Here is a 94803-nt window from a genome sequence, read left to right as displayed (position 1 = left end):
ACAGCGCTATTCACGACACGTACAAGATGATTTTCAGGAATATCTGTTTCCAGATCCATTGGCAGACAAAGTTGATCCATGCTATATTGAATGTACAAAGAAACCGTTCCTTTCGTAAATGGTTGCTCGACACTTCCATTTTACCAAAGAACGGTTTCTTTTTGTTTTACAAAAACAGGACTGCCCCGCAGGTCATTTTCATGACCCTTTTGGGACAGCCCCATCGCACGATCGGAGGCGCGGTACCGGCGAAGTGCTGCTCTAGGAAAGCACATCGCACCATGCGGCAACCGGCTACAACCGAGTGCTTTCGTATGAAAGCACATCGCACGATCGGAGGCGCGGTAGCAGCGAAGTGCTGCTCTAGGAAAGCACCTCGCACCATGCGGCAACCGGCAACAACCGGGTGCTTTCGTATGAAAGCACATCGCACGATCGGAGGCGCGGTAGCGGCGAAGTGCTGCTCAAGGAAAGCACTTCGCACCATGTGGCGTCGGGCACCCACCAAGTGCTTTCGTATGAAAGCACATCGCACGATCGGAGGCGCGGTAGCAGCGATGTGCTGCTCTAGGAAAGCGCTTCGCACCATGCGGCGTCGGTCACCAGCCACCGCCCATCGCCGCCCATCCCCGCCGCCGTCCGCTACCCGCCGGACTCCGGCCGCGCCCCTGCGGCGTTCACAACGTCCGGAACTTAAACTCGCTCGGCGTGAAGCCGGTCGCCTTCTTGAACACCTTGGAGAAATATTTTTCGTTTTGAAAGCCGACGAGATTCGCAATCTCGTAGGTGCGGTACCGGCCCTCGCGGATGTAAAACTTCGCCTTCTCCATGCGTAGCCTCAGCAGGAAGTCGGTGAAGTTTTCGCCGAGCTCCTTTTTAAACTCCCTGCTGAGGTATTCCGGGCTGATCTGCAGGTGGTCCGCCACCAGCTCCAGGCTGATGGCCTCGTGAAAGTGATCGGCAATATAATCGCGCGCCTTCCCCATCAGCTTCTTGGTCGAGCGGGTCGACTTTTCCTGGATGTGGGTGAAGGCGTCCGAACACCGTTGCCGGAACCAGGCGATCATTTCCTCTATGCGCTGCAGCGAGTTGACCTGCGTATACAGATGATACTCGTCGCCGAGCGCTTCGTCGGCGTCGAAGCCAAGCTGCTTCAAAATGGTGGCGAGCAGCACGATCAGCTCATAATTCAGCTTGGCCACGTCCGCGATCTCGAACGAGCAAGGAACGCGGAACGGCGCGAATCGCTCCGCAAGAAACGCGGACGCCTCGTCCTGCCGGTGCGCTTCGAACAGAGCCAGCAGCTCCCGCTCCGCCGCAAGGTCGAGCGATACGCTCTCGGAAGCCGGTTCCCGCTCCGTGCCGCAGACATAGACGCGGCCTCCGCCATGCACCAGCTTCTGCGCGAAGGCGCGGCGCGCGGAGGCGAACGAAGCCGGCGTCTCGTCAAGACGTCCGGCAGCGTGTCCGACTCCCGCCGTAATAGACAGCTTCAACACGTCGAGGGCGAGTCCGGATGCCCGCTCCGACAACGCCGCGATCTTCCCTAGCCCGCTCTGCCCATCCGCATACTGCCCATCCGCGTTCTGCCCATTCTCCCCGTCCCCATTCAGCAGCAGGCCGATCCCATCGTCCCAGCGAAACGGCTCCGCGACAAGCCCGCCCTCCCGAAAGACCTCAAGACAGAGATTTTCAAGTCCGTACTTCAGCAACTCGACATCGGAACGCGGCATCGTTTGCGCGATGCGGACCGCCTCATCCATGCCGGCCAGCCATACATAATGGAAAGGAGACGTAAAACGGATGCCGTATTCTTCGCATTTGCGCGCCTGCCTGCCGGACGCTTCCTTGCCCTCGACGATCTCGGTCAAGTAACGGCGGCGCAGCTCCGAAGTACCTGCATTTAATTTGATCTGAAGCCGCAGCTCGTCTTCGCGCAGATCCCGCTTCTGCATCAATTCCTGCAGCGCGCCGCGGACGACATCCTCCAGTTCAGCCTCGGCGACAGGCTTCAGCAGATAGGCGTAAGCGCCGAATTTTAGCGCCTTCTGCGCGTATTCGAACAGATCGTAGCCGCTCAGCACGATGAACGGCACGTCGCCATGACGCTCTCGCACGCGCTCCAGAAGGGCGATGCCGTCCATTTCGGGCATTCGAATATCGGACAGGATGAGATCGGCACGCCGCTCCTCCAGCAGCGCCAGCGCGTCCAAGCCATTGCCGGCGATCCGGATATCGTCGATGCCGAACCGGCGGAGGGCGTCCTCGAGCGAGCCGCGAATTTGCGTCTCGTCTTCGACAATCAGAATATTCATGTCAGACCGCCTCCTCTCCAAGCCTGTCGTGCAGCGGGAGCTTGATCCTTACCGTCGTAAAGACGCCCGCCTTGCCGCTTATTTTGATGCCGAATTCCGGGCCGAACTGCAGCCGTATACGCGCATGCACGTTACGAATGCCGAGCCCGTTTCCTTTGCCGCCTACGGTAGTCGCTTCGTGCGTTACCGGCTGGGGCAAGCCCGCTGCCTCGGACGACGATTGCGCGAACCAGCCGTTCAGCCGCGATATTTCTTCTTCGGACATGCCCGAGCCGTTATCGTAGATATAGATGAGCCAATGATCGCCGGCCGGCTTGGCCGTAATGCGCAGCTCGCCGCCGATCGTCTTGTTCGCCAGTCCGTGCTGGATCGCGTTCTCGACCAACGGCTGCAGCGTCAATCTCAGCACGGGCTTTTCCCACAATGCGTCATCGATCTCGAAAACGGTCGAGAACCGTCCGGCAAAGCGGATATCATGCAGATAGATATACTTCCGGATGTGATCGATCTCCTCGCGCAGCGTGACGGCGCTGCCGCCCTGATGCAGGCTGTACCGGAAGATGCCCGACAGGTTCTGCACCATGGCGGAAGCGCGTTCGTAATCGTGGCGGTCAATGACCGATTTAGTCGCATACAGCGTGTTGTACAAAAAGTGAGGATTGATCTGCGACTGCAGCGCATTGAGCTCCGCCTGGTTGCGAAGCAGGTTCGCTTCATATTTCTGAACGATCAGCGATTCGATGTTCCCGACCATGCTGTTGAACGCCTGGCTGATGCGGGCCAGCTCGTCGTTGCCCTTGACGGGAACCCGCGTGGAGAAGTTCCCCATCTCGAGTTGCTTGAACGAGGGCATGAGCCGGCGAAGCGGCTTGACGATGAGGAACGAAACGACGATGGAGATCAGCAGCACGATCCCGGAGATGACAATCAGCATGGCGGCCGTAATGCTGCGCAGAAATCCGCTTTTCTTTTGCAGCTCGGACATCGGAATCAGGGACACGACCTGAAATCCGTACTGGGACGGGGCGCTTGCGATAACAAGCATACTCTGCCCGCCAATGTCGGTCTTGACCTGCCCGCGGCCAAGTCCTTTGGCGACGCCCAACAGCTTGGCGCTCTCCCGTTCTTCCCATTGGACATTGCTATAGATGAGCTTGCCCGTCCGGCTGATGATGGCGGTCTGCTCGCCCTCCTGCAGGTTCATATTGGCGATGTCGCCAAAGAACTGCTCGGTGTTCTGATCGACAAGCAAGACGCCGGCCGGTCCGTCCGCGTTGTAATCGGTGATCGACTGCGCGACCGAGATGACGACGGGCTTGGGGGCGCTGACGGGATTAAAAAGAAAATCGTTCGTATGCGGATCGAGAAAATGAGGCGCGCCGTTAAGCGCCATCGTCTTCTTGAACCAGGGCTCGTCCAGAACGGAGCCTGCGACGGAGTTGCGGCCCTGAACGTTGATAGCGTACTTGATTTCGCCGCGCGTATTGATCAGGGTGATTCCGTTCAGCTTGTCGTTCATCTGAATGAGGGCGAGAAAATAACGGTCGAGGCGCTCCTTATAGTCGAAATAGGCATCGCTCGTGTCGTTCGGTCTAGAGCCGAGCATATAGGTAATTTCCTTGCTGATTAAGAAGAGGGAAGCCGACTGCTTCTGCAAGATCAGCACGTTTTCGTCGATGTTGCGCATGATCTGGTCGGAAATGGCCGCTTTATTTCGAATATAGTTATTCTCTACGTTGCGCGCGGACAGGCTGTAGGAGACGGCGCCGTAAAGGAAGACGGGCACCGATATCGCGAGCAGGTAGATCACGAACAGCCGATACGCGATCGAGTTGTTTGCCGGAAAGCGCCATTTACGCATCGAGCTCCACTCCAGGTTGTTATTGTGCCTCAGGTTGTTCCTATCATAGCATGGCGCCAGAGCGCGTTCTATGGGATGATCAAGAAATTGCACCTGATGTCAAGATGTTGATTCTATTCGACGCCGCGGCGTCCGGCTTACAATGAGCATGCGGGACAGTGACGCATGGTCTGTTCATCATAGGAGGGGTTCTCAAATGAATATCGTACGGACACGCAAAAAAGTACAGACGTTGGTTCCGGCCAGTATCCTTGCGCTCGGCTTGCTCTCGGCATGCGGATCGAACTCGGATGCGGGCGGGAACGGGGCTTCCGCAAGCACGAATACGGGCAGCGGCGCGGTAAATACGGAGGCCGCAAGCACGGCAAGCGGCGGTGCGACTGCAAGCAGCGAGGCGACGCAGGATACGGAAGCGTTTACGATCAGCGTAGCGAGCTGGAACCTGGGCGATGAGCCGCTCGGCATCGTGAAGGCGTACCGCGAAGCGTTCGAGAAGGCGTACAAAGTCAAATATCCGAATGCCACGATCGAATACAAAAATACGCCGGGCGAGGCTTACTTCGATCTGCTCAAAGCGCAAATGGCTTCGGCGTCGGCCGCCGACGTCGTCCAGTTCCAGAGCGCGCAGCTCCCGCTGTTCGCGAAGGCGGGCTATATCGCCGACCTGTCGGACATGCCGTTCGTGGCGAATATCGACGGCGCGCCAAAAACGCAGAGCTCCTACGGCGGCAAAGTGTACGCGGCGCCGTTCGACCTGAACAGCAACGGCGTCTGGTATAACCGCAAGCTGTTCGAAGACAACGGCATCCAGGTGCCGAAAACGTGGGACGAGCTGGTGCAGACGGCGGAGACGCTGAAGAGCAAGGGCATCACGCCTTTTGCCGGCGGCTTCAAGGACGCCTGGGTGGCGAGCATGACCGTCGGCGTCTTCCTGCCTAACGAGTACGGCAGCGATACGTTCGAGAAGGACGTCTACAACGGCGCCAAGAAGCTGAACGGCCCGGAAATCCAAGCCGCATTCGGCAAGCTCCAGCAGTTCGTGGACAAAGGCTATTTCGGAAGCAATGCGCTCAGCAACGGCTGGGATCTGCAGCGCAAGGATTTCGAGGACGGCAAAGCGGCCATGATTATCCACGGCCCGTACATCGGCGGTCTCGTCAACAGCGAAATGAAAGACAGCGGCGGCATGGAAACCGGATTTTTCGCCCTTCCGAGCGATAAAGGCGACCCGCTGCTCAGCGTATCCGTCGGCGTATTGACGGGCGTCAACGCACATACGAAAAACCTGCAGCGCGCCAAAGACCTCGTGACGGCGATGCACGATCCGGATGCCATCGTCATTCGCGACAAGGATGCGGGCGTATTCCCGGCCATCAAAGGGATCGAGATCGATTATAAGGAAGTCGGCAACAAGGATTTCCTGAGCGTGCTCGGCGCTACCAAGAGCATGATTCAAGGGCAGTTCATGCCGGCCTCCGTCGGCGACATCTACGCCAAGCTGTTCACCAAGATGCTGGCAGGCAAAGCGTTCAGCCCGTCCTGGCTGGACGAAGCCGACAGCGCCTTCGTTCGCGACAAGGGGCTCGTGGCCGCTCCCGAGCAGTAAGTTTTATCATGGACAGCAACTGGCCGAGAGGCCGAGAAGGGATGCCGCGGATCGAGCTTAGCCGCCGTATCCCTTCTTCTTTCCAACGAACAACCGAAAGCAGGGAAGCGTATGAAATCGGGTTTTAGAAATGCATGGGTCGAACTCTCTTTTGCGGCGCCCGCATTGATTTTGTTCCTTATCATCGTCGTATGGCCGTTCGTCAGTTCGTTCTATTACGCCTTGACGCAGTGGGACGGATTTTCCAAGCCGGTCTTTATCGGCTTCGACAACTTCGTCAACTTGTTCAAGGAACCCGGCTTTCGGATTGCGCTTCGCAATACGCTGCTTTTCGCGCTGGCCGGCCTTTTCTTAAGCAATGCGCTGAGCCTTGCGCTCGCGCTCGCGCTGAACAGGGCGGGGCGCTCGCAGACGGTGCTGCGCACGATCTTTTATTTGCCGGGCGTCGTCAGCTTCGTCACGATGTCGATCGTCTGGACGATGATCTATCACAACGACGGCGCGCTGAACCAGCTGCTGAGATCGATCGGCCTGGGTTCGGCGGGACGGGAGTGGCTCGGCACGTACGATTCGGTCATGCCCGCCCTGATCGTCATCATGGTGTGGGGCGGCGTCGGCTTTGGCGTGATCGTCTTTCTTGCCGGCCTCAGCTCGATTCCGGCCGAGCTTTACGAGGCGGCCAATCTGGACGGCGCAGGCCCGTTATCCGTATTTCGCTATATCACCTTCCCGCTGCTCATGCCGTCGATCACGGTCGTGACTTTCCTCGGGCTGACGACGACGCTGCGGATGTTCGATTTGCCTTTCATCATGACGAACGGCGGTCCGGGAGATGCCTCGAACACGATCTCCCTGATCATTTACAAGCATGCGTTCAGCTACAGCAATTACGGGTATGCGACGGCCGGGGGCATCATTCTCTTTCTGTTCGTCGGCGTCGTATCGCTGCTTCAGCTCAGGCTGACGAGAAGCAAGGAGGTGCAGATCTAAGATGAGCGCGCTTCAGACTTCGGCCCGTGCCAAACGGCAGGTCGATCGCGTCAATCGCGTGCCGGCGGGAGCGGCCGCATCGCGGTCGCCTCTTCACGTCGCGTCCCAAACCGTCACATGGCTCATGGGTGCGCTGTTCCTTGCTCCGTTTCTGCTGTTCTTCCTGAATACGTTCAAGGATAAAGCGCATATTTTCGACGCCTTTTACATGCCGGATATTACGGACTTGAGCAATTACAGGACCATGCTGCGCAACACGGATTTCTTCGCGTCTCTGTCGCTCACGGTCGTCATCTGCGCCGTTACCCTCTTTTTTATCGTCCTGCTGTCCTCGATGGCCGGCTATATCATCAGCCGCTCCGAGCGCAGATGGATCAAATGGATGTATGCGCTGTTCGCGGCAGGCCAGATCATTCCCGCCCAGACGAGCATGCTGCCGCTCTATAAGCTCGGGGTGGCGACGCATCTGATCAACACGCCCGTTTTTCTGATCATCATCTATGTGGCGGGAGGCACGGCATTCGCTTCGCTGTTCTTCGCGGCCTTCACGAGAACGATCCCGCAGGCGCTGGAAGAATCGGCATTCATCGACGGCTGCGGGCGGTACCAGACGTTCTTCCGCATCATCCTGCCGCTGCTCAAGCCGGCGACCGCAACGATCGTCACGACGACCGTGTACTGGTACTGGAACGATTTTCAAGGCCCGCTGATTTATCTGAATGCCGGCAAGGTCGCGCCGCTCATGATGTCCGTTTACAAATTCATGGGCGCCAACGCCACGGTGGATTGGGGACCGGTGTACGCGCTTTGCTTCCTGTCCGCCATACCGATGATCTTGTTCTTCCTGTTTACGCAGAAGTATTTGCTGAAGGGCCTTGTCGTCGGCTCGGTAAAAGGCTAGGTTGCGCGGGCAGGCGAACGGGGAGGGTTTTGTGACGATGAACGACAAGAACGACGTGAACGACGTGAATGACGCGGACGATGCAAACGTCGCGAACGGCGGCGGAGAAAATGCGTTCGAAACGCCTCCGCTGCGATATCGGCCCTATCAGATCGTTCATGAATGGGGCGACGACCCGCAGGAGAAGCTGGAACGCCTGGCGTCGCTCGGGATCGGCGGCATCGTGACGAACGTGTCCTGGGACGATCGCTATTTGCGGGACGAGCGCGCCTTCCGCGAGCTTGATGCGCAATTGGACGCGGCGAGCGGTAGGGGACTCGGCATCTGGCTGTACGACGAAAAAGGCTATCCCAGCGGCTCTGCGGACGGCCTCACGCTGTCAGGCCATCCGGAGCTGCAGGCGCGGGGGTTGTACCGGATTTCGGTGACGGGCAGCGGCCTTGCGCCGGTGGTCGTGACGCTGCCGGAAGACGGCATTCGCTTCTATTCCGCATCGCTGCATTCGCTAGATGAAGCGGCGAGCGGCGCGACTGCGCGCTGCGCGGAAGCGGCCGATGACGGCGCGACGGTGCGGACGAACGGCATCGAAGGGGAATGGGTGCTGCACGCATACGTGGAGAAGTACCTGTACGAAGGCACCCATGCGGAGCGGAACGGCTGGTCGCCGCGGCGTTACCCCAATCTGTTGGACAGCCGGGCGGTTCGGCGGTTTATCGAGACGACGTACGAACCGTATGCGGCCCATATCGGCCAGGGACGAATCGGCGAAGCGGTGTCCGCCTTTTTTACCGACGAGCCAAGCCTGATGGCCGCCTATCAAAACACGGAAGAAACGTACGAGCGCGCCGCCGTTCCGTGGACGGAGGCGCTGCCCGGCCGGTTCGAGCGGGAGCATGGCTATGCGCTGGCGCCTTATCTTCATGCGCTGTTCGAAGGCGACGGCGAAGCGGAGCGAACCGTACGCGTGCAGTTTTACAGGACCGTCGCGAGCTTGCTTGCCGACAGTTATTTTCGTCAGCTTGCGGACTGGTGCGGGTCGCGGGGCATCCGATTTTCGGGTCATGCGCTGCTGGAAGAGAGCATGGTGTATCACGCCGCTTACTACGGCAGCCTCATGCGCGTGCTGCGGGAGATGCCGTTGCCCGGCGTCGACATGCTGACGACAAGGCCGCAGCGGTACCTCGACGATCCCTTCGGCTATTTGCTCGCGCCGAAGTTCGTCAGCTCCGCTGCGCGGGCCGCCGGCCGGCGAGACGTGATGGCCGAGATCTGCCCGGTTCACTTCGATCCGTCCGGCGCGTTTACATACGACGGCGATGCGTCGCTAGGCGACATGACGGGAACCGCCAATCTGCTGTATATGGGCGGGGTGACGCACATCAACTCCTATTACAACGCTCTGGAAATGGGAGAGGAGCAATACCGGCGCTACTGCGCGCATGTCGGCAGGCTCGGTGTCATGCTGGAGGGCGCGGCGCATCTGCCCGATGTCGGCGTCTACTACGGCATCGAGACCTATCAGGCGGATTATATACCGATTCGCCAAGCCGTACGCCGCCAGCCGGGGCCGATGTGGGACCGGCACGAATCGCTGTTGGCCACGGCTCGCGAGCTGCTGTCGGCAGGGCTGGATTTTAACTTCCTCGACGATCAGGCCATTGCGGATGCCAAGCTTAAGGATGGGGCGCTTGAAGTCGGCGGCAGTTGTTATCGCGTTTTGCTTATGCAGGGCGTAGAGGTCATTCCGCTCGCCGTGCTTGCGAAGCTGCAGCGCTTCGAAGCGTCGGGCGGACGGGTCGTATGGACCGGGACGCTGCCGGCGAGCGGCATTTACGCCGGTGAGCATGCCGAAGTCGTCCGGCGGATGCGCGCGTGCGAGCTTGTTCCAAGGGTAGAAGCGGCAGCAAGAATTCGGGCTGCCCGCGCCGAACCGATAGCGGAGTCCGCGCTTCGGATCGCGGAAGCCGAGGCCGGCGCACGGCTGCTCGTGAGCCGTTACCGCAAGGACGGCGAGGAATTGCTAATGCTGCTCCATGCCGGCGACGGCATCGCGGAAGCGACGCTGGAAGCATGGCCGGATGGCAGGCGCGACGCCATCGTTTCCGACCCGGCGACGGGAAGCCAATCCCGCGTGACTCTGCCTTTCCGGCTGCAGCTGCAGCCGTACGAATGCCTGTTTATACAGACGATGAGTGAAGGGGCTCGGCAAATGGAAGGCTGATCCCCTTTTTTTCTAGCCGAGTTGAAAGCGAATTCATATTAAGAAGGAGACGATCACCTATGAAATATGCGCGTTTGAGGCCGGCTTTTATGACGGCTGTTGCACTCCTGCTTGTTTTCCAGCTCGTCGGTTTTGTATTCTCGCCGGCAGTCGCGAATGCGGCGGCTTCGGCCGTTTATTACGTCAGCCAATCCGGGGGGGACGACGCCGCGGACGGCTTATCGGAGGCGACCGCCTGGAAGACGTTGACGCATGTGTCGGCGAAGACTTTTCAGCCCGGAGACCGCATTCTGCTCAAGTCGGGCGACCGATGGACCGGAGAGACGCTCACCTTGCACGGCAGCGGCACGCCGGAACTGCCGATCGAGCTGTCGTCCTACGGAACGGGAGACAAGCCGCTTATTTCCCCGCAGTTGACGGACGCATCGGCCATCACGCTCCACAACGAGGAAGGCTGGCGTATCGACGGCATCGCGATGGAAAAGGCGATGATGGGCATCAACGCGGAGTTCGACGGCGTCTACGACAAGCGGTCGCTCGCGTTCGAAAACCTCGACATCCGCGACATGGACGATACCTTCAACAGCAAGCCGAATTTGTATAACCACTTTTCGACGGGGATCGCCTTGAAGGGGAACGGCAATGCGTCGACGTACCATCTTCGCGGACTAACGATGAAGTCGATCGTCTTCGACAACGTGAATACGCCGCTTTTTCAAGGGGCCATTTCCCAATATACGAACACGGCCGGGTTCGGTACGAACGCCAGATTCAAGGATGTTACGGTCGACGGCCTGACAGCGACAAACGCCAAGCAATGGGGTTTCAACTTCCTGTTTATGGCGGATGCGGCCATCACGAATATCAGCGCGGAAAACGTAGGCATGCTGGGCGGCACGCATGACGGCGTCAATCCTTACGGCATCGGCGGCATCGTCGTCGCCAATTCGAAAAACGTCGTGTTTGACGGGGTCGAGCTTCGCAACATCGGCAAAGGCTCGCAGGGCTACGACGGCGTCGGCTTCGATTTTGAAGGCGGTACCGACGCTTCCAACGTAACGCTGCGCAACGCCGTTATAGACGGCATCGACGGCGCCGGCATCATGATCTTCGACAACGGCGGCGTGGGCGGCACCGACGGCGCCCATGTCGACGGCGCGACCGTTCGCAATTTCGGCAGAAGCCCCGGGAATTCCAGCGGCGGCATCAAGTTTTTCCCGAATAACAAGACGACGGGAACCATCCGGAACGTAACCATCGATCGAGGCGACGCGCAGGTTCCGTTCCTCGAAGGGACCGCCGACGGGTTCGCGCTGACGAACATGACATACCTGCCGGAGGCCCTGCAGGCTGAATTCGTCGAGCTCGATACGGCAACGTCGGGCGATTGGCGCAGCCGCTTCGGACGGGAAGGGTATAAGCTGGAAAAATTCGAGTCGAAGCTTCCCGACTATGCCGCGCTGAACGAGACAAGCGGCGCGAGCGCGGTAGCCTGGCAGGCGTCGACCTCCGATCGCAGAGCGCTGACCAATGCGCAAGGCACGGCGCGTTCGGCAGGCGCAATGGTCTCTGCGGATAAGGGAGGCGCGCTTGTCTACGATCTGGATATGAAGGACGGCTTGACGCACCGGATCGCCTTCTATATGGCGGATTGGAATCGCGAGGGACTGGAGCAGTCCGTTACGGTCGAAGACGAAGCCGGACATGTCATGATCGAGCCGCAGGAAATCAAGGACTTTGGAAACGGCGTTTATTACGTGTTCGAGGCGGCGGGCCATGTCGTCGTGAAGGTGATCGGGGCTGCGGACAGCAGGGCGGTCGTCGGCGGGGTGTTTTTCGGCAGCGCCAAGGCAACGCCGGTCCTGACCTTGAGCAAGGCGGGGGCCAAGCCCAGCATCGACGGCGATATTACGGATGCGGAGTGGCAGTCGGCCGAAAGCGTGGAGATGAGCGACGACGCGCAAGTGCTGCATGGGGAAGGCAGCCTGATCGGCGCAACCGAGACGGACCTGACCGGCAACGTTCGCTTGATGTGGGACGCCTACGGACTCTATCTGGCGGGAACCGTTCGGGATAACGAGTATTTTAATCCTTACGGCCAGGGCGATCCGCTCAATAACAATGATGTCATCCAGCTGACGGTCGACCCGATGAACCGCAAAACGTCGGGTACCGGCGATGCCTATATTTTCGATTTCGTGCCGACGTCCGGCAGCGACCATAGCGGACCTGCGGCTTGGTACGAGCATTGGAAATGGGGCGGCGCCGACTACCGGGCAGGCGTTAAGGTGGCCGGCAAATTAACGGCGGACGGTTATGCGCTCGAAGCGTTCCTGCCTTGGAGCGCGCTGCGCAAAAACGGGGAGTCGTTTACGCCGGGACCGAACATGAAGCTGGGCTTGGGCGTCATGATCGGCGATTTCCGCGCGAACGGCCAGCTGAAGGGGATCTTGACGAACTTCGGCCAAGGCGAAAATACGATCGGCGATGCCGCTTCGTACCGCACGGTTCTGCTCACCGAGCGCGCGACGTCCAGCGCGGTCGTATCGCAGGGCAAGCCGGTTACGGCTTCGAGCAACAATGCGCCAAGCTCCGATCCCGCCATGGCTGTGGACGGCGACGAAGCGACGGCCTGGGTGGCCGCGAACGGCGATCTGCCGCAATCGCTCCAGGTGGATCTGGGACGGCCTTATCGACTGAGCAAGATCGAGCTGCTGTACCTGACGAACGATCCGTGGAAGTATACGCTCGAAGGCTCCAACGACGGGTCCGACTGGACGGTGCTCGCCGACCGGTCGTCCAATACGGTGCAAGGCCCCGCTTTTGCGGACGACGTCGCGGGCAGCTATCGCTACGTGCGAGTCAACATGATCGCGGGCTGGGGCAACTGGGCGACGATGAAGGAGTTTAAGGTGTTGACGGACGAATCGCTCCTCTCCTCTGCCGCTTACGCGATCGACGACTCGGCGTATTCGATCGGAGGCGTTCGGAACGGAGAGTCGGTCGATACGTTCCTGAGCCAGCTTGCCGCGGTCAACGCTACGCTCGGCCTGTTCCGCGCGGACGGGACGACGCCTGTAACCGGGGGCGCGATCGAGGATGGCATGAAGGTGATTCTGCAATCGACCAAGGGACAGCAGCCTGTCGTCTACACGGTGAACGCAGAGCCGCCGTTTACGATATCGAGCTCTTTCAAGGTCGGCAGCAGCGAGCAGCCGGAGGGTCTGGCGCCGGGCGAATTGCTCACGGGCATTCTGGAAGTGACGAACAACGGCGCGACGGCTCAGACGGTCACGCTCGTGACGGCGTTGTTCGATGCCTCGGGCGAGGACGGAGCGATGGTTAACTTCTCGTACCAAACGCAAACGCTCGGCGCCGGCGCGACGTCGACGCTGACGGCTGGCTTCAAGCTGCCGAACGCGATTGCCGGTTATAAGGCCAAGCTGTTCGTCGTGAGCGGCAGCAACTTCTTGGCCCCTTCCGGAATTCTAAGCGAGCCGGCCGTCTTGGCCGGAAAGTAAGCCGTTAAGCGTATTACAAGTTCCGGACGGCACAGAGCTCGTCCGGAACGGAGGAGGATATGGCCTATGAGAAAGTGGATTATATTGCTGATCGCGGCGCTGTTCGTTCAGCTCCTGCCAGCCGTGGCGGCAGCAGCTTCCGGAGCTTTGACGGCCTCGATCGATCAAAGCGACCGCAAGGTCGTCATCGAAGGCAGGCTTGCGGAGCCCGGCGCCGAAGTGCTGGTCACGGTCACGGATCCGGACGGAAGAACAGACTATTTCAATCAGAAAAAGACGGACGAAACAGGCGCTTTTCGCTTCAGCTATGTAAGCCTTTCCGAGAAGCCGGGCATTTATCGCGTTCGCGCGATCGGACCGTCCGGAGCGGGAAGCAACGTTTTGCAAGCCGAATACACCTATACAGGCTCTCCGACAAACGGCACTGAGCCGGGTACGGGGACGGTTTCTCCGTCTGCAGATGTCGAGATCGTCGCGGGCGCTGACGGATCGGTCGTATTAAAGCCGCGCTTGAGCCGCGATCCGGCAAATGGCATCCTTTCCGCCATCATCGGCAGCGATGCGCTGAAGCGGGCGATGGAAATGGCGAAGCCGGATGCAGATGGCGTACGTCGTATCGTCATCCAGGCAAAGTCGGAAGAACCGGCAAAAGCTTATCGCATCGCACTCCCGGCGGCGGCCCTGAGCACGGACTCGAAATCGGCGTCCATTACGCTGGACACGCCGATTGCCGCCGCAACGCTCCATTCGGATATGCTGGCCGCAGACGGCGCTTCGGTTGCGGAATTTACGATTGCAGAAGCGAGTCGCGCAGGTTGGGACGAAGCCGCGAGCGCAGGCGTCGGCAATCGACCGGCAGTCGATATAGGCCTTAAGCTCGACGGAGCGCCAATGGATTGGCGCAACGCGTCCTCTGAAGTCAGCATCGCGATTCCTTATACGCCTTCTAAAGAGGAGCAAGACGCCGAGGAGCGACTCACGGTTCGCTTCATTGACGGCAGCGGCCAATCCACTTCAGTCATCAATGGCCGGTATAAGGACGGCAAGGTCGCTTTCCGAACGCCGCATTTCAGCACGTATGCCGTAGCGTTCGGCGAAGAAACGTTCATGGATCTGCCCGTTGCCCATTGGGCGCATCAGGCTGTAGGCGCAATGGCAGCCAGGGACATCGTCAAGGGAAGACCGGACGGATCCTTCGATCCGGCAGCCGCAGTAACCCGAGCCGAATTTTTGACGCTCCTGACGAGAACGTTGGAGCTGCGTACAGATGACGGCAGCATTTCCGGCGAGACGCTTTCTTTTAAGGACGTGTCCTCCAGCGCCTACTATGCGTCCGCGCTTCGCGCTGCGGCCAAGGCAGGTATTGTCAAAGGAGACGGCAGCGGCAGCTTTAGGCCAAGCGAGCGGATATCAAGGCAAGAGCTGAGCGCGATGGTCTATCGGGCGCTTGTCTCGACGGGACGGCTCGCAGCATCCGAGAGTCAGGCGGCAAGCATGGTGTTTAAAGACGAATCCGAGATCGCCGCTTATGCGCGAGACGGCATCAAGGCGTTGTCTGCGTCCGGCATCCTGCAAGGCAGCAACGATGCGTTCCGTCCGACCGCATTCGCTTCGAGGGCCGAAGCTGCGCAGGTGATGTATAAGATCTGGTCTCAAACGGACTGATTGTACGAGACGAAATAAAATAGCCCGAAGGCCGCGCGTGGCGCGCCTTCGGGCTACAGGTCTATGGTTCCTATTGCTCCGCTCGTTCGGCCTCGCCCTTGCTCCGTTTATTCGGTCGCCGGGCAATCAGCAGGATTAATTCGACTAGCAGCACGGGCAGCGAGACGCGCGCAGGATAAGCCAAATATCGAGGTTCCCAATTTGGACGGAATTTCTCTTTGTATTTGCGCAGTCCCTTGAAGCCGTACCAGTGCCCGCCGTATTCGTAGAGCCGGTTCGCCAGCTTTTCCTCGCGCATGGCGGCGCGGGCCTCGCCGACGCTCGCGAGAGGGGCCATGCCCAGGTTAAAGACGGAATAGCCCTGTTCCCGGGACCACTCGAGCAGACGGATAAACAAAAAGTCCATGGTCCCGTTCGGGGTATCCGCCAGATGGCGCATGAGGTCGATGGACATCGTCCGCCCGTCGTCGTAGCTTGGCGCCAGCGTTGCGAATGCGATCGCTTGCCCGTCGGGCGCGAGCAGCGCCGCGATCGGCGCTTTCTGCAGATAGGCGGTCTCGAACCAGCCCAACGAGAAGCTTTTTTCCCGCCGGCCCTTGAGCCATGCCGCCGAGATCCGGCCCAGACGCTCCAGCGCTGGCGGCTCATGCGGAGGCTGCAGCACCTCGAACCGGTAGCCGTCGCGTTCAAAGCGATTGATGACATTGCGAAGGTTGGTGTTGGCCTTTCCTACTAGAGAGAAGGTGGACAGATTAACCAGCGCTTCTTCGCCCAGCTTAAAGAAACGGTAGCCATTTTCATGATAAATCGGTAAATAGGCAGGGGCTACCTGGTAAAAAACGACCTCCAGATCGTACAAATCCGCGTGCCGCTGGCATTCCTGAATGCCGCTGCTAATCAGCGCCGGATCGCCCAGCGGGTCTCCAAGTACCACGAACTTGTTGCGAATGATCGAATAAGGAATGAGAACGCGGCCGTCGCAAGCCCAGAAAAAATGCTTGTCCCCCGCAAACAGCATGTGCGTGAGCAGGTTGCCCCGGGCGCCCTTCAAAAAATCGCGAACCTGGTCCAGCTCCTCGGCGGAGGCGCCGCGGGCCGTTATCTTGTTCGGCCGCAGCAGCAGCGCGAGCGACAGGAGCAGCCAGGTCACGCCGAGGCCCGTCACGACGGCGATCGTGTGCTCGGTCGGGTTCAGAATCAGATGAAGGTAGCGATTGTCCGGAATCCGGTGCACAAATTGAGGCACGGTACCGGCGGCTACGATATCGTAGACATAGGCGATGAGCAGCGTGGTTGCGGCCCAGACCGCCATGCGTTCCCGAGGGATCGGCGCGCCGATTCTGTAGAAGCGCGCCCGCGATAAATAAAGCAAAAGGGCGACAAACAGCAGAAAAATCGCTTCCTCGAAATCAAACGCTTTGGTGAAGGTAAATAAAGCGCCTGCGCACAGCAGGCCGAACGTCCACTGATAGGCGCGTTTGATTCTGCGGGAAATGCCCCAGGACAGAACGATCAGCATCAATCCGATAATAAGGCTTAATTGGTGAGATAAGCGCATGAGCGGCGCGGATAGAAGCTCCTCGGCGAATTCCAGCCGCCCGAGCAGGCCGGGGGTCGCGGCCGACAGGAGCAGGACGCCTCCGCTTAAGAACACCAGCTTGCCGAGCGCCCAAGCGCCGAATTCGGAGATCCAGGCGTGCTGGCCGGGGAATTCCCACAAGCGCTGCCAGCCGTTCAGCGAATCCTCTACCGCGTCTTCATCGGTCTCCGCTGTCTTCTGCCGGTTCTGGGCAAATTCGAAGACGCCCATGATGAGCCCGATAAGCCAAGGGAACAGATAATAGAGGATGCGAAATAGAACGAGCACCGCGGCGGCATTCTCCGGCGCGTAGCCGAGCGCTTGAAGACCGAACAGCGCGATCAGGTCAAAGCCCCCGATGCCGCCGGGGGCGAGGCTCACCAGTCCCGCCACGGCAGCGACGGTGAAGATGCCCATCGCCGTAAGGAAGGGGAGGTCCGGAAGCAGCGTCGATCCGATCATCCAGAACACGGCGCCGGCCAATGCCCACTCCGCCACGGAGACGAGCACGGATGCGACGATGGTGGACGGATTCATTCGCGGCAAGTCGCGGTTCAGCCATTTCGCATAAAAAGAAGTGCGTTGAAACAGCAAATAGCCGGGCAGGTAAAGCGCGATGGCCCAGACGGCATAAAGCGTCCAGCGATGGGTTCGAACCACCGCGTCGATCGGAAAAAGCCCGCCGATGCCTCCCCAGGCCAGCAGCGATATGCCTGTCATCGTGATGGTAGACAGGAAGGCGATGATGGCCGTTATCGTCGGAACGGATAGACCGCGGTTGCGGTAAAGATAGGTACGCAGCGCGGCTCCAGCGACGCCGGCGAAGCCGATGACGCTATTCGAGGTATTGGCGATCCAAGCAATGCGAAAAGTTGTCCAGCGTCCGATGGTAAGCCGGAAATGCCGGCGAAGGACGAATTCGTAGCCGCCGACCGCCGCGACGGCAACCAGAGACGATGCGATAAGCATGAGCAGCCTCGACGGCTCTATCTGACGCAACACATGCAGCGTGGCCGCCCAGTCGATCCGGCGGAATTCAGCCTGGCCTTCCCATATTATAAGTCCGATGACGGCAAGCGGGATCAGGATTTGTATCACTTTTAACCGGTACAGCGTGGACAGGAGCTTCAGCGCCTTCAGGCGAGGGAGCTCCCTTTTGTTTTTTGCCATCATTGTTCTCCTTATCCAATGTTCGTACACAAAGTATACCCTGATCGATCTTTCAGAAAAAATATTTTATTCGCGATGAACAACGGCATTTATTTCGACGTCCTTTGTTATGAACAGAAGCAAAGTGTTAAAAGCCGGTGTAAGTAGGAATGATACCATCAAGCTGGCCGCTTTTGCGCATCAGGGAGGCGATTGCCGTTGGACATGCTGACAAACTTGCTGGCGCACTACGGATATGGACTTATCTTCTTGTTCCTGTGTCTCGAGATGCTCGCACTGCCGCTTCCCGGCGAGATGATGATGAGCTACATCGGACTTTTTGTATATGAACAAAAATTGAGCTGGCTGTTCAGCATCGTATCGGCAGGCGCGGGCGTGTTGAGCGGCGTGACGCTCTCTTACTGGATCGGGTACCGGCTGGGCCGGCCGTTTATCGTTCGTTACGGGCATCGCGTCCATCTGACGGAAGCGCGCATAGACAAGCTGACCCTCTGGTTTGAAAAGTACGGGGACAAGCTGCTTTTCGTCGCTTATTTTATTCCCGGCGTCCGCCATATAACCGGATATTTTTGCGGCGTGACCCGCATGCCTTTCCGGCGTTATGCGCTTTATGCATATACCGGCGCGATATTCTGGGTGGGGCTGTTTATCTCCCTGGGCAAGGTGCTGGGTCCCAAGTGGGAGCTCTACCACTCGACGGTCAACCGTTATATGATCATCTTCGGCATCGCCTCGGCCGTTGTGGCCGGGTTGGTTTACGTTTACAGGAAATACAAGGGACGAGTCTTCGACACGCTTATGCAGCTTCTGACGCAAGGGGTGCGCCGCTTTCATTCGTTCGGCAAGGTGCGTTTTTTGCTGCTGGCTTCCTTCGCCGTCTTCGTAGCGTTTTTCTCGTTAATGCTCGGCGTGATTCAGGACTTTTTGGGGCAGGAGTTCGGGCAATTCGACGAGATTGCGTCCTTTCTGGTCATCGCCTCCTTCGGTCCCGGTTGGGACGGATGGATGCACGCCTTCGAGCAGCTCGGCACGCTTTATTTGTATGGTCCCGTGCTTGGCCTGACGGCGATTTGGATCATGCTGCACAGCAAGGAGCGTAGGCTCGACCTGCTCTTTCTCGTATGGGTTGTCGTAGGCGGGGAGTTTCTCGACGAAATATTGCGCACGGTCTTCCATCGTCCGGGGCCGGTCGCGGCGGACGTTCAGCTTTTTAATACGTTCCCCAGCGAGGAAACGCTGATTACCTTGACGGTCTGCGGATTTTCGGCATTCCTGCTGCTGCGCCACTACCACTTTCGTTATGTACGGGTTCCCCTCGTGCTGGGCGTCATCTTGGTCTGCCTGGCGGTGGGCGTCAGCCGGATTTATTTTGGGGTGCAGTACCCTAGCGACGTCTTCGCAGGCTATGTGTTCGGGGGCGCATGGATCAGTCTCCATGTGATGCTGCTGGAGATTCTGCGGAAGCTGCGAGCCGTGGGGGATTGATGGCAGTCTTAATCGGCAAAAAGGCAATCGGCAGTGGGCAATCGGCAATCTTAAAGGATAGGCAGGTCAACCATGCGGCAGGTGATGAACGGTTTGCCGCGGGGCGCATACGGGACGGAGTTCAGCGGCATCGTCTGGCTGTACGCGCTCTTTCCTACAATGACGGCTTATGCGGCGAGCCAGCTCATCACGAGGATCGTCGCTTTTTTCGGCATGTACTTGCTGCTTAAAAGACACTTGCTCGCGCAGCAAGACGCCGGCCTGATTCGCGTCGGCGTTGCGCTCGCTTTTGCCTTGACGCCGTTTTGGCCGCCGGGCATGCTCAGCACGTTGGGACAGCCATTGGCGCTGTGGGCTTTTTTGAATATTCGCAACAGGGCGAAGTCTTGGCGGTCGTGGGCCGTTATCGCGCTTCTGCCGCTGTACTCCAGCTTCGTTCTCGGATTTTTCTTTTTTCTGACGGCGATGGGCTTGCTGTGGCTGCGGGACGCGATCAAAAAGTGCAAATGGAACCCCGTTTTTCTGTGGAGTATCGGATTCATGACCGCGCTTTATTTGGCGATCGAATATCGCCTTGTTGTAGGGCTCGTCGCAACGGACATCCCCACCAGCCGTTCGGAGTTCGTCGAATCCACGAATGGTTTGTTGAAGACGATCGGACTCGCCCTCATCAATTTTGTTTGGGGTCACAGTCATGTATTAACGATGCAGGCCGTGGTGATTCTGCCCGTTTTCTTGACTGCTTTAAAAATCGTGTTCGAGCGTAGAAGCTGGCGCGCCGACAAAAGATTCGTTTATTTGCTGGGGCTTAATTTCATGTTGTCCTTGTGGTACGCCTTCTGGTTTTACAAAGCGTGGGAGCCGATCAAGGAACGCTTCTCTTTGTTGACGACGTTTAATTTTGGGCGGTTTCACTTTCTGCATCCGCTCGTCATTTACGTCAGTTTTGCGCTTGGCCTGTGCATCCTCTGGAGACTGGGCGGCAAGTGGCGCAAGAACGTGCGCTTTTTTCTGATCGCGCAGATCGTCTTTCTCTTCTTCTGCAATGACGAGATCGTGTACCGCGTCGACGGGCAGCCGTCGATCGGACAGTTTTACGCGGTGGACCAGTTCAGGCAGATCCGGGCTTATATCGGCAAGCCTCTCGATTCCTACCGGGTAGCCAGCATCGGACTGCATCCGTCCATTGCGCAATATAACGGCTTTTACACGCTGGATTCTTACAATAATTATTATCCGCTGACGTACAAGCATGATTTCCGGAAGATCATCGCCAAGGAGCTGGACAAAAGTCCGGATTTAAAAGCTTATTTCGACGAATGGGGCAGCCGCTGCTATCTGTTCGCCAGCGAGCTTGGAAAGAACGCCGAGTTTAAAAAGGACACTTCTGCGCAAATCAACGATTTGCAGCTGGACATAGATGCGTTTAAAGCGATGGGCGGCCGCTATATTTTCGCGGCCGTTCCCGTCGTGAACGCCGAAGAAGACGGACTTCGGTTGCTGAAGATGTTCGACGACGCGCAGTCCGCCTGGCGGATTTACTTATATGTGGCGAATGAAAAACAGGGCTGTCTCAAAAGGCTGCTTCGCCTGGGCTGGCGGGGAAGTCCCGCCATGTGGCGTTGTGCAGCGTCACTTTGCCATGGTTGGCGGCGGGGTCCCGCCATGTGGCGCTGTACAGCGGTTCTTTGCCATGGTTGGCGGCGGGGTCCCGCCATGTGGCGCTGTACAGCGTTTCTTTGCCACGGTGGCGTCGAAGTCCCGCCATGTGGCGCTGTACAGCGTCACTTTGCCACGGTTGGCGGCGAGGTCCCGCCATGTGGCGCTGTACAGCGTTTCTTTGCCATGGTTGGCGGCGAGGACCCGCTATGTGGCGCTGTACAGCGTTTCTTTGCCACGGTTGGCGGCGGGGACCCGCCATGTGGCGCTGTGCAGCGTTTTTTTGCAACGGTTGGCGGCGGGATCCTGCCGCCGGTCCAATATAGTCGGCCAAGCTTAGAAGCCGATGTTGTCCTTCAAGTGGATCGTGCCGTTTTTGAATGTCGTATTGGCGCCCTTGTCGTTAATCAGCGTATTGCCCGTGAAGTAGATATCCTTGATCTGACCGTCGCCCCATACTCCGATTCCGCGGTGCGCGGCGTTTTTGATCGTGTTACCCGTGAAGGTAACGTTGTCGATCACGCCGGTCGACGCGTACACGAGCACGTTCGGATGGTTCTGCGGCTCCTGGATGCCTGTGTGGTCGACCGTATTGCCTTTGACCGTAACGTTGTTGACGTTGGTCGTATTGTACGAGCCTTCGCAGGCGATATAAATGCCGGCCATTTGCGTATCTTTGACGGAGTTGCCTTCAATTAATACGTCTGTGCCGCCCACGACGGAGATGCCGCGCGCCAGGGAGCCGTATCCGACATCGTTGTTGCGGATCGTGATGTTCTTGACGGCCGGCTCGTCGTAGCTGACGACCGCGATCGTATCGTCGCCGACGCCTTTTACCAGGTTGCCTTCGACCGTTATATCGCTGCTGCCGTTCGTCATATGAATGCCGTCGGCGCCCGTCGAATCGACGACATTATTCGTGATCCGGCCGCCCTTGGCTTCATAGGTGACCATAATGCCGGCCGTGCTGGACTTGTACACATAAATGTTGTCGATGACGAAATTCGTAGCGCTGCGGACGGTGATGCTGTTTTTCTCGTTCGCGCCGTTGCCCCGCGCGACCGTCGTCGCATACGCATGCTTAATGCCGCTTAGCGTGACGCCGTCGCCCTTGATGTCGATGGAGCCGTTCTGCGGGTCGGTGGAGGTGAGCGTCGTCTTGTCCTTGCCTGCGCCGCGCAGGCTGATGCCGTCAAGCGTCAGGATTTTGGCGAGCGTGAAATTGCCGGCCGGCACGGTTACGAGCTTGCCTTGCGTCTTGGCCTTGGTCAGGCAGGAAACGAAGGCGGCATAGTCGTCCTTGCCGTCGTCAGCGATGGCGCCGCAGCTCGTCACGTCGATGCCTGCTGCCGGTGTAGGCGTTGCGGTTGCAGTCGGCTTGGCAGTAGGCGTCGGTGTAGGCGTCGGAGTAGGTGTCGGAGTAGGTGTTGATATAGGCGTAGGGGCCGTTGCCGTCGGAGCGACCGTTACTGTCGGCTTGGCTGCCGGCGACGGCGTAGCGGTAGGCGTCGGAGTCGGTGTAGGCGTGGCAGTCGGTTTTGCCGTTGGAGTCGGAGTAGGTGTCGGTGTTGGAGTCGGCGTTGCAGCCGGCGTATCGGACTTGAATTCGATAGTCGGACTCCAGAGCGTTTCGTCGCCGACAGCGGTATTTCTGCGGTTTACGATGAAGTAGATCGCCGTTCCTTTTTCGACCGGAACGCTTCCGACGCTCTTCGGCGCGTAGCCTTTGACAAGCGTCAGCGTATTTTTCCACAGCATCTTGCTGTCCTTGAGGACCGTAACGACGATGCCGTCCCCTTGCTCGGAGCTTCTGGATACTTCTCCGGTAATCGCGATCGTGCCCTTATCCGGCGCTACCCACTTGAGGACGGAGTCGGCGTTCTCGTCCGGATACTGCTTATCGCCAGAGACCCAGGGATAAGCGGCGTTCGCAGGTTGCCAGCGCTTGTTCGCGGCATTATATACGAGATCCGTGTACACGGAGCCTACGAGCTTCTGATAATACCATTGATGTTGGCCCTGCACAGTTCCGAAGTCGGCGGCGGCGGAGAACACTTGCGTAGTCGTGCTGCTTGCGGCGTATGCCGGCTTTTCGGTATAGGACGAGAAACCATAAACGACACCGAGAGCCAAAACAAGCGCCATAGCCACCGAACTGAACTTTTTCAAGAAAAAACCCCCATCGCATGTTTGAATGTTTGAGTGAGCGGGTAAAGACGGAGTGACAGGTCTGTAAACTGAATATCGGCGCTTAAAACGGCGGCATGAATATCTTGGCAGCATCTTGTTGCGTGCCAATTTATTCCTGCTGCTTTTCGAGCTGAATTACGCCAACTTACATACCATCGATTCCGTCTTCAGCCGTGCCCCCCAGACCTTCTCCTTGTTGCCTCTCCCGCATGTCCCCCTATATTTCTATTCAGCGGCATCGACATCCGGACGAGCGCTCCCATAATCGGGCTGCACTTCCTATCCGTACGGCAATCTAAAGCCCGTACATCGTCAAAACAAAGTTCGATCGTGGATTTAAACTACCGGACCGGCAAAAACCGATGCTAAGATGAGCCTATCTTCCAAGGAAAGGGGCTCGCGAGCAATGAAATCGGTGCGCATACAGGGCAGCCGCCGCACCAACCGATCAAGCTTCATCGTTACTTTTAAACGTAACAAATGGCTGTTGTTATTGGCCGCGCCGGCTACGATCGCCGTCATTCTATTCTCTTATCTGCCCATGTTCGGCGTCGTACTCGCATTCAAGCGATACAACTTTACGGACGGCATATTCGGGAGCCGATGGTCGGGCTTCGACAACTTCAAGTATTTGTTCGCGACGCGGGATGCGTTCAACAGCACGATCAACACGGTCTATTTAAATGCCCTGTTCATCGTATTCTCGCTCCTCGGTTCGATCGTCGTCGCCTTGCTCATGATGGAAGTGCGCAACAAGTGGCTCGTGAAGTCCTATCAATCAGTGCTGTTTTTTCCTTACTTCATCTCCTGGGTCATCGTCGGCTACTTCGCTTATGCGCTGCTCAACTACGATACCGGCACGGTGAACCGACTGCTGGAAGCTGCAGGGCTGGATGCCGTTCAGTGGTATACGAAGCCGCAATACTGGCCGGCGATAATGGTCCTCGTCTATGTATGGAAAAACGTCGGCTACTTCAGTCTCATTTACTTGGCTGGAATGCTGGGCATCGACAAGGAGTATTACGAGGCGGCGACGATGGACGGGGCGACCAGGCTCCAGCAGATTCGAAAAATCACGCTTCCGCTGCTCATCCCGCTCATTACCATTATGGTGCTCATGCAGGTCGGAAGAATTTTTTTCGCGGATTTCGGCCTGTTTTTCAACGTCACGCAGAACAGCGGCGCGTTGTACAGCACGACCGACGTCATTGATACTTACGTATTCCGTACCTTCCGCGTACTGGGCGACGCGGGCATGGCCACGGCGGCAGGCTTGTACCAGGCGGTATGCGGGCTTATCCTTGTGTGCATATCCAACTGGCTCGTTAAAAAAGTAAATCCGGAAAACGCTTTGTTCTAAGAAAGGATGTAATGGCATGAGCCGCAAAATCGAATGGGGCCGAGGGTTCGTTCACCTGACGCTGCTTCTTCTCGCCGTCGTCTGCATCGTTCCGCTGCTTCTCGTCGTATCGGCCTCGTTCTCGGACGAGACGGCGATCGCCGAATACGGCTATACGATCATACCGAAATCGATCAGCATGTACGCGTACCGCTACATTCTGTCGAATCCGTCGCAAATTTTTTCTGCTTATGAAGTGACCATTATCGTCACGATCGTCGGTACTGCGCTCAGCCTGTTGATCTCGTCCTGCCTTGCGTATGCGCTGTCCCGGCGGGACTTCGCGTACAGGCGCGGCTTCGCGTTCTTTATTTACTTCACGATGTTGTTTAACGGCGGACTGGTGCCTAGCTATATGCTGGTCACTCAGACGCTGCATCTGAAAAACAGTCTGGGCTCGCTCATTCTTCCGTATCTGATCGTACCGTGGTTCGTGCTGCTCCTTAGAACCTATTTTTCCGAAATACCGGAGCCGCTGCTCGAAAGCGCCAAGCTGGAGGGGGCCGGGGAGCTGAGAATTCTGTGGAACATCGTGCTTCCGCTGTCGCTCCCGGCAATCGCCACCGTCGGTTTGTTCATCATTTTAATGTATTGGAACGACTGGTATCTGGCACTTCTGTACCTGGACGACAGCCACAAGTTCCCGCTGCAATATTTGCTGTACACGATCATGCAGAACTTGTCGGCGATCAAAGCGAATCCGATGCCGGGAATGGCGATCCACCTGCCCGGCGAGAACACCAGGATGGCCATCGCCGTCCTCGCAACGGGACCGATCCTGTTCGTTTTCTTATTCGTGCAGCGGTACTTCGTGGCGGGACTGAAGGTCGGCGCGGTCAAAGGATAACGATAACGGCTTATACCGGGAGCCCGGATAAGTATAGATGGACTGTCATACGTAGACACAGGGAGGAAAGAAAATGAAAAGGGCAAAGCAATGGCAAGGGTTGGTCTTGTCCGCATGCATGGCCGGGACGATGATACTGGCGGGCTGCGGCAACAACAACGGAGAGAACGATACCGCGTCAGAAACGGCAAAAGCTTCGGCGTCCGCGGGGGCTTCGGCAAGCGCGGCAGCTTCCGAATCCGCACCGACCGCGGCCAGTCTGGCGCCGGTGGAGCTGTCCTGGTACGTTCCCGGCACGCCGCAAAAAGACACCGAGCTGGTGGAAGCCGAGATCGACAAATATCTGAAGGACAAGATTAACGCGACCGTCAAAATCAAGTTCATCGATTGGAGCTCCTTCGAGCAAAAGATCAACGCGATGACGGCGACGGGGGAAAATCTCGATCTCGTCTTCACGGCATCGTGGTTCAACAATTACATCACCAATGCCGGCAAAGGCGCGTATGTCCCCTTAAACGATCTGCTCGATCAGTACGGCCCGCATTTGAAGGAGAAGTTCGGCAAGTACCTGCCCTCCGCGCAAGTCAACGGCAAGCTGTACGCGATTCCGTACAACATCAGCGCCATGGCGCTGCAGCGCGGGATCGACGTCAGCAAGGAGCTGGCCGACAAGTACCAGTTCGATCCGAACGGCATCAAGAAGCTGGAGGATTTCGAGCCGCTGTACGCGCAGATCGTACAGAACGAGAAAGGGATTATCCCCGTCGGCATGGACAACAACCAACGCTCTTATCTGGCCATGTATACGCTTCCTTATATGTTCATCGACAACAAGCTCCCGGGCGCCGTCAAGCAAGGCGACGACTCGCTTACGGTCGTCAACCAATATGAGACGCCTGAGTTTAAGCAATACGCGGAGCTGATGAGAAGCTGGAACGAGAAGGGCTTCATCAACAAGGACTCCGTCTCGCTGAAGGATTCCGATACCCCGCTGAAGGCGAAGAAATTCGCAGGCATCGTCGACAATGCCGCGCCGGGCTGGGATGTGTCGTTCAAAAACAACTACGGCTTCGATATTTACCAGGTCACGACGACGGAACCCGAGATCACGACGTCCGGCATTTTCTCCAGCATGACCGCAATCAGCAAAACAAGCAAAAATCCCGAAAGAGCGATGATGCTGCTGGACCTGGTGAACTCGGACCCCGTGCTGCTCAACCTGTTCGCGTTCGGGATCGAAGGCAAGCATTACGCGGTCGTCGACAGTTCCTCGGACATCAAGATCATCAAGCGGCCGGACGGCGTCACGGCAGAGACCAACGGCTACGATCTCAACGGCGGCGGCTGGCTGTTCGCGGATCCGTGGATCCTGTACGACTACAGCCCGGACCGTGTCGCGCAGGTCGAGGCCCAGAAGGCGTTCGTCGAGGCCGCCAAGCTGTCGCCGATCCTCGGCTTCGTCTTTAATCCGGATGCGGTGAAGACGCAGGTGGCGAGCGTCACGGCCATATTCGATCAATATATGCCCGCGCTCGGATCGGGCTCGCTCGACACGGCCAAGGCGCTCGCCGAGTTCACCGACAAGCTGAACAAAGCCGGCGCCAAGGAGATCGTACAGGAAATGCAGCGGCAGATCGATGCCTGGAAAACGCAAAAATAAAACGAGCGGATCCGGATTCGTAAGTCGGAGTCAGCGAGCGCACGGCGATGCCGGCGCTCCGCCTGGCTCTGATTTCTTTCCCATTTTCCGCGCAGAAGGCGTTATGATAGGGGAAGCCCAGCAAAGGAGTCCACAGCGATGAGATTTCTGAACCGTTCCTACAGCATGTACAAGAAGATGATTCTCTACATTTCGGTTCTGATCGCCGTCGTTCTCTTCGTGCAATCTCTGATCCTCAATCGCAATTTTGAGAAGATCGGATCCAGAATGACGTTCGATTCGAACGTGAATATGTTGTCCCAGATCAGCTACAGCGCGAATTATATGAACGATGCGGTGAGAAGCTTCGCCGCCACCATCTATTCAGACCCTAACAATCTTCCGCTGCGATACGCGCCATCGGCCAATCCGGAAGAGACCTACGGACAGCTCCAGATCATCGATACGATGGTCAACCAGTCTCCCTATATTTATTCCGTATACATATACAACGGCGAGCAGGACCGGTTTTACTCCTCGAAAACGGGAACGATCGTCGATGCCGATCATTTTCCGGATCGGGATCTGGCGCAGCTGATCGAACAGAATCTGCTGCCGGCCGATTATCAATTTTCGCCGATTCCCCGGCAAATTCCGCTTAACAGCTACAACGGGGCGAACCGGCTGGCTACGAACGTGCTGACCTACCTTATATGCGACCGATACTCCGACAGCGGACGCATTCAGAGCGCCATCGTCGTCAACGTGAAGGTGGATTATCTGACGGGTCTGATCAAGGAGCTGAAAAATAAAGGCTCGTCCCTGTCCAACGATGTCGCGATCTTAACCGGCGGCGGTCTCATCAGCGACGGATTGCATGCCGATGCGGAGCAGACAGGACCGCTCACTAAGGCTTCCATGCAGCGGGTCGTGGGCAGCACGGAGAAGTCCGGGTATTTCAAAGCCGGTTCCGGAAAAGACAGCAAGCTCATTACCTACGTTTCCTCGGACATTTTGGACTGGAAATTCGTAAGCGCTACGCCTTTTCAAGAAATCGTCAAGGACATCAATAAGCTCAGGCTGGTCACTTACCTCGCTTGTGTCGTGATCGCCGCCATCGGGCTGGTGCTGGCCTATTTTCTGTCCAAGCACCTGTACTCTCCGCTGCGCCGGGTGATCGGCACGGTCGGCAGCGCGGTCAATGCGGATCCGGCCGGGGCGCAGATCAGCGAGATCGAATTTTTATCCCGGGTGTTCATGGATAACATCGAATCGGCCAAGTCGCTGAAAATCGCCAAAAACGAGAACGACAACCGGCTGAAGCAGCAGGAGCTCCGCCATGTGCTCACCGATCGCAGTCTGAGTCCGGAACAGATCGAGAAGACGTTCCTTCGTCTGCATGTCGGCCTGCTCCCGCACAGTCCGCTTTTGGTCTGTCATTTTGCGATCGACGATTTGGACGCGTTCCAGCGCCGATTCAGCTTGCGGGACCAGGAGCTGTTCCGGTATATGGTCGGGAACGTAAGCGGCGAGATGATCGACGGGCAGTTCCGCCACGAATTCGTCGTTCTGGACGGTCGGCAGCTGATCCTGATCGCGCAGAGCCGGTCGGACGATGCCGTGGGCGCATATTCGCAGGTGCCGGGGCTGATGCGAAGCATTCAGGAATGGTTCGCGGAGAAAACCGGTCTGTCGCTCACGGTCGCCATCGGATATCTCGTGCCGGACGTATCGGAGATTCACGCCGCCTACCAAAACGCGGTTGAACTGTCGAAGTACCGTTTCATCTACGGACATCGATCCATATTGACACCGGAGAATACGGATGCCGTCAGCGCGGAGGCTTTCGAGAGGCCCATTAGCCTTGAGCGTCAGCTGGACGAGAGCCTGTCCGCAGGCAAGCTGGACGACTGCATCCGCCACTATTCGGATATCGTCCGGCACATCTCGCGTTATTCGTACGACGACGTCGCTTCCTATCTGCTCTACTTTTGCTACCTGATCTATATGAAAGTCAACGACCTCGAGTCCAAGGGCTACGACAAGCTGCCACTCGAGATCCAGCCGTTCACGCAGGAGATCGTCGCCTGCGAGACGCTCGAGCAGGTCAACGTCAAGTTCATGGAAATGTTCGCGTCGATCGCAGAGGTCGTGAAGCAGAAAAAATTCAAACGAAAGAACGCCCTTGCGGAAAAAATCATTCACATCCTGGAGACGGATTACCGCAACAAAGGCTTGTGCCAGGAAGGCGTCGCCAGCGATCTGAACGTATCGAAGGACTATGTGGGCCGAATATTCAAGGAGACGTACGCCCAGTCCTTCGGCGAGTATCTGAACGAGATCAGGCTGAATCGGGCGGCCCAGCTGCTCAGTACGACCAAAAAGAACATCGCCGAGATCGCCGAGGAGATCGGCTGGGAAAATAAAAATTACTTGTACACGATGTTCAAGGCCAAATTCGGCATGACGACAAGCGAATATCGAACCAAATTCGGCCTGTGAGCGCACAGGCCTTTTTTGCGGAAATTTAGAGGCTCGAAGTACAGTTAAATAAACAAATGACGTGATCTTAAACTTTAAAGCGAAGCCCGGCGCTTGTCATAATCAAGGCGACGGACACGGCACGACCGTTAGAGGGTGTGCGTCGAACGCGTCGAATTTGAAGGCGGAGGCTTCCTATGGAACAAGACAGCGGTTGTCCGTTTGAAACGGTGTCGTTAACGTGCGAGTACGCGGTCAATCCCATCGGGATTGAAGAAAAGCGCCCGCAGCTCGGCTGGGCGATGACGCATAAAGAGAGAGGCCAACGCCAGACAGCCTACCGGATTGTCGCGGCGAGCTCGACCGGGCTGCTGGAGGCGGACCGCGGCGACTTGTGGGATACCGGCAAGCTCGAGTCGGCCTTGTCCTGCGGCATCGCGTACGGCGGGACGGCGCTTGGCAGCGGCGAAGTCTGCTACTGGAAGGTAAAGGTCTGGGATGCCGACGGACGCGAAGGTTTATTCAGCGATACGGCTTCCTTCGAGATGGGCCTGCTTGAGCCGGGAGACTGGAAGGGCGGCTGGATCGGTCCGGCCGGCGGCTGGAACGGCGCGTCGGTGCTGCTGCGCAAGGCATTTCGGCTGGAGAAGAGAGCGGTGAAGGCCAGGGCCTATGTGGCCGGTCTCGGTTACTTTGAGCTGAGGCTGGATGGCAGCAAGGTCGGCGATCATGTGCTTGATCCGGGTCCGACCGACTACGGCAAGCGGGTGCTCTATGTGACTTTCGACGTGACGGATCTCCTTCATGCCGGCGACCATGTCATCGGGCTCGTCCTGGGCAATGGTTGGTATGGCGCGCCGAAGGCGCGCATTCAGCTGAATGTCGAGCTGGAGGACGGCTCGCGGGAGGAAATCGCCACGGCTTGGGATTGGGACAAAGGCTGGCATATCGCGCAAGGTCCGATCGCGAGCAACAGCATCTACGGCGGGGAAACGTACGATGCGAGACTGGAAAAGGAAGGGTGGGATACCGTCGGTTACGATATGGCCCGGTACAATCACCGGGCGAACGGATGGATTACCGCATCGGCGACGGACGGTCCCGGAGGCGCGCTCGTCCCGCAGACGATGGAGCCGATCCGGGTGATGGGGGAGCTGGAGCCGACCGAAAGCCGGCTGCTAGGCGACAAAGTGCAGGTGTACGATTTCGGCCAGAACATGGCCGGCTGGGCGCAGTTGACCGTGAACGGCGAACGCGGCGCAGCCGTCAAGATGAGATATGCGGAGACGCTGCATGACGACGGCTTCGTGGATCAGGACAACCTCAGACTGGCCGAGGCGACGGACACCTACATTTTGGGCGGAGGCGGGGAGGAGGTTTATGCGCCCAGATTTACGTATCACGGGTTCAGATACGTGCAAGTGGAGATTGCGGCGGGACAGGCGCAGGTCGAGCGGATCGTCGCCCAGATCGTGCGCTCCTCCGTCCTCGCCGCGGGAGACTTCGAATGCAGCGACGAGCTGGTCAACCGGCTCCATCGCAACGTCTGGTGGACGGAGGCAAGCAATCTTCACGGCATGCCGACGGATTGTCCGCAGCGGGACGAGCGCATGGCCTGGCTCAACGATGCGACGGCGAGAGCGGAGGAGGCGTTCTACAACTTCGACATGTCGCGGTTTTATCCGAAGTGGCTGGACGACATTGCGGATACGCAGGACGAACGGACAGGCGCGATAGCCGACACGGCGCCGTACCGCTGGGGCTTCCGGCCGGCCGATCCGGTGGCGAGCTGCTACCTGACGATTCCGCTGATGCTGTACGGGCATTACGGGAACAAGAACGCGCTGCGGCGGCATTATGAAGGGATGAAGGCGTGGAACCGTTGCCTGGAGGAGGAAGCGGAGGACTTCATCGTGAGGCGCAGCTACTACGGCGACTGGGCTTCGCCCGTCGTCGAATGCGAGCCGAACGGCGAAGGCGACGGAGCGGTCTCGCAGCACACGCCGGGCGCGCTGGTCTCGACGGCGCACTTCTATTGGAATGCGACGCTGCTGGCCCGGGCGGCGGATATTCTGGAGCTGCCGGACGAAGCGTCGCGATTCGCGGCATTGGCGGACAGCATCAAGCGGGCCTTTAACGCGGCTTTTCTGGATGCGTATACGGGCCGGTACGCAGGCGGTGGCCAAGGCCCCGGCAGCATCGCGCTCCGGTTCGGACTGGTGCCCGAAGAACGGGCCGCCGCCGTCCTGGCCGATCTGGTCCGCGATATCGTCGATCGTTACGACTATCATCTGAGCACCGGCAACCAATGTACCAAGCATATGCTCGAGGTGCTGGCCGAGCGCGGACAGATCGAGACGGCTTACAGACTCGTGACGCAGACGACGTATCCGAGCTGGGGCTTCATGATCTTAAACGGCGCGACGACGGTATGGGAGCGATGGGAGCTGGACATCGGCAATACGATGAACTCGCGCAATCACCCGATGCACGCCCATGTCGGCTCTTGGCTGTACAAGTATGTGGCCGGCATCGGCCTCGCGCAAGATGCGCAAGGGTTCGACCGGATCCGGATCAAGCCTTATCCGGCGGGAGACCTCGCATTCGCGGGCGCCGGCTTGCAAACCGTTAAGGGGCGGGTAGCCGCGCGGTGGCAGCGGGAGGAGGGAGCCTTTACGATGCAGGTCGAACTGCCGGCCAATGCCGGCGGCACGGTCTGTCTGCCCGTTCCAGAAGGGGAATGGGAGATTCATGAGGAGCACAGTCCAATTTGGCAGGCGGGGCGGTTTGTGGAAGGAGCGGCGGGCGTCTATGGCTGCGCGCCGAAGGATGGGTACGCCGAGCTTGCGGTCGGCTCGGGCAGCTATGTTTTCACGGTACGAAAAATGAACGCGAGGGAGCGGTCGGCATGAACAAGTATGCAGTCATTCTCGGCAATCTGGGGAACACCCGGGACCGGTTCTTAAGCTCGGGCTACAAGGATCAGCCGGATCAGGCGGAGATGCTCCGCCAGGCGGCCGAGATCGATGGGATTCAAGGCGTGGAGCTTGTCGGGAGCTGGGATATTACGGAGAGCACCGTCGAGGAGATCGGTAACCTGCTCGATAAAAACAGCCTGCAATGCGTATCGATCATTCCCGACTTGTTCGCCCAGAAGCGGTGGGGCGGCGGGAGCTTCGCGGCCAAGTCCGCGTCCGTCAGGGAACAGGCGTTGGAAGAGACGATGAAAATGGCGGAAGTGGCGCGAAAATTGAAATGCCCGCTGATTAACATATGGCCGGGGCAGGACGGTTACGATTACCCGCTCCAAGGAAACTTTCTGCAGGAGAGAGTCTGGCTGCAGGAGGGCCTGGCCAAAGCGTGTGCGGCCTATCCGGACCTCCGCTTCAGCCTCGAATACAAAGTCAAAGAGCCCAGGACGCACAGCTACCTGGCTCGCGCCGCCGATACGCTGCTGACCGCCGTCGGCACGGCGCTGCCTAACGTCGGCGTGACGATCGATACCGGACACTCGATCATGGCGGGCGAGAACATGGCGGATGCGGCGGTGCTGCTGCAGCAGACGGGGAACAGGCTGTTCCACATGCATTTCAACGACAACTACAGAGCCTGGGACGACGACATGATCGTAGGCTCGATTCATTTTGTCGAATATATCGAGCTGCTCTACTGGCTGAAAACGACCGGCTACGAGGGCTGGTACTCGATGGATCAATACCCCTACAGGGAGGACGGCCAGGGCGCGGTTCGGGAAAGCGTACGTTTTCTGCAGGGGATCGAGCGCATGCTGGACGACGTGGCGATGGACGAGATCGGGGAATTAATCCGGGAAGGAAATGCCGTCAAGTCCACGGCCTGGTTCCGCAGCAAGGTATTTAACCGACAATGAGAGGCGGAGTACCTGTGAGAACGATAAAAGCCTGTGCAGCCGGAACGATCGTCGCCATCGCCGCTTTGCTGGGGAGCGACCGGCCGGCAAGCGCCAGCAATGCGGCTCTGCCGATCAGCTACGTTGCCGCATCGTCCCATCAGACGGGCTACGAGCCGGCCAAAGCCGTCGACCGCGTTTACGACAACGCGGCAAATCGATGGGCGGCGAATGCCGCTCCTTCGGCCGCAAGCCCGCAGTGGATTTCTTTTGACCTCGGCAGCCTGAAATATGCCGGCGCGATCGAGATTTTCCCCGAAATCGGCAGCGGGCCGAAGGACTTTACGGTCGAGACGTCGGCGGACGGCGTCTCGTATACGGTCCAGCGTACGGTTCATTTAACGGCCGACAAGCGGACCTACAGCAGCTGGACGCCGCTCAAAGCCCAATATATCCGGATCAAGGCGACGGCGGGCTTTGGCGGCAAGATGCAAATTCGGGAGGCTTATCTGTTTTCGGAAATTTACCCTTATCGCGTAGGCACGTTGGCCGCTGGCGATCCTTACGACTTCTCCAGGCTCACCGAGGCCGGCTTCGACGCGTTAAAAAAGGCGAACGTACAGCTGGTCAACATGGCCTTGGGCGGGTATGCGCCCGATTACGCGGCGCAGATTCTTCCGAACGGCGGCGATCCGGACGTCGATGCCAACTATGACTGGGCGAAGGCGGACGAGACGGTCGGGCGGTTCGCCAGCCACGGCTTCGACATGGCTTTCGGCCAGAATATCGGTCTCACCACGACCGCATGGCCGCAATTAAGCGATCCGATGGTGGACGAGCACGGCAATGCGTTCGACACCTCGATCCGGGGCAATCCTTTTGCAAGCGATTACTTGACGTTATCCAAAGCCTTCGTTAAAAAAGTCGCCGCACACTTCGCGGACAATCCGTATGTCAGGTCTCATTTGCTTACGGGTCCGGGATTTTTCGGCGGCATGGAAATCTTCGGCGGCGATATCGTGAATCCGTCCTTGTACGTCTACGACGACAACGCCAAAGCACGATTCCGGGAGTGGCTGCAGACGCACTACGCCAGCCTCGCCGCGCTGAATTCGGCATGGGGAACCGCCTATGCGTCATGGAGCGGCGTTCAGCCGCCGCTGCCGCTGAGGACCGGCATGACCGGCGCCTACGATGCCCGTCAGAGCTGGTCGGATCTCATGTTCTGGCTCCGCGACTATATCGTTCAATTCGCGCAGCAGACGGCTTCGGACGTCAGGTCCGTCACGGACAAGCCGCTGTCCGTCGAGATCGACGGCACGAATCTGTTCAGTCCGATGGAGAGCCAGGCCAGCGTGGGGCTGGTCGCGAGAGCGTTCGGCGATTACAAGCCGTTCGTCCTGGCGGGAAGCTCGTCCGACGAAGTGTTCGGCTCCGCGGCGTTGGCCGCCGCCGCCCGATTCTACGGCTACGATACCGCGATGGACAACGCGAACTATGAATCGGCCGAGATCAGCGACGACACGATGTTCGGGCTCATGTCGAAGGGCATCGGCACGTTCAACAACAGCAATCTGGCCGAGGATTTTATCGGCAGCGGCTGGGTCGGCGCGCCGCATACGACCGGCTGGGATCCTTCGGCCAGCTATACGCCGACGCAAGAACTTAACCAGTTCGCCGAGAAAACGAAGCGGCTGCTGGCGGTCGACCCGCTGCCGGCGCAGAGCGACGTCGCCGTCTATAATTCTTTTTACTCCAGCAATTACCGCAAAGGCTACCGCTATGACGACTATATGAATATTTACGACAAGGATCACGGCGTCGGCTTTAACGTCCGTCCGTTCGCCAGCTGGTCCCATTACATCGACAGTCCGGACATCGTCGACGATTTTCTGATCGAGGACGGCGCGCTGTCGAACTACAAGCTGCTGGTGACGGCCAATGCCAGCCTGACGCTCACTTCCGATACGGCGCAGGGCAACCTCCTCAGCTGGATTCACGGCGGCGGCGCCATCGTCGGCTTCGGCAAGGACAGCTTCAACTACAAGCTGAACCTGTCGACCCGCTCCATCTCCGGCGGGACGAACGTGTCCGACTGGATGATGGGATTGTCCGGGGGCGCCGCTGCGACGACGACCGCGAGCCGCACGGCAAGCGTGGCGGCTAACAAGCCGGACTGGCTGACTTCGCTGAAGCCGGGAGAGACGGCCACGTTTGCCGTGGAAGACGTCAGCCAGGCGCAGGCGTTCACCTCGCTCGTCAGCGGGGCGACGCCCGTGCTGGTCGACGGCAGCGGCCGTACGATCATGGCGGAATACGACTACGGCGCCGGCAAGGTGCTGTTCAGCACGATTCCCGTCAGCGACAGCGAGCTGTTCCACGATGAGTTTATGGGCAAAATCTTGCACGACTTCGCCGATCATGCGGGAATCGTGCGGGAAGTGGCGTATGACGGCGATCGCTTCCACGCGGCCTATATGGGAACGAACAAGCTGGACGACAGCAAGGTCGTCGTCGTCGCCGATCCGAAGTACATGGCTGGCGGCCAATATTCCGCCAACGGGGAGGTCGCCGATCCCCAGTACCAGGGGAACGGGCAGACGATGACGATCAAGACCGGCGCCGGTCTGAACGGTCAGGCGGTGACGTTGGATGTCACAACGCCGTGGAACCATGTCAGCGGAGGCACCATTCGGGAGACCTCGTTTAATACGCCGCAGAAATTGGTGACGTTTACCGCTTTTTCGTCGCAGCCGCTGACGCTGCAGGCGCTGCCTTACGGGTATTTGCCGATTGCTGGCGTAACTGCCGGCATGTCCGAGAAGCCCTATACGCCGGATAGGGTAGCCGACGGACTGAAGGAGGACTCGGGCTACTGGCTGGGCGGAGGCGCGTCGGCGGCGAATCCGCAAGTGCTGACCGTTGATCTCGGTAAAGTGTACCCGGTTGCCGGCATGGAGCTGTATCCGTACGCCGATGCCGACGAGAATGAGCTGTTCTCGTTCGAGGACGGGCGATACGACGGCTGGACCGTCACCGGCGCCGCGTTCGGCACGGCTCCAAGCTCGGGGACGCACGGCGGCCTTGTGACGAACGTCAAAGGCAAGTTCTGGGCCGATTCGAAATGGGGCGACGACTCGATCACGGGCAAGCTACGGAGTCCGAACTTTATGATCGACAAAGACTTATTAAGTCTTCGTATCGCCGGCTACGACGGCCCGGCAGGCACGAACCAGCAAAATTACATTATGATCAAGCGCGCTTCCGACAACACGCCGCTCTATGTCGTTCGGCCGCCGCAAAGCGACGCGCTCGTGACGCGGCAGCTCGACGTACAGGCATGGATCGGAACGGAGGCATATCTGGAAGCGACGGATGCCGACGTCGATGCCGCGTACGGCTGGATCGGCTTCGACAGCGTCTCTCTCAGCAATTACAAGGACAAGGGCGCAGTCGCAGACTTCTCGTTCGAGCAGGGCACCTTTGCAGGCTGGAGCGCTTCCGGCGCGGCCTTCGGATCGGCGCCTTCGAGCGCGGATCACGGCGGGCTGGCGACGGGCTGGCGGGGCGTTTATTGGGCAGATTCGCTGCTCGGGGGACAGGCTGCAACAGGCACGCTTACCTCGCGCCCGTTCATACCCAAAAAGGAGCTGCTGACCTTCCGCATGGCGGGGTTCGACGGAACGAGCGGCGCCGAAGGCAAGAACTTCGTCTATCTGCGAAGAGCGTCCGACGACGCCATCCTGCTTACGGCCAAGCCGCCGCAAAGCGGCAGCTTCAAGCTGGTAACCTGGGACGTATCGGCTTACATGGGGACGAGCGTGTATATGCAGGTCGTGGACGGAAACGGCGGAGGCGCCGATGCCTGGCTCGGAATCGACGACGTCCAGTATAGCGCCGATCTTGGATTCGAACGCGGCACCTACGCCGGCTGGACCGTTACCGGAACGGGCTTCGGGTTGTCGCCGACCTATCAGAAGACGGATCCGACGCGTCCCTGGGGCAAGAGCGTGGCGTCCGTGCCCGGCTACAACGGCAAATACTTCGCTTCGACGCATGCCGCAGGCAGCACCGCAACGGGGATCTTGACCAGCCGAAGCTTCGTCGTCGACAAGCCGATCCTGTCGTTCCGCGGCGCGGGATACGACGGACCGGGCGGCAGCAACAACCAGAATTACTACTGGCTGATGCGCGCTTCGGACAATACGCCGCTCATCGTAGGCAAGCCGCCGCAAAGCGATCATTTCACGACGACTTATTGGGATGTGTCCGCGTACATCGGCGAGGAAGTCTACTTCAAAGTGGAGGATACCGACGCCTCGGACGGCAGCGCCGGCTGGATCGCGTTCGACGACCTGCAGCTGCTGAACAACTTCGACTTCGAGATCGGCACTTGGGCAGGGTGGACGACGACCGGCACGGCCTTCGGCTCGTTCCCGCTGCTGTACGATCCGAACGGAAGCGTGAGCGGGTTCCGCGGATCGCGTTACGCGGCCTCTTATTTGAACGGCAATACGCCGACGGGGACGCTGACGAGCGAGCGCTTTACGCTTGAGAGCGGGACGTTTTCTTTCCGCAAGGCCGGCTACGACGGCCCGACTGGCACGAACGACCAGAACTTTTACTATTTGCGCAGAGCCTCGGACGACGCCATTCTGTTCAGCGCCAAGCCGCCGCAGGACGATTCGTTCGTGACGGAGACATGGGACGTATCCGCCTATATCGGCACGAAGGTTTATTTTCAGGCGGTGGACGGGGCATCCGATTCGTGGCTGGCGGTGGACGATATCCAGTGGCGCGGCGCCGGACCGAAGGCGTTTACGGTTCAGGTATCTTCGGACGGGACGACCTGGAGCGCGCCCGTGCTCGCCGTGGCCGATCAAGGCAACCGCTTCGGCAGCTATTCCTGGACGCCGGCGAGCGGGCGTTATATCCGGCTGAGCATTACGGAAGGGTATGGCGATCAGGTTGCGATCAAGGAGCTCGCGTTCCGCCAAGCGTTGACGGAGCTGCCGATCGCGGCGGCCATCGCATCGTCGGAGGGAGCGGGCTACGAGGCGGGAAAGGCGATGGACGGCATTGTCGATTCCGATAGCAACATGTGGGCGAGCGTCGGCGCTGCGCCGAACTGGATTCGATTCGACCTGGGCGCCGTCAAAAGCGTGGGAGCCGTCGAGGTATTCGCCCGCAACAGCGCGTTCGCGCAAAAGCTGGGGCCGGCGGATTTCAGCGTTCAGGTGTCCGCCGACGGCATCAGCTGGACGACCGTGTACATCGCGAAAAACAACGGCGAGAACGATACGACCTACACGTTTCCCGCCGCGAGCGCCAGATACGTGAAGCTGGACATCGCGAGCGGCTGGAACGGAACGTCGCAAATCAGGGAGGTCAAAATTTTCGAATGAGTGCGTACTATGATTCGCGTGAGTTGCGTGATTCGAGTGATCTGGGTGATTCGAGTGATTCGAGTGATTTGCGTGATCTGCGTGATCTGCGTGATTCGTTTGATTCGCGTGGTTCGCTTGCAGGCGGGAAGCGGCTGTTCGATCTGGATTCGCCCGTCTACCGTATGCCCGCCGTCGCCCCTTGCCCGGAGTTGGATTACCTATCCGCTTCGGGGGACATCGTCAAGGCCTTGTATTTCCGGGGCCTTGATTACCTCGGCCAGCCGACGCGGGTATTCGCCTATATGAGCGTTCCCGCAGAAGCATCCCCCGCGTCGCCAGTGCCTGCCGTCGTGCTCGTTCACGGCGGTCTGGGCACGGCGTTCGCCGAATGGGCGGACAAATGGCGCGCCCTCGGCTATGCGGCCATCGCCATCGATACGGAAGGAAACAAGCCGATTGCGCCGGGGAGCTGGGATTACGAGCGGGACGATCCCGAATTGGCCGGTCCCAAAGGCGATCCGACATTCTCGACGATCGACCGGCCTTTGTCGGAGCAGTGGATGTACTTTGCCGTCGCCAAGGCGCTGCTCGCGGGCACGATCCTTCGCGGCGACGACAGGATCGACAGCGGCAAGATCGGGATCGTCGGCATTTCCTGGGGTGGATTTATCGCCAGTCTCTCGATCGGGCAGGACGAACGGTTCGCCTTTGCCGTCCCGGTATACGGCTCGGGTTATTTGCAGGAGTCTCAAGGCGACTTCAGATCGAAAATGGCGCCGGCTCCCATCGCTTCGCTGTGGGATCCATCCGTCTATTTCGATGCCGTGAAGATGCCCACGCTTTGGCTTAACGGCGACCTCGACTACGCTTTTTCCCCGGACGCCACGAGCAAGTCCGCCGCCGCGACCGGGGGGAGCCTGTGTCTGCTGCCCGATATGGGGCACGGACATGCCGAGGGCTGGGCGCCTTCGGAAATTTACCGGTTTGCGGACGGCGTGACGAAGGGCGGCCCGGGGCTCATCCGGATCGTTCGCCAGCCGACGGCATCGGCAGGCCATGGCATCGAGTTGGCGTTTAAGGCGCCTGAAGGAGTCGTGGTTACGGAGGCATATGTCCGCTGTTCGGAGGCCGGGCCGTCCTACGCCGCCGACGGCGAAGACGGCGCTTGCCGGGCGACCACGCCGTGGCTCACCGTTCCGGCAGTCGTCGACGAGTTAAGCGGCACTGTTCGTGCCGAGCTTCCACCCGGAACGCAGCTTTACTACATGAACATCGTCGGAACGGACGGCGAAAGGTCGTTTACCGTATCTTCGCAGTTGGTGCGCTTGGAAGGGACGTTGTAGTACGTTCCGCAAGATGGAGGCCTCGATCGGCTGCGATCGGGGCCTGTTTTAACAGGATGGCCGGAGACGCTCGGATGTTGGGGAGAAAGGAACTGCGGCAATCCGCCTTCAAAGAGCGAGTTACACGGAAAAACCGTGCAACTCCAGCAGAAGCCGCCTCCCAAGAGCGAGTTACACGGAAAAACCGTGCAACTCCAGTAGAAACCGCCTCCCGAGAGTGAGTTACACGGAAAAACCGTGCAACTCGAGCAGAAACCGCCTCCCGAGAATGAGTTACACGGAAAAACCGGATAAGCGCCAAAAGGCAGATCGCCGCGCCCGAGTCGCTCATAAAGGTATCGATAAGCGCCAAAAGGCACGATCGTCGCCTCCGCCACCCCCAGAAAGGTGCCGATAATCGCGACAGGACGCTAACGCCGGCTATTATTATGTGAGCAATCCGGCGGCTGACGGCGCAACGAGAGAGAGACGCAATTTATGTAAAGTACGATTGCGTAAGCCAGAAACCGAAGCGCCGCCCGCTAAAACAAACAAACATACTGGGACGCCCGCTCCATCAGGCTTGTCCGGCGATCCGCACGAACGAGTTGTTCCTTGCCGATCAACTGCTGCAGCGCCGCTCGTGCCAGGTGCGAATATACGCTGTTTCCGCCACATCTCCGCGCCAGCTCGTATGCATCGCAAGGCTGTTTGGCATTCAGCATCTTCCGAAAGCCATAGGACCAGATCACCCAATCGGACGGCTTATCGCACGCTTCGAGCACCCATTCGCTCGTAAGCGGCCCGGTATTCGTGGATAAAAGTAAATGAACTTCGAAGCAGACACGCTCATTTTCGGCGAGAGGCACGATGAAGAGTTCCAGCTTTCTGATCTGAACGACTTGCGGGGGTCTTGCCGGAGCGGCCGGCGGTTCGATGGCTTGCACTTGCATGATACGGTATCTCTCCCTTCGAGCCGCGACGGCTTGCCATTTATGATAGGCCGATCCTCGCGATCTGTAAAATGCAGCGATGGCGGATAGGCTCTTCATAAAGGCAAATTTTTCGGCCGCAGTAAAACTAGGCTCGAAAAACGACTCTTTTTGCGATAAATCTCGTCGTCTCTTGCATTTGCATTTGTTCGGTCAACTCCCGAAGTTAATCCCGCAAGTCAATCCCGTAAGTCAATCCCGCAAGTCATTCCCGCAAGTCAGCCCCGCGAGTCAAATCCGATATCAGTCCCGCGAACGAAACCGATAGCCGACGCCAGGCTCCGTCAATATAAACTGAGGCTGCGTCGAATCGGTCTCCAGCTTTTTGCGCAGGTGGCCGATATACACCCGCAGGTAGTGGCTGTCGGACTCGCCGTGCTGATCGCCCCACACCTGCTGCAGCAGCTGACGCTGGGTGACGACTTTGCCGGCGCTCACGGCCAGCAGCTTGAGCAGGTCGTACTCGGTCGGCGTCAGCTTGACCCGCTCTCCGTTCAATTCGACGACGCGATGAATCAGATCGATGGTCAGCGCGCCGAACGTCAGGACCGGCTCGTTAACCGAGTGGGCCGCCGCATGCCGCAGCGCCACCCGGATGCGGGCGACGAGCTCGCCCATGCTGAACGGCTTGGTCACGTAATCGTCCGCGCCACCGTCTAGCGCCACGATCTTGTCTTCCTCCCGATCCCTGGCCGTCAGGACGATGATCGGCGCCAGCGACCATTCCCGGATGCGGCTCAGCACCTCCAGGCCGGACAGATCCGGCAGCCCGAGGTCGAGCAGGATCAAATCCGGCCGCACGAGTGCTGCCTGCTGCAGTCCTTCCTCGCCTGTCGCCGCTTCGTGCATGACGAACCGATAAGCCTGCAAAGTCACGCGAAGCAGCTTGCGAATTTGAGGCTCGTCGTCCACGATCAAGATCCGTGCGCCTTGCTCATTCATCGCCATCGTTCTCCGTCCTCTGTTCTCTATGCCTTTCATCGATCTTGCCGCTCTGCTGCTGATCCGGCGTGTTCAGCGGAAGCGCGATCGTCATGACCGTGCCTTGCGGCTCGTTGCGCCTTCCCGAGATCGTACCGCCGTGCAGCTCCGCGATTCCTTTGCAAATCGCGAGCCCTAATCCCGTGCCCGTCACTTGCCTCGTGGCATCGGCGCGATAAAACTTATCGAATATCCGCGCGTATTCCTCCTCCGCAAGTCCGGTTCCCTGATCGGCCACGGCAATGACCAGCGTGTCCGGGTCGAACGATACCTCAATGTCGATCTCGCTGTAGTCCGGGCTGTACTTGATCGCATTGCCGACGACGTTCGCCAGCATCTGCTCCAGCAGCACCTCGTCGCCAGACACAAGGGGGACTTCATCGGGCAGCCGTACCCGCAGCTTGCGATGCTCCTTGTAATCCTGCACTTGAGACAGCGTCACTCCGATCAGATCCTCCACGTCGCACCAGTTTTTCCGCAGACGCAGCATGCCGCTCTCCAACTGCACCATGCTGAGCAAATTTTTAACCAACCTGTTCATCCGCAGCGCGCCGTCGCGAATATTGATCGACAGCTCCTTGCGGTCCTCGGAGGTAAACAGTTCGTCATCCGACGCCAGCACGGTGGCGGAGCCGATGATCGCCGCAAGCGGCGTCCGCAGCTCATGAGAGACGGAGTCCAGGATCGCCGTGCGCAGACGCTCGGATTCCGCCGTCAGATGCGCGATCTTGGCCTCCTCGGCCAGCTTCGCGCGGGCGACGGCGCTGGCGGCCAGTCCGCCAAGCGCCTCGAGCATTTGCCGCTGCCCTGCGGTAAAGAGGTTTTTCCGTTCCTTCAGATTAAGCGCGAGCACGCCGTATACGCGGTCCTCGGTCCGCAGCGGCAAATAACAGCCGGGCGCGTCCCGCAGCGTACTCGAGCCATAGCCGACCGCTTCGCCGTGATCGAAGGCCAGTTTGGCGGTCGCTTTTTCCGCTTCGCCTCGTCCCCAATCGCTATCCGCGGCGGAGCGGTGGCTCAGCGCCAGATTGCCCTTGGCGTCCGGCATATAAATGGCGATCTCGCTGCCCATCGATCGCGCCGCTTGAAGCGAGACGTTATCGAGCAGCACATTCACGTCAGTGATCGCGTTCATCTGCCTGCTCAGCGTGTATAGCGCCGTCGTCTGCGCCTCTCTTTGCTTGGAATAGAGCAACTGCTGCTTGAGCCTGGAGGCCAGGCTGGCGGTGAGGGCGGCGACGGCCACATAAACGACGAACGAAACCACGTAACGCAAGTCCGCGACCGAGAAGCTGAGCGTCGGCGGAACAAAAAAGAAATCCAGCGCGACGATCGCGAGTACGGCCGCGTAGACCGCGGGGCGAAGGCCCCACCAGACCGCGCTGACGAGGATCGGGAATAAATAGATCAGCGCAATATTCACCAGATCGAACGCAAGGCCGAGCAGATGCATGACGACCGTCATGAGCGCGACCAGGAGGGTGATGCTTGCATAAGGCCGCCAAGATGCCCATAAAGCTTGCAGGTTCCGCAACAACTTCCACTTCCCGCCCGCTCGTATTTTCGGTCTCGATTTCCTTAAGATTACTGTAAAAAGCGGAGAAAATAAACCGTAAAAGGGTGTAAAAATACTATAAAAATCACTCATAATCTTAATAATATTAAGTATTCGAGAGTAAACGGAAGTATGGAACTTAATTTATTTCCAAAATGAACGGATTTTATTGAATATCGGCCTATACCCTAGTTGGGTTCCTTTACAGCGTTGCAAGCCGGGCTTAAGATACGTGCAGAACGATGCCTTGCAAGCAAATTGGCGCCGGCCAGACAGTTCGATGAAGGAAGGGATTAAGAGACTGTTTGAACAAAAGTCATGACAAATCGCTTGAACGAAAGGCATGAACAAAATCGTTAAACGCTGAATCCTGGAACGAGCAGGAACGGGGGAACCAATCGGAGCCATCATCGGCTCCACGGGGTGAATCGCCTGGCACATGACGGTGCCCGGCGTAGGGCGGCTCTCGCGCCCGAATCCGACAGCTAACCTCGCAAGCGTATCGGAGAGGCAACACTTGTCGCGCGCGATCCAAGACGACGGTCTTGATCAGGAAGCCGCGGGAAAGGTTCCTCCTTTGCCGGGCTTCTTTTTTGTTGCCTTCTTCCTACATTCGGAGGGGGAGCTTATGGAACAACGTCGTATCTTGGTGGCTGCGTCGCATGCGGCGGGGAGAGACTTCATTCGCCAGGCGCTGTACAAAAAGCTGCCTGTGGCCGCGCTCGCGAACAACGTCAGAGAAGAAAAAGCGTTGAGGAAGATCGGAGTAAGCGAAGTTGTGCATGTAAATACTTCCTCTATAAAAGATAACGCCGCCGCGCCCGCATTTCCGATCGGCCGGGTGTTCATTTTTGAAGCCAGTCTGCCGCTGACCTGCCGGTATTTGCAATGGGCGGCCGGGTGCTCGTGTCTTGCGATTACTGTCGTTACGCATGCCAGGCATCCGGAAGTCATTTACAAAAAGCTGGGCGCGACCTACGTGGTGCGCACGCAAACCGGGGAAGTCGGATTTTTGCTCAGCCGTCTGCTTGAGTGATTTTCAAAAAGGAGTGTATGACCTTGCTCGATATTTGGATGACTTTGACGTTACTCGCCGCCTTTGCGCTTGTTGCCGGATTCGTAATCTGGTGCGACAAATCGATCGACGATGCGGGAGGCGAGCGCGCATGACGATCGTGCTGATTTTCACCGGCCTGCTGCTGATCTACCTGGTGTACGCCTTGCTGCACCCGGAGAAATTTTAACGATACGCTTATTTGAGTCGCTTTAGCCCAAGGAGGAAAGGCCATGGATCTCTTGCAAATCGTCATCGTTATCGGCATTCTCGTGCTGATCGCCAAGCCGCTCGGAAATTACGTTTTCCACGTCTTCTCCAATGCCCCCAATCGGACCGACAGACTGTTCGGCTGGGCAGAGAAGCCGATCTTTGCGATCGTCGGACTTAAAGTCCGCCCGGGGATGAGCTGGAAGCGGTACGCGATCAGCTTCGTTGCGACCAACTTCGTGCTCGTGGCGGTCAGCTACATCCTGCTGCGGATACAGAGCGGACTGCCTTTCAATCCGAACGGCATCGGCGACATGGAGCCGACGCTGGTCCTCAATACGGTCATCAGCTTCATTACGAATACGAACCTGCAGCATTACAGCGGCGAGACGGGCTTAAGCTACTTTTCGCAGATGGCGGTCATCATGATGATGATGTTCACGTCCGCGGCGACCGGGTTCTCGGTGGCGGTGGCGTTCGTCAGAGGCATTACGAGCAAAGGCAGGACGCTGGGCAACTTCTTCGAGGACTTCGTCAAATCGCACACCCGGATTTTTTTCCCGCTTGCCATCCTCGTCACGCTCGTATTGGTGGCGTTGCAAGTGCCGCAGACGTTGGACCCGACGCTGTCGGTAACGACGCTGCAGGGCGCCTCGCAGCAGATTGCGATCGGGCCGGTCGCCTCGCTGGAGGCGATCAAGCATCTGGGCACGAACGGCGGCGGCTTTTTCGGCGCAAACTCCGCGCATCCGTTCGAGAATCCAAGCGCGCTGACCAACGTGATCGAGATTCTGTCGATGTGGGCGCTGCCTGCCTCGCTGCCTTTTATGTACGGCCGGTTCGCCAAGAGCCGCAAGCACGGCTGGGTCATTTTCTCGGCGATGATGGCGCTGTTCCTCGTGTTTCTGACGGTCGCTTATACGGCGGAGAAGAGCGGCAATCCCGCGCTTGAAGCGCTTGGCATCGACGTTTCCCAGGGCAGCATGGAAGGGAAGGAAGTGCGCTTCGGCATCGCCCAGTCCGCGCTGTTCACGACGGTGACGACGGCGGCGACGACGGGCACGGTCAACAATATGCACGATACGCTGACCCCGCTCGGCGGCCTGGTGCCGCTCTCCGAGATGATGCTGAACGTCGTGTTCGGCGGCAAAGGCGTCGGTCTCGTCAATATGCTGATGTACGCGATGCTCGCCGTATTCATCTGCGGGCTGATGGTCGGCCGGACGCCGGAGTTCCTCGGACGCAAGATCGAGCCGCGCGAGATGAAGCTGATCGCGGTCGCGATACTGGCGCATCCGTTCATTATATTGGCGCCGACGGCGATCGCCTTCCTGAGCGATCTGGGCAAGGGATCGATATCGAATCCCGGTTTTCACGGCATCTCGCAGGTGCTGTACGAATATACGTCGTCGGCCGCCAACAATGGCTCAGGCTTCGAAGGCCTCACGGACAATACGCCGTTCTGGAATATTACGACAGGCCTCGTTATGTTTTTCGGACGCTATGTTTCGATGATCGCGCTGCTGGCCGTCGCCGGCTCGATGACGCGCAAGCAATGGGTGCCCGAGACGATCGGTACGTTCCGCACGGATAACGCGCTGTTCACCTTCCTGCTGATCGGGACGGTCATTCTGATCGGCGCGCTGACCTTCCTGCCCGCGATCGTACTCGGACCCGTCGCGGAGCATCTGACGATTCGCTAATGAAGAGATGGAGTGAAGCTGCCATGAACGATAAACGCAAAAAAAGCATGTTTTCCGGACCATTGGTCGCAGACGCTCTGAAGGCGAGCGCGATCAAGCTGAATCCGGCGGTCATGATGAAAAATCCGGTCATGTTCGTGGTCGAGGTCGGCACGGTAATCGTGCTGCTCATGACGCTGTTTCCCGGTTACTTCGATGCGAAGGACCGGATCGGCTTCAATCTGGCGGTATTCCTGATCCTGCTGTTTACGGTGCTGTTCGCCAACTTTGCCGAGGCGCTGGCGGAGGGCAGGGGCAAGGCGCAGGCCGATACGCTGAAGCGGACGAAAAAAGAAATTACGGCCAATAAAGTCGTAGGCGGCGGCGTGAAAACCGTGCCCTCGACCGAGCTTCGCAAGGGAGATATCGTCGTCGTCTCGCAGGGAGAGATGGTGCCCGGGGACGGCGAAGTGATCGAGGGGCTGGCATCCGTCGACGAGTCCGCGATCACCGGCGAATCCGCGCCTGTCATCAAGGAGGCGGGCGGGGACTTCAACTCGGTCACGGGCGGCACGCGCGTCGTCAGCGACCGGATCAAGGTCCGGATTACGAGCGATCCGGGCGAGACGTTCATCGACCGGATGATCGCGCTGGTCGAAGGCGCCAAGCGGCAGAAGACGCCCAACGAGATCGCGCTTAACACGCTGCTCATCAGCCTGACGATCATCTTCCTGATCGTCGTCGTCACGCTCGGACCGATCGCATCCTATGTGGACGTCAAGCTTGAGGTGCCCGTGCTGATCGCGCTGCTGGTCTGTCTGATCCCGACGACGATCGGCGGGCTGCTCTCGGCGATCGGCATCGCCGGCATGGACCGGGTGACGCAGTTCAACGTGCTCGCGATGTCGGGCAAGGCGGTCGAGGCCGCGGGCGACATCAACACGATGATCCTCGACAAGACCGGCACGATCACCTTCGGCAACCGGATGGCGAGCGACATCGTAGCCGTTGGCGATGCCCGCATCGAGGAGACGGCCGCCTGGGCGGCGATCGCTTCGCTCCAGGATGAGACGCCGGAAGGCCGCTCCGTGCTGGAATGGATGAAGAAAAACGAAAAAACGTTCGACGCTGCGATTGGCGAAGGCGGCGGCTTCGTGGAATTCAAGGCGGAAACGCGGATGAGCGGTATCGATCTGCCGGACGGACGCCAGGTCCGCAAAGGCGCCGTCGACGCGATCCGCAAATGGGTGGCGGCACAGGGCGGCGCCATTCCCGAGGATCTTAGCAAGCAAGCGGACCGGATCGCCTCGGAGGGCGGCACACCGCTGGCCGTGGCCGTCGACAAGCAGGTATTCGGCGTCATCTATCTCAAGGATACGGTGAAGCCGGGGATGAAGGAGCGGTTCGACCAGCTGCGCGCGATGGGCATCAAGACGATCATGTGCACGGGCGACAACCCGCTGACGGCGGCGACGATCGCGAGAGAAGCGGGCGTGGACGACTTTATCGCGGAGAGCAAGCCGGAGGACAAGATCGCGGTCATTCGGCGCGAGCAAGCCGACGGCAAACTGGTCGCCATGACCGGGGACGGGACCAATGACGCGCCGGCGCTCGCGCAAGCGGACGTCGGGCTTGCGATGAACAGCGGCACGACGGCTGCCAAAGAAGCTGCCAACATGGTCGACCTCGACTCGGATCCGTCCAAGATCATCGAGGTGGTCGCGATCGGCAAGCAGCTGCTCATGACCCGCGGCGCCTTGACGACCTTCAGCATCGCCAACGATATCGCCAAGTACTTTGCGATTATCCCCGCCATGTTCATGCTGGCGATTCCGCAGATGGACGCCTTGAACGTCATGCAGCTCGGTTCGCCGCTGTCGGCTATTTTATCGGCTTTGGTGTTCAACGCCATCATCATTCCGCTGCTCATTCCGCTGGCGATGAGAGGCGTCGCTTACCGGCCGATGAGCGCTTCGCGCCTCCTCAGCCGCAATCTGCTCGTCTACGGCCTCGGCGGGATCGCGGCGCCATTCGTCGGCATCAAGCTGATCGATATGCTCGTCCATGTATGGATCTGATCGCGCGACAGCGCTTGGCTTTGATTTTGCAGGTATCTATTTATCAAGCATCTATTTATCGGACGCTATTTAAAAAAGAAAGAAGGAACCGGCTATGAGTACGCTTGTACAGGACGGGCAGGACGACGAGGGCGTGCGTCAGGGCGGATCGATGCTCTGGATTGCGGTTCGCATCAGTCTGCTGTTCATTATTTTGTGCGGTATCGTCTACCCGCTTGTCAGCACGGGGCTCGCGCAGCTGCTTTTCCCCCGCCAGGCGAACGGCAGCCTGCTCAAGGACAAGGGCGGCAACGTTGTAGGCTCCGAGCTGATCGGGCAGTCGTTTACGGATCCAAGCTTTTTCCAGGGTCGCGTCTCCAGCATCGACTATAAAGCGGAGGCTTCAGGTTCGAATAACTACGGGCCTTCCAATCCGGACTTGCTCGCACGCACCAAGGAAACGATCGCGAAGTGGCAGCAGGATAATCCGGACGTGCCGGTCGATCGTCTGCCGATCGCGCTTATCACCAATTCGGGCTCGGGACTCGATCCGCATATTACGCCGCAGTCCGCGCTTGTGCAAATTCCGAGGATCGCCAAGCTGACCGGCATGTCCGCGGCCGAGCTGACGTCGCTGGTAGACGCCTACACCGAAGACCGCGACCTGGGCGTTTTCGGCGACAAGCGGGTGAACGTGCTAAAGCTCAATCTCGCCCTGAAGGAAAAGCTGGGCAAATAAAAGTCGTTCAGAGCCCTGTCCGCGCTTGTTATGGCGGACGGGGCGGTTGCCTATCCGTCTCTGTGGTCCTTATCGCATTTTTCGCATATAAACGAGGTGTATCCTTTTGCCGGTAGTCAAGCTTAACGGAACGTCGCTCTACTATGAGACGCAAGGAAGCGGAACCGCTCTTTTGTTCATTCACGGGCATGGCTGGACGCATCGCATGTTCAAGCCCCAGCTCGATTACTTTTCAGACCGTTATCAGGTGATCGCCTGCGATCTGCGCGGTAACGGCCGCTCGGGTGAATTGCGGCAGTCTCCGGACGACATTATCGATACGCAGTCCCTGGATCTGATTATGCTGCTGAACGCGCTCCATATCCGCGAGGCGGTGTTCGTCGGCATCGCTTACGGCGGCTTGATCGTCCAGCAGATCGCGGCGCAGTACCCGGAGCGGGTCAAGGCGATCGTCATCGCCGACAGCTTCTGCCGCAGCGAAGCATCCACGCTTATGGGCAAGCTTCAGCTGGCTGCGGCGTATCTGAGCTGGGTGGACTATTACGCGCCGGGCGAGCTGCTGCTCCCCTCGCTGCGCCTCGCATACCGCCGGTGGGGGCTCGCATACAGCGAGCTCCGGCGAAATGTGCTGGAGCGGAGACCGCGAGAGCTGTACCGGCAGCGTCTGGCAACCAGGCGCATCGATTACTCGGCTCATCTAACCGAAATTACCCGGCCTGCATTGGGCGTCGTCGGCGACTACACGGCGTTTGGCGTCGAACGCATGAAGGAGGTCGTCGCCCACCTGCCGCAAGCCAGGCTGGCGATCATCCCCGATGCGAACGAACCGAGCAGCCTGTGCCAGCCGGATTCGTTTAATGTCGTGATCGAACAGTTTCTGGAACGTCAGGCGCTGCAGCCGCGGCGGGAGGAGGGGAGCGGATGACGGAGTATCGGCGCAAAACGCCGGAGGAGATTTTATACTCGATATCGAAGCTGCATCGCGGACGCTTGAAGGTCATCATCGGCGCGGTCAGCGGATCGGGCAAAACGTATCATATGCTGCGCGAAGGCAATCTGCTGAGGCAGCAGGGGATCGACGTGGTGATCTGCGCGGTCACGACGATGCAGCGTGCGGAAACGGTGCAGCAAACGCTTGCGCTCGAGCGCGTGCCCAGCATTCATTGGTGGAAGGAGGGCAAGGAGCAGAAGGATCTGCCGCTGGACGCGCTGCTCGCCCGCAATCCGGAGGTGGTACTCGTAGACGGCCTCGCCCACCGCAACCGCGAGGGAGCGAAGTTCCGGACGCGGCTGGAGGACATTCGCTACCTGATGGATCACGGCGTCAGCGTCATTACGACGATCGACGTATACGAGCTGGAGGGAGAAGACGAGATCGTCTATAAGCTGACCGGCATACGGGCGGAGGAGACGGTGCCTTCTGACACGCTGGAGCTGGCGGACGAAGTCAGGCTGATCGACGTATCTCCGGAGACGATCCTGAAGCGGATCGACGAAGGCCTTCTGGGGAACGAGCGGCATCCGGCGATGTGCCGGCGCGGCAACCTCGGCGTGCTGCGTGAAATCTCGCTGCGGCTGATGGCGGAGGGCGTCAACGATTCGTTAGAAAAGCATCGCGAGTCGCTGGGGCTCGTCGGCCCTTCCGGCGCCGCGGAGCGTATCCTCGTGTCCGCGCAATATCACTGGAACGGCTCGCTGCACGTACGCAGAGGGCAGCAGATCGCCAGACGGTTGAACGGGGATCTGATCGTCGTGACGTTCGTACGTCCCGGGCTGACGCTGACCAAGAACCAGCAGGTTTTCAAACGGTCCATTCAAAAGCTTGCCCAGAAGGTGGATGCCAAGTTCGAGGAGCTGCCGCTTCCCGGCAGGCGCAAGCTTCCGTCGCTGCTCGTGCGTTATGCGACCGAGAACAACGTCACGCGAATCGTAATGGGGCATTCCGATAAAAACCGCTGGCAGGAAAAATGGCAGGGCTCCATCGCCAACCGGGTGCTGCGGAAAACGAAAAACATCGACGTGTTCATTATGGCGGATCGCGCGGAGCAGACGGGCGAGCGCATCCTGCCGATCAAGCCCAAGCCCAAGGCGGCCGCGGAGCGATATCGCCGTCTCAGCACGGGAGAGATCGAGAAAAAGATCGAAACGATCCGTCGGGGCACCTTTAAGGTCTATATCGGAGCGGCTCCGGGCGTCGGCAAAACGTTCAAAATGCTGCAGGAAGGCAATAGCTTGCTCGGCAAAGGGATCGATGTCGTCATCGGCCTCCTGGAGACGCACGGGAGGAAGGAAACGGCGGAGCAGGTCGGCGCTTTGCCTGTCGTGCCAAGAGCCGTCATCCCTTATCAGTCGGCCAGGCTGGAGGAGATGGATACGGACGCGATCGTCGCGCGCAGGCCCGAGGTCGTCCTTGTCGACGAGCTGGCGCATACGAACGTGCCGGGAAGCCGGGACAAAAAGAGGTACGAAGACGTCATCCGCCTGCTGGACAGCGGCATTTCCGTCATTTCCACCGTAAACGTGCAGCATTTGGAGAGTCTGAACGACGCGGTGAAGCAATTGACGGGCGTTCGCGTGCGGGAGACGGTCCCGGATGCGATCCTGCGGCTGGCGGACGAGGTGGAGCTGATCGACGTTACCCCTCAGATGCTCCAGCAGCGCATGCGCGAGGGGAAAATCTATGCGGCGGAAAAGGTCGATCAAGCGCTCGGATCCTTTTTCAAAATCGGCAATCTGATCGCGTTAAGGGAGCTTGCGCTCCGGGAGCTGGCGGACGACGTGGACGAACGTCTGGAGGCTTGGGACCGCAATACGTCGCTTCGCGGTCAATGGCGGCGGCAGGAGATGATCTTCGTGTGCGTAGACGCAGGTCCGCGAGCCGAGCGGCTCATTCGCCGCGGCTTCCGCATCGCGCACCGCCTTAAGGCAGAGTGGCATGTGCACTACGTGCAGCGGGGCGCAGAGGCGAGCGGCGACACCGCCAGACGCTTGGATACGCTGCGCCAGCTCTGCGAACGGCTGGGAGGCAGGATGGAAGTCGCTCCACTCGGCGGCCGCACGCGGATCGGCGAAGCGCTGCTGCAGCGGATGAACGAGTTGAACGCAACGCTGCTCATCGTCGGCCAATCGCGCAGACCGCTTTGGTATTCGCTGCTTAAGGAGACGGTCGTCCACTTTATGCTTCGCCGCGCGCGCGGCATTGATATGCTGATCGTCGCGGATTTTGACCGGAGCGCTGCGGAGTAAAGCGGAGGAATAAGAGAATTCGACATGTTCGATATGCACGGGCCGGGAGGCGAATGATCCCGGCTTTTTCCGATAGGGCCGCCTTTAGCGGTAATGGATCAGATGCAGCAGCCAATCGCCGGCCGGGTTGAGCACGGACTGCTGTATACTGATCAACGTCAGGCTGGGCCACTCGTTCAGTTTGGCTAAGCCCATAAAAGCACTCCAGGCGATCAGCGCGAGGAAGCCGGCCGATTCGCTTCTTCTGCCGTGCGCGAGCATCGCCCTGCACCCGACATAGGCGAACAGCGCCAAGCCGGCGGCAGCAAGTCCGACGAGCAGGATATGCTTCATTCGGTATTTTTCTCCTCGAGCTTTTTAAACGATTTGGTGCTGACGCCGACCCGCTCGATCTTCACCTTGGCGTCGGTCTTCACGACGATCTTCGCAAACTGCCCGTCCCAGTTTTTCTTCAGCCGCTCCCAGGATTTCGGATCGTGCCGATGGACGGCGTCGGCGAAGCCGAGAACGTCGGTTTTTTGCGCTTTGACGGCAGCCAGGGCGTCGTCGACGATACGATCGACCTCTTCTTTTAACCGGGCTTCCAATTGATGAAGGACGCTGGGCTCCAGCAGGTCGAGCGCGCAGTTCATCTCCTCTAGCGCGCCTTCGGTCCGAATGCGGACGTCCATGGTCAGCCGGTCGCCGTCAAGCCTGGGCGTAAGCTTCGTCGAAGATTTGGTGATCCGGAAGGTTCCCAGCTGGCTCTGGTTATTCCGGTCGCCGCAAGGAAAAGAGAAGGTGGCGAACTTGACGCGGTTAGCTAGAAAGGCGACGCCAAGCGCTTCGCGTTGGCTTAGCCAGCCGACCATCCGATCGGCCTTGAACAAGGCCAGCCGTCCCAGCTTGAGCCTCGACGCCAGATTGGTCTCCGCCAACTGATCCGTCCCGTTCACGTCCGGCGATCCGCCGATGTAAATTTCGGGCAGTACGCCGCTTCGCGCGTCTCCTACAATATTCATCGCGAACTCGTACACTTTGACCGCAGGCAGTATCGAATCGATCCTGCTTTCCTTCGCGATCAGCGCCTGCAGGCCTTCTCCGCTGATGCGCTCCATGGCGAACAATTGACGAAGCATTCGCGAAGGATCGCCTTCCGCGATCAGGATATTGACCGTCTCCCGCGCTTCCGGCTGCCGGAAGTATACGTCCAATATGGCGTTCATGCCGGAGCGGGCCGCTCTGTCGCTCACGACCAACACGCGGTTATGCGCGAAGTACAGCTGCCGCGGACTTTCCAGGACGCTGCGGGACACCGCCTCCCTGATCGTTTTGCCGGACGTCGTATACACCGTGGTAGGCGCGCCGCCGCTGCCTGCCGCGCCGCCGCCATAGCCGGAGGAAATCGCGGACGGGATGATGACCTGATAGGTGACTGTCCACCCTGTATCCGTCTTGTCGAAGCTCGTGGCCGAAGTAATGGCGAGCTCGTTGAGCTCGGTCCGGTCCCAGCAGCCCGACAGCAAGATGACGAGGGACAGGCAAGCGGCTGCCAAGCTGCCGCTACGAATCGTTCGGATCATAGGCCCGTCGCCCCTTCGTTCCTTTGGCCGTGACCAGCAAGCCGACCGCAATGAGCGCCGGCAGCAGCACATTGCTGAAGAGCAGGTCCAGAAATCCGGTATTGACCGTGAAAGAATAAAAATCCGCGGCATTGCCCCACGAGCACAGCGCGTTCAGCATGACAAACAATCCCAGCGCCAACAAAAACGGCCGTTCGTTGCGAATACGAAAGGTTTGCGTCAGACACTGCGCAGCTCCGAACACGAGAACCGAGAGTTTTAGATACATCGTCAGCAGCCATATCGAGATGAACACGATCTCGAGACGCTCGAGCAGGCTGCCGATCTCGACGACGCTCACGATGAAAAATCCGGGATAGGTAATGAGCGGAACGAGGTGCGGGCCGAATGTCGCGATCGAGACGGCCACGGTGACGCAGATCGCCGCGCCGGCTAACGCCACGCCCGCGATTCCCGTACTGATCGCGCTTTTCTTTTTATTGAGATAAGGCGCCAGGAGCAGCAGAACGGCGACCTCCGACAGCCAGCTGGCAGGCAGGAGGCTGCCCTTCAGAACGGGCGCGAAGGAGCCTTCCCACAGCGGAAGCAGCTGCTTCGCGTGCATGTTTTCCGCGATCAGGAGCGAGCCTGCGGCGATCAGCAGGACCGAGAAAAGAAAAGTGATCATATTGACTCTCACGATTGTCTCGATGCCTTGGCCGACCGCGTAAACCACGACCAGTATGATAATTGTCATCGTCAGCCATTGCGGCGTGCGATGCAGCACTTCATCGGAGATGAAGTTCGAAAATTCGCTTAGGGTGATGACGGAGGCCGTAATATAGTAGCGGGCCAGAAGCAGGCCGATCACGATGCAGGCCCATCGTCCGAATCGTTTTTCCAGCCAATCCATCAGCGGCAGCCCGGGATTTTGGTTGCAGATATAACCGATCAGCGCGGCGATTCCGAACCCGAGGAGCGTGCCGAGCGCCACCGACTGCCAGGCGTTTTGCTTCGCGAATGCCGCGACCGCGCCGGGAACCAGCAAAATCCCCGTAGGAGCGATCGTAAACATGATAACCGCCGACGCTTGAAAGGACGTGATTTTCTCTTTCATTCGTCGTTCCTTTCTCCGGATGGCGACGAAGGCGGCGCAGGTTTCTGATTTTTTCCTTGCCGGACGTTCGCCTTCGGATCCGCGATCAGCCGCGGCCTGGTCGAGAGCGCCCACCACGGCAAGCGGATGAATACATCCTTTAGGTTGGCGATCGAGAGCGGGGACAGCGGCAGCATGAACGGAATGCCGAACGACCGCAGGCTGACCATGTGGATCAGCAAAAACATCAGTCCCGTCATGACGCCGAACAGGCCGAAGGTGCCGCCCAATATCATCATGCCGAATCGGATCAGCCGGGAGGCCGTCGCCATGTTGATCGACGGAATGACGAAGTTCGCGATGGCCGTGAAGGAGACGACGATGACCATCGCCGCCGATACGAGTCCCGCCTGCACGGCGGCTTGGCCGAGCACGAGGGCGCCGACGATCGAGATCGCCGACCCCATCGCTCTAGGCATGCGAACCCCCGCTTCGCGGAGCACCTCGAAAGTGATTTCCATGATAAAGGCTTCCACGATCGCCGGGAACGGCGTTCCCTCCCGCTGCGCGGCCAGGCTGACGAGCAGCGTCGTCGGGATCATCTCCTGATGGAACGTCGTGATCGCGATATACAGCGAAGGGAGCAGCATGGACACGAGAAATGAACCGTACCGGATGAGCCGCAAGAAGGAAGCGATGTCAAAGCGCTGATAATAGTCTTCGCTCGATTGAAAAAAGCGGTTGAACGTGACCGGCGCGAGGAGCACGAAGGGCGTACCGTCCACGATGATCGCGATCTGTCCTTCCAGGATCCCGCCGACGATCGCGTCGGGGCGCTCCAGATTTTGCAGCGTCGGAAAGGGCGTAAACGTTCGGTCCTGGATGAATTCTTCGATATAACCGCTCTCCAGGATGCTGTCGGTATCGATCCCGTCGAGGCGTTCGTGAATTTCGTCCACGATTTTTTGGTTGGCAATGCCTTTCAGGTAGACGACGGCAATTTGCGTTTGCGTCATCGTGCCGATGCTTTTGTGATCGATTCGGAGCTTCGGCGACTTGATCTTTCTTCGGATGAGCGAAGCGTTCGTCCTGATGCTCTCCGTAAATCCTTCCTTCGGACCGCGGATGACGGTCTGGGAGCTTGGTTCTTCTACGCTGCGATGCTCGCCACCCGACGTGTTCGCGCAGACGGCGATCTGGCTCCCCTCGGCAAGCACGACCGTCCGGCCTTCGAGAAGCGCCTTGAGGAGTTCTTCGCCCGTTCGTACTTCCGCGATGCCGGCGACGGCCAATACTTTTTCTTTGAGCAGCCGTAAGCGTTCTTGCGCGGAAGCCGCTTCGCCGAGCGAATGTGACGCGTCCAGAATGCGGTCGACGATCCGCCCGTTGACGGCCATCGGATCGATCAGTCCTTCGATATAGACCATCATCACGAGGGGCCGCTCGTCGGCGCCGCACGCAAAAGCGCGACTCACGATATCCGAGCCGTGGCCAAGCTCGTTCATGATCCATTCGCGCGCGGCGGCCGACGATTCGGAAATCGGGGTTGAATGTCGCTCGGTCACGCGCGCACCTTCAATCTTCGGTTTTTAGTCAGCATGACCAGGAGAAGGAGCAACGGAATGGCGATTTGAAAAATAGGGAAATGATACTTCAAATTATATTTAAAACCGATCCACACCTGCGCCATTTGACTGCGGAACAGAAGAGAGCCGCCGAAGATCGCCAGACCGACCGGCAGAATCATCGCGCGGTGCCTCAAGTTAAGCAGACGGGACGCGGCTAGCGTAGCGGCCAAAAAGTAAGTCGTCTGCTTTATGAATACGCCCGTGAACAGGAGGAGCGCCACGAAGGGATCCATCCGCTCGATGATGCTCGCAATCTGGATAAAGCTCGTGCCCATCATGAACGGAATGGAGCTGATCTGCGACACGGGACCGAGACTGCCGATGATGGCCATATTGGTAACGACGATAAAGAAGCCGGCGAACAAGTAGCTGATCATGGTGACGCGGCTGAGCATTTTGCGGTCGTTGCAATAGGGCCAGAGCATCAAAAAAACGACCATTTCCCCGAACGGAAAAGAGATTACCTCGGGAATCGCGGCGTCGAATACCGGCCGGACGCCGCCCTCCATCACCGGTAGCAGCCGGTCGAGATGAACGATATCTCCGCCGATCAGCAAGAAGATGAGCAAACCATAGACGAGCAGGACGACGGGCAGCAGAACTTCCGCTAGACGGAAAAAAACCTCAAGGCCCTGATAAACCGCGTAAGCGGACAAGAGAATCAATAAGAGCAAGACGATGATAAGCGGGGTTTGCGGCAGCAAATAAACGATCGTCAAATCGCTGAATTCGCGGAAATTCCGGATAGATTTGTAGCTGAAATAGAGGACGTAGGAGATGGAGAGCGCCGTGCCCGCATACCGTCCGAAATAAGCAAGCAAAATATCGATGAGGTTCTGGCGGGGCGCGAGCTTCTGAATCGTCAAGGTAACTAGCGCGAGCAGCCCGAAGCCGACGAGCATGGCAAAAAGCGTTGCGATCCAGGCATCGCGCTTGGCGTCGCTGGCCAGCAGGAACAAGGATGAGCTGCCGATCTGAAAGAGGATGATCAAGGCGGACAATTGATAGCGGCTGTACTGGACCACGGATCATACCTCCCTCGGCAGGGTAAATATGGAACCTTTATATTCTGGATGCTGAGAAGGGAAATTATGCACGGCGGGCAAGCGAACGATAGGGCTGTCCCGGTCGGGACAGCCCTATTTGCGCGGTAAATCGTATTTTTTTGCTTATTCGGGAGGGCAAGCAAGTACAGCATCGCACCGCCCCGGGACTGCCGATCAAGGCGGCGACGGTGCCGAAGCGCGTTTGCTTTAGCCTTTGCGGCTAGGCAGCTTCGTCACGGAACCCGTGCCTTGGGACTGCTCGGACGCGAATTCCGTATCGCTTTGCGTCGAAGACGGAATGTTGTTCGCTTGAACGTTTGCGCCCTTGCGGGTCGTGTTGTTTTGCTTGTTGTTCGGCATTTGTCGCACCTCCCGGTTGTAAAATGAGACAGCCTAAATAGGTTTCCGATTGCGAAGGCGATCTATGCTGGAAGCGTCCATGAAAATAAAGGGCACAAAAGGAACGTCTTAAAAGTGTGCTTCAGCTCGGTTGGTGCCACGGTTCTGCAAAGAAACGCTGTGTAACGTCACTTCGCCACTGTTGGTGCCGGGAGTCAGCTATGTAACGTTTTATAGCGCCACTTTTCCCGTGATTTTCGCCAATTTCTCAAAGTAACGCTGTAAGGCGTTTCTTCGCCGCGATTGCTATTATCGCCGAAGTCCCGTTATGTAACGCTGTTCTGCGCCTCTTCAGCCGCAATTAACGCCGAGGTCCCGGCTTTGCCTTGCCCATAATCTGCTCAAAATAGTGGCCGCAAACCAAAAAAGAAAACGGGACGAAGCAGGAAATTCCTCTGCTTCGTCCCAATGATTGTCCTAACCGATAATCAGTTTTCTCCCCGGACTTTGAGCTGCGCGAGCAGCTTGTCGCCTTCGACGTCCAGGTTCGGCAGGATGCGGTCGAGCCACTTGGGCAGGCGCCAAGCGGCGTTGCCGAAGATCGCCATAACCGCCGGGACGAGCGCCATGCGGACGATAAAGGCGTCGACCAGGATGCCGACCGCAAGAGCGAAGCCGATCTGCTTGATCATGATGTCTGGCGCGAATATAAAGCCGGCGAATACGGAGACCATGATGACGGCGGCTGCCACGACGACGCGGCTTGCCTGCTCGTAGCCGTGCACCACGCTGGAGATCCCTTTATGACCGTGCACATAGGATTCGCGCATCGAGCTGACGAGGAATACCTGATAGTCCATGGCCAGCCCGTACAGAATGCCGGTGACCAGGATCGGCATGAAGCTGAGCAGCGGTCCGCCTGTATCGAAGCCGAAAATCGAGTGGAGCCAGCCCCATTGGTAGACGGCCGTCGTGATCCCGAACGTAGCGAGTACGCTGAGCAGGAAGCCGACCGTCGCCTTGATCGGCACGATGATCGACCGGAAGACGAGCAGCAGGATGATCAGCGACAAGATCACGATGATGACGATGTAGACGGGGAAAGCCTCCGCCAGCTTGGCGGACATGTCGATGTTGATGGCGGTAAAGCCCGTGACGCCGATCTTGACGTCGTTAGTCTGCGCAATCTGAGAATCCTTGGCGCGGAGCGCCTGTACGAGATCCTTGGTCGCGTCGTCCGTCGGACCGGTCGTCGGGATCAGGCTGATGATGCCGATGTTGCCTGCTTCGTTCACGCCCATCGGCGAGACGATCGCGACGCCTTCTTGCTTCTGGAGGCCTTGGACAATCGCGCCCAGCGTCTCCATCGTGATCCTGCCCGACGCCGCGCGCGGCTCGGCGACCAGCAGAAGCGGGCCGTTGTAGCCTTCACCGAAGCCTGCCGAGATGGCGTCGTAGCTCTGACGCGCGCCCGTGTCCAGGTTCGCCGTCGCGCCGGACGGAATCCCCATCTTCATCTCGGCGACCGGAATGGCTGCGAAGCCGAGCACGACGATGACGATGACCACGACGAGCCAGCGTACCTTGACGATGCCTTTGACCCAGGCATGCGCGAATCCATGCTTTTCGGTCGCCGCCGTCATCTTTTTAGCGCGCGCCTTCGCAGAGCATATGCGTTCGCCGATCAGGCCAAGCAGCGCAGGCAGCAGGGTCAGGGCGATCAGCACGTTGACGAGGACGGTCGCCGCGGCGACCAACGCCATGGCCGACAGGAACGTGATGCCGATGACGAGCATGCCGCAGAGCGCGATAATGACGGTCAGTCCGGCGAAGAAAACGGCGCTGCCGGCCGTGCCGATCGCCCGGCTGGCGGCTTCGCGCGCGCTGAGTCCCTGGTCGAGAATCATGCGGCGCTGCCGGTTGACGATAAACAGCGCATAGTCGATCCCGACCGCGAGTCCGACCATCAACGCGAGCACCGGCGTAATGTCGGTCATCGTGATGAATTTGGAGAGCGCGAAGGCTGCGCCGACGCTGATGCCGACTCCGAGGATGGCGATCAGGAGCGGCAGCCCGGCGGCGACGACCGAGCCGAGGGTCATCAGCAGCACGACGGCCGCGACGACGATGCCGACCGCCTCGGTGGAGCCGATCGCCGGCTTGCTCTTCAGCGAGTCGCTCGGCAGCGCGGTGATGCCGGAGCCGTTCTGCTGGACGCTCTCCGCGGCTTCGATGATTTGATCAGGCACTTCTTCGGGCAGCGAAGTCTGCTGCACGGTGAATTGGAACTGGAACAGCGCGACGCTGCCGTCGGCGGCGATCAGGACGCCGGGCACCGGCGCGCCGTCGAGCATCATCGGCCCGTAAGGCGCTGCGGCGGCTGCGGCTTGGCCGGCCCCGCTATCCTGGGACGCGCCGGCTGCTGCCGAGCCTTCCGTCTGACCGCCTGCTTCACCGCTCGCCTGGTTTACATCGGCCGAAGCGCCAGCAGCTGCCTGTTGGGCCAGCTCCGCCGGATTTATAACGTACGAGTTCGTGTAGACGTCGTTGACGGCTTTTTGAATCAATGCACCGCGCTCGGCGGTATCGAGGCGTTCGCCCTTCGGCGCGGTGAATACGATGCTGGCCTGGCCGCCGGATGCTGCCGGCAGCTCCTCGGCCAGCTGGTCCAGCACCTTTTGCGACTCCGTGCCCTCGATCTTCATCTCGGAGCTGACGTGGATGCCGTTCACGCCGAGCATGGCGAGGACGACGGCGAGAATGACGATCCAGCCGGCGATGAACGGCCACGGCTTGCCGTAAGCGGTCTTGCCTACTTTGTACAGGAATGTCGACATAACGGGGGATTCTCTCCTTTATATATACGGATCTGTGCGAAAATCTAAATTAGAAGCCCTTGCGCAAATGGTTGAAAGCCGTATCCAGGTATTGCTCGAAACTCATTGCTTCAGCGGATTCTACCGCCGGTTCGCCGGGCAGAAGTACGTTAAGACTGCCGTCGATGAGCGGTAGCATGACGCCGTAGGTCGCGCCGGCCAGCAGATGGGCGTAGCCCTCGGGGTAACGTCCGCCCGACAGCTCGCTCAAGATCGACTGCGCTTCGAACTGCAGCTTGCGTAACAGAATGAGAATGTACGGCTCGAGCGTCGGCGAATGCTTGGACATGGCGACCAGGGTGCGCATCTTGCGGAACAGCTCGGCCGTCAGCCGCATTTTCAGCAAATGGTACATCGTATCGAGCGGGTGAGCGCCTTCGGGGATGCTGGCCAGCAGCTTTTCCGGCTCGTGCTTTTCCTTGAAGGTGAGCGTCGCCATAACCACGGCTTCTTCCTTGCAAGAAAAATGGTTGGCGAACGTTCTTCTGGAATAGCCTGCACGCTGCGCAATGTCGTCCACCACGAAGCCGTCGAGCCCCCGTTCCAGCGCGAGCTCGTAGGCCGCATCCGCCAGCGCGTGGGCTGTCGCTTCTTTTTTCAGGTCGCGTAGGTTTTGTTTGATCATCATATCGTTCTTATTGTTACACCTCGATTCAGGATGAAAAGCAAAGTGCGGGCAAATGGCCTTCTTACGTATATTATTGCCCAAAGTGCAATGTTGCACAATGGGTAACGTATTACGGATTTGTGAACGCGTATCGAAGCATTTCGTATAATGTCGAGCTACTTAGATAAATCGCACCGCCAAGGAACCAAAGAACTGCGACGGACTGCGCTTGACTGCGTCCAGCATCCCCCACCCCGGACCAACTTCCGAAAAACGGAGACGCGATACGAAATATCGAGCCTACCCAACAATACGGGAGGGATCGTACAATACAAACAGATGAAAACACTTACATGTAAAAAGACGGGAGGTCGATCGTATGGATGCCCGGGCGGAGGCGCTCGAAGCGCAGCGAACGCCGGTGCGCGCGCGCAAAGGCGGCGCGGCCGGATGGGCCAGGAAGCTGCTCGCCCAGCGCTACCTCCAAGCGATGGCCTTGCTGGGCGTAGCCTGGATGCTCGTGTTCAACTACATCCCAATGTACGGCCTTATCATCGCGTTCAAGGAGTACAACATCATCAAGTCGGTCGGCGAGGCGCCTTGGGTGGGCCTGACGCATTTCCGGGAATTTTTCTCGGACGATCAGCTGCCAGGCGTCATCCGCAACACGATCGGCATCAGCTTGCTCAAGCTGATCGTCGGCTTCCCGCTGCCGATTCTGTTCGCTCTTTTCCTGAACGAGCTCAGGTCAGTCCGGTTCAAAAAAGCGGTGCAGACGATCTCATACTTGCCGCACTTCCTGTCATGGGTCATCTTGGGCGGCATTCTGACGACCTGGCTGTCGGACGTGGGCGTCATCAACAAGTTTCTGCAGGCGCTCGGGCTCATCCGCAATCCGGTCGATTATCTGGCCAGTCCGGGCTACTTCTGGACGATAGTGGTCTCCTCGGACATATGGAAGGAGCTGGGCTGGTCGGCGATCATTTATCTGGCGGCCATGGCGAGCGTATCCCCGGAAATGTACGAAGCGGCGACGATCGACGGCGCCGGACGCTTCCAGAAAATGCGGTACGTGACGCTGCCCGGCATCGCCGGCACGATCTCCATCCTGTTCATTCTGGCGGTCAGCGGTCTTCTGACCTCCAACTTCGATCAGATCTTCGTCATGCGCAATGCGCTCAACGACAGTACGAGCAACGTCATCGACATCTTCGTGTATCAGACGGGCATCTCCCAATCCCGCTATTCGTACGCGACCGCCGTCGGCCTGATCAAGTCGGTCATCACGCTCGGACTGCTGCTCGGCGCGAACGGCATCCTGAAGCGCATGAATCAATCCACGCTGTTCTGACCCGAAGGGAGGGAATCCGATGTTCGCATTAAAACGAAAAACGAGAGGCGAGGCCGTCTTCGACGGTGTTAACGTCCTGCTGATGCTCGTCATCTGCTTTTTGACGCTCTATCCCGTCTGGTACGTGCTCGTCAACTCGCTGAACAGCGGGCAGGACGCCATGCGCGGCGGTATCTACTGGCTGCCACGGGTGTTCACCCTGGACAACTACGCGGCGGTCGTCGACAATCCCGGCATCGTAACGGCGATGGGGATCACGGTCGCCAAGACGCTCGTCGGCACCGTCCTGCACGTGTTTTTCACGGCAATGGTCGCTTACGCGTTCTCCCGGCGGGAGCTGATCGGCCGCAATCTGTACATGATCCTCGGCACGGTCACGATGATCTTCAACGGCGGGCTCATCCCGACATTTCTGCTTATCCGCGATTTGCAGTTGTTGGACAATTTCTTTGTCTACATTATCCCGGCCATGTTCAGCTTCTTCGACCTGATCATTTTCGTCTCGTTTTTCCGCGAGCTGCCGCAAGGCCTCGAGGAGGCCGCCAAGATCGACGGCGCCAACGACCTGGTGCTGTTCCTCCGGGTCGTCATCCCGGTCTCGCTGCCGGTCGTCGCGACGATCGCCCTCTTCCACGGCGTGTGGCAGTGGAACGACTACTTTGCGGGCGTCATCTACATCACGCAGAATACCGAGCTGCAGCCGATCCAGACGTTTCTCTACCGCGTCGTCGCGCAGAACGATACGAGCCAGATGGTCACGGCGGCGGCAGGCGGCATCACGAAGTCCGTCACGTCCAACTCGGTTAAAATGGCGACGATGGTCGTCACGACGCTGCCGATCGTGCTCGCGTATCCGTTTCTGCAGCGGTACTTCGTGAAGGGGCTTATGATCGGATCGATCAAGGGCTGACGCGGATCCGATGATCCTGCATTCATTTCCGTTCCATACGGGCAACCACGACTGACCACATAAAGACTGTCAATCAGATAAGCAAAGGGGAACGAACATGAACAAACGCGTATCCAACAAAACGATTGCTTCCACGCTGCTGCTCGCGCTGACCTTCTCGCTGTCTGCCTGCGCCGGCGGCAGCAACAACGAGACCCAGTCGAGCTCGAGCGCCACCGCTTCAAGCAGCGCCAGCCCCTCCGCCAGCTCGCCTTCGGCTTCGGCGACCTCATCCGCGAGCGCGGAGAGCAGCGGCGAAGCTTCCGCCGACGCGCCCGGCTGGCAGGCCGACGCCGCCAAGCCGATCACGTTCGACTGGTACCTGAACTTCTCCTGGTTCCCGAACAAGTGGGGCGTCGATCCGACCTCCCAGTACGTCACGAAGAAGACGGGCGTCAACATCAACTTCATCGTCCCGGCGGGCAACGAGAACGAGAAGATGAACACGATGATCGCCTCGGGCAAGCTGCCGGACTTCATCACGCTCGGCTGGTACGAGGACGCCGTGAAGAAAATGCAGGAGGGCGGGCTCGTGCTGCCGCTTAACGAGCTGGCCAAGGAATACGATCCTTATTTCTTCAAGGTCGCCGACCCCGCGAAGCTGAGCTGGTACACCCAGCCGGACGGCAACGTCTACGGATACCCGAACGCGTCGTCCTCGCCCAAGGACTACGAGACGTACGGCACGAATTTTACGTCCAACCAGACGTTCCTCGTCCGCAAGGACATGTACGAGGCGCTGGGCAAGCCGGATATGCGGACGCCGGAAGGCTTCCTCGCCGCGCTCAAGGCGGCGAAGGAGAAGTTCCCCGACGTGAACGGCCAGCCGCTCATTCCGCTCGGCCTGCACGAATTCACGCCGACGGGCAACTACTCGCTCGAGGATTACCTGGCCGATTTCCTGGCGATCCCGCGCGACGTGGACGGCAAGCTGAACGACAAATACGCGCTCGTCGACAACGAGGCGTACGTGAATTGGCTTAAGGTATTCCGCCAGGCGAACCAGGACGGCCTGCTTGCGAAGGATATTTTCATCGACAAGCGCACCCAAATGGAGGAGAAGATCGCGCAGGGCCGCTACTTTGCGATGATCTACCAGCGCTCCGACCTGGCCGCTCAGGAGAACGTGCTGTACGCCAAGGATCCGAACTCCGTCTACATCGCCGTCGACGGTCCGGCCAACGCGAACCAGGATCCGCCCAAGCTCGCAGGACCTTCGATCTCGGGATGGACGGTCACGCTTATCTCCAAGGACGTCAAGGACAAAGCGCGCGCCATCAAATTCCTCAGCTACCTGATCAGCGAGGAAGGGCAGAAGGATCTGTACCTTGGCGAGAAGGGCTTCTCGTATGATACGATCGACGGTAAGGATCAATTCAAGCCGGAAGCGCTGCAGCTGATGCAGTCCGACCGCACTTCTTTCGACAAAAAGTATGGCTCGTCGTACACCTTCTGGATGCTGATGGATACGAACATGAACCTGCAATGGGCGCCGCCGAGCGTCGAACCGACCAAGCAGATGGAGGACTGGACCCGCGGCAAGACGGTCAGCTATTCGCAGTACGATCTGATCGATCCGCCGGCCACGTCTCCCGAAGGCATCACCAAGACGAAGATCGACACGCTCTGGAGCAAGGCGCTGCCGAAGCTGCTGCTGTCCAAGTCCGACGCGGATTTTGACAAGACGCTGCAGCAATTCAAGGACGACCGCGCCAAGGCCGGCTATGACGCCATGCAGGCGTTCCGCCAGAAGAAGTTCGAAGAGAACGTCAAGAAGCTTGCGGATTTCATGAAGTAAGGCTTTGACCAAGGACTGTCGTCCCTTCCGGGACGGCATGTCCTTTTGGAGTTTTCTGGCGAAGCGACGAATACGACGGCAAACGGAAGTGACGGCATGCGGATGCGGACATTGTGGAAAAAAACGATACGAAGGCTGATCGAACGGCAGGAGCAGTGGTCGCTGCAGAAGCGGCTGATTCTCTCGTACGTGCTCATCCTGCTCATCCCGAGCGTCCTGATCTCGCTGCTGCTGTTTCAGCAGTTCGCGGGAAGCGCGGTCAAGGATATGGAGCGGAAAAACGAAAATACGCTCGAGATCGAACGGCTGAACATCGACAACAACATCGAGACGATCCGGCGCGCGGCCGACCTCAGCTTGGCGGACCAGGAAGTGCTCGATTACATTTCCCGGACGACGGACCCGGACACCGCCGAGCTGATCGCCTTCAGCACGACCGTCGTCCCGGCGATCGGCCGGCTTCAATACAACAACCCGAATATTACGCATATTCGCATTTTCTTCGACAACAAGCGGATTAACGAGATCTATCCGGCGTTCGCGGACGAGTCGCGGATGGCGTCGGAGCCCTGGTTCGGCCGTCTGACCGCTTCGCAGGACCGGACCGAGTGGAGCCTTGCGCCAAGCGACCCGGATCCGTTCAAGCTGATATTCGAGAACGAGTCGAATGCCGGACTGCCGAAGGTCGCCTTTCTGAAGGAGATCATGTACCCGCTGGGCGTCCATGCCGGCATTCTCGAGGTCGATATGCCGATGGCGAGCTTTTTTCCCAAGACGTTCGGCAGCGGCGAGGACGACGTTTCCCAGCTCGTCATCTCCGACGCGCAGGGCAATCTGTTCTTCAATCGTCAGCAGAAGCTGCTGGCGTCGACGGGCATAACGCCGGAGGCGCTGGCTGAAGCGCTGACTCCGGCGGGCCGCGAGTCGTCCGCGAGCTTCCGTCTGACGCTTGGCGGCAAGCCTTTCCTGGCCGTATCCCGCGAGATCGAGCCGCTGGGCGCCCGGATGGTGAACATCGTCTCGCTTCAACATGTACTCGACGGCGCCAGGCAGATGCGGGACCGCATCATCGCGGTCAACGTCATCCTGATCGCGATTCTCGGTATCGCGACTTACGTGCTCAATTCGTTTATTTTAAAAAAGCTGCACATTCTGGCCGATTCGATGAAGAAGGCGCGCAAGGGCGATTTCGGGTTCGATCTGACGGTCAGAGGCGGCGGCGAGGTGGGCGAGCTGGCCCATCATTTCCGCAAGATGCTGCGCAAGATCAACGAGCTCATCGCGGACGCGGTGAACAAAAAGGCGGCGTCCAAGGAGACCGAGCTGCGGTCGCTGAAAAACCAGATCGACTCCCACTTTCTCTACAATACGCTGGAAAATATAAAGATGATGGCCGAGGTAGAGGGACAGTACCCGATCTCCGATGCCCTCACCTCGCTCGGCGGACTGATGCGCTACAATCTCAAGTGGACGAGCGAATACGTCAGGCTTCGCGACGAGGCGGCGCACATTACCAACTATATCGCCATCATGAATATCCGGTACGAGAACAAAATCCGCCTCGTCCTCGACATTCCGTCCTCGCTGCTGGACCAGGAGCTGCTGAAGATGTCGCTGCAGCCGATCGTGGAGAATGCTGTCAAGCACGGATTGCGCGCGTCGACGATGCGGGAGCTGACGATCCGCATCGAGACGGAAGCGCGCGAAGGGACGCTCCTGCTCGCCGTCCGCGACGACGGCTGCGGCATGCCGGCCGACCGGGTCGCGCAGCTCAACCGGTCGATATCCCTTGAGGCGACGGAGTCCCCCGTCGGGGCCGCGCCGAGGGCGGATACCGGGCAGGAAGGCGGAGGCATCGGGCTGCGCAACGTGAATCAGCGCATTCAGCTCTATTATGGCAAAGCGTACGGATTGACGGTGGAGAGCGAGGAAGGCGTCTATACGCGGGTAATCCTTCGGATTCCTTATTTTATATTGACGGGAGGCGCCGGCTGATGCGAACGCTGCTGATCGTCGACGACGAGAAAAACATACGCGCAGGATTGAAGGCTATGATCGAGCGCCAGTACCGGGAGCGGTATGACGTGTCGCTGGCCGTCGACGGAGCGGAGGCGCTGGCCGTCATCGGGAGCAGGCGGATCGACATTCTGATCACGGACATCCGCATGCCCGAGATGGACGGCTTGACCCTCATCCGGCATGCGGCGGAGCTGTCGCCGAAAACCGCCGTCATCATCCTGAGCGGCCATGACGACTTTCATTATGCCAAGGAAGCGATCAAATTCCATGTGCGGGAATATTTGCTGAAGCCGATCGTCCGGGAGGAGATGTACGGCATTTTGGACCGGGTGGAAGAGGAGCTGAACCGCGCCGAAGACGCGGAGAGCCGGCTTGACGAAGCCGGCCGGGTAAGGGAAGAACTGCGGGCGGCCCAGCTGAATTATATATTCGTGCACCCTGCCGTCGATCCGGATGAGGCGGCGGAGCGCTGCCGGTCCGCGGGTCTGCAGCGTCTCGAGCCGGCCTATCGGGTCGGCGCGCTCAAGTTCGCCGGCGACAGCCGACAGAACGTGCTGGCGCAGGAGTTTCTCGCGCGGAGCCCCGAAGGTCGCGCTTCGTTTTATCTGGAGGATCAGGACGGCTATTTGATCGTATTGACGGACGAGGCAGCGCTGTTCGACCGGCTGATGCTGTATTTAAAGGATAAGAGCGTGTCCTCCGCCTATCATATCGGGCTCAGCCGCCAAAAGGAGAAGCTCGCGGATATCCGTACGGGCTACGCGGAAGCCCGGCGCGCCGCGGGTTACAGCCTGCTTATGCCGCGCTGCAGCTCCTCGATCATCCGCTACGAGAGCGTGATGAACAGGGAGGATGCGCTTGAGGTGCCGGTCGACGACATCCGCAGGCTCGCTAACATGCTGGGGACGGACCGCGAGTCGGAGATGAAGGCGATTCTGGTGCGCCTTTTCGACTTGAAGAAGACAACGGAGGTATCGCTGGACTATCTCGAGCGTCTCAGCAAGCGAATGAACGAGATGGTGTTCGACGGCGTGTTCCGCACGTACGGCGAGGAATCCCTGGAAATATTGCGTCTGTATAAGCGGGTCGGCAGCATCTATCATTTCTCGGACATACACGAATATTTTCACGAGGCGGAAAACCTTTTGTTCCGGCTCGACGATTACGTACGTACGGTTCGCTCGGCGCTCGGGGACCATCGGGAGATGCGTAAGGCCGTCGCGTATATCGAGGATCATTATGCGGAGGATCTGAACATGGCCACGGTGTCCAATCACGTGTCCCTTAATTACTCGTACTTCAGCGAGCTGTTCAAGGAATTCACGGGTCAGAGTTTCGTATCGTACGTAAAGGCCGTGCGGATCGAGAAGGCGAAGGCGCTGCTGGCGCGGACGGACGACAAGATAGTCGAGATCGGCCAGCGCGTCGGCTTTGAAAACGCGAAGCAGTTCAACCGCGTTTTTCGCGAGCTCGAGGGCGTACCTGCGTCGGAATATCGCGCACGGAGACTCGCAGCGGGACATGCGGGTTCTGACGCGTGATGCACACTGTTATTGAAAACAAGCTTTTTCACTGCTCGATTTGTCTTATTCCGTTTTTTGTCGATGGCATACGATGTTGTATCCTCTGACAAGGAAGGGATCGAAAATGGCAAACCGGAATATTCGTCTCGCGCTCTGGTCCGGAATCAATTTTACGGGCCGCCGTCTCGTCTTCAGGCGCGGAGGCATAGCGGTGCGGGATCTCGGGGCGTTTCGTTTCAACAACATTTTATCAAGCTTCAGGCTTCGCAATGTCTTGTTGGGTACCCAAGTCACGCTTGTCCTGTTTTCTCAAGTGAACTTTCGAGGCTCGTTCCGCGTGTTCCGCGGCAGCCAGAGCGTAGCGAACCTGGGCAGGTTCAATTTCAACGACGTAACGTCCTCGTTCATTCTGGTCGGACGCATCCTGACGGACGCGGAGATCTTGCGGATCCAAAGCACGGGCATCCAGCCAAGCGACGTACTTGTCGTAAGCCAATAATGAACTTGGCGGCAACCGCACAATAAGGGCAATCGTGCCAGAGACTGTCTGTCTGCCATGTGCGCAACTGTGACGTCGCGGAAGCAATGAATGGACTCAGCAGCCGTTATTTTGGAGGCTTGCGCGCTTGAGGCGGATGCTGCGGACCGAGGGGACGCTATTTGCGAAAAAGAGAGCCTTCGAGGTGTGGGGAGAGACGAATAGCGAATTCTGAGTCCGCGGAGCTTGAAAAACGTGCGAATTGAGAGAAATAACGAATCGTCTGTCCCTAACTCGTCTCGAGCGAACACAGCCTCGGACATATCGTCATCCGAAATACCGCCCTCCGCCGGCTGGGATGCCTGCGGTCCGGGCGGTTTTTTTTCGGAGAGTCAAACGGCTAGGGGATGCAGGCTCATCTCCGCGCACATCAGAATAAAGGCGCCGGCGCCGTGCAGGTCGTTCTCGCTGGTCGGGCGCGCGATATAGTGGGCGTAGTCGCCGATGCCCGTGCCGATGCAGATGCCGCCGATGACGATATGGCCTCGATCGTCGAACGTCAGCGTATCGATGACGCCTTGATAGCCCTTCCAGGCGTTGTCCATATACTTCGCGTCCAGATAACCCATGCGCACCGCTTTGGCAATCGCATGAACATAAAGAGAGGTGCAGGAGTTTTCCAGCCAGTTGTCGGGCCGGTCCGTCTTGTCCACGACTTGGTACCAGCGGCCGGTCGCGGGATCCTGGTAGTTTGTAAGCGCAACGAGCAGATTTTGCAAAATGGCTGTCAGCTTCGGGATGTCCCTGTGATCCGCGGGCATGTGCTCGAACATCTCCAGCAGAGCGACCGGGTACCAGCCGATGGCGCGTCCCCAGAACTCCGATGCGAGACCGGTCTTCGGGTCCGCCCACTCGGCGGTCCGGGTCTCGTCCCAGCCGTGGTACATCAAGCCGGTGACGGGATCCGTCGTATGCTCGGCCATGAGCAGCGCCTGATGCGCCATCAGGTCGAAGTACGTATCGTCGCCGAACGTCCGGCCGTATTGTACGGCGATCGGACCGCCCATGTACAAGCTGTCGAGCCACATTTGATTCGGGCAGTGGTCCTTGTGCCACAAGCCGCCCGAAGCATTCGTCTTCCACGTTTTAATGAGCGGCACAAGTGCGTGCAGCGCCTTCTTGTAGCGCTCGTCTCCCGTTTGCGCGTAAAGGTTGAACAGGAGCACGCCTGGTTGAATGTCGTCGAGCTCCTCTAAGTTAATCTTTCGGATGCTGCCGTCCTCGCGTACTTGGCTGTCCACCCAACGCTTGATATAGGACAAGTATTCGGGGTTCCCGGTTTCCCGCCAGCACTTTTCCATTCCGGACAGGAAGACGCCCTGATGATAGTGGAACCGGTCCGGAGGGAGCTGCTCGGGCTCGAACTTGGTCATCAGCGCCTCGCAGGCCAGTTCCGCCCATCGAATCGGGGTGTAGGTGTCCCGGGCCCGGGCCCGTTCTGAGGTTGCCGTTTGCGGCTGTTCCATATTGCGCATTCCTCCTTTTTGTTATAAACCTATAGTAGCAGCGATAAATGCTCATATTTTGCGATTTAGGCGGAATTCTTCTTATATCTTGCGGTAAAAGGGCATGCGAGGAGGGGGCCGGCGGTGGAGGAAATCCGGTACGACAATGCGGAAGGTACTTTTACGGTTTCCCATCGGAAGGCGCCGCGGCATCATATGCCGGTTCGTCACTTTCACGGCACGTACGAGATTTTTTATTTGATGTCGGGCCGGCGGCGGTTTTTTATCCAGGACCGGACGATCGTCATCGATGAAGGCGACATCGTCGTTATCGCGCCGAACGTCGTGCACCGGACCACCGATACGGACATGCCCGAGCACGAGCGGCTCGTCGTGAATCTGCGCGGGGAGGACATGATCGCGGTGAACGGCGCCTGCGCGGATATGCTGAAGGCGCTGTCCGGTCGGGAATTCGCGGTCGTCTCGGGGGCTTCGTTGTCCGATCGGCGGGACCTCGACGCCCTCGCGCGCCGAATCGTGCGGGAGGTGCAGGGGCGCGAGCCCGGGTTCGAGATCTACGCGCAGACGCTCGCGATGCAGCTGCTCGTGACGTGCTTCAGGTTGGCGGGGCAGGGTGACGATGCGCGCGGCGCCGACCCGAGTCCGATGCATGCGCGGATATCGGAAGTCGTCCGGCATATCAACGAGCATTACGCGGAGCCGCTGTCGCTGCGGCTGCTGTCCGAGCGATTTTTCGTCAGCCCCTATTATCTAAGCCGTTCCTTCAAGGAAGCGACGGGCTTCACCTTCGTGGAGTACATGAACAGCGTCCGGGTCAAGGAAGCGAAGAAGCTGCTGGAGCAGACCTCGCTTAAGGTCAACCAGATTGCGAGAAAGGCGGGCTTCAGTTCCGTCGCGCATTTCGGACGCGTATTCAAGCTGGTCACGGGTCGCGCGCCGATGTATTACAGGAAGGGGAGGTAGCGACTTGATCGTCGTGCGCCTCCTTTTTTTCGTGCGAATCTTATCAGATAACAACAATCGTAAGATCTGCCTATTTGCCCGGTCTTCCGCTTCGGCTACATTGTCTAGTAGGCAAGCTCAACAAGGAATGCAGGAGGCATGGAACGCGATGAGATTCGAAAGGTTCGGGGAGAAGCACGCGGAGAGCTCGGTGGCGTTGTGGAACAAGGAGCTGGGCGCAGCGTTCCCGATGCGGCCGAGGCTGCTGGCGCAGAATGCGCTTGAGGACAGCCGGCTGCTGCATAAGGGATCGTGGGTTGCGCGCGATTCCAAGACCGGTGCGATTATTGGCCTAGCCATCTCTAAAATGCCAGGCGAGGACGACGGCCGCTTTGGCCTTCGGCGCGACGCCGGATGGATTCAGGCGCTGCTGGTCGATTCGGACCACCGGGGGCAGGGGTTGGGTAGCGAGCTGCTTCGCCTGGCCGAGGACGCCTTGCGCAACGCCGGCGCGGCGCGCGTCGTGCTGGGCAACGATCTGCACCGCCGGCTGTTCCCGGGCATACCCAAAGAGTTGGCAGCGACGCGGCAATGGTTCGAGCGCAGGGGCTACGTTTACCGGGAAGACGTCTACGACCTGATCAAGTCGTACGGCCCGGACGAGCGCATCGGCATGCCCGAATTCGGCGGCGGCGCGGCGGCGAGGGTCGCGGAGCCGGCGGACCGTGAGGCGTTGACGGCATTTATGGCGCGGTGCTTCCCGGGAACCTGGGATTTGCAGCACCGCGACTATTGGGAGCGGGGCGGTACTGGGCGCGAGTACGTTGTGCTCGAGATGGAGGGCGCAATCGTCGGCTTCTGCCGGATGAACGACGCGGCTTCGCCGCTGCTGGCGCAAAATGTGTACTGGGCGCCGCTGTTCGGGGACGAGCTCGGCGGCATCGGCCCGCTGGGGATCGACGAGACGTGCAGAGGACACCGGTACGGCATCTCGATCGTCCAGGCCGCCATCCACTTCCTGACGGCGCGCGGCGTGCGGCGGATCGTTATCGACACGACGCCGTTCGTCGACTTCTACGGCAAGCTCGGTTACGAGGTGTGGAAAACGTATGCCAAGTACGATAAAGAGCTCGGCGAGGCTTAGGCGGGAGCGGGACCGGCGGTGACAAACACCGCTGTCTCCACGCTATACGCCCGTTATGCCAGCAGCACGCCGTTCGTAACACCGCCACCAGTGACACCACCGCCAGTAACTCCAGCTATAACGTCGTGGGAGCGGCCTACGGACACAGGGGCCGCTATTGTTGAGGATTGCGTACGCTGAGCGGAGGTTGCGGACCGAGGAGCCGTTATTTGTCAAAAAGCGTGGCGTTGGCGTCTTTAGAGCGACGAATAGCGGATCCTGGGTCCGCGGGGACGATAAAATGGGCGAATTTAGATAGATAGTGGATCGTCTGTCCGCAACTCTCCGCCGGCGACGCAGACCCCAAAAAACGTCAGGGCCATTGCCTGCCCTGACGTTTATTTTGGTGCCTGCCATAAAGCTCCCACTCTGTCAACCGGCGGCCGCCTCTCAACTACTCGCCTTCTCGCCCGGCCAGCCCGAGCTCCTTATACAAATGCCCGTCCAGGTAATCGTGTAAATAAAACCGCGAGCGCATGTAGTGCTCCGCCATATCGGCCGGCTGGAACGTTCGGAGCGCTGCCTCCATGCGCGGCCGGACCTTGTCGAGCCCCGCTCGGGTGATCCGGCAGTTGTTCGCGAGCGACCGCCCTTCGGCTTCGCTGTCCGGATAGAGCTCCCGCCTGTACGCGTATTTGTGGATCGTCCGCGACCGGTCGGCAGCCGTCTCGTAGTCGATCATCGCGGCGATGAGGCGCGACGTGTCCTCGTGCTTGGCGACCGCGCCCAGCAGCTTGGGCATCGACGCATAGTAGTCCTCGTCGTCGTAGCTCCCGAGCAGACGTTCCGCCGTATCCGGCGCGATGCCGTGAAAGGTCTGCAAAAAGCGGTCGATGAACCGGTCGTCCGCCGGTCGCTCCCGGTGCCAGGCCGCATCCGCGAAGTACGCCATCGTGTACCAGGTCGTCTCGAACACGCCGTACGGCACGCCCAGGCTAAAGACGGCCGTCCAGTTCGTGCCTACGAGCCCGCTCAGGCCGTATCCCTCCGCCGCAGCCGCCCATTGGTCGACGTTGCTCATCCGCTCGCGGACGAGCGGGTAGTTCTGGTCGTCCTTGCGGTCGAAGCAGCGGACCGAAGGAGCGCCCATAACCTCGATGCCCCTCGCTTGCAGACGAGGAGCAAGCGAGCCGGCGACGCGGTCGATATTTTTGCCGTTATAGTGCCAGATCATGACGGCGACGCGCGGGTCGAGCATTCCGAGCTCCTCGTCGGAGCAGTCGGCGAGGATGTCCTGCCAGATGATCGGCTTTTTGCCCAAGCCGCACGTATAATCAATCAGCTTGTTCACGAAGTCCAGAAAGGCCAGATTCCGCGAACCGCCGTATTTCTCCCGGCAGATCGGACATTCGCACAGGCTGTATACCTCGTCGCAGCCCAGATGCAGGTAACGGGAATTTGGATGACGCGCGGCTATCTCCTCAAGCAGTCCGGCGACCAGCCCGAAGGCGTCCGGATGGCTCGGGCACAGCTCGCCGGTGGACGACGCGGTCTCCCGCAGATGCCTGTACGCGTCGCGCCCGAGGATGTATTCCAAGTGCCCGAACGTCTGCTGCAGCGGGATCACTTCGATGAAGTTGCGCGCCGCGGCATCAAGCAGTCCGTCCAGCTCGGCATCGGTGAGCGCGTGCGCGGGGTGCCTGAATTCGGCATGCCGCGCGAACGGGAATTTGTCCTCGTATTCGATCAGCAGCGCATTGGTTTTGAACGCGGCAAACGCATCGACGTACGAGACCAGCAGCTCGGGCTTGGAAAAGGTCTGGCGCAGGTCGTAGTTCATGCAGCGCAGCGGCGTATCCGGCCAGTCGGCAATCGTCAAGGCCGGCAGCGGATCGCCGAGATCCAGCAGCTGCCTAAGCGTCTGCAGGCCGTAGAACAAGCCGGCCGCGTCGTTCGCGCCAAGCGCGGCGGCAGGTCCCGCCAGCGTCAGCCGGTACCCTTGGGACGGCAGTCTGGCGACGTCCGGGATCTCCAGTCCGGCGCCTAAACCGGCGGGCGGACCCCAATAAGCGGCGTAGCCCGTCGTTTCCTCCGAATCCGAATCGGACCTTGCCGCCTGAGGCTGCCTCTGAGTTTCCAGCAGCTTGATACCGGGGAACAACGCTCGGACGGCATCCGCAAGACGCGCATCCGGCGCGGATAAATACAACGTGAACGGATGGCCGGGCTCCGGCGTAAAACGAAGGGCCTCGAACGTCTCGAGCTGTTTGGCCAACGGCAGCGTAGCGATCAATATACATTTACCTCCTTGATGGACGGGGCTGCGTCAGCTCCGTCTCTTTCAGCTCCGTCTCTTACTGATTATGACTTCTCCTGAACTCGCTCGGCGTCAGGCCCGTGTACCGCTTGAAGACGCGGTTGAACGAGGCGACAGTGTAATAGCCGACGAGCGAAGCGATCTCCTGGATGAGCAGGTCGGTATCCCGCAGCATCTGGCTCGCTTTGTTGATGCGCACGCTCAGAATGTAATCGCTGAGATTCGTGCCCGTTTTTTCCTTGAAGTAGGTGGACAAATAAGGTCCCGTAATGCCCAGCTTGCCCGCGATCGCGTCGAGCGAGAGATCGTCGCCGAAATGCTCCTCGACGTATTCCATGACGAACTTCGTGATGATATCGGTCTCGGATTTCTTCGCGCGCACGGCTTCGGCCGACTTCGCGAGGAACTTCCCGAAGAACGCCTTGTATTGCTCCAGCGTGTAGCAGCTTTTCAATTGATCGTAGGGCGATCCGCCTTCGGCGAAGGTCGTGAACGATATATTTTGCGCGTACAAAATTTTGATCGTGCGATTGACCACGTCCTTGGCGAAGTCCTGAAATTGATGGGCGAGCGCGCCCGCCCGCGCGAGCTGGTCGAGCAGCTGGTTCACGAGCGGCACCGTCACCTCGTCGCAGCCGGCCTGCAGGTTGGCCGTAAGCTCCTGCTCCTCGGAAGGCGCCGGTATCATAAGCGAAGGCTGCGGGATCCATTCGCCGATGACCTGCACGTCCTCGCCGAGCCTGCGCTGCTTGACCAGATCGAGGACGTCCTGGTACGTCTCCGCGAAGTCGGCGGAGTGGCTGCGGACCGGGCTGATCGCGATCGTGAAGTTGCAGTACGGGATGTCCGTACCCAGCATGCGGACCAGTTCGTCCATATTTTCGCCTTGCAGGCTCGCGCCGCGATCGTTTTTGACAAACAGGATCGTCAGCACCTGATCCTTCTCCAGCTGGAAGGTGAGGGAATCGTCGTACCGGCTGGAGAAATGCGCGTCAATCAGCTCTTTGTACATGTTGAAGGCGCGTAGGGGCGCGTTCGCGATCTCCTTGGCGAAGCGCTCCTTGAATTCGATCTGCGACAGCACGAGCCGGTAATGCGCGTCCGAGTCGACGGTCACCGGCAGCTGATCGACGCCGCCGTGAATCTTTTTCAGCTTCTTCATATAAGCGAACTGCTGCAGCAGGTTGTTTTTGGCGAGCAGGTCTTCATGATATTCTCGGTTGGAGCGCGACAGGTCGCTTAACGTGTCGTGCAGCAGGTTGAATTCCTTGATCCGGCTCCCCTCGCCCGCGGGGACGCCGACCGCGCGCAGGGACTGCACGGAGCGGATCATGTTCGCAAGCGGATTGTGGAACCGCTTGGAGAACCAATACGACACAGCAAGGCCGATCAGCACCGACAGGACGAGCAGCGCCAGCATGATCAGGTTCAGCCGGCGAAGCTGCGCGGCCAGTCCTTTGTCGGGCACCATCTCAAAGTACGTAAACCCGGTCTCCCCGCCGGTCCGATAGAAGTAGTAGCTGTTGTCGATTTTTACATAGCCCTTCCCGGTCTTCCCGGCGATCTCCGTCGGAAGCGCGACACTGTCGTCGGAAGAATAGAGCGCTTGCCCCGCGGCGTCGACGATAAAAAACGTGCTGCTCGGCTTGGCCTGGTGAAAAGCCGTATAGATGCGGTCGCCGTTCAGGAAAGCGATGAAGGCGAAGTCGCGATCGTAGCCGTTTTTGACCAGAATCGGCATCAGCGTCCCGAGCGGCTTGCGCTCGAAGGGCGTGACGGAGGCGAACGAAGCGGCGGGATACACTTTGAAGCTAACCTCGCGGTCCATCTCGTGCCGCCAAAAATCGGCCGTATACGCCGATTCATAATAAAACTTCGAAAACATCGTATCCGCGTCGCGCGTGCCGTCCCGGTCGATTATGAAGTCGTCGCCGCGGAAGTAATAGACGATATTGTCCAGGTAGAGCGAGGTGTTGTTCAAATCGTGCGCCAGCGACTTCTGCACGTCGACGACGACGTCGTACCGCCTCATCGGATCGCCGCGCTTCAAGATTTCCGTGTCGTTGTCGAATAGATAGCCGAGCATAAAGCTGCGAACCAGCTTGATATGTTTCTCGTAATTGGCGGCCGTCGCGTTCAGATTTAGGCTGCTGTTCAGGATGATCTCGTCCCGGATGTTTTGCCTGAAAAACGTGAAGGCAACCCAATTGATGGAGACCAGAAGGAGAATGATCGCGATGAAGCTGCCGAACAAGGTGTAGAAAAGAGACATCTGATTTTTGGCCGTCCCCCGGAATCGCGCCGTCCATTTCATCCGATTACTCCTTTTTAACAATTTCGTCGATCGAGCTTTACATAAAACTGAGTATAGCCCCGTGTCAGCTTTACTCTCAATACTCATCGCTTCGGAAACTTATCCTTTCTTACGATCAACCGCAAATACGCCCTTCTTTTTAAGATTCGACAAGAACCGTAAGATTCCCTGATGGCGAGCCCCTCGCCGCGCTTGCTATGATGACCGCATTCGAATGGAGGAGGCGGTCTTACAAATGGGATATCGCGTGGCCGTGATCGGAGCCGGCATCATCGCAGGCTCGCATCTGAAGGCGATGCTGGGCAGAGATGACCTCGCGCCCTGCGCGGTCGCTGACATTGCCCTGGATCGGGCGAACGCCTTGGCGGCAGAGCACGGCATCCCGTCCTACGCGGACTACAAAGAAATGATCGAAAAAGAACGGCCGGATATCGCGGTCGTCACCCTGCCTCATTTTTTGCACAGGGAAGCCGCGTGCTTCGCCGCCGCCCGAGGCTGCCATATCATGCTCGAGAAGCCGATGGCGATGAGCGTGAGCGAATGCGACGAGATCATCGAAGCCGTGTACGCCGGCGGGGTCAAGCTGATGGTCGGCCACACGCAGCATTACGACGCGGCCAATCTCGCGGCCAAGGCCTGGATCGACGGCGGCCGGCTCGGACGACTGACGATGATTAACGACAGGCGCCACCAACGGTACGACACGCCAACCAGGCCGGCATGGTTTTTCGAGAAAGACAAGGCCGGCGGAGGCATCCTGACGAATCTGGGTTCGCATTCGATCGACAAGATCTTATGGATGACTGGCGAGAGAATCGCGAGAGTGACGGCAAGCATCCGCTATGCGGATATGAGAGGGGATATCGAAGGGGGCGGCTCGGCCTTGCTCGTGACCGAATCGGGCATACCCGCGACGCTGTCGCAATCGGGCTACCCGGGCGCCGTCGTCGACGAGACGGAATTCCGGTTCACGGGCGGCTGCATGAAGCTGCTGACGGGTAGAGGGCTCTGGGTAAGCGACGGAGGCGATTATGAGCAAGTGAACGTGCCGCCGCAGCCGGACCCGTTCGTCCGCCAGTTCGAGGACCTGATCGGCGCGATTCGCGACAACCGCGAGCCCGAATGCTCGATGGCTTACTCCCGCAGCGTCGTGGCAGTCGTAGAGAGTCTGTACCGCTCGCATGAACGAGGGGCGGAAACGGCCGTCGAACGTTAAAAAACTTCGCGAACGTACCGAAAACCGAAGAAATGCGAGGTTTCCGCAGATCGCATCATTGCCCCGCCTTCGGAACATTCATTAAGCTAGGCGGCATAGACACATCGCTTCAGACTGGAGGGTCGCAAGTGGCGTTATTCCGATTGAGATTCAATAGAAGCAAGTACCTGCTGCTGCTCTTTTTGCCGGCGCTCGTCTACTACATTCTGTTCAAGTACGTGCCGATGTTCGGCATCCTCATCTCGTTCAAGGATTACAACCCGTTCAAGGGAATCTGGCACAGCGACTGGGTGGGGCTCAAGTATTATTCGATGTTTTTTCACAGTCCGGACTTCCCCAAGCTGCTGAAGAACACCGTGCTGCTCGGCGTTTACAAGGTCGTCTTCGGGTTCCCGGCCCCGATCATTCTGGCGCTGATGCTTAACGAAGTCAGGAAGGGCATCGTCAAACGGCTGGTGCAGTCGATCAGCTACCTGCCTCACTTTATCTCGAACGTCGTCGTCGTGAGCATGATGTTCCTCTTCCTGTCTCCGACGAGCGGCCTCGTCAACCACGTGATCGAATGGATGGGCTACAGCTCCGTCAACTTCATGCAAAACGAGAACTATTTTCGCACGCTCTACATCTTGTCGGAGATCTGGCAGCATATCGGCTGGGAAACGATCATCTATCTGGCGGCGCTCAGCGCCATCGATCCGCAGCTCTACGAAGCGGCGACCGTGGACGGCGCCAGCCGTTGGCACCAGCTTCGCCACGTCACGCTGCCTGGCATCATGCCGGCGATCGTCATCCTGTTTATCCTGAACATCGGTCACGTCCTCGACATCGGCTTCGAAAAGGTACTGCTTATGCTGAATCCTTCTATCTATTCGACGGCGGACGTGCTCAGCACGTACGTGTTCCGGACGGGGATCCAGGCGATGAACTACAGCTACGGCACTGCGATCGACCTGTTCACGAGCGTGGTCAACCTGCTCTTCATCCTCACGGCGAACTGGATCAGCCGCAAGACGAGCGAGACGAGCCTATGGTGAGGAAAGGAGCGAACGCGTCATGAAGCCTAAATTCGGGCTATTCGATGTCATTTTGTATGTCGTGCTATTCGCCGTCGCCGCGTCTGCGCTGTATCCGTTCATCTATATGATCGCGGTCTCGCTCAGCGGCACCGTGCCGGTGCTGAAGGGCGAAGTGTTCTTCTGGCCCAAGGAATTCAACCTGAACACGTACGCGGCCGTCTTCGACAATCCGGAGATCGGACGCGCCTACGTCAATACGATCATCTATACGGCGCTTGGCACGGCCATCTCGCTGATCGTCAGCGCGGCGGGGGCTTACTCGCTCTCCAAGCGGGACATGCTGTTCCGCAGCGGCTTCATGGTCATGGTCGTCATCACCTTGTTCTTCAGCGGCGGCATGATCCCGACCTTCCTCGTCGTCAAAAGCTATCATCTCATCGATACGATCTGGGCGATGGTGCTGCCGGGCGCCGTCAGCACGTGGAACCTGATCGTCATGCGCACGTTTTTCACCGGCATGCCCCAAGAGGTGGAGGAATCCGGCAAGATCGACGGCTTGACCGATATCGGCATCTTTTTCCGGCTCGTGCTTCCGCTGTCCAAAGCGATTCTAGCGACGATCGGCCTCTTCTACGGCGTCGCCATCTGGAACAACTTTTTCTCCGCGCTGCTCTATCTGCGCGATGCCGACCTCTTCCCGCTGCAGGTCATCGTCCGCAACATGGTGCTGCAAGGCTCGGGAGGCGCGGGCGGCGCGGGCAACATCGGCGGCGACAGCATGATCGTCGACGAAGCGCTCAAGTACGCCACGATTATCGTGACCACGGTTCCCATCCTCTTGATCTACCCGTTCCTCCAGAAGTATTTCGCCAAGGGGGCTCTCATCGGGTCGGTCAAAGGTTAACATACAGACATGGGAAAATTCGATCGGAAAACAGAAAGCGAGGGGCAACAATGAACAAAAAGACAGCTGTCGTATTATCCGCGGTCATGGGGGCGAGCGTCGTGCTCGGCGCGTGCTCGAAAAACAACGAAGGCGCGAGTCCGTCGCCGTCCGCCTCGGCCACGGCTTCCGCAAGCAACGGAGCCAGCGCATCCGCCGCGCCGACGGCGCTAACGCCGCAAACGTTCACGTTCCTGGACTACAGCAATCCAAGCTGGCCGTACGACGCGAACTGGAAGATCTGGTCCTATATCAAGGAGAAGACCGGAGTCACGCTGGACATCCAGCTGCCCGCGGGCAATCTGCTCGAGGACGCGATCAGCCTGGCCATCGCCGGCGGCGACATGCCCGACATCATGTGGACGCAGGAGAAGCGCCTTGCCGACAAGTTTGGCCAGCAGGGCGCGCTCGTCAACATCCTCGACTACGTCGACGACATGCCGAATTTCAAAGCCTGGATGGAGAAGTACCCGGCCGAGACGCAGAACATGCTGTCCTCCGACGGCAAGATGTACGAATTCCCGAACCAGGGGCTCGGCGAATCCAACCGCCGCACCTGGATGTACCGCGAGGACGTCTTCAAGAAGCTGAACCTGTCGACGCCCAAGACGTGGGACGAGCTGTACGAGACGCTGAAAAAGCTGAAAGCGGAATACCCGGACAGCTATCCGCTCACGGTGCGCAACGGGCTGCGCTACTTCGAGGACTTCGCGGCGGGCTTCGGCGTGTCGGCGCCGGTCGACGCCCAGAAGGCGAGCGCCTATTTGGACGGCACGGGCGAGTGGAAGTACGCGCCGGTAGAGCCGGCTTACAAGGAGATGCTCGTTTATTTTAACAAGTTCTATAAAGAGGGACTCATTCCGAAGGACTTCCTGACGATCGATACGAAAATGTGGCAGGACATCGTGTCCACGAACCGCGCGTTCGTCACGCTCGACTACATCGGGCGGATCGACTTCTACAACAGCGCGCTGCGCAAGGACAATCCGGACTTCTCCATGAACTTCATGGCGCCGCCCGCGGGTCCGAGCGGTCTGCAGAAGAACGCGTTCACGGCCGTAACGGAGGAAGGCTTCATGATCTCCTCCAAGTCCAAGAAAATCAAGGACATCGTCAAGTTCATCGACTTCTTCTACTCCGAGGAAGGACACAAGCTGGTGAGCTGGGGCAAGGAAGGCGACACCGTCAGCGGCGACAGCTTTATCGAGAAGTACACGGACATCTCGGATCTGCGCAAGAAGACGGGTCTGTCGACCGACGGCACGTACACCTGGTTCGACTTTAACGCCCACATCTCGGTCTCCTCGCCGGAGCTGAAGTCCGCTTACGAGCAGGCGCCGCAATACGACAACGACAAGACGTCGACGCCGCCGTTTACGCCGGAGGAGCAGCAGGTGCTGAGCACGAAGGGCGACTCGCTCAACAGCCACCGCGACGAGAACTTCGCGAAGTTCATCATGGGCACCCGCAGCTTCGATACGTGGGATAAGTTCGTCGAAGAGCAGAAGAAGCTCGGCTACGAAGAGATTTTGGAGATTTACAAAAAAGCGGACGAGCGCGCCAAAGCGGCCGTGAAGTAAGCAAGGGAGCAAGCAAGTGAGCAAGCAAGCAAGGGAGCAGTTTGCGTAACAAACAGCACGCGTAAAAAGCAGCAAACGGAAACATCGCAAGCCCCGTTGGTCGAATCGGCGGGGCTTTGCCATACCCAGAGGCGCGAAAGGAAGGCTAAATATGTCCCTTCTCAGGTTGAAAAAGAAGCTGGCGGCCGCGATGGCCGCGCTCCTGCTCGTCACGAGCGCGCTCGCGGCGCTGCCGCCGAACGCGGCGGAGGCGGCCGGCGGGGCCGACTCGCCCTTGGTCGTCCCCTACGCGCAGCAGCTAAACGCCATGGATTCGACGGCCAACGTGGCCGGCGACACGGTCGGCACGGCAGGCGTGGCGCTCGTCCCGAACGCCGATCCCGCCTATATCAAGGAAGGAACGGGCTCCAAAAAGTGGCTGCTCGCGATCAACGTCGACGCCGCGAATCCGACTGCGTACATCGCGGGCGCGGCGCTGATCTATCCGAAGGTCGCGCCGAGCGTCGATCTGAACGGCTATAGTACGCTCAAGTTCTGGGCGTACAACGTGAAGGCGCGGACGGGCGATCAGGCGGACAAGCCGATCCAGCTCCGGTTTTTCATGAAGGGAGACAGCGAGTATTACTACTACCGCTTGCCGCTCGATTGGAAGGGGTGGAAGGAGGTCGAGATCCCGCTGTCCGCCGTCAGGACGCAGACGAGCTCGGCAAGCGTCAAGGCGTGGGGACCGCTCGATTACGTCCGGCTCGACCAGGCCGGCGTCTCGGGCACGACGCTCGATCCGTCGCTCAGCATGTATCTCGACGACTTCCGCCTGACGGGGACCGGCGAGGTGTATCCGGCCGTCGCGGACAAGCCGTCGGGCGAGTACGTCAACAAGACGACGGTGACCTTGTCCAGCGCGACGAAGCCCTCGGCGCTTGCGGGCGTGTACTACAAGCGGGTCGGCATCGACAGCGAGTTCCAGCGCTATAGCGCGCCGCTCGTGCTGACCGAGGATACGACGCTTGTCGTCAAGTCGTCCCTGGCGGGAACGGATAGCGCAGAGACGACTTACAATTACACGTTCGTCTACCGCGACTTCGTGGAAAACGTAACGGCTAGCCCGGCAGCCGGCACGTACGCCGAGGCCAAGACGATATCGCTGAGTTCGGCGACCGAAGGTGCCGAGATCTTTTACAAAATCGAAGGCGTGGATGCGGCCTTCAAGCCGTATACGGCGCCGCTGCTCGTCGACCGATCCCAGACGATCGCGGCGAAGGCGGAGTTCGACGGGAAGGTCAGCGAAGAGATGAGCTATGCGTACGACATCGATCTGTCGAGCAGCTCGAGCCTGCAGATCGGCAACACGGAGACGTTCGCGGGGTGGACGAATACGACACCGTCTGCTTCGCCCGCCGTGTTGGGCAATTTCTCCGGCAAGTGGACAGATCCGACTTCGCCGATCGATGTCACGGACATTACGAATGCGCCATGGCAGTCGAACGACCAGCTCGAGTTCTGGCTGTATTCGGACCGCGCGTCCAACAAAAAAATATACGTCATTATCAGCACGCCGGACGACGCGAATCCGGGCAACGAATATTTCATGAGCTCGTTTTTCGTCGACTGGCAGGGCTGGAAGAAGATCGAGCTGCCGTTTAACAAGTTCCTCAACTCCAACGGCGGCGCGAAGCTTGAGAATATCCGCAAGGTCATTCTCCATCCGCGCTGGTACGATTCGGACCCGGTGTCGAGTCCGGACGACAAGCTGTACTTCGACGGGATGGCGCTCACCAAAAACGCGGTCGAGCCGTCGATCCGGCAGATCGACAAGAGCGCGCTGCCGGGCAGCGAGGTTCACTACGCCTTTACGCTGAAAAACATCGGCGGCGCCGATACGGCTTATGCGCTGTCGCTGAAGACGCCGATGGGCGCGGGCTACGGGACGACGTTCCCGGCAGAGACCGCCGTCGTGGCGAACGGCGCCGAGACCGACGTCGACGTGTTGGCGACCGTGCCGGCCGCCGCGCAGGCGGGCAGTGCGGTCAAGGCGGTGCTGAACGTCCATCCGATCGCGGGCGGCAAGGATACGACGATCGAGCTGAGTCTGAAAGTAGGCGCGCCGCGAACGGCGACCAAGCAGCATCCTTATGTGATGCTCTCCGGGGATCAGCTCGCCGAGGCGAAGGCCAAGATTCAGAAGTATGGCTGGGCGGCGGATTATCTGGCCGCGATCCGGCTCAAGGCGGACGAATGGGTCGATAAAACGGTGTATTACCCGTCCAAGCCCGGCGGCGAAAGCACGCTGTACGTGTGCGGGGACACGCCGCTCGTCTTCGACTACGATAAGCCGCACGAGCATCAATGTCCGACCGACGGCAGCTGGCTTACGGGCGATGACCTGGATGCCGCCTGGCGCTTTACCGCCCACACGGTGAACATCGAGGCCGCGCGCAATCTCGCGCTCGTCTACGCGCTGACCGGCGAGACGAAATACGCGGCGAAGGCCAAGGAGATTCTGACGCATTATGCGGCGTTGTACCCGAGCTATCCGCTGCAGCCGCTGAACGGCAGAATCTATTATCAGTCGCTCGACGAGGCCGTCCAGATCATCGAGCTGGCGCATGCCTACGATCTCATCGAACCGAGCGGCCTGCTGACCGCCGCCGAGAAATACGACATCGAGCAGAACCTGTTCGCGCCGTCGGCGAAGACGCTGCAGGGCTACGATGTGGGCAAGTCTAACTGGCAGACGTGGCACAACGCGGCGATCGGCACGATCGGGGCGATTCTGGAGGACAAGACGCTGATGGACTTCTCGGTCGACGGCCGCAGCGGCTTCAACTTCCAGATGAATAACAGCGTGCTGTCCGACGGCTTCTGGTACGAGGGCGCGATCGGGTACCACTTCTACGCGCAGTCTGCGCTGTTCGACCACGCGCAGGCGTTGCTCGGCATGGGCTACGATCTGTTCGCCAATCCGAACTTCAAGAAAATGTACGACGCGACGCTGCAGTACGCGTTTCCGGATCTCGGCATCATTAATGGCAACGACTCCGGCAAATATCCGACGAGCCTGGCGGCGCCGGGACGCGTCGTGCCGATGGACTACGAGGCCGTCTATGCGCACTATGGCGATCCGGTCTACGGCGCGTTGCTGAACAAGCTTTATGTAGATAAAGGCCGCGTCAGAGGCGGATTTGTCGTGCCGGGCAATACCTCTTCGGGCATTGCGGGCGAGCAGGCAGTCTTCTATGGGGCGGAGGTTATCCCAAGCGGCGGCTCGCTGTCGGCGGAGAGCATGAACTTCACCGGACTCGGCCACTCGGTGCTGCGCGCAGGGGAAGGCGAGGGCCAACTGTATGCGCTCGTCGACTACGGCCTGCACGGCGGCTACCACGGCCACCCGGACAAACTGCATCTCGAGATCTTCGGCCAAGGCGAGCGTCTCGCGCCGGATCTCGGCATTCCGCCTTACAGCAATTCGATGTACGAGTCCTATTATAAAAAGTCGTTCGCGCACAATACGGTGCTGGTCGACGGGGATACGCAGCAGATTCCGACCGTAAACGGCGCGGAGACGTACGAGCCGACGAAGCTGTTCCTGCAGTCGGGGCCGCTCGGCATCATGACCAATACATCGAGCAAAGCATACGCGGGCATGGACCGGTACGAGCGCACCGTCGCGGTGACGAAGGACTACCTGATCGATCTGTTCAGCGTCGCCTCAGGCACGGAGCGCCAGTACGATTGGGTGCTGCACGGCATGGGCGACTTCCAGGCGGACCAGACGATGACGCCTTATGCGGAGCCGCTCGGCACCAAGGATGCGTACTCCTTTTTCCGAAACGGCAAGTCTCAGAACGTATCCGGCGAGTGGGAGGGCGCATGGAAGCTGCCGTCCGGCAACGGGTTAAAGCTGTTCAGCCTGACCGGCACGCCGTCCGCGCCGACGCAGATGATCGTGGGCGAAGCGCCGGGACCGGGCAACGCGACCGACGTGTATACGCCGACGCTGGTGAACCGCGTCCAGGCGAAGAGCGCGCAGTTCGTCAGCGTGCTGGAGCCGTATGCCGGCGAGAGCGCGATCGCGTCCGTCGGCAAGACGGAGGACGGACGGATCGAGGTGAAGCTGAAGGACGGACGCGAGCAAGTCTTCTATTATAATGCGAATGCCGAGACGGCCGGCGCGCTGCAATATTACTTTGTCGACGGGAAGGAAGGGACCGCGGTTCAGGTGCGGCCGGAGGCGAGCTTCTCGGGCGGCGTATTGGATCTCGCCGCCGGTGACGAGGGCGCGTTCGACAGCCTGACGGCCGTCGCGTACGCGCCCGGAGCGACCAAGGTCCGCTGGAACGGCGAGGAGATCGCCTTCAAGTCGGACAACGGCTTCGTTATGGCGAGCGTTCAGGCGGAAGACGAGCCTGAGCCATCCGCTTCGCCGTCGCCAACGCCGACGCCGACTTATGTAGCTTCGCCTTCGCCGACACCAACGCCGGCCAAGCAAGCGGAAAAGCAGGTGCAGCCCGGCGAGACCGCCTCGTTATCGCTTGGCCAGGAAGTTACCGTATCCGTGCCAGTTGGCGCGTTGAGCCGGCCTGTGACTTACAAGATCGTCAAGCTGGACGATGCTGCCGTCGTCGCGCAGCTGCTGAAGAATGGCGATCGCCCGGCGAGTCCGATCTACGAGATCGACAAGAGCGAGCCGGGCAACTTTGCGGTGCCGATTACGATCCGGTTAACGTTCGATCCGGACAAGATTGGAGAGGGCCGCAAGCCTTCCATTCATTATTACGACGAATCCAAAAAGCAATGGATCGAGATGGGCGGCACGGTAAGCGGCACCTCCGTCGAGGTCGCGTCCGACCATCTCACCAAGTTCGCCGTATTCGCCGTGAGCGCGTCGCCGGCCGCGGCATTCGCCGATACGCAAGGGCATTGGGCGAGCGCCGACATTCAGGCCGCAGTGAAGGCCGGTATCGTCAAGGGCTACGAGGACGGCACGTTCAAGCCCAATCAAAGCGTCACCCGCGCGGAGTTCAGCGTCATGCTGATGAACGCGCTGCAACCCGAGGGACAGGCGGATAACGTGCCGGACTTCGCCGACCGCGACCAGCTCGGCGACTGGGCCGCGGAGGCCGTCGCGCAGGCGGTTAAGGCCGGCATCCTGCACGGCTACGAGGATCGCACGCTCCGCCCGAACGCCGGGCTGACCCGCGCGCAGCTCGCCGTCATGCTCGCCGCAGCGCTGGGCGATACCGCAGCGGCTGTTAACACTGATCCTAACATCGCCGCACCCGGCTTCGCAGACAACGCGCGCATCCCAGCCTGGGCGTCGGGCGCCGTACGCGCGGTTCAGTCGAATGGCCTGATGAAGGGCCGTTCCGGCGGACGCTTCGAGCCGGACGGGACCGTGACCCGCGCCGAGGCGGCGACGGTCGTCATTCGGCTGCTCGAGGCCATTAATACACATCAGTAAATATGCTTATCAATGCCGCTGGCACCCTTATCGGGCTGCCGGCGGTATTTTTCTAATGATCGTTCGAGGAAATCTGCGGGAGCAGGGCTGCTGAATCGCCTGTTATCGAAATTGAACTCAGGGCGCGTGTGTTGTGCGGATCGAAAAACCTGCATATGTACATGTATTTTCTGCCGAAAAGCGACGCTTGGTGAAATGCATGCAAATATGCAGGTAAATTCGAGAAACGTACCGGTAATTCGATTGAATGGGAAGATTAGATGCCTTTTAGCAGCTATCCGCCTGTTAATCGTCCGATAGGGCAGAAATAGATGTATTTTTGCAGGAATTACGAACACAGCGCAACGTGAGAAATGTATCGTGCGGATGGACTGGCGGTCTCGATCTTGCTCTCATCGGCAACAACGCAAGGTATTAAGCGCATTTTCAGGAGGAATTCAACCAAGCATCAGTTGGCATTCACGCGGCTTTCAGCCTGGCGGGCTATCCTTGTCTTACCGGAACAACCGGTGAGAGAAGGAGGTGAGAACGTGAAACGCGCTTCAATACTTAAGGGAATCGCCATCGGCTCGCTTGTCGTTCTGTTCTTGATCCTTGTGGCCAAGCTGCTCGGGATTCCCCATCACGAGGCGGTCGCTTATCAGCAGGCATGGGGCCACGGATTCGGCCGTCGCGGCTGGCAGTCGTCATCGCCGGTCGAACAAGCTGTCGGCATCTTCCCGATCGTGTTGACCGTCTTGCGAATCGTCATGCTGTTCTTCGGCGCCGTCGTGTTTTTCAAAGCGAAGGGACTGCTCGGATGGGCAGGCGCCCTGATCGCGGCCGTCTCTCTGATGAGTCTGCTCACGCCGTTCTGGGGCCTCGTCGTCGTCGCCCTTGTCATCTGGCTGACGCACAGAATCAATAAAAACGAAGCTTTCGAAGCCTCAGTGCAAGAGGCTGTATCGTCGTCGTATACAACCAGCGTTAGCCGCGGCCAATTTTTGGACGAGTGGGAACGCAGCCAATATAAGGAGGAACGATAAAATGGGAATTATCTCGAGAATGAAGGATATCGCAACGGCTGACGTAAACAGGGTATTGGACCGCATCGAGGATCCGATCAGCATGGCCCGTCACTATATCAGGCAGCTTGAAGAGCAGATCGACCGCGCCCGAGACGCGCTGGCGACCCAAATAGCGGCCGAGCAGCAGTACGATCTGCTCGTGGCGCAGACGGGACAGATCGTGGACAAGCGCGCGAGGCAAGCGGAGCTGGCCGTGGACCGCGGCCAGGACGATATCGCGGCGCTGGCTCTGCAGGAGAAGCTGCATCACGGGAAGCTGCTGCAGACCTATCTCGAGCAGCGCGACGTCATCCGCAATCAAACGGCGAATCTGCGCCAGGAGATCGAGCGGCTGCAGGAGCTGCATCGCGAGCTGAACAACAAGCTTTCCTTCCTGATGGCTCGCGCCAACGCCGCGGCGGCGATCCGGGAGACCGTAAAAGCCGTTCCTTACGGCGATGCCGACAAAATCTCCAGAGAGTTCGGACGCATCGAACAAAAGGTCATGCGATGGGAAGCGGGAGCCGAAGCCCGCCTGTCCACGGGCCGTCCGTCGGTCAATCTGGCGGAATGGTCGGAGCGGGACGAGATTCAGTCGGAGCTCGACAAATTGAAGGCTGCAAGGCAGGCATAGGATTCGAACTGCCAGTAAATGCACGTCGAATGCTTTACGGACAAGCTGGTTCCGACACTAAGCCGGTGCCGGCTTGTTACGTATGATTTGCGGACGTTGTTTGCAGGCGGCATGGACGAGATTGAGAGAGAGTCGTCGTAAAAATGAATTTTGTACATGGCGGGGCGTACGGATCCTGCATTATACTCTCTCCTAAAGGAGAGGACGACATGAGAATCGATGCCCATCAGCACTATTGGTCGATCGCGCGAACGGATTACGGGTGGCTGACGCCGGATAAAGGCATTTTATATCGGAACTACGGGCCGGAGACGCTTGTACCGTTGATGTCCGAGTGCGGAATCGATGCGACGATCGCGGTTCAAGCCGCCCCCTCGGTGGAGGAGACGCGCTACTTGCTTCGCTTGAGCGATTCGGAGCCGACGCTGGCCGGCGTAGTAGGGTGGCTGGACCTGACGGATCCGCAGATGGAACGGGAATTCGTCAAGCTGCGGGAACACGCGTCATTCGTCGGCATTCGCCCGATGATCCAGGATCTTCCCGACGGCTGGATCTTGCAGGATACGGTCGTGGCGAACATCCGGATGCTCGCGGATGCCGATTTTCCCATCGACCTCCAGGCACGTCCGCGCCATCTCTCCGACCTGATCCGACTGGCCGAGCGCGTTCCGAAGCTTCGCGCGGTCATCGACCACCTGGCCAAGCCGGAAATCGATCGAGGCGCTTGGCTGCCCTGGAGCGAACGCATCGCGGAATTAGCCGGCCACGACGGGATGTATGCCAAAATATCCGGCTTCTCCGCGGAGCCCGGACGCGAGTGGAAGCTGGAGGAGGCTCGTCCGTATGTCCGCCATGTGCTGGAAGCGTTCGGTCCGGCGCGGGTCCTGTACGGAAGCGATTGGCCGGTTTGCCTGGAGTCGTCCTCTTATCATGATGTACTGGCGGCAGCCGTCGATTTCGTTCCGGACGACTGGACGCAGGAAGAGCGCGATGCCTTATTCGGCACGAACGCTGAGACATTTTATAAAGTAGCTTGCAACGTAAAATAGGATTTGTATATTCCGGCGGCCTACCCCTACGCGGGACATGCTGACAAGAGGAGACGGCGATTCGCCGTCTCCTCTTGCTTTACATAAGAACGGTCAATACAGCTGCGTGATCTTCCACCAGTTGATATCGAAGCCGCCCGTAATTGCATAGAGGCCGAACTGGTAGGTGCCGGCGGTGATCTGAACGACATGCGAGACGGTACGGTAGCTGGCGAAGCTGCCGGTATTCGGCACGTCGATCTCGCCAAGCACGGTCGCGCCCGAATTAATATCGAGCGAGATCCTGCCGTTGTTGTTAGGGGATGCGACCCGATATTCCACGAGATAGGTGCCGGTCTTCGGGATTTGCACGTTGTTGAACGCGATCCAGTCCTGATTGTCGATGCTGCCGACGTTTTGACCGCCGCCGGTATCCGGCGTCGTTTCCTTGATGACGCCGCTCATCGACGAATAGTCCTCCGCCTGGAACGTGCGCGTGAAGCAACCCCCCGTGCTGAGCTCGCAGATGTCCGCCCGGTTCGTGGATACCTTCAGGTCGTCGTACCACACGTACGAATCGTTCGCGGGTGCGAACGAGGGCGTCGCGCCGCCGAAGAACGAGGAGAAGTACGCTTTGTCGATCAGATCCGTATTGCGCACGAAGCGCAGACCCGTAATGTTGGCCGCCGATACGCCATTGTACCAAATCTGGATCTCGCCGTCCGCATTGGCGTTGCCGCCGGTCACCGTGTTCACCTTAAGGCGCTGAACGATATTCACCCAGGTGCCCTTCGGATAGTAGATGTCCGAGCCATTGGCGTTTTTTAGCACCGCGTAGTCGCCGTACTGACCCGCATCGTCCATGTGATAGTAGTAGATGGCGGCTTGCCCGCCGCTGCGCCAGATCATGCGCGAGCTGAAGCCGTTGTAGCCCGTGCACGTTTGTCCGCCCGAGCATGCCGCGCCGCCCGCGAGACCAAGCCCCAGCTTTCCGGCGAACTCGGTCGTTCCCCAGCTGTAATCGCTGCTGAAACGAACCCAGTAAGACAGATAGTACTCTCTTCCCGGCGTCACCTCGAACGGCGCTTGCGCGCCCGAGTTGGCCGGATCAATCTGGCCTTGCGGATAAAAGACGCGCAGCGACTGGCCGCCGGAGTGGTTGAAGTTGTAGCCGTCGATCCAGGTGCGCGTGCTCATGCCGTTGTCCCATGGCGCGTTCCAGCCGTCGAGCGCCCACTGGCTCAGCGTATAAGCGCTGCCTCTGGCGGGCCGTTCGAACGTATTGATCTTGGGCGCGGCGAAGGCTGCGCCTGCATCCGTCAGCAGAAGCAGCAGCACGATCAGCGATACTAATTTTTTCATCGTATCCCTCCTCGATTGGTTAATGCTTTGATAACGCTTCCAAGTTTGCCGTTACATCAGATCCGATCGGGTTCGCCGGGTCTCCATCCGCCACCTCCTTATTCGCGCGAGTCGCCGCTGCCTTGTTTTCTAGCTCGTCGTCTAATGGGCGCAAAAATAACTTATCATTAGGCATAGACGGATGAAATTGGCATGTTTGCTGATTATTCGCAACGCTTAAGCAAGCAAGCCTTGACGAGCGCGTGAATCATTTCGATTCTTTGCAATCGACCTGAAGCGGGGGCGTTCGAATTCGGAATGCGGTATAGTTAAGCCTGAAAATGTAAATGGCAGGTGTTCGCTCATGATCGGCTCTTATTTGTTTCCGATTTCTCATGCGTTTCTGAGTTTTCCGATTGCGGCCGCGATCTTCACGGTCCCGTTCCTGGTCGTACAGTACCGGCGCCATGGCTATGTCCACAAATTGCGGGCGTTTATTTTGTACCTGCTGCTGCTGTATTTGCTGAACGCCGTTTTTCTCATCTTGCTGCCGCTGCCGTCGTCGATTCACAATGCGCCGCCGGATGCGGGCTCTTATTTCCAATGGATCCCGTTCCACTTCCTGACCGACATCGTCCGGGAGACTGGTATCTCGCTCGAACGCCCGTCGACGTACCTGCGTCTGCTTGGCGAGCGGGCAGTGCTGCAGGTGGCGTTTAACGTGCTGCTGACGGTTCCGTTCGGACTATTCCTCAGATATTACTTCAGCGCGCATTGGATTCGCTGCCTGCTGCTGTCCTTCGGCTTGTCATTATTGTTCGAGACGACGCAAGTGACGGGGATTTACGGCATTTACGATTATCCGTACCGGCTGTTCGATGTCGACGATCTGATCACGAATACGGTCGGGGGGATGGTGGGCTATGTATTGGCGCAATGGTTCGCGAGCCGCTTGCCCCGAATCGACCGGCTGGACGCGGAGGTCGACCTATCGCTTAAAAGGGTGAGCTACACCCGAAGAGCGATTGCCGCCGGGATCGATTGGTGCATGCTGCTGCCGGTTTGCGCCGTTTTGGGGCTGCTGCGCTTGCCGATCCTTTACGTGTTCGGCTTCGTCGTCATCGTTTATTTTATCGCCGTTCCTTTTGCGACGAACGGTCGGACGGCCGGCAAATGGGTCGTTCGCATTCGCGTGCGCGGGCAGGGGGAGCGCGTGTCGCTGCGGGAGCTGATCGTGCGGTATGGCTTGCTGTATCTGCTTGCCGGCGGCATTAACCTGACTTATCCGATCGTCGCCGTCCGCGAATTTTCGCCGCTCGTCCTCATTCCGTATGCCGTCGGCCTGTTCGCGATGAATGTCTGGCTCGGCATCCACTTGATCCGCTGCGTCCTGGACCGCCGGCGCGTGCCTTTCCACGACAAGTGGAGCGGCACGCGGCAAGTCGTCAGCTAGTGGAGTTCGGCTTTGCATTGAAGAGGCTATTTCTCAGAATAAAGTTGTGATCGACGACATGTTCGTGCACCGTCTCCGGATAATAGTGAGCGATGACGGTCTCGATAGGAACATTCTTGGGTACGCGTAGAGATCGCGAATACAACTCGGTGCCCGATTGCAAGCTTTCATCAAATAAGATGAAACAATCTAGTGCCCGGACGAATTTCCAGTCGACCGTTTCGCCGTATGGATTTTTATAATCCATTTCATTCTGCTTGGCTTTCCTTTCGGCGATTGTATACGCTTGGTCAGGCGATTGCGCTTTAACAAGAATGAGGATTTCTTCAAATGTTTTATACGTATTGGAATAGTTTTCATCTATTGTTTCAGGCTCGGGGTTACCGGTGATGACGGCTTCGTACAACACTTTTACCGCGTACCATCCCCAGGTTGATTTTCTAGGTTTGTGATTTTCCATGGGATCGACTCCTTGCCGGATGCCTAAAAGACGAGTATTCTAGCGTATTCTAGTTACTACCCGTTTTAACTGCCCAAGGAAAAATGATGACTCGCGCTCGCGAGGAATGCCCAATTTTGGGAACCGCGTCCCTCAGTAAAAATGAGTTCTGCCAGGACATGCGATCGAGCATCCGTGAGAAGCCGTGCGTATGATGCGCCTGGGAGTTCCTAAGTAGGAACAAATCCGGCAGCCTTGCGAATGAGGAGCCTTGGTGTTCTTGATTAGGAACAAGTCCGGCCAACCTTGTGCATGATGCGTCTCGGTGTTCCTACTCAGGAACAACTTCGGCTGGCGTTGCGTACGAGGCGCCTGGGTGTTCCCGATTAGGAACAAGTCCGGCAGCCTTATGCATGATGCGCCTCGGTGTTCCTACTCAGGAACAACTTCGGCCGGCGTTGCGTACGAGGCGCCTGGGTGTTCCCGATTAGGAACAAGTCCGGCAGCCTTATGCATGATGCGCCTCGGTGTTCCTACTCAGGAACAACTTC

General features: G+C 58.9%; 59 protein-coding genes, 1 pseudogene and 1 riboswitch. Of the genes and pseudogenes, 40 read left to right on the top strand and 20 right to left on the bottom strand.

Annotated features, from left to right (window positions below; genetic code table 11):
* Window positions 1-677: 677 nt before the first annotated feature.
* Window positions 678-2315 (bottom strand): response regulator, encoded by a 1638-nt coding sequence (locus tag ACFOTD_RS05390; protein ID WP_378116475.1) that lies wholly within the window; start codon window positions 2313-2315, stop codon window positions 678-680.
* Between the two features lies 1 nt (window position 2316).
* On the bottom strand, window positions 2317-4176 hold the full coding sequence (locus ACFOTD_RS05385; RefSeq protein ID WP_378116473.1) for a cache domain-containing sensor histidine kinase: 1860 nt from the start codon (window positions 4174-4176) through the stop codon (window positions 2317-2319).
* Window positions 4177-4372: 196 nt separating this feature from the next.
* Here ACFOTD_RS05385 and ACFOTD_RS05380 point away from each other — a divergent pair, with 196 nt between their 5' ends.
* The 6 genes from ACFOTD_RS05380 to ACFOTD_RS05355 all read left to right on the top strand — a co-directional run bounded on the left by ACFOTD_RS05380 (window position 4373) and on the right by ACFOTD_RS05355 (window position 15080).
* A complete protein-coding gene (locus tag ACFOTD_RS05380) occupies window positions 4373-5782 on the top strand; it encodes an ABC transporter substrate-binding protein (protein ID WP_378116471.1) in 1410 nt (469 codons plus the stop codon).
* A gap of 111 nt (window positions 5783-5893) precedes the next feature.
* Window positions 5894-6772, top strand: a complete 879-nt coding sequence (locus tag ACFOTD_RS05375) for a carbohydrate ABC transporter permease (protein ID WP_378116469.1) — start codon at window positions 5894-5896, stop codon at window positions 6770-6772.
* A gap of 1 nt (window position 6773) precedes the next feature.
* The gene (locus ACFOTD_RS05370; protein WP_378116467.1) at window positions 6774-7673 is read left to right on the top strand and encodes a carbohydrate ABC transporter permease; all 900 of its coding nucleotides are present in this window, start codon (window positions 6774-6776) and stop codon (window positions 7671-7673) included.
* A gap of 37 nt (window positions 7674-7710) precedes the next feature.
* Window positions 7711-9894 (top strand): glycosyl hydrolase, encoded by a 2184-nt coding sequence (locus tag ACFOTD_RS05365; RefSeq protein WP_378116465.1) that lies wholly within the window; start codon window positions 7711-7713, stop codon window positions 9892-9894.
* 59 nt (window positions 9895-9953) lie between these two features.
* A complete protein-coding gene (locus ACFOTD_RS05360; RefSeq protein WP_378116463.1) occupies window positions 9954-13415 on the top strand; it encodes a discoidin domain-containing protein in 3462 nt (1153 codons plus the stop codon).
* 66 nt (window positions 13416-13481) lie between these two features.
* Entirely contained in the window at window positions 13482-15080 is a 1599-nt protein-coding gene (locus ACFOTD_RS05355) for an S-layer homology domain-containing protein (protein ID WP_378116461.1), read from the top strand.
* A 70-nt stretch (window positions 15081-15150) separates the two neighbouring features.
* Here the strand turns inward: ACFOTD_RS05355 and mprF are convergent, their stop codons facing one another.
* A complete protein-coding gene (gene mprF / locus ACFOTD_RS05350; RefSeq protein WP_378116459.1) occupies window positions 15151-17829 on the bottom strand; it encodes a bifunctional lysylphosphatidylglycerol flippase/synthetase MprF in 2679 nt (892 codons plus the stop codon).
* A 204-nt stretch (window positions 17830-18033) separates the two neighbouring features.
* On the opposite strand from mprF, the gene ACFOTD_RS05345 reads away from it, so the two are divergent.
* Together ACFOTD_RS05345 and ACFOTD_RS05340 are read left to right on the top strand one after the other, a co-directional pair.
* A complete protein-coding gene (locus tag ACFOTD_RS05345; protein WP_378116500.1) occupies window positions 18034-19314 on the top strand; it encodes a bifunctional DedA family/phosphatase PAP2 family protein in 1281 nt (426 codons plus the stop codon).
* Window positions 19315-19380: 66 nt separating this feature from the next.
* Window positions 19381-20868, top strand: a pseudogene (locus tag ACFOTD_RS05340) (DUF6044 family protein); the annotation flags it as partial.
* A gap of 441 nt (window positions 20869-21309) precedes the next feature.
* Here the strand turns inward: ACFOTD_RS05340 and ACFOTD_RS05335 are convergent.
* On the bottom strand, window positions 21310-23142 hold the full coding sequence (locus ACFOTD_RS05335) for a right-handed parallel beta-helix repeat-containing protein (RefSeq protein WP_378116457.1): 1833 nt from the start codon (window positions 23140-23142) through the stop codon (window positions 21310-21312).
* Window positions 23143-23569: 427 nt separating this feature from the next.
* Here ACFOTD_RS05335 and ACFOTD_RS05330 point away from each other — a divergent pair, with 427 nt between their 5' ends.
* The 8 genes from ACFOTD_RS05330 (at window position 23570) to ACFOTD_RS05295 (ending at window position 40127) form a co-directional block, all read left to right on the top strand.
* Window positions 23570-24523, top strand: coding sequence for an ABC transporter permease (locus tag ACFOTD_RS05330; RefSeq protein WP_378116455.1), 954 nt, complete (start codon window positions 23570-23572; stop codon window positions 24521-24523).
* Between the two features lie 16 nt (window positions 24524-24539).
* A complete protein-coding gene (locus ACFOTD_RS05325) occupies window positions 24540-25409 on the top strand; it encodes a carbohydrate ABC transporter permease (protein WP_378116453.1) in 870 nt (289 codons plus the stop codon).
* Window positions 25410-25482: 73 nt separating this feature from the next.
* The gene (locus ACFOTD_RS05320; protein ID WP_378116451.1) at window positions 25483-27069 is read left to right on the top strand and encodes an ABC transporter substrate-binding protein; all 1587 of its coding nucleotides are present in this window, start codon (window positions 25483-25485) and stop codon (window positions 27067-27069) included.
* Between the two features lie 138 nt (window positions 27070-27207).
* Window positions 27208-29550, top strand: coding sequence for a helix-turn-helix domain-containing protein (locus ACFOTD_RS05315; protein ID WP_378116449.1), 2343 nt, complete (start codon window positions 27208-27210; stop codon window positions 29548-29550).
* Between the two features lie 176 nt (window positions 29551-29726).
* Window positions 29727-32441 (top strand): alpha-L-rhamnosidase, encoded by a 2715-nt coding sequence (locus ACFOTD_RS05310; protein ID WP_378116447.1) that lies wholly within the window; start codon window positions 29727-29729, stop codon window positions 32439-32441.
* On the top strand, window positions 32438-33418 hold the full coding sequence (locus ACFOTD_RS05305) for a sugar phosphate isomerase/epimerase family protein (protein WP_378116445.1): 981 nt from the start codon (window positions 32438-32440) through the stop codon (window positions 33416-33418). Before ACFOTD_RS05310 ends, ACFOTD_RS05305 begins: the two co-directional genes overlap by 4 nt.
* Before the next feature lie 14 nt (window positions 33419-33432).
* On the top strand, window positions 33433-38802 hold the full coding sequence (locus ACFOTD_RS05300; protein ID WP_378116443.1) for a discoidin domain-containing protein: 5370 nt from the start codon (window positions 33433-33435) through the stop codon (window positions 38800-38802).
* A 68-nt stretch (window positions 38803-38870) separates the two neighbouring features.
* Window positions 38871-40127, top strand: coding sequence for a dienelactone hydrolase family protein (locus ACFOTD_RS05295; protein WP_378116442.1), 1257 nt, complete (start codon window positions 38871-38873; stop codon window positions 40125-40127).
* 521 nt (window positions 40128-40648) lie between these two features.
* Here ACFOTD_RS05295 and ACFOTD_RS05290 read toward each other — a convergent pair.
* From ACFOTD_RS05290 to ACFOTD_RS05280, 3 genes are all read right to left on the bottom strand, one after another.
* Window positions 40649-41059, bottom strand: coding sequence for a hypothetical protein (locus ACFOTD_RS05290; protein WP_378116440.1), 411 nt, complete (start codon window positions 41057-41059; stop codon window positions 40649-40651).
* A 282-nt stretch (window positions 41060-41341) separates the two neighbouring features.
* Complete coding sequence (locus ACFOTD_RS05285) at window positions 41342-42046, bottom strand: response regulator (protein ID WP_378116438.1); 705 nt, start codon at window positions 42044-42046, stop codon at window positions 41342-41344.
* Entirely contained in the window at window positions 42033-43613 is a 1581-nt protein-coding gene (locus ACFOTD_RS05280) for an ATP-binding protein (RefSeq protein ID WP_378116436.1), read from the bottom strand. The genes ACFOTD_RS05285 and ACFOTD_RS05280 overlap by 14 nt, the downstream gene beginning before the upstream one ends.
* A gap of 372 nt (window positions 43614-43985) precedes the next feature.
* Window positions 43986-44149, top strand: a riboswitch (cyclic di-AMP (ydaO/yuaA leader).
* 2 nt (window positions 44150-44151) lie between these two features.
* On the opposite strand from ACFOTD_RS05280, the gene ACFOTD_RS05275 reads away from it, so the two are divergent.
* From ACFOTD_RS05275 to ACFOTD_RS05245, 7 genes are all read left to right on the top strand, one after another.
* Entirely contained in the window at window positions 44152-44670 is a 519-nt protein-coding gene (locus tag ACFOTD_RS05275; protein WP_378116434.1) for a hypothetical protein, read from the top strand.
* 91 nt (window positions 44671-44761) lie between these two features.
* A complete protein-coding gene (gene kdpF / locus ACFOTD_RS05270) occupies window positions 44762-44878 on the top strand; it encodes a K(+)-transporting ATPase subunit F (RefSeq protein ID WP_378116432.1) in 117 nt (38 codons plus the stop codon).
* A gap of 43 nt (window positions 44879-44921) precedes the next feature.
* A complete protein-coding gene (kdpA, locus tag ACFOTD_RS05265; protein WP_378116430.1) occupies window positions 44922-46601 on the top strand; it encodes a potassium-transporting ATPase subunit KdpA in 1680 nt (559 codons plus the stop codon).
* Between the two features lie 23 nt (window positions 46602-46624).
* Window positions 46625-48658 (top strand): potassium-transporting ATPase subunit KdpB, encoded by a 2034-nt coding sequence (gene kdpB, locus ACFOTD_RS05260; RefSeq protein ID WP_378116428.1) that lies wholly within the window; start codon window positions 46625-46627, stop codon window positions 48656-48658.
* Between the two features lie 94 nt (window positions 48659-48752).
* Entirely contained in the window at window positions 48753-49376 is a 624-nt protein-coding gene (kdpC, locus tag ACFOTD_RS05255) for a potassium-transporting ATPase subunit KdpC (RefSeq protein ID WP_378116426.1), read from the top strand.
* Window positions 49377-49482: 106 nt separating this feature from the next.
* Window positions 49483-50301, top strand: a complete 819-nt coding sequence (locus ACFOTD_RS05250) for an alpha/beta fold hydrolase (protein ID WP_378116424.1) — start codon at window positions 49483-49485, stop codon at window positions 50299-50301.
* Entirely contained in the window at window positions 50298-52622 is a 2325-nt protein-coding gene (locus ACFOTD_RS05245; protein ID WP_378116423.1) for a histidine kinase, read from the top strand. The genes ACFOTD_RS05250 and ACFOTD_RS05245 overlap by 4 nt, the downstream gene beginning before the upstream one ends.
* 84 nt (window positions 52623-52706) lie before the next feature.
* On the opposite strand, the gene ACFOTD_RS05240 is transcribed toward ACFOTD_RS05245, so the two are convergent.
* From ACFOTD_RS05240 to ACFOTD_RS05205, 8 genes are all read right to left on the bottom strand, one after another.
* On the bottom strand, window positions 52707-52955 hold the full coding sequence (locus ACFOTD_RS05240) for a hypothetical protein (RefSeq protein WP_378116421.1): 249 nt from the start codon (window positions 52953-52955) through the stop codon (window positions 52707-52709).
* Window positions 52952-54184 (bottom strand): Ger(x)C family spore germination protein, encoded by a 1233-nt coding sequence (locus ACFOTD_RS05235; RefSeq protein ID WP_378116419.1) that lies wholly within the window; start codon window positions 54182-54184, stop codon window positions 52952-52954. The genes ACFOTD_RS05240 and ACFOTD_RS05235 overlap by 4 nt, the downstream gene beginning before the upstream one ends.
* Window positions 54165-55280, bottom strand: coding sequence for a GerAB/ArcD/ProY family transporter (locus ACFOTD_RS05230; protein WP_378116418.1), 1116 nt, complete (start codon window positions 55278-55280; stop codon window positions 54165-54167). The genes ACFOTD_RS05235 and ACFOTD_RS05230 overlap by 20 nt, the downstream gene beginning before the upstream one ends.
* Window positions 55277-56764, bottom strand: a complete 1488-nt coding sequence (locus ACFOTD_RS05225) for a spore germination protein (protein ID WP_378116498.1) — start codon at window positions 56762-56764, stop codon at window positions 55277-55279. Before ACFOTD_RS05225 ends, ACFOTD_RS05230 begins: the two co-directional genes overlap by 4 nt.
* A 56-nt stretch (window positions 56765-56820) precedes the next feature.
* Entirely contained in the window at window positions 56821-57912 is a 1092-nt protein-coding gene (locus ACFOTD_RS05220; protein ID WP_378116416.1) for a GerAB/ArcD/ProY family transporter, read from the bottom strand.
* Window positions 57913-58140: 228 nt separating this feature from the next.
* Entirely contained in the window at window positions 58141-58293 is a 153-nt protein-coding gene (locus ACFOTD_RS05215) for a hypothetical protein (RefSeq protein WP_378116414.1), read from the bottom strand.
* Window positions 58294-58760: 467 nt separating this feature from the next.
* Window positions 58761-61109: an MMPL family transporter gene (locus ACFOTD_RS05210; RefSeq protein WP_378116413.1), complete on the bottom strand. Its 2349-nt coding sequence runs from the start codon at window positions 61107-61109 to the stop codon at window positions 58761-58763.
* 49 nt (window positions 61110-61158) lie between these two features.
* Window positions 61159-61773 carry a TetR/AcrR family transcriptional regulator gene (locus ACFOTD_RS05205; protein WP_378116411.1) on the bottom strand — a complete coding sequence of 205 codons (615 nt, stop codon included), beginning with the start codon at window positions 61771-61773 and terminating at the stop codon, window positions 61159-61161.
* A gap of 361 nt (window positions 61774-62134) precedes the next feature.
* Here ACFOTD_RS05205 and ACFOTD_RS05200 point away from each other — a divergent pair, with 361 nt between their 5' ends.
* From ACFOTD_RS05200 to ACFOTD_RS05175, 6 genes are all read left to right on the top strand, one after another.
* Window positions 62135-63106 (top strand): ABC transporter permease, encoded by a 972-nt coding sequence (locus ACFOTD_RS05200; protein ID WP_378116409.1) that lies wholly within the window; start codon window positions 62135-62137, stop codon window positions 63104-63106.
* Window positions 63107-63125: 19 nt separating this feature from the next.
* Window positions 63126-64016, top strand: a complete 891-nt coding sequence (locus ACFOTD_RS05195; RefSeq protein ID WP_378116407.1) for a carbohydrate ABC transporter permease — start codon at window positions 63126-63128, stop codon at window positions 64014-64016.
* 97 nt (window positions 64017-64113) lie between these two features.
* Window positions 64114-65853: a type 2 periplasmic-binding domain-containing protein gene (locus ACFOTD_RS05190; RefSeq protein ID WP_378116405.1), complete on the top strand. Its 1740-nt coding sequence runs from the start codon at window positions 64114-64116 to the stop codon at window positions 65851-65853.
* 45 nt (window positions 65854-65898) lie between these two features.
* Window positions 65899-67848, top strand: a complete 1950-nt coding sequence (locus ACFOTD_RS05185; protein WP_378116403.1) for a sensor histidine kinase — start codon at window positions 65899-65901, stop codon at window positions 67846-67848.
* Window positions 67848-69413 carry a response regulator gene (locus ACFOTD_RS05180; protein ID WP_378116401.1) on the top strand — a complete coding sequence of 522 codons (1566 nt, stop codon included), beginning with the start codon at window positions 67848-67850 and terminating at the stop codon, window positions 69411-69413. The genes ACFOTD_RS05185 and ACFOTD_RS05180 overlap by 1 nt, the downstream gene beginning before the upstream one ends.
* A 106-nt stretch (window positions 69414-69519) precedes the next feature.
* Window positions 69520-69894: a hypothetical protein gene (locus ACFOTD_RS05175; RefSeq protein ID WP_378116399.1), complete on the top strand. Its 375-nt coding sequence runs from the start codon at window positions 69520-69522 to the stop codon at window positions 69892-69894.
* 371 nt (window positions 69895-70265) lie between these two features.
* On the opposite strand, the gene ACFOTD_RS05170 is transcribed toward ACFOTD_RS05175, so the two are convergent.
* Window positions 70266-71399 carry a glycoside hydrolase family 88/105 protein gene (locus ACFOTD_RS05170; RefSeq protein ID WP_378116397.1) on the bottom strand — a complete coding sequence of 378 codons (1134 nt, stop codon included), beginning with the start codon at window positions 71397-71399 and terminating at the stop codon, window positions 70266-70268.
* Window positions 71400-71522: 123 nt separating this feature from the next.
* Here ACFOTD_RS05170 and ACFOTD_RS05165 point away from each other — a divergent pair, with 123 nt between their 5' ends.
* Window positions 71523-72362 carry an AraC family transcriptional regulator gene (locus ACFOTD_RS05165; RefSeq protein ID WP_378116395.1) on the top strand — a complete coding sequence of 280 codons (840 nt, stop codon included), beginning with the start codon at window positions 71523-71525 and terminating at the stop codon, window positions 72360-72362.
* A gap of 148 nt (window positions 72363-72510) precedes the next feature.
* Window positions 72511-73485: a GNAT family N-acetyltransferase gene (locus ACFOTD_RS05160; RefSeq protein WP_378116393.1), complete on the top strand. Its 975-nt coding sequence runs from the start codon at window positions 72511-72513 to the stop codon at window positions 73483-73485.
* Window positions 73486-73918: 433 nt separating this feature from the next.
* Here ACFOTD_RS05160 and ACFOTD_RS05155 read toward each other — a convergent pair whose 3' ends face one another.
* Together ACFOTD_RS05155 and ACFOTD_RS05150 are read right to left on the bottom strand one after the other, a co-directional pair.
* On the bottom strand, window positions 73919-75757 hold the full coding sequence (locus ACFOTD_RS05155; RefSeq protein ID WP_378116391.1) for a family 20 glycosylhydrolase: 1839 nt from the start codon (window positions 75755-75757) through the stop codon (window positions 73919-73921).
* 61 nt (window positions 75758-75818) lie between these two features.
* A complete protein-coding gene (locus ACFOTD_RS05150; RefSeq protein ID WP_378116389.1) occupies window positions 75819-78095 on the bottom strand; it encodes a helix-turn-helix transcriptional regulator in 2277 nt (758 codons plus the stop codon).
* 235 nt (window positions 78096-78330) lie between these two features.
* Here ACFOTD_RS05150 and ACFOTD_RS05145 point away from each other — a divergent pair, with 235 nt between their 5' ends.
* The 8 genes from ACFOTD_RS05145 (at window position 78331) to ACFOTD_RS05110 (ending at window position 91040) form a co-directional block, all read left to right on the top strand.
* Complete coding sequence (locus ACFOTD_RS05145) at window positions 78331-79311, top strand: Gfo/Idh/MocA family protein (RefSeq protein ID WP_378116387.1); 981 nt, start codon at window positions 78331-78333, stop codon at window positions 79309-79311.
* 143 nt (window positions 79312-79454) lie between these two features.
* Entirely contained in the window at window positions 79455-80345 is an 891-nt protein-coding gene (locus ACFOTD_RS05140) for an ABC transporter permease (RefSeq protein WP_378116385.1), read from the top strand.
* A 19-nt stretch (window positions 80346-80364) separates the two neighbouring features.
* A complete protein-coding gene (locus ACFOTD_RS05135) occupies window positions 80365-81231 on the top strand; it encodes a carbohydrate ABC transporter permease (protein ID WP_378116383.1) in 867 nt (288 codons plus the stop codon).
* 50 nt (window positions 81232-81281) lie between these two features.
* On the top strand, window positions 81282-82850 hold the full coding sequence (locus ACFOTD_RS05130) for an extracellular solute-binding protein (RefSeq protein WP_378116381.1): 1569 nt from the start codon (window positions 81282-81284) through the stop codon (window positions 82848-82850).
* A 151-nt stretch (window positions 82851-83001) separates the two neighbouring features.
* On the top strand, window positions 83002-88311 hold the full coding sequence (locus tag ACFOTD_RS05125; RefSeq protein ID WP_378116379.1) for an S-layer homology domain-containing protein: 5310 nt from the start codon (window positions 83002-83004) through the stop codon (window positions 88309-88311).
* 530 nt (window positions 88312-88841) lie between these two features.
* Window positions 88842-89336 (top strand): hypothetical protein, encoded by a 495-nt coding sequence (locus ACFOTD_RS05120; protein ID WP_378116377.1) that lies wholly within the window; start codon window positions 88842-88844, stop codon window positions 89334-89336.
* A 1-nt stretch (window position 89337) separates the two neighbouring features.
* A complete protein-coding gene (locus ACFOTD_RS05115; RefSeq protein WP_378116375.1) occupies window positions 89338-89991 on the top strand; it encodes a PspA/IM30 family protein in 654 nt (217 codons plus the stop codon).
* A 209-nt stretch (window positions 89992-90200) separates the two neighbouring features.
* Window positions 90201-91040: an amidohydrolase family protein gene (locus ACFOTD_RS05110; protein ID WP_378116373.1), complete on the top strand. Its 840-nt coding sequence runs from the start codon at window positions 90201-90203 to the stop codon at window positions 91038-91040.
* A 93-nt stretch (window positions 91041-91133) separates the two neighbouring features.
* Here ACFOTD_RS05110 and ACFOTD_RS05105 read toward each other — a convergent pair whose 3' ends face one another.
* Window positions 91134-92381, bottom strand: a complete 1248-nt coding sequence (locus tag ACFOTD_RS05105; RefSeq protein ID WP_378116371.1) for a carbohydrate-binding protein — start codon at window positions 92379-92381, stop codon at window positions 91134-91136.
* A 343-nt stretch (window positions 92382-92724) separates the two neighbouring features.
* On the opposite strand from ACFOTD_RS05105, the gene ACFOTD_RS05100 reads away from it, so the two are divergent.
* Window positions 92725-93813, top strand: a complete 1089-nt coding sequence (locus tag ACFOTD_RS05100) for a VanZ family protein (protein ID WP_378116369.1) — start codon at window positions 92725-92727, stop codon at window positions 93811-93813.
* Here ACFOTD_RS05100 and ACFOTD_RS05095 read toward each other — a convergent pair.
* Window positions 93806-94273: a DUF4288 domain-containing protein gene (locus tag ACFOTD_RS05095; protein WP_378116367.1), complete on the bottom strand. Its 468-nt coding sequence runs from the start codon at window positions 94271-94273 to the stop codon at window positions 93806-93808. The genes ACFOTD_RS05100 and ACFOTD_RS05095 overlap by 8 nt on opposite strands.
* Window positions 94274-94803 lie beyond the last annotated feature (530 nt).

The sequence above is a fragment of the Cohnella sp. GCM10012308 genome, assembly GCF_042649185.1.
GTDB lineage: Bacteria > Bacillota > Bacilli > Paenibacillales > Paenibacillaceae > Cohnella.
Note: the sequence above shows the minus strand (reverse complement) of the source record. Positions and strands in the feature narration are given on the sequence as shown.

Excerpts from the sequence above, each read along its gene's own strand:
- ACFOTD_RS05390 (WP_378116475.1), bottom strand. The coding sequence starts at position 2,315 with ATGAATATTCTGATTGTCGAAGACGAGACGCAAATTCGCGGCTCGCTC.
- ACFOTD_RS05385 (WP_378116473.1), bottom strand. The coding sequence starts at position 4,176 with ATGCGTAAATGGCGCTTTCCGGCAAACAACTCGATCGCGTATCGGCTG.
- ACFOTD_RS05380 (WP_378116471.1), top strand. The coding sequence starts at position 4,373 with ATGAATATCGTACGGACACGCAAAAAAGTACAGACGTTGGTTCCGGCC.
- ACFOTD_RS05375 (WP_378116469.1), top strand. The coding sequence starts at position 5,894 with ATGAAATCGGGTTTTAGAAATGCATGGGTCGAACTCTCTTTTGCGGCG.
- ACFOTD_RS05370 (WP_378116467.1), top strand. The coding sequence starts at position 6,774 with ATGAGCGCGCTTCAGACTTCGGCCCGTGCCAAACGGCAGGTCGATCGC.
- ACFOTD_RS05365 (WP_378116465.1), top strand. The coding sequence starts at position 7,711 with ATGAACGACAAGAACGACGTGAACGACGTGAATGACGCGGACGATGCA.
- ACFOTD_RS05360 (WP_378116463.1), top strand. The coding sequence starts at position 9,954 with ATGAAATATGCGCGTTTGAGGCCGGCTTTTATGACGGCTGTTGCACTC.
- ACFOTD_RS05355 (WP_378116461.1), top strand. The coding sequence starts at position 13,482 with ATGAGAAAGTGGATTATATTGCTGATCGCGGCGCTGTTCGTTCAGCTC.
- mprF (WP_378116459.1), bottom strand. The coding sequence starts at position 17,829 with ATGGCAAAAAACAAAAGGGAGCTCCCTCGCCTGAAGGCGCTGAAGCTC.
- ACFOTD_RS05345 (WP_378116500.1), top strand. The coding sequence starts at position 18,034 with ATGCTGACAAACTTGCTGGCGCACTACGGATATGGACTTATCTTCTTG.
- ACFOTD_RS05330 (WP_378116455.1), top strand. The coding sequence starts at position 23,570 with ATGAAATCGGTGCGCATACAGGGCAGCCGCCGCACCAACCGATCAAGC.
- ACFOTD_RS05325 (WP_378116453.1), top strand. The coding sequence starts at position 24,540 with ATGAGCCGCAAAATCGAATGGGGCCGAGGGTTCGTTCACCTGACGCTG.
- ACFOTD_RS05320 (WP_378116451.1), top strand. The coding sequence starts at position 25,483 with ATGAAAAGGGCAAAGCAATGGCAAGGGTTGGTCTTGTCCGCATGCATG.
- ACFOTD_RS05315 (WP_378116449.1), top strand. The coding sequence starts at position 27,208 with ATGAGATTTCTGAACCGTTCCTACAGCATGTACAAGAAGATGATTCTC.
- ACFOTD_RS05310 (WP_378116447.1), top strand. The coding sequence starts at position 29,727 with ATGGAACAAGACAGCGGTTGTCCGTTTGAAACGGTGTCGTTAACGTGC.
- ACFOTD_RS05305 (WP_378116445.1), top strand. The coding sequence starts at position 32,438 with ATGAACAAGTATGCAGTCATTCTCGGCAATCTGGGGAACACCCGGGAC.
- ACFOTD_RS05290 (WP_378116440.1), bottom strand. The coding sequence starts at position 41,059 with ATGCAAGTGCAAGCCATCGAACCGCCGGCCGCTCCGGCAAGACCCCCG.
- ACFOTD_RS05285 (WP_378116438.1), bottom strand. The coding sequence starts at position 42,046 with ATGGCGATGAATGAGCAAGGCGCACGGATCTTGATCGTGGACGACGAG.
- kdpA (WP_378116430.1), top strand. The coding sequence starts at position 44,922 with ATGGATCTCTTGCAAATCGTCATCGTTATCGGCATTCTCGTGCTGATC.
- kdpB (WP_378116428.1), top strand. The coding sequence starts at position 46,625 with ATGAACGATAAACGCAAAAAAAGCATGTTTTCCGGACCATTGGTCGCA.
- kdpC (WP_378116426.1), top strand. The coding sequence starts at position 48,753 with ATGAGTACGCTTGTACAGGACGGGCAGGACGACGAGGGCGTGCGTCAG.
- ACFOTD_RS05245 (WP_378116423.1), top strand. The coding sequence starts at position 50,298 with ATGACGGAGTATCGGCGCAAAACGCCGGAGGAGATTTTATACTCGATA.
- ACFOTD_RS05240 (WP_378116421.1), bottom strand. The coding sequence starts at position 52,955 with ATGAAGCATATCCTGCTCGTCGGACTTGCTGCCGCCGGCTTGGCGCTG.
- ACFOTD_RS05235 (WP_378116419.1), bottom strand. The coding sequence starts at position 54,184 with ATGATCCGAACGATTCGTAGCGGCAGCTTGGCAGCCGCTTGCCTGTCC.
- ACFOTD_RS05230 (WP_378116418.1), bottom strand. The coding sequence starts at position 55,280 with ATGAAAGAGAAAATCACGTCCTTTCAAGCGTCGGCGGTTATCATGTTT.
- ACFOTD_RS05225 (WP_378116498.1), bottom strand. The coding sequence starts at position 56,764 with ATGAACGAGCTTGGCCACGGCTCGGATATCGTGAGTCGCGCTTTTGCG.
- ACFOTD_RS05215 (WP_378116414.1), bottom strand. The coding sequence starts at position 58,293 with ATGCCGAACAACAAGCAAAACAACACGACCCGCAAGGGCGCAAACGTT.
- ACFOTD_RS05210 (WP_378116413.1), bottom strand. The coding sequence starts at position 61,109 with ATGTCGACATTCCTGTACAAAGTAGGCAAGACCGCTTACGGCAAGCCG.
- ACFOTD_RS05205 (WP_378116411.1), bottom strand. The coding sequence starts at position 61,773 with ATGATCAAACAAAACCTACGCGACCTGAAAAAAGAAGCGACAGCCCAC.
- ACFOTD_RS05200 (WP_378116409.1), top strand. The coding sequence starts at position 62,135 with ATGGATGCCCGGGCGGAGGCGCTCGAAGCGCAGCGAACGCCGGTGCGC.
- ACFOTD_RS05195 (WP_378116407.1), top strand. The coding sequence starts at position 63,126 with ATGTTCGCATTAAAACGAAAAACGAGAGGCGAGGCCGTCTTCGACGGT.
- ACFOTD_RS05190 (WP_378116405.1), top strand. The coding sequence starts at position 64,114 with ATGAACAAACGCGTATCCAACAAAACGATTGCTTCCACGCTGCTGCTC.
- ACFOTD_RS05180 (WP_378116401.1), top strand. The coding sequence starts at position 67,848 with ATGCGAACGCTGCTGATCGTCGACGACGAGAAAAACATACGCGCAGGA.
- ACFOTD_RS05175 (WP_378116399.1), top strand. The coding sequence starts at position 69,520 with ATGGCAAACCGGAATATTCGTCTCGCGCTCTGGTCCGGAATCAATTTT.
- ACFOTD_RS05170 (WP_378116397.1), bottom strand. The coding sequence starts at position 71,399 with ATGGAACAGCCGCAAACGGCAACCTCAGAACGGGCCCGGGCCCGGGAC.
- ACFOTD_RS05160 (WP_378116393.1), top strand. The coding sequence starts at position 72,511 with ATGAGATTCGAAAGGTTCGGGGAGAAGCACGCGGAGAGCTCGGTGGCG.
- ACFOTD_RS05150 (WP_378116389.1), bottom strand. The coding sequence starts at position 78,095 with ATGAAATGGACGGCGCGATTCCGGGGGACGGCCAAAAATCAGATGTCT.
- ACFOTD_RS05145 (WP_378116387.1), top strand. The coding sequence starts at position 78,331 with ATGGGATATCGCGTGGCCGTGATCGGAGCCGGCATCATCGCAGGCTCG.
- ACFOTD_RS05135 (WP_378116383.1), top strand. The coding sequence starts at position 80,365 with ATGAAGCCTAAATTCGGGCTATTCGATGTCATTTTGTATGTCGTGCTA.
- ACFOTD_RS05130 (WP_378116381.1), top strand. The coding sequence starts at position 81,282 with ATGAACAAAAAGACAGCTGTCGTATTATCCGCGGTCATGGGGGCGAGC.
- ACFOTD_RS05125 (WP_378116379.1), top strand. The coding sequence starts at position 83,002 with ATGTCCCTTCTCAGGTTGAAAAAGAAGCTGGCGGCCGCGATGGCCGCG.
- ACFOTD_RS05115 (WP_378116375.1), top strand. The coding sequence starts at position 89,338 with ATGGGAATTATCTCGAGAATGAAGGATATCGCAACGGCTGACGTAAAC.
- ACFOTD_RS05110 (WP_378116373.1), top strand. The coding sequence starts at position 90,201 with ATGAGAATCGATGCCCATCAGCACTATTGGTCGATCGCGCGAACGGAT.
- ACFOTD_RS05105 (WP_378116371.1), bottom strand. The coding sequence starts at position 92,381 with ATGAAAAAATTAGTATCGCTGATCGTGCTGCTGCTTCTGCTGACGGAT.
- ACFOTD_RS05100 (WP_378116369.1), top strand. The coding sequence starts at position 92,725 with ATGATCGGCTCTTATTTGTTTCCGATTTCTCATGCGTTTCTGAGTTTT.
- ACFOTD_RS05095 (WP_378116367.1), bottom strand. The coding sequence starts at position 94,273 with ATGGAAAATCACAAACCTAGAAAATCAACCTGGGGATGGTACGCGGTA.